Source organism: Nocardioides dilutus (assembly GCF_054779555.1).
The window spans coordinates 1,777,815-1,891,265 of record NZ_BAAGYA010000001.1 but is presented as its reverse complement, the minus strand read 5'-3'; the positions used below and the strand labels follow the sequence as shown (position 1 = coordinate 1,891,265).

Genomic DNA, 113,451 nt, shown 5'->3' with positions numbered 1-113,451 from the left:
GGCCGCGATCGCCCGCACCTACGACGAGCGCGGGCTGCCCACCGACCCCGGTCAGGTCATGGTGACCTCCGGCGCCCTCGCCGCGGCGGCGATCGTGGCCAAGGCGCTTGCCGGCCCCGGCGACCGGGTGCTCGTCGAGTCGCCCGTCTACCCCAACGCCACCGAGGCGCTGCGCAACAGCGGCGCCCGGCTCGCGGCCTCGCCCGTGGACCCGGACGGCTGGGACCTCGACGCGGTGCGCGCGGCGCTCCGGCAGACGTCGCCGCGGCTGACCTACCTGATCCCGGACTTCCAGAACCCCACGGGGCTGCTGATGAGCGACGAGGAGCGGGAGTCGTACGCCGCCCTTGTGAGGAGAGCCAGGACGGTCGCGGTCGTCGACGAGGCCCACCAGGCCCTCGCCCTCGAGGGCCAGGCGATGCCCCGGCCGTTCGCGGCCTACTCCCCCGGGACCGTCACCGTCGGCAGCGCCAGCAAGAGCTTCTGGGGTGGCCTGCGGCTCGGCTGGGTGCGGGCACCGCACGACCTCGTCGACCGGCTGACCCGGGCGCGGGTCAGCATGGACCTCGGCGCACCGGTGCTCGAACAGCTCGTCCTGCTGCGGCTGCTCGAGCATCCGGCCGACACGCTGAGCGCCCATCGCTCGCGGCTGCGCGAGCAACGGGACGCGCTGGTCGCCGCGCTGCGCACCCACGTCCCGGCCTGGGACTTCCGGGTGCCGACGGGCGGGCTGGCGCTGTGGTGCCGGCTCCCGGAGGCGCTCGGCACTGCCGTGGCCGCCGCCGCCGAGCGGCACGGCGTCATCGTCGCCCCGGGACCGGTGTTCGCCGCCGAAGGCGGGCTCGACCGCTTCGTGCGGATCCCGTGGACCAAGCGGCCCGAGGATCTGGCCCTCGCCGCCGAGCGGATCGGCGTCGCGTGGGACGAGGTCGAGGGGCGGCGTACGGCGGCGGGGCCGACCCGCCGGGTGATGGTCGCTTAGCTCGACCTCGCGCCGACTTCGGGCGAGCGTTGCGAGCGGAGCGAGCGTTGCGAGCGGAGCGAGCGCGCCCCGCGATCGGTCCGGTGCCCACGAGGGACGGCGAAGCTCGCGAGCGGAGCGAGCGTCCGTCGTGGGTCCGGGCCGAAGCTCGCGGGGGTTTAGGAGATGTCGACTGCGCGGACCGAGGCTGCGTCGATGGCGTGCTCGATCTCCTCGAGCGTCTCGGCGGAGATCGAGGTGTCGACCGAGAGTGCGACCAGGGCGTGCCCGCCCTTCTCGTCGCGGGCTACCTGCATTCCGGCGATGTTGACGCCGGCGGCGCCCAGGAGCTGGCCGACAGTGCCGACCATCCCGGGGCGGTCCTCGTACATGAAGAACGCCAGGTGGTCGGTGGGTTCGAGGTCGACGTTGAAGCCGTTGACCTCGACGAGCCGCTCGCGCTGGTGGATGCCGACCAGAGTGCCGCTCACCGAGACCTGCGACCCGTCGGCCAGGGTGCCCCGGATGGTGATCAGGTTGCGGTGGTCGGGGCTCTCGGAGTCGGTGACCAGCCTGACGGCGGTGCCGCGCTCGGCCGCGAGCAGCGGCGCGTTGACGTAGGAGACCTGGTCCTCGACCACATCGGTGAAGACACCCTTGAGCGCGGCCAGCTCGAGCACCTTGACGTCGTAGGCGGTGATCTCGCCGCGCACCTCGACGTCGATCTGCTGGGCGACCTCGCCGGCGAGCGCGGTGAAGACCCGGCCGAGCTTCTCGGTGAGGGGGATGCCCGGGCGGACGTCCTCGGCGATCACACCGCCCTGGACGTTGACCGCGTCGGGCACCAGCTCACCGGAGAGCGCGAGACGCACCGATCGGGCCACGGAGATGCCGGCCTTCTCCTGAGCCTCGTCGGTCGAGGCGCCGAGGTGCGGGGTGGCCACCACGTTGTCGAGCTCGAACAGCGGACTGTCGGTGCACGGCTCGGTCGCGAAGACGTCGAGACCCGCGGCGGCGACCCGGCCCTCCTTGAGGGCCGCGTAGAGCGCGGCCTCGTCGACGATGCCGCCTCGGGCGGCGTTGACGAGGACCAGCGACGGCTTCACCCGGTGCAGCTGCTCGTCGCCGATCAGACCGAGGGTCTCAGGGGTCTTGGGCAGGTGCACCGACATGAAGTCGGACTCGGCAAGCAGGGTGTCGAGGTCGACGAGCCGGACCCCCATCTGGGCCGCGCGGCCCGCCTGGACGTAGGGGTCGTAGGCGATGACCGACATCCCGAACGAGCTGAGCCGCTGCGCCACCAGCACCCCGATCCGGCCCAGGCCGACGATGCCGACGGTCTTCTCGTAGAGCTCGATGCCGGTGTACTTCGAGCGCTTCCACTCGCCGTTGCGCAGTGCCGCGTGGGCGGGCGAGATGTGCCGGGCGGCCGCGAGCATCAGGGCGACGGCGAGCTCGGCGGCCGAGACGATGTTGGACGTCGGTGCGTTGACGACCATGACGCCGGACTGGGTGGCGGTGCGGACGTCGACGTTGTCGAGCCCCACCCCGGCCCGGGCGATGACCTTGAGTCGCTTGGCCGCCGCCAGCGCCTCGGCGTCCACCTTGGTCGCGGAGCGGACGAGGAGCGCATCGGCGTCGACGATCGCGGACAGGAGCTCCGCGCGGTCGGCGCCGTCGCAGTGGCGCACGTCGAAGTCCGGTCCCAGAGCCTCGATGGTGGCCGGGCTCAGCGACTCCGCGATCAGGACGATCGGCTTGCTCACAGCGGTGTCTCCCACATGGGTGGCAGGTGGTGGAACAGGGTGGCTGCACGACGCTGTGCCAGTCGGCCACAGTACCCGACCGGGGCCATACTCACGGGGGTGACCGATCCGTGCGTCATGGTGGTGCGCACCGCGCCCAGGGCCTCGCCACTCCTCGAGGCGCTGGTGGTCACGCTGCACGACGGACGGCCCGGCTTCTCGGCGCGGTTCGCCGAGGTGCGCCAAGTCGAGGGCGCCCCCCTGCTGCTCTACGCCGAGGGCGCCGTCGAGCCGACACACACCGGCTTGGCGAACGTGCTGCGCTCCGGCGCGGCGTACGACGAGGTGCGCGGCCGGACCCGGGCGGCCGAGCCCTGGTGGGCGCGCGGCGCACGTCGCGCGGACAACGCCGTCGTGGTGCTGGAGATCGACGGGCCTCAGGCGGGCAACGACTGACCGTGCACGGCATGCGCGTCGGCCCAGGCACGCTCGAGCACCTGCGCGAACACCTCCGTGGGCTGGGCTCCGGCGAGGCCGTACTTCCGGTCGACGACGTAGAACGGCACTCCCCCGGCCCCATAGGCGCGGGCCTGGGCGATGTCGGCCGCGACCGCCTCGGCGTACTCGTCGGATGACAGGACCTGGTCGACTCGGACCGGGTCGAGGCCCGTCTCGACGGCGACCCGGCGGAGCACGGCGTGGTCGCCCATCGACTCACCGCCGCCGAAGTACGCCGAGAGCAGCCCTTCCTTGAGCTCCGCCTGGAGCCCGGCGGCCTTGGCGAGGTGCAGCAGCCGGTGCGCGTCGACGGTCCGGGCGTGGGGTGTGTCGGCGTGCCGGAACGTCAGGCCGGCCGCCGCGGCCGCGCCGTCCGCGCGGGCCATCAGCGCGCGGGCGCCCTCGACGTCGGTGCCGAACTTCTTGGCCAGCGACTCGACGGTGGTCTCGACGGGCACCTGCGGAGCAGTCGGGTCCAGCTCGAAGGAGCGGTAGACGATCTCGACCTCGTCGCGGTGCGCGAAGCCCGCGAGCGCCTCCTCCAGGTGTCGCTTGCCGATGTAGCACCACGGGCAGACCACGTCGGACCAGATGTCGATGCGCACGACCGCCCAACAGGCGACCCACGGCCGATGTTCCCGGGGTCGACCCCGAGGTCTCCTCAGGGTCCGGCCGGGGGTCGCTCGGGAGCCGTCCCCGATGTGGCCGGGCCGCGATGGCCCGAGGCTGGAGCCATGATCGAAGTCAGCCACCTGTCCAGGACGTACGGCAGCCTGCACGCCGTCGACGACGTCACCTTCACCGCCGAGCCGGGCCGGGTCACCGGCTTCCTGGGGCCTAACGGCGCCGGTAAGTCCACCACCATGCGGGTGATGGTCGGCCTCACGCCCGCCAGCTCGGGGTCGGCCACCGTGCTCGGTCGCCACTACGCCGAGCTGCCCAACCCCGGTCGTGAGGTCGGCGTCCTCCTCGACGCCTCCGCCCAGCACGCCGGCCGCACCGGCCGCGAGACCCTGCGGGTCGCGGCCCGCACCATGGGCCTGCCCGGCTCGCGCGCCGAGGAGATGATCGACCTGGTCGGCCTCACCCCGACCGAGGCCGGCCGCCGGGTCAAGAACTACTCGCTCGGCATGCGCCAGCGGCTCGGCATCGCCACCGCGTTGATCGGCGACCCCGAGGTCCTGATCCTCGACGAGCCCGCCAACGGCCTGGACCCGGCAGGCATCCGGTGGATGCGCGACCTCCTCCGGGGTTTCGCCGACCAGGGCGGCACGGTGCTGCTCTCCTCGCACCTCCTCCACGAGATCGAGGTCATCGCCGACGACCTGGTCGTGATCGGCCAGGGCCGGATCGTGGCCCACGGCACCAAGGCCGAGCTGCTGGCCGCCGCCGGCACGCTGGTCCGCTCGAGCGCGACCACCGAGCTCAGCCAGGCGCTCACCGCCTCCGGCATCACCACCACCCGCTCCGGACCGGACGTCCTGCGCGCCGACGCCGAGCCCGAGCTCGTCGGCCAGGTCGCCCTGGCCGCCGGCATCGCCCTCCTCGAGCTGCGCGCCGCCGACGGCGCCGGCCTCGAGGAGATGTTCCTCGACCTCACTGCAGACACAGCCCGCGAAGGAGTCGCAGCATGACCACCCTCACCGTCAGCCCGGACGCCACCCAGGAGGTGGCGCCGGCCGCCCGGCCGGCCCGGGAGACCCCGGCCCGGATCCCGTTCACGCGGGTCCTCCAGGTCGAGCTCATCAAGATGTTCGACACCCGCTCGGGGTTCTGGCTCATGGTCGGCATCGCCGCGTCGGCGCTGATCGCCACCGGAGCCGTCATCGCGTTCGCGCCCGACAACGAGATCGTCTACGACAACTTCGGGGCGGCCATCGGCATCCCGATGGTGTTCCTCCTGCCGGTCATGGCGATCCTCTCGGTCACCTCCGAGTGGAGCCAGCGCAGCGGCCTGACCACGTTCACCCTGGTCCCGCACCGCAACCGGGTGCTCGCGGCCAAGGCGATCGTCGCGATCGCGGTGGGCGCCGTGGCCATCGGCGTGGCCCTGGCGATCGGCGCCGTCGGCAACGTCGTCGGCGCTGCCATCGTGGGCGTGGACCCGGTGTGGGACATCTCCTTCAACCAAGCCGTGACCCTGGTCTTCGCCAACGTGCTGAACCTGATGATCGGCTTCATGCTCGGCGTGCTGATCCGCAACTCCCCGGGCGCCGTCGTCGGCTACTTCATCTACGGCTTCGTGCTTCCCCCGCTGACGATGCTGCTGGCCCAGCTCAACGACTGGTGGAAGGACGCCCAGCCCTGGCTGGACTTCAACTTCGCCCAGGGACCGCTGTACGACGACGGCGGCCTGACCAGCACGGACTGGGCCCACCTCGCGGTCGCCGGCTCGATCTGGCTGCTGGTGCCCCTGGCGGTCGGCCTGTTCCTGGTCCGCCGGTCCGAGGTGAAGTAGCGCTCCACGCGAGCCGACTGTGGCGCACGTCGCCCCTGCGGGGGTGGCGTGCGCCACGGTGCCGTGCGGCCCACGACGTTACGGTCGGGCAATGCTCCCTCGGAGGTTCCTCGCGCGCGCCCTGGTCGTTCCCGTCGTTGCCGTCGGGAGCGTCGTGCTGGGCACACCACCTGCGCAGGCCGCGCTGACGGGCACGGTCTCGGCCGAGGACTTCGTGCTGCGCAACAAGTGCCGCAACCAGCCGGTCGACTATGCCCTCGCCGTCAGCCCGGACACGCTGCTGTGGCAGGTCAAGCTCACCATGGTCGGCCCTCGGGGCACGACCTCCGAGGGCGTCGACCTCTCGTCGGTCGACGGCGACGCCACCAGCGGGACGGTCGAGTTCCTCATCTGCGGCTCCGCCACTCCCGGCACCTACACGGTGCGGACCACGGGCACCTATCAGGTCGTCCCCCTGGTCAACCTCCCGGTCGAGGTGGCGGAGGACACCTTCGAGGTGCGGCGCACCGCGACCCGGACCACGATCTCCCGCACGCACCTGGACGGCGACCGTTATCGCCTGTTCGCCAAGGTCACCGACGAGCGGCGCCGGGGCTTCAAACCGACCAACAGCGCCGAGGTGGTGTTCCAGCGGCGGGTCGACGGCGTGTGGAAGGTCATCCCCGGGTCCAGGACGCTCACCGACCACGGCCTGGCCACGGCGGTCGTGACCGCTGCTGCCGGCACCCGGGTCCGAGCCGTCACCAAACCCGATGGCTACCTGGGCGGCTCCACGTCGCGCTCGGCCAAGCTCCGCACATAGAAGATGCGGAACTGCCGCGAATCCCGCCTGGCGTGACATATCGTTCCACCGTCCATAGTCCTAGGCGTCTCTCCGGGTAGGCGCGAGACCTGACGGGGATCCCGAACGGATGTCGATAGACCAACACCTTGTCGCGTCACGCCGTGCGGGCCTCGCGGTCCTGATCGCGCTGTGCCTCACCGTGCCGGCGTTCCAGGGGCTGACGTCGACTGCGTCGGCGGCCAGCGGCTCCGCGGCCTACGACCGCTCGATCAACGCCGCGACCTGCGACCTGCTCGGCCGGGTCTACTCCAAGGGCGCCGGTTGCTCGCGCACGAGGTGCGTGGCCGGCGCCACGCTCTTCCGCAAGGTCTACGGCGCCGAGGCCTGCCAGCTCCGGGGGCAGGGCGACTACGGGTTCGTCTCGACCATCGACTTCCGCCGCTGCGCCGACCTCGGTCGCCGCTGGATCAGCCAGGTCAACTTCTGCGCGTCCTACCCGGACCGCTCGGTCACCGCGGTCTACGACGCGCCACAGTGCGTGGGCGCCCGCAGCGTCTACGTCCCCAACACCGAGGCCGACGGCTACTACGACGAGTGCCTGACACCGGCTCGGGTCGACGAGCTCGTGGGCTTCGCCCGGAGCTCGGGCGCCAACCTCACCGCGGAGGCGTCGCTGCGCTCCAGCGTGCAGTGCCAGGACCGACCCGGGCAGGTCTACGTCGACGGCAAGTGCGTGACCGACACCGGCCCACGGCCCACCAAGGGCGGGGTGGTCATGATCGGCGACTCGCTCACCTGGCGCGGCACTGACGAGCTCGGCCGGATGCGGCGGACGTTCACCCTCGACGGCGAGCCGGCGCGCCGGATCAGCGAGCTGCAGGGCCGGCTGGACTACTACGTGTCGGGCCACGGTCAGCCCACCGGCCTGATCATCGCGCTTGGCGCCGTACCCCCGCCCGCCGGCTATGGGAAGTCCGACCTGGCCCGCACGGTCAAGCGGGTGCCGCGCTCCACCAAGGTCATGTTCGTGCTGCCGTACGCCGCACTGCCCTCCGGCAACACCTCGCCGAGGACCACCAAGATCGGCGGCTGGATGCGCGCGATCGCGAAGTCCCGCGGCCGAACCTGCGTGGCCGACTGGCCGGCGTTCGTGCGTTCGCGTCCCGGTCTGCTCCAGGACGGCGTGCACGTGAAGACCAACCAGGAGAAGTCCTGGGCGAAGTTCGTGTCCCAGCAGTGGGGACGCTGCTAGGACTTCTCGTAGCCTGCACGGATGGCGACCCTCATCCTGACCGTCCTCGGCGACGACCGTCCCGGTCTGGTCTCCGCCATCTCGGCGCCGATCAGCGCCCACGACGCGAGCTGGGAGCGCAGCCAGATGTCGCGGCTGGCAGGCAAGTTCGCCGGCATCGTGGTGGTCTCGGTGGCCGAGGCTCACCTCGACGCGCTCACCGCCGATCTCCGCGCGCTGTCGGAGCTCGGGCTCCAAGTGCTCGTCGAGCGTGCCGACGAGCCCGCGGCCGGGGAGACGCTGCGCCTGTCGCTCGACCTGCTCGGCGCCGACCACCCCGGGATCGTCACCGAGATCTCCGCCTGCCTGGCCGCCCACCACATCAACATCGAGGAGCTCAGCACCGACGTGCGCGACGCCCCGATGTCCGGCGGCACCATCTTCCAGGCCCACGCCGTCCTGACCGCCCCGCTCACCGCGAGCACCGACGATCTGCGCTCGCTGCTCGAGGGGCTGGCCGACGAGCTGATGGTCGAGATTCGGCTGTCGGACGAGTGAGGGCTGGGTCGGGGTCCAACCAGGGCTGATCCCGATGGTGTGCGACTGCTGGGCGAGGCACGATGGAGCCATCAGCCAAGCAACCGGAGGAACACCATGAACGACGTCCGCGCCACCTTCGCCAACCAGGGCCTCATCCGCCCCCGGGACGGCAGGATCCTCGGCGGTGTCTGCGCCGGGATCGGACGCCGGTTCGGCCTCACGCCGTGGATCTCGCGGCTGCTGTTCGTGCTGATCCTGATGGTCATCCCGGGCAGCCAGCTGCTGATCTACCCGGTGCTGTGGATCCTGATGCCGGCCGAGGAGAACCTCACCTACTCGGTTCCGGGCGCTCCGCACCCGGCTCCGTGACCGAGGTCTGCCAAGCGGCCTGCGTGAACTCGCGCAGGTAGGTGACGGCGGCCTGGCCCGAGCCCTTCAACACCGCCGACAGCACCAGGACCCCGTCCTTCAGCTGGGCGTGCTCGACCCACGGCAGTTCCGTGCGTGTCTCACCGATCACCACGGTGAACACGGCCCCCTGGCTGCGGTCGTGCACGGGCTCGAGGATCTCCATGGCAGTCGACCCCGCTCAGTTCCGCGCGGCGGAGCCCTCGACGTAGTCGGTGTCGTGGCTCTTCACCCACGCCATCAGCTTGCGCAGCTCGCGACCGGTCTGCTCGATCGGGTGGGCTGCGCTCTTCTCCCGGAACGCGTTGAACTCCGGCGAGCCTGCGTCCATGTCGGCGATGAAGTGCTTGGCGAACGAGCCGTCCTTGATCTCGGCGAGGACCTGCTTCATGTTCTCCTTGACCTGGGGTGTGATCACCCGCGGCCCGGAGACGTAGTCGCCGAACTCGGCGGTGTCGGAGACCGACCAGCGCTGCTTGGCGATGCCGCCCTCGTACATGAGGTCGACGATCAGCTTGAGCTCGTGCAGGCACTCGAAGTAGGCGACCTCGGGCTGGTAGCCCGCCTCGGTGAGCACCTCGAAGCCGTACATGATCAGCTGCGAGGCGCCACCGCACAGCACGGCCTGCTCACCGAACAGGTCGGTCTCGGTCTCCTCGGTGAACGTCGTCTTGATGCCGCCGGCGCGCAGGCCGCCGATCGCCTTGGCGTAGGACAGGGCGAGCGGCCACGCGTTGCCGGACGGGTCCTTCTCGACGGCGACGAGCACCGGGACGCCGCGGCCGTCGACGTACTCGCGGCGGACCAGGTGACCGGGCCCCTTGGGGGCGACCATGAAGACGTCGACGCCCTCGGGCGGGGTGATGTATCCGAAGCGGATGTTGAAGCCGTGGCCGAAGACCAGGGTGTCACCGGGGGCGAGCGCGGGCTCGATCTCCTCGGCGTAGAGCTTCCGCTGGTGCTGGTCGGGCGCCAGGATCACGATGACGTCGGCCTCCTCGGCGGCCTCCGCCGGCGTGACGACCCGCAGCCCCTCCGCCTCGGCCTTGGCGCGGCTCTTGGAGCCAGGCTGCAGGCCGACCCGGACGTCGACGCCCGAGTCACGCAGGCTCAGCGCGTGGGCATGGCCCTGGCTGCCGTAGCCGATCACCGCCACGTTCTTGCCCTGGATCAGGGCGAGGTCGGCGTCGTCGTCGTAGAACATCTCAGCCACTGAGGGGCTCCTTGCTGATTGTCGGGCGTTGTGAGGGCGTGGTGGGAATCGGGGTGGTCGGGATCGGCACGGGGCGCAGCGAGCGCTCCGAGATCGAGCGGGGGCCGCGACCGATGGCGACCATGCCGGACTGCACGAGCTCACGGATCCCGAAGGGCTCCATGATCCGCAGGAAGTCGGCGATCTTGCCGGCGTTGCCCGTCACCTGGACGGTGACGGCGTCCGCGGCCACGTCGATGACCTTGGCGCGGAAGAGCTGGACGGTGTCGAGCACCTGGCCCCGGTTGTCCGCGGTCGCGGACACCTTGACGAGCACGATCTGGCGGGTCACCGAGGTCTCCGGGTCGAGCTCGACGATCTTGATGACCTCGACCAGCTTGTTGAGCTGCTTGGTCACCTGCTCGAGCGGCGACTCCTCGACGTTGACCACGATCGTCATCCGGGACACGTCGGCGGACTCGGTGGGGCCGACCGCCAGGGACTCGATGTTGAAGCCGCGGCGGCTGAACAGACCGGCGATCCGGGCCAGGACGCCTGGCTTGTCCTCGACGAGGACCGAGAGCGTGTGCCTACTCATGACTAGAGATCGTCCTCGTCGAAGTCGGGCGCGAGGTCACGCGCGTACTTGATGTCGTCGTTGCTGGTGCCGGCGGCGACCATCGGCCAGACCATGGCGTCGCGGTGGACCCGGAAGTCCACCACGACCGGGACGTCGTTGATCTCCATCGCCTTGTTGATGGTCGCGTCGACGTCCTCGGCGGTATCGCAGGCCAGACCCACGCAGCCGTAGGCCTCGGCGAGCTTGACGAAGTCGGGGATCCGCTTCGACTCGAGGTCGGTGTTGGAGTAGCGCGAGTTGTAGAACAGCGTCTGCCACTGGCGCACCATCCCCAGCGACTCGTTGTTGATCACCGCGACCTTGATCGGGATGCCGTTGATCGCGCAGGTGGCGAGCTCCTGGTTGGTCATCTGGAAGCAGCCGTCGCCGTCGATCGCCCACACCGTGGAGTCCGGCATCCCGACCTGCGCGCCCATCGCGGCCGGGACCGCGAAGCCCATCGTCCCGAGCCCGCCGGAGTTGATCCAGGTCTTGGGCTTCTCGTAGCCGACATAGTGGGCGGCCCACATCTGGTGCTGGCCCACGCCGGCGGTGTAGATCGTGTCCGGGCCGGCGATCGCGCCGAGCCGCTCGATGACGTACTGCGGTGCGAGACCCTCCTCGCTCGTGTCGTAGCCGAGGGGGTACTTGCCCTTGACCCCCGCCAGGAACTGGACCCAGGCCTCGTAGTCACCCGTGTTGCCGTTGTCGGCCTCGGCGCGCAGCGCGGCGACCAGGTCACCGATCACCTCGCGGGCGTCGCCGACGATCGGCACGTCGGCGTGCCGGTTCTTGCCGATCTCGGCCGGGTCGATGTCGGCGTGGATGACCTGGGCGCCCGGAGCGAAGGAGTCGAGGTTGCCGGTGACCCGGTCGTCGAACCGGGCGCCGAGGCTGATGATCAGGTCGCTCTTCTGGAGCGCCGCCACCGCCGCCACCGTGCCGTGCATGCCGGGCATGCCGAGGTGCTGGGGGTGGCTGTCCGGGAACGCACCGCGGGCCATCAGGGTGGTGACGACCGGCATTCCGGTGAGCTCGGCCAGGGTGCGCAGCTCGGCAGAGGCGCCGGCGCGGATCGTGCCGCCGCCGACGTAGAGCACCGGGCGGCGCGACTCCAGCATCAGCCGGGTCGCCTCCCGGATCTGTTTGGCGTGCGGCCGGGTGACGGGGCGGTAGCCGGGCAGGTGCAGCTCGCTGGGCCACTGGAACGTCGTGGTCGCCTGCAGGGCGGACTTGGCGACGTCGACCAGCACCGGGCCGGGCCGGCCGGTCGAGGCGATGTAGAACGCCTCCGCGATCCGCCGCGGGATCTCGTCCGCGTCGGTCACCAGGAAGTTGTGCTTGGTTATCGGCATCGTGATGCCGCGGATGTCGGCCTCCTGGAAGGCATCGGTGCCGATCGCGGCGGCGCCGACCTGTCCGGTGACGGCGACCATCGGCACGGAGTCCATGTGGGCGTCGGCGATCGGCGTCACCAGGTTGGTGGCGCCCGGCCCGGAGGTCGCCATGCAGACGCCGACCCGGCCGGTGGCCGCGGCGTAGCCCTGGGCCGCGTGCCCGGCACCCTGCTCGTGCCGCACTAGGATGTGCCGGATGGTGGAGTCCATCAGGGGGTCGTAGGCCGGGAGGATCGCCCCGCCGGGGATGCCGAAGATGTGCTCGACCCCGGCCGCCTCCAAGGAGGTGATCAGGCTCTGCGCCCCGGTGATCTGCTCAGTCATGGTTCTGGGTCTCCTGCGTGGGGATGTCGGCGGTACTCATGAAAAAGCCCCTCTGTTGTCAGAGCAACGAGGGGCGACGCGTCCGGGAAGGACGCGTCATACGAGTACGAGGAGCGGGTGCCGCATGGGAGGAACGGTAACGCACCGTCCCAGGATCCGGAACGGGAGTCTCACCCTTCGTCGTAGCGGCCCTCGGGGGTGCACACGCAGGCCTTGTTGCCGTGCCGGTCGGCCAGGACCCAGAAGGCGGGGGCGTGCTCGTCGGTGACCAGCGTGCCGCCGGCCGCGAGCGCGGCGTCGATGCGCTCCTGGGCGACCTCGATCGGCACGACGACGTCGTAGTGGAAGCGCTGCTGGACCTCACCGGAGGCGGACTCCGAGTCCTGGAACCACAGCGCCGTACGGCGGCCGCCCGGATCCTCGACCTGTCGGCCGTCGCCGCGCACTTCGTAGCCCAGCACTGCCGCCCAGAAGTCCCGCACGTCCTCGGGTGCCGGGACGTCGAGCGCGATCTCGAGTGCGGTCGTCTCGGTGGGCGCCGCAGAGATGTCGAGCTCGGCGGCGATCTCGCTGATCCGCCGGGCCAGGTCGAGGTCGCGGCTCGTCACGCCACCGACGTCGTGGCTGACCAGCCGGACGTCGAGGGTCGGGTAGGAGAGGTCGAGATCGGGGTGGTGGTCGGCCTCCTCGGCCACCTCGCCGATCCGGTTGGCGAGCTCGAGACCCTTGACGAAGCTGCCGGTCCTGAACCGGGCGTGCAGGATGCCGAGCAGCCAGCGCCAGTCGTCGAGGCCGCTGTCGCGGACCTCCGGGTAGCCGATGATCCGCTTCGGGTCACTCATGGCAGCACCACCTGTCCTATCGGTCCGGGGTTGTAGGCGATCTCCCAGCGGTATCCGTCCGGGTCGCCGAAATAGCCGGTGTAGCCGCCCCAGTCGCGCTCCACCGCCTTGTGCACGGGAGCGGCGCCGGCCTGCAGCGCGGTCGCGAGGACGTCGTCGACCTCGGACTTGGTGGGCACGTTGTGGGCGATGGTGAACGGCGCGACGCCGGCCTGGGGACGCCACCCGATCGGGCCGACCTCGGCCTCGAAGTGGTCACGGTCCCAGAGCGAGAGCACGAGGTGCTCGCCGACCTGGACCATCACCACGTCACCCTCGGCCTCGAACGCGGCGTTCCAGCCGAGGCCGTCGAGGTAGAACCGCCGGCTGGCCTCGAGGTCGGCCACCGCGAACGAGACGAACGAGATCCGCTGGTCCATCACCCCAACCTGTCACGCACGTCCGACAATGCAAGCCGCTGCCGGCCGTCCTCGTCGAAGTTGCCCGGCTGCAGCCACGTCTGCAGCGCCTGCTTCACCTTCGGCCACTCCGCGTCAGTGACCGAGAACCAGTCGGTGTCGCGGTTGCGTCCCTTGGTGACCATGTGGTTCCGGAAGCGGCCCTCGTAGGTGAAGCCGAGCCGGAGCGCCGCCTGGCGCGACGGCTCGTTGAGCGCGTCGCACTTCCACTCGAAGCGCCGGTAGCGCAGCCCGTCGAAGAGGTAGCGCATGAGCAGGTAGGTCGCCTCGGTGGTCGCCGGCGTCTTCTGCAGCGTCCGCGCATAGACGACCGCGGCCACCTCGGCCTGGCCGTGCGCCGGGTCGATCCGGTAGAGCGAGGTCAGGCCGGACGCCTCGTAGCCGTGCGGCACGACGACCCAGGTGAGGTTCTCCGTGGAGCCCATCCACTCGTCGACCAGGTCGGCCATCGCCGACTCGGAGGCGGGTGGCGGAGTGGGCCGGTAGGTCCAGAGCGGTCCGTCGCCGGGCCCGGCGAGCGTGGCCTGCAACGCCGGGACGTGTCTGGTCGACACCGGCTGGAGGGCGACGTACTTCCCCACCAGGCCGATCCGCGCCGGGCGCTCGCGCGGGGTCCAGGCCGGCTGGACCAGGTCTCCGACGGGCTGGCCGAACTCGTTGACGTCAGGCACCCGAGCACCGTACGGCCCTAGGCTCCGAGCGTGAACGTCGGCGGCGCCCGGGCCTGGCACGCCGTCATCGCCGCCGTGGCGGTCACCGCCCTGGTGCTCCAGCTGGTCCTGGTCGTCCAGGGTGGGCGGGTGCTCGACGAGGCCGACCAGCCCGGTCTCGGCATCCGCCTCGGACGGCTGATCTCGTACTTCACCATCCAGAGCAACGTCCTGGTCGCCGTCACCAGCGTCCAGCTCGCGCGCGATCCCGACCGCGACGGTTCGACTTGGCGGGCCGTCCGGCTCGCCGCAGTCGTCGGCATCACGGTGACGGGGGTCGTGCACTTCCTGCTGCTCCGGCCGCTGCTGGACCTCGACGGCGCCGACTACGTCGCCGACAAGCTGCTCCACATGGTGGTGCCGGTGCTCGCGGTCGTCGGTTGGGCGGTGTTCGGCCCGCGCCCACGCATCGACCGCCGCGCCGTCCGCCTCGCGCTGTGCTGGCCACTTGCCTGGCTCGCGTGGACGCTCCTGGTCGGCGGGCTGTCCGGGTGGTACCCGTATCCGTTCCTTGACCCTCGCGAACCCGAGGGAGCGACCGGCGTCGTGGTCACCAGCGTGGGGGTCACGATCTTCTTCCTGCTGCTGTTCTGGGCGGCCGGGCTCGTGGACCGCCGCGCCAGGGAGGCGCCGACGCTCTAGCCCCAGGACTGGGTGACCCGGCCGACACCACCGGTCGCCGTCACCCGGGCAGACGCCCCGTTGACCAGCGGCAGGAACGGCTGGGTGTGGCCGATGTCGGCGTCGAGGACGACGGGCACATCGAGCATCCCGAGCGCGTCGGCGACGGCCTCGTGCTGGGTCATCTTCTCCGAGTCCGGAGCCGGCGTGCGCCCGATGACGACACCGTTGGCGTGCTCGAACCAACCGGCGAGCCGCAGGCCGTGCAGCATCCGCGCGACGTCGTAGGCGGGGTGCTCGCAGGCCTCGAGGTAGACGACCAGCCCCTCGTCTGCGTGGCGCCGGCCGAAGGCCGGCACGTCGGCGTAGGGCGTGCCCGCCATCGGGGAGACGACCTCGAGGCAGCCGCCGATGAGCACGCCTGACATCTCGGTGTCTCCGCCTCCCAGGACCGACCACGACGTCCGGCGGTCCAGCGTCATCTCGGCGACGACCGGGTCGGCCTCGTAGTCGTCCCACCCGTCCCGGGTCATTCCGGGGCTCGTCTGGGTCACCTCGCCGGTGGCTGCGGCCAGGTCGAGCCAGTGCAGGAGGCCGTCCGGGGCGGCGTACGCCGTGTCGGCGAGGTTCCAGCCGTGCAGCGTCGCCCAGCCGGAGCGGAGCGCGAGTGGCAGCAGGACCGAGCACATGTCGCTCCAGCCGACCACCCAGGTCGGCTCGACGTCGCGCAGCGCGTCCCAGTCGACCTGGTCGAGCAGGTCGATCGCGGTCTCGCCACCCCAGGGCGGCACCACGGCCGCGACCGCCGGGTCGGTGAGCATCGCCACCAGCTCGGCGGCGCGCTGTTCCTTGGGCGCGGAGACGACCTTCTCGTCTCCCATGCACTCCCCCACAACCACGTCGAACCCGCGATCGCGCAGCGAGGCGATCGAGGCCTCGACCCGCGGCCGGAGCCGGTCGCCGACGCCGCTGGACGGGGAGGTGACGCCGATCCGGGCGCCGGGCCGCAGGGGTCGGGGAAACCGGGTCATCGCCTCAGGCTGTCAGGCCCGTCAGCACCTCGCGAACGCTTTCCAGCCCGGCGCTCACCTCCGCGAACGACGTGGACAGTGGCGAGAGGCCGATCCGCAGGCCTCCGGGGTCGCGGTAGTCGGGAATGACGTCCCGCTCCCACAGGGCCGCGGTGACCTCGCGCATCAGCGGGTGGTTGAGGGTCACGTGGCTCCCGCGGCGGTCCGGGTCGCGCGGCGAGGCGAGCTCGACCCCGAGCGGGGCGAGCAGCTCGTCGGCCAGCTCCACGGCGTACGACGTGAGGGCGACCGACTTCGCGCGGATCGCGGCCAGGCCCGCCTCGCCCACGAGCGCGAGCATGTCCTCGAGGGCGAGCATCCCGACGATCGCCGGAGTCCCCGACAGGAAGCGGCGGATGCCCTGGGCCGGGACGTACGCCGGACCCATGAGGAACGGCTCGGCCGCCCCCATCCAGCCCTGGATCGGCTGGGTGAGCTCGCCCTGGAGCCGCTCGGCGACGTAGAGGAAGGCGGGCGAGCCGGGCCCGCCGTTGAGGTACTTGTAGGTGCAGCCGACGGCCAGGTCGGCGTCCCACGCGTCGAGGTCGACGGGCACCGCTCCGGCCGAGTGGCAGAGGTCCCAGAGCACCAGGGCGCCGGCCTCGTGGGCGATCGCGGTCAGTGCGGGAGCGTCGGCGAGCCACGCCGAGCGGTAGGCGACGTGGTTGAGGACCACCAGCGCGGTCTGCGGCCCCACGGCCTCGGACAGCAGCTCGACGGTGACGCCGGCCGTCGTGTCCACGTCGATCCAGCGCAGCGCGAGGCCGCACTCCTCGGCAACCCCGGCCGCGACGTAGCGGTCGGTCGGGAACTGGTCGCGGTCGATGACGATCTCGGTGCGCCCAGGCCGGGCGGCGACCGCGGCACGCATGAGCTTGTAGAGCAGGACCGTCGTGGAGTCGCCGACCGCCACCTGGCCCGGAGCTGCGCCGAGGACGATCCGTCCGAGCTCGTCACCGAGCCGGACCGGCTGGTCCATCCAGCGCTCGTCCCAGCCGCGGATGAGCCGTGTGCCCCACTGCTCCTCGACGAACGCCGCGAGTCGCGGACCGGTCACCCGGAGGGGGCGCCCGAGCGAGTTGCCGTCGAAGTAGACCAAGGGCGACTCCGCACCGACGAAGCGGCTCCGGTGGGCCGCGAGCGGGTCGGCCTCGTCGAGGTCATCGGCAAGCACCCGGCCTGTCTACCAGTCGCCGGAGCCCAGACCGGTCTCGAGCAGCGCGACCAGCTCCTCGGTCGTCCGGAAGGGGATGCGGGTGCCGGTCGCCACCTCGTCCACGACCCCGCGCAGGGTCGCCGGGGGCTCCGGTGGCGCTCGGTCGGGCGCCGGCGCGAGCTCCGCCAGACGGACGACGTACGTCTTCATGCCCTCAGCCAAGCCGTGAGGGTTCGCGTGGGATTCAGGCCGAAATCTCACGGTGCCTCCGTGAGGCGGCGAGGCTGCCCGCCCCACCACCGTGGACGGGTGACCTCCACGTTGCTCCTCGGGGAGCGCGCCCGCCCGGTGGCGGCCGCGTCGGTCCCTGCCACGCCCGCACTCGTGGTGCGCACACTCGGCTCCTTCGCCGTGCTGCGCGACGGCGTGCCCCTCTCGGTCAGCGACTGGCACTCCCGCAAGGTCCGAGACCTCTTCAAGATCCTGGTCGCCCGCAGGGGCCGGGCGCTGACCCGGGACGCCGTGCTCGAGCTGCTGTGGCCCGACAGCAGCGACCGCGACGAGCAGGTGCGCAGCCGCCTCTCCGTCACGCTCAGCACCCTGCGCCGGGTCCTCGACCCGGATCGCCGGTACGCCGTCGACCACTACGTCGTCGCAGACGGGCGGGCCCTCGCCCTGCGCACCGAGCACGCCCGTATCGACCTGGTCGGCTTCCTCGACACCGTCGCCCGGGCCGAGGACGCGGCGGACCGCGATGACTGGGGCGTGGTCGACCAGCTGCTCGCCGGCGCGCAGGCGGCCTACCCGGGTGACTTCCTTGAGGAGGACCTCTTCGAGGACTGGGCCGTGGACACCCGGGAGCACGCGCGTTCGGCCGCGCTGCGGGCCGGGCGGCTCAGGGTGGACGGAGCCCGGAGCCGCGCCGACCACGAAGGCGCCGCGCGTCATCTCGAGTGGCTGCTCGGGCTCGACCCCTTCGACGAACCGGCCTGGCTGTGGCTGCTCGACGAGCTTCGCGCGCTGCGCCGCCATGGGGAGGTCCGGCGACAGCACGCCCGCTACTCCCGCCGGATGCGGGAGATCGGAGTGGTCCCCCGCCCGCTCTGACTCCCTGATCCCGGCTCGCACGACCCGCCACGGCACCGGCGGGTTGTGGGACAGTACGCCGCGTGGACCTGCTCGGGAGGGAGGGGGACCTCCGCCACCTCGCTGACGCCCTGCGGCGGCTCGATGACGGAGAATCGTCGATCGTCCTCGTGCGCGGCGCCGCCGGGATCGGCAAGACCGCACTCCTGGCCGCCGCCCGCACCCTCGCGAACGAGTCCGGGGCCCAGGTGCTCCATGCCAGCGGCGGAGAGCTCGAGCGCGAGTTCCCCTACGGCGTCGTCCGACAGCTCTTCGAGCGGGTGCTGTGGTCGCTGACCGAAGCCGAGCGCAAGACCTTCCTCGCGGGCGCAGCCCGGCACTCGACGCCGATCGTGGCGCCGTACGTCGAGCACCCGGACGAGCCGAGCGACCCCTACGCCGTCCTCCACGGCCTCTACTGGCTGACGGTCAACCTGGCCGGCCGCGGCCCGCTGGTCCTGACCGTCGACGACGCGCACTGGGCCGACCCGTCGTCACTGCGCTTCCTGGGCCACCTCGGCCGCCGCCTCGAGGGGCTGCCGGTGCTCCTGGTCGTGGCACTGCGGCCCGGCGACTCCGACGCGGCCGACGACGCGCTGCGGGCTCTCGAGGTGGACGCCTCGGTGCTCGAGCCGGCGGCGCTGCCACCCGAGGTCGTGGCGTCCCTGCTGCACCGGACCTTCGGCGAGGACGCGGACCCGGCCTTCGTCGACGCCTGCCACCTCGCCTCGGGCGGCAACCCCTTCCTCGTCCTCGAGCTCGCCCGGGCCCTCGCGGGGGCCGGCCAGCGACCCACCGCCGAGGCCGCGCCCACGACCGCGGACGTCGCCCCGGCCTCGGTCGCCGACGCCGTGACCGCCCGCCTGACACGGCTGCCCGCGGGGTCCGCGGAGCTGGCGCAGGCGGTCGCCGTGCTCGGCGGCGGAGCGCGGCTGGACCTCGCGGCCGAGCTGGCTGGGCTCGAGCTGGACGCCGCCGCCCGGTTGTCCGACGGCCTGTACGCCGCGCACGTGCTGAGCCCCGGCCCGCCGCTGGCGTTCGCCCACCCCGTCGTGCGCAGCGCGGTGCAGGCGGCGATGAGCCCCGCCGCCCGGTCTGCCGCCCACGCGCGAGCGGCCCGGCTGCTCACCGCGGAGCGAGCCGACCCCGACACCGTCGCGACCCACCTGCTGGCCTGCGACCCGGCCGGTGACCCCGACCTCGTGGCCGCGCTGCGCCGGGCCGCCCGGCACGCCGCTGACCGCGGCGCCCCCGAGGCCGCGGCCACCTACCTGAGGCGGGCCCGGGAGGAGGGCGGCCCGGCCGCCGGAGATCCTGACCTGCTGTTCGAGCTCGCCCTCGCGGAGAAGCTGGCCCGCCACCCCGACGCGATGGACGACCTGCGCGCCGCCCTGCGCGCAGCGGTGCTGCCCGACGTCCAGGTGACCCTCGCCTGTGAGCTGTCCGAGACCCTCGCCACGACCGGCCAGTGGGCGGCCTCGCTGGCCGTGCTCGACGAGGTGCGCACCGCGAGCGCCCGCGACCCGGCGGCGTCGATCCGGCTGGAGACGCAGTTCGCGACCGTGGCCGCTTGGGACCCGACCCGGGTCACCGAGTTCGAACAGCGGATCCCCCACCTCCTCGACCTGCTCGCCCACGAGCCGAACACCTCCGGGCGGCTCGCCCTCACCGTGGCCGCCAACCTCAGCATGCGCGGCGGCGACGAGACCCAGGCCCGGCGGCTGCTCGACCAGGGCCTGGGCGACGGCCGCTTCCTGGCCGAGGAGGGGTGCGAGGCCCTGGAGCTGCAGCTGGCCGGGTCGGTCCTCGTCAACTCCGAGGACCTGGAGGGCGCCGACCGGTTCGCCGACCAGATCGTTGCCGAGGCCCACCGCCGGGGCTCGGCGTACGGGTTCTTCAACGGCACCATGCTGCGCGCACGTAGCGCGAGCCGCGCGGGCGACCTGATCCGGGCCACCGGCGACCTCCGGGCGGCGTTCGAGGTCGCCGACGAGCACGGGCTGGTCCTCGGGCTGGGCAGCCTGCTCATCTACGGCGGCGACACCATCGCCGAGCGGCCCGACCTCGACGACCTCGCCGGGCTCGCGCGGGGGCTGGGGGTGCCCGAGGCGCTGGAGGGCACTCCCATCGGGATGGTCCTCCACGCGGCCCGCGGACGGGCACGGCTGGTGGCCGGTGACCTCGCCGGTGCCGCCGAGGACTTCACCGCGATGGGCGCAGTCGCCGAGGCCGTCTCCTACCGGAACCCGAACGCGCTGGTCTGGCGCTCGCCGCTGGCGCTGGCGATCCGCGACACCGAGCCCGGGCGTGCCCGACAGCTGGTCGAGGAGGAGCTGGCCGACGCGCACCGGGTCGACCGCCCGCGGGCGGTCGGGATCGCCCTGCGCGCCCTGGGCGTGCTCGAGGGTGGTGACCTCGGGCTGGCGCGGCTCGGCGAGGCCGTCGAGGTGCTGGCCGGCAGCCCGGCCCGCCTGGAGCAGCATCGGGCGCTGTTCGAGCTCGGCAGCGCGCAGCGGCGCGCGAACCGCCGCAGCGAGGCGCGCGACACGCTGCGCGCGGCCCTGGACGGCGCCCGCCGGCTCGGCGCCCTGCGCCTGGCCGAGCGGGCGGAGCAGGAGCTGCTCGCCGCCGGCGCCCGCCCTCGGCGGGCCGGGTTGAGCGGGGTCGACGCGCTGACCCCGAGCGAACGGCGAGTCGCCCAGATGGCGGCGTCCGGGCTGAGCAACCCCGCCATCGCGCAGGCGCTGTTCGTCAGCCTCAACACGGTCGAGACGCACCTGCGCCACGCCTTCCGAAAGCTCGAGATCACCCGACGCACCCAGCTCCGCAGCCACCTCGACGCCTGACCGGACCGAGTACCGCTCGCGGACCGTAAGAATTCGTGAAGGTGCCGGGGTGAACATCCCCGCATGCCACTTCACCGTCCCAGGATCAGCGCGAGCTGGGCGATCACGACCGTCGCCCTCGTGCTCGCTGCGTCCTCCGGTGCCTACGCCGCCGGACTCGCCGCCAACAGCGTCTCGACCAAGCACCTGCAGAACAGCTCGGTGACGACCCAGAAGGTCAAGAACGGCACGTTGAAGGCGAAGGACTTCAAGCCCGGCACGCTGCTGCAAGGACCCGCGGGTCCGGCCGGCCCCGCGGGCCCCACAGGAGCAACCGGCCCTGCTGGTCCTGAAGGTCCCCAGGGCCCGCAGGGTCTCGGTGGGCCACAAGGTTCCCAGGGCGCGCAAGGTCCGCAGGGCCCACAGGGTCCCGCCGGCCCGGCGGGGACCGCGGTGGGCTGGATCCGGGTCAGCAGCTCGGGGACGATCTTGGACAGCTTCGGCCCGGCCGCCACGGTGACGAAACCCGGCACCGGCGTCTATTGCGTCAGCGGAGCCTTCGCGTCGGCGAGCGACGCCTACCTGTTCACCTTCGACAGCGTGTTCAACGGCCGCGGCTACATCAACACCCAGAACGGCAACAACAGCTGCCCCACCAACCAGATCCAGGTGCGGACCTACGACTCGGTCAACGACCTGCAGGACAACTACTGGACACTGGCGGCGCTGTGACCGACCGGCGTCCCCGGCCCAGCCCCACCTGGTCGTCGCCCTGCTCGCACTGGTCGTGGCCATGTCCGGCACCGCCGTCGCAGCGGTCTCGCTGGCGCGCAACAGCGTGGCGACCAAGCACCTCAAGAACAGCGCCGTGACCTCCAAGAAGGTCAGGGACGCCACCCTCAAGGCCAAGGACTTCGCCCCCGGCACGCTGCTCCGAGGGCCCGCCGGGCCCGCAGGCAGCCCCGGCGCCAAAGGAGAGACCGGTGCCCCGGGACCGCAAGGACCTCCCGGGTCTCCGGGTAGTGCGCGGGGAAGGGTCATGATCCTGTCCAGCGGCACCACGACCGGTGGAACCGGTGAGCTCGCGAACGCAACCGTGACGCATCCGAGCACCGGGGTCTACTGCCTCCTCGGCTTCGACCAGACCTACAACGGCTGGGCGGTGTCGATGCCCACCAACCCTGGCGACGCACTCGTGAACGACACACCCGGCGCCAAGTCGGGCTGCGGGCCCGACTTCGCCATCTCCATCCGCACCTACAACATCTCGGGCTCGCTGGCGGACCTCACCATCGTCCTGTCCCTGCTCTGATCCATCTCCAGTCGAAAGGAGACGCCATGCCCTCGCTCCCGCGCTTGCCGCTCGGCTGGGTGGTTGCTGTCGCCGCGCTGGTCCTGTCGGCCTCCGGGGGCGCCTACGCCGCGGGCCTGGCCGCCAACAGCGTCGGCACCCAGCAGCTGAAGAACCACGCAGTCACCGCCAAGAAGGTCAAGAACGGCACCCTCAAGGCGAAGGACTTCGCTCCCGGCACCCTGTTGCAGGGCCCGGCAGGGCCGGTCGGGCCGGCTGGGCCGCAGGGCCAGCCGGGTGCCGATGGTCCGCCAGGACCCGCGGGACCGGCCGGGTCCGCCGAGGCCTGGGTGACCGTGGCGAGCATGGGCGGGATCCTGTCCTCGGAGAACGCCACCGGCGTGACCGCAACCCGGATGTCCGAGGGCCGCTACTGCATCAGCCCCGAGTTCGTGGACGACCCGTTCGGGTCCTACGTGGCGGCCATCTACTCCCCCAACAACTCCGTCCATCTGAGCGTGTTCCCGTTCGGGAACGTCATGGGGTGCACCGACGGTGTCGTGGTCTACATCTTCGACGGGACCAACGACCCCTACGACGCCCCGTTCACGCTCGCGCGACTCTGACACTGATTCCACTCTGAACCGAGGAACGACCGTGCCCCTGTCCCGCCCCAGGACCAGCGCGAGCTGGGCCATCATCGTCGTCGCCCTCGTGCTGGCGGCGTCCTCCGGCGCGTACGCCGCCGGACTCGCCACCGGTAGCGTGCGCACCAAGCACCTGGCCGTCGGTGCGGTCACGGCCAAGAAGGTGAAGCCCGGCACCCTCAAGGCGGTCGACCTGCGCGCCGGCACCGTGCCGCGGGGGGCGACGGGCGCCGCCGGACCGCCCGGACCACCGGGACCGACAGGCCCCGCGGGCTCCGCGCGGGGCACGGCCAACGTCAACTACGACGGGACCGTCTACCAGTCGACCGGCGCGCTCGCAGGGATCACCGTCCAGCACGTCGGCACCGGGATCTACTGCATCCACGGAGCCGACCGCGGTCCGGACGACGTGTGGTGGGGCACCGGCTCCGACGGGTCCAAGGGGTTCGTCATCGTCGACGACTACTACGGCTGGGCCGACTGCGCCGCTTCCGCGGTCCGGGTCACCACCTATCTGCCCAACGGCAACCCCGCCGACTGGGACCTGGCGCTGGCGATGCTGTGAGGAGCAGGCCGATGAACTTCCCGTCGCTGCGCTTCCCCTCGCTGCGTCTCAGCACTGCGGTGACGCTCGCCGCGCTGCTGCTGGCCACCACCTCCGCGGCGTACGCCGCCGGCCTGGCCCGCGGGAGCGTGCACACCCGTCACCTCAAGAACGACGCGGTGACCAGCGCCAAGGTCAGGAACCAGAGCCTGACCGACGACGACCTGGCCGCGGGAGCGCTCCAGCCCGGCCCGACGGGCGCGCCGGGTCCGGGCGGAACGCCGGGACCGGTCGGTCCCCGGGGCACGGCTCGAGGCACGGCCCTGGTCAAGTCGACCGCCCTGGTCGAGCGCGCCACCGGGATCCTGGAGGACGCGACCGTCACCAAGCTGGCGGTGGGGTACTTCTGCGTCGACGTCCCCGCGCTGCCGTCGTACCCGGTGCCCGGCTACAACCCGCTCGCCGAGCCGTGGGTGGCGAGCGCGTTCCCCTACCCCGGGTTCGTCCAGATCGTCACCGACGTGTGGCTCTTCCCCTACACCTGCGACGACAACTCCTGGGCCGTGCTCGTCACCGGCCCCACCGGAGACCCGCTCGACTCCCCGTTCACACTCGCGCTGCTGTGAGGAGACCCAGGTGGACTCGATGACCGACACGCGTCGGGGCGGCGCGGCCGCCCGGTGGGCGGTCGCGGCCGTGGCCGTGGCCGTGGCGGCCTCCTCGGCCGCGCACGCCGCGGACCTGACCGCCAGGAGCGTGGGGACCAAGCAGCTCGCCAAGGGCGCGGTCACCTCGGGGAAGGTCAAGGACCACACGCTCCGTCAGGACGACTTCCGGCCCGGAGTCCTGGTGGGTGCGGCGGGTCCGGCCGGGCCCGCGGGGCCCGCCGGCCCGGCCGGTCCCTCGGGGCCGGCGCGCGGCACGGCCTACGTCCAGGGCGACGGCCAGCTGATCGCGGCTGCCGGAGAGCTCGAGCTCATCACCGTCTTCCAGCCCGAGGTCGGGGTCTACTGCATCGACAACACCCAGCCCGGGCTGGACACCTGGATGGTCGACACGAGCTTCCACGACCGCTTCATCACCGCGAACCCAAACCCCGGCACCCCCGCGGTGTGCGTCGGCTATCCCACCGATCTCCTGGTGAGGGTCTGGGATCTCGCCAACGCCCCCGCGAACGCCGGGTTCATCCTCGCGATCCTCTGACCCCTCGGTGGCGAGCCTGAAGGTTTCGCGAAGGTGGCTGCCGAGGATCGCGTCATGCGACTCCCATTCGCCAAGATCAGCCCGAGCTGGGCGATCACCACCGCCGCGCTCGTCATGGCCGCCTCCACCGGCGCCTACGCCGCCGGCCTCGCGGCCAACAGCGTCGGCACCCAGCAGCTGCAGCGGAACGCCGTCACGACCGCGAAGGTCAAGAACGGCACCCTCAAGGCCAAGGACTTCAAGCCCGGCACCCTCACCCAGGGACCCGCCGGCGCCACCGGAGTCGCGGGACCTGCCGGACCCACCGGACCTACCGGGCCCACCGGACCGACCGGGCCCACCGGACCGACCGGGGCCACCGGACCCTCGGGACCGCCCGGGGCCAGTGGACCGACCGGGCCCGCGGGTCCGGCCGGGCCGGCCGGCGTCATCCGCGGCAAGGCCTACATCCAGTCCAACGGCGTCGCGGTGGCCAAGACAGGGGTGTTCACGACCGCTGTCATCACCCATCCCGGGACCGGGATGTACTGCGTGCTGTTCGAGGACCCGTCGTCGTACGACGCCTGGTCGATCACCTTCGCCTACAACCAGTACACGGGCACCGTCGACGGCAACACCAACAACGTCGCGGAGTGCGGCAACAGCAACGCCGTGCTGGTCCTGGTCCGCGCCGTCAGCAACGGCAGCTACCAGGACGCCGGCTTCGCGCTGGCCCTCCTGTGACCGTCCCTACTGGTAGCTCACGAACTGCACCCTGGGCCGGATCCGGCGCACCTCGCCGGGCCGCATGAGCCGCCGGTCCTCGTCGTAGAAGAGCTTGAACCCGAGGAAGAACTGGCGCGGCCGGACGACCGTGTGGAAGGTGTCGAGCTTCTGGGCGGGGGTCCCGAAGCCGTCGACGTGCTGCACCATGACCAGGCCGGTGCGCGGGGCGATGTCGCCGATGTCCTCGATCATGTCGGTGCGGAACTGGTGCAGGACGAACAGCTTCTGCGGCAGCGCCTCGATCCTGACCAGCGTGCTGAGCCACTTCGAGACCCGGTTGACCTCGGTGGCGCTCACCGAGCCGATCCGCCGGCCCGGCACGCCGTGGCGGCCCATCCGCCACTCCGGGTCGAGCGCCAGGCCGACGTAGGGGTCCTCGAGCGCCCACTTCCAGCGGCGTACGGCGGAGAGGAACCCGGACCGGCCCGGCTGGATGTCGAGGAGGAGCAGCGCTCCGTGCTCGTGGGCCGCGTCGATGTAGCGCTGCACGTCCGCGCGGGCGATGTCGTGGCTGTAGTCGCCGTCCTTGCCGGGAGTGGCGTCGGCGATCGTGACGATGAGCTCGAAGACGAGCTGGACCTTGCTGTTCCGCCGCTCGAACGGTGCCGCCGCCGCGCGCAGCCGCCTCACCATCTTGTCCGGTGACCGCTCCCCCAGCACTCCGAGCGCGCCGCTGTTGGCGCTGCCGTAGTAGGCGACCAGGAAGCGCTTGTCGCCGAAGATCCGGGTCCGGCCTCCGGGCAGCGTCGCCGGCTCGGCGGGGGTCTCGACCGGCTCGGCCACCGGGGGTGAAGGAGGTGCCGACGTTGCGGGAGTCTCGACGGGCTCGACCACCGAGGGTTGCGTGGGGGACGGGGTTGCGGGGGTCTCGGCAGGCTCGACCACCGGTGCTTGCGTCTCGCTCGACCGGCCGGGTTCGACGCTGTCTCCCGAGTCCGCGGCCACGCTGGACAGCGCGAGCATGCCGACGAAGACCAGCGCGAGCAGGACCAGGACGGCCCACGTGCGTTCCTTCGACACCACCGGCTAGCCGGTGACGGCGCCGTGCGCCGCGGACTGAACCATCGCGGCGTACTTGCCGAGGACCCCGCGCGTGTACTTCGGGGGGTTGGGCGTCCACCCGTCCGCGCGCGCCTCGAGCTCCTCGGCGTCGACCTCGAGCTCGAGGGCGCGGTTGAGGACGTCCAGGGTGATCCGGTCACCGTCGCGCACGAACGCGATCGGTCCGGCGTCGACGGCCTCGGGGGCGACGTGGCCGACGCACAGGCCGGTCGTGCCGCCGGAGAACCGGCCGTCGGTGAGCAGCAGGACGTCCTTGCCGAGACCGGCGCCCTTGATCGCGCCGGTGATGGCGAGCATCTCGCGCATGCCCGGACCGCCCTTGGGACCCTCGTAGCGGATGACGACCACGTCGCCCGCGACGATCCGGCCGGCCGCGAGCGCGTCCATCGCGGCCCGCTCGCCGTCGAAGACCCGAGCCGTGCCGGTGAACACCGAGTCGTCGAAGCCCGCGGACTTGACGACGGCGCCCTCCGGGGCGAGCGAGCCCTTGAGGATGGTCAGCCCGCCGGTGGCGTGGATCGGCCGGTCGAGCTTGCGCAGCACGTCGTCGTCGAGCTGGGGCGGTGCGATGTCGGCGAGGTTCTCGGCCATGGTCTTCCCGGTGACGGTGAGGCAGTCGCCGTGCATCAGCCCGGCGTCCAGCAGCGCCTTCATCACGACCGGGATGCCGCCGACCTTGTCGACGTCGTTCATGACGTACTTGCCGAACGGCTTGAGGTCACCGATGTGGGGGACCTTGTCGCCGACCCGGTTGAAGTCGTCGATGGTCAGGTCGACCTCGGCCTCCCGGGCCATGGCCAGCAGGTGCAGCACCGCGTTGGTGGATCCACCCAGGGCCATGACGACGGTGATCGCGTTCTCGAACGCCTCGCGGGTCATGATCTGGCGCGCGGTGATGCCCTCACGCAGCAGGTTGACCACGGCCTCGCCCGAGCGGTGCGCGAACCCGTCGCGGCGCCGGTCGACGGCCGGCGGCGCCGCGGACCCCGGGAGCGACATGCCGATCGCCTCGGCGACCGCGGCCATCGTGTTGGCGGTGTACATGCCGCCGCAGGCACCCTCGCCCGGGCAGATGGCGCGCTCGATCTTGTCGACCTGCTCGCGGCTCATCTTGCCGGCGAGGCACGCGCCGACCGCCTCGAAGGCGTCGATGATCGTCACGTCCTGGCCGTCGACCTGGCCGGGCATGATCGAGCCGGCGTAGAGGAAGACGCTGGCCAGGTCGAGCCGGGCCGCGGCCATCAGCATGCCGGGCAGCGACTTGTCGCAGCCGGCCAGCAGCACCGAGCCGTCGAGCCGCTCGGCCATCATCACCGTCTCGACCGAGTCGGCGATCACCTCGCGGGACACGAGCGAGAAGTGCATGCCCTCGTGGCCCATGGAGATGCCGTCGGAGACCGAGATCGTGCCGAACTCCAGCGGGTAGCCGCCCGCGGCGTGCACGCCGTTCTTGACCGCCTGCGCGAGCCGCTGCAGCGACAGGTTGCAGGGGGTGATCTCGTTCCAGCTCGACGCGACGCCGATCTGGGGCTTGGCGAAGTCGTCGTCGCCCATGCCGACCGCCCGCAGCATGCCGCGCGCCGCAGCGCGCTCGAGGCCGTCGGTGACGTCGCGCGAGCGCGGCTTGATGTCGGGTCTGGTCTCCCCCTCGGTCATGTACCGGAGGGTAGCCCGACAACACCTCTACGCTTTCACGGGTGACCGTGGACTGGGCCGGCTACGCCGCCGTGCTGTTCGACCTCGACGGTGTGGTGACCCCCACGGCCGAGGTACACATGCGAGCCTGGTCGGAGATGTTCAACGCCTACCTCCAGGCCCAGCCCGGCCAAGCGGCCTACACCGACGCCGACTACTTCGCCCACGTCGACGGCAAGCCGCGCTACGACGGGGTGCGCGACTTCCTGGTCTCGCGGGGCATCCCCGCGCCGGAGAGCCTCGTGGTCGAGCTCGGCGACCGCAAGAACGCCGCCTTCAACGTGGTGCTGGCGCGTGACGGGGTGACCGCCTACCCCGGCTCGGTGACGTTGCTCGACCACCTGCGCGGCCTCGGCATCCCGCTGGCCGTGGTGTCGTCGTCGGCCAACGCGCCGGCCGTGCTGGCCGCATCCGGGCTGGCCGACCGGTTCGCGGCCGTCGTCAGCGGGAGCGTCGCCAAGCAGCGCGGCCTGCCGGGCAAACCGGCGCCGGACACGTTCGTCTACGCCGCCGAGGTCCTGGGGGCGACGCCCGCGACCTCAGTGGTGCTGGAGGATGCGGTCTCGGGGGTCCGCGCGGGACGGGCGGGCGGCTTCGCCCTGGTCATCGGGGTGGACCGCGGCGCCGGCGCCGATGTGCTCACCGAGGCCGGTGCCGACCTGGTGGTCGCGGACCTGCTGGAGCTGGTGCCCCGGGAGGTCGGGCGTTGAGCGCGCGGGCGATCCCGGACGACCCGATGCCGCGCTCGCGGTTCCCGGTCGACCCGTGGCGGCTGGTCGAGACCCAGCACGACCCGGACGACCTCGGGGTCACCGAGACCCTGTTCACGGTCGCCAACGGCTATCTGGGCATGCGCGGCAACCCGGACGAGGGACGCGACGCCTTCGCCCACGGCACGTTCGTCAACGGCTTCCACGAGACCTGGGACATCCGGCATGCGGAGTCGGCGTTCGGCTTCGCCCGCACCGGCCAGACCATCGTCAACGTCCCGGACGCCAAGCTGGTCAAGCTCTACGTCGACGACGAGCCCCTCAACCTGACCATGGCGGACCTCGAGCACTACGAGCGCTCGCTGGACTTCCGCGACGGGGTGCTGCGGCGTTCGCTGCTGTGGCGGACCCCCTCGGGCAAACGGGTGCTGGTCGACTCGACCCGGATGGTGTCGATGACGCAGCGTCACCTGGCGGTCATCACCTTCGAGGTGACCGTGCTGGACGGCGACGCACCGATCGTCATCTCCTCCCAGCTGCTCAACAGACAGGACGGCAAGGACGAATACCACGACGCCGACCGGTCCATGGGCGAGGGAGCCGACCCACGGAAGGCCGCGGCCTTCGCGGACCGGGTGCTGCTGCCTCGGCTCCACTACGCGCGCGAGGACCGGATGCTGCTGGGCTACCAGTGCGCCAACTCGCTGATGACGATCGCGGTCGCGGCCGACCACTGGGTCGACTCCGCAGACGAGGTGGAGACCGTGCTGCGCGAGGACGAGGACCTCACCAAGATGGTGTTCCGGGTCGAGGCCACGCGCGGCAACACCATCCGGCTGGTCAAGGCCGTGGCCTACCACACCTCCCGCGGCGTGCCCGTCCGCGAGCTGTCAGACCGGTGCGACCGCACCCTGGACCGGGCCGCCCACCACGACGTCGCTCACTACCACGCCGAGCAGCGCGCCTGGTTCGACGGCTTCTGGGCCGGCTGCGACGTGCAGGTCACCGCGGCCGAGGGCCGTCCGCAGAGCGACGAGCTGGCCATCCAGCAGGCGATCCGGTTCAACCTCTTCAGCCTCGCCCAGGCCAGTGCCCGGGCCGACCAGCAGGGCGTCTCGGCCAAGGGCGTCACCGGCTCGGGCTACGAGGGCCACTACTTCTGGGACGCCGAGGTCTACGTCGCGCCGTTCCTCACCTACACGATGCCGCCCGTCGCCAAGAACCTGTTGCACTTCCGCAGCCTGATGCTGCCGGCGGCCCGGCGCCGGGCCCGCGAGATGGCGCAGAGCGGGGCGCTCTTCCCCTGGCGCACCATCAACGGCGAGGAGGCGTCGGCCTACTACGCCGCCGGCACCGCCCAGGTGCACATCGACGCCGACATCGCCTACGCGATCGTGCAGTACGTCGCCGCCACCGGCGACCACAGCTTCCTGGTCCGCGACGGGATCGACATCCTGGTCGAGACGTCGCGGATGTGGGCCGACCTCGGCTTCTGGCGCAGCAACGGTGGCGAGCCCACGTTCCACATCCACGGGGTGACTGGGCCGGACGAATACACGACGGTGGTCAACAACAACCTGTTCACCAACGTGATGGCGCGCTACAACCTGGAGCAGACCGTCGCCGCGCTCGACTGGATCAAGCGCGAGAAGCCGACGGCGTACGGCCAGGCCGTCGCGAGGCTCGGGATCGAGGACGACGAGGTCGAGGAGTGGAGCCGCTGCGCCGCCGGCATGCACATCCCCTTCGACGAAGGGCTGGGCATCCACCCGCAGGACGACTTCTTCCTCGACCGCGAGGTCTGGGACCTCTCGCAGACCCCCGACGACCTGCGACCCCTGCTGCTGCACTACCACCCGCTGGTGATCTACCGCTTCCAGGTGCTCAAGCAGGCCGACGTGGTACTCGCGCTGTTCCTCCAGGGTGACCGCTTCACCGCGGAGGAGAAGCGTGCCGACTTCGAGTACTACGACCCGATCACCACTGGCGACTCGACCCTGTCGGCGGTCGTGCAGTCGATCATCGCGGCCGAGGTCGGCTACCACGAGGAGGCGTGGGGCTACTTCCTGCAGGCGCTCTACGTGGACCTGATGAACCTGCACGACAACACCGTCGACGGGCTGCACGTGGCCTCGGCCGGCGGGGTCTGGGGAGCGCTGGTCTTCGGGTTCTCCGGCCTGCGCGACACCGGCGGACGGCTGTCCTTCGACCCGCGGCTACCGGACGTCTGGAGCGAGATCACCTTCCCGCTCTGCTGGCGCGGCCACCGGCTCCGGGTAGCCGTGTCCGAGGACGCACTGGAGATCACCTCGGAGGGCGAGGGCGAGGGCGCGGAGGTCGAGATCACCGTCCGCGGCGCGAAGCACGTGCTGCGGGCCGGCGGGACGCTCCGGGTCGAGCTCGACGGGCACGGCGAACGGATCGACGGCACCCTCGGGGACGCTCCGCTGATCGGGGGCACCCGGGCCGACGGCACGATGATCACCGCCGGGGTTCCGGAGCCGATCCCGTTCGCGGACCACCAGCAGCTGTCGCCGGCCGACGTGCCGCTCGTCGACCCACCGATCGTCGACCCGTCGCTACCGGCCTGACTCGGCGAGTGCCTTGAGCTGAGCCAGGCCCTTCTCGAAGTCGGGACCGACCATCTTGTCCATCGACATGAACCGGAAGACCAGCTTGGCCAGGCCCGCGTGCGCACCGGTCATCCGCCAGGCCACGTCGGTGCCACCGTCCGCGCCCGTTCCGGTGGGCGTGAACGTGATGTCGACGTGGTTGGTGGCCTTGAAGGGTTTGAGGAACGCGAGCTCGATGTCGATCCGCTCGGGCGTGGAGCCCTTGATCTCCATCGACCCCTCGCCGGCCTTGCGGTTGCCGGCCCAGGCGTAGCGCGCCCCGACCCCGGCATCGGCGCCGGAGAAGGTGCGCGTCATATCGGGGTCCACGTCCTCCCAGGGGGACCACGTCGGCCACTGGTGGAAGTCGTTGACCAGCGCGTGCACGCGGGCGGGGTCGGCAGCGATGGACGTCCTGCGGATGACCTCGAACTGGGCGCTCACCCGCCCATCATCACCCGACCAGCATCACCCGGCGACAGGGGCGGCCCGCACCACCAGCACGTCGGGGAGGTTGGCGACGATCTGACGCCACGACCCACCGTCGTCGTGCGATGCCCACACCGACCCGTTGCGCGCGCCGAGGTAGAGACCGAGCGGGTCCTGGCCGTCGTGGCACATCGCGTCTCGCATGACCCCGACGTAGAAGTCGTCGGGGAGCCCGTTGGCAAGCTCCTCCCACGTGTCGCCGGCGTCTCGGGACCGCCACACCCGCGCCTTGCCTCCGGGCGGGTAGCGACCGTCGCCGGCGCCGTTGGGGAACACGAAGACCGTGTCCGGCTCGCGCGGGTGCACCACCATGGCGAATCCGAAGTCGCTGGACAGGCCGTCGCCGATGTAGTCCCAGGACGCTGCGTGGTCGTCGGAGCGGTAGACGCCGCCGTGGTTCTGCAGGAACAGCCGCTCGGGGCGGGACGGGTGGCGGGCCACCTTGTGCACGCACTGCCCGAACTCGGGGTACTGCTGACCCTCCGGCAGGAACTCCGCGCGGATGCCCTTGTTGCGCGGCTCCCACGAGGCTCCTCCGTCGCCGGTCTGGTAGACGCCGCCCGTCGAGATGGCGACGGTCACCGACTCCGGGTCGTCGGGGTGCGGGAGCAGGGTGTGGAAGGCCTGGCCGCCGAAGCCGGCGCCCCAGTCGGCCCGGTGCGGGTGGTCCCACAGCCCACGGACCAGCTCGAAGGACTCGCCCCGGTCTCCCGAGCGCCACACGGCGCCGGGCTCGGTGCCCGCCCAGAGGCTGTCCGGCTCGTGGCCGGGGACGATCTGCCAGACGCGCTCCACGGAGGCGTCGATGTCGTCGGGGAACCGGATCGCGCCCCCGGGGGTCTCCTCCCAGGTCGCGCCCAGGTCGTCCGAGCGCCGCACCTGCGGGCCCAGCCAGCTCGACGAGGCCCCCGCGAACAGCCGCGGAGGGTCCGTCCGGGTGTCGACCAGGCAGGAGTAGACCTCCTCCATGTCGTGGTGAGGTCCGGTGAACGCCCAGTCCTCACGTGCGTCGTCGCTCGTGCCCACCCACAGCCCCTTGCGGGTGCCGACCATCAGTACTGTCGCCATGACCTAAGTTGACCGCGTGGAGGCCCGAAAGTCATCGGTTCGGGTCTCGCCGGTGTGGCTGGTGCTGATCGGCATCTTGTCGGTCCAGTTCGGCGCGGGCGTGGCCAAGACGCTGTTCGACGAGGCCTCGCCGACGACGATCGTGTGGCTGCGGCTGGCCGCCAGCGCCGTCGTGCTGGCCGCCGTCGCCCGGCCCGCGCTCCGCGGCCGGACCCGCTCGGACTGGGTCGTCGTGCTCGGCTTCGGGCTCAGCCTGGGGGTCATGAACTGGGCGATCTACCAGTCGTTCCAGCGGATCCCCATCGGTCTGGCCGTCACCATCGAGTTCGTCGGCCCGCTGACCCTGGCGATCGTCGGCTCGCGCCGGGCCCGTGACCTGGTCTGGGTGGCGCTGGCGGCAGCCGGGGTCCTGCTGCTGGGGCTGGAGCCGGGTGACCTCACCTGGGCGGGAGTGGGTTTCGCGCTCCTGGCGGGCGCCGCCTGGGCGGCGTACATCCTGCTCAGCGCGCAGACCGGGAGCCGCTGGCCCGGCCTGGACGGCCTGGCGGTGGCGAGCGTCGTCGCGATGCTGCTACTGACGCCGCTGACGCTGGGGCGGTACGCCGACCAGCTGGCCGACACCCGGGTGCTCGTGCTCGGCGCCGTCGTCGGTCTGCTGAGCTCGGTGATCCCCTACACCTGCGAGCTGGTGGCGCTGCGCTCGCTGCGCCCGGCGGTGTTCAGCGTGCTGATGAGCCTCGAGCCGGCCGCCGCGGCGCTGGCCGGGCTGGTCGTCGTCGGCGAGCTGCTCAGCCCGCTGCAGCTGGTGGCGATGGCCTGCGTGGTGGCGGCGAGCGTCGGCGCGACCCGGTCAGGCGCCACCATCCGGGAGCCGGTGCCCGACTGATCTGTTCATCGAGACGTCACGTCGTGGTGACCGTCGTGACTCGACAGCCCACTAACGTTCCGGCCATGGCACTCCCTGCCAGCCCTCCCCCGCTGTTCCCTCCGAAGCTCGTCATGGCCGCCGTCCAGCGCCTTCGCGCCTGGCCGGTCGAGTCCCAGCAGACCTCCCGACGCAACGCGATGCTCGCCTGCACGTCGCTCACGCAGCGACGGATGGAGCACCAGGAGGTCGCAGACTTCCTGGCCTCCTTCTACGGCCCGTCGCACGCCTCGTCGGTCTCGCACCTCCCCCACCACCCCCTTCCACAGGCCGCTGCGCGCGGCTGACGCGGTCGGCATGCGGGGCTCAGGCAGAATCTCCGCATGCCGACCTCAGCGGCGCGCGCCGCGACCGAGTCACGCCTGTCCTTCCACGAGGTGCTCTCCGACGACGGGACCCGGCTGGCCGCCTGGACCAACGACCCGGACGGAGTGATCGACGGCCCGACCGTCGTGCTCTGCAACGGGCTCGGCACCAACGCCTGGGCCTGGCCGGCGCTGCTGCGCCCCGACTGCGGGGTGCGGGTCGTGTCGTGGAACCACCGGGGCACCGGCGGCTCCGAGCGCCCCCGAGACCCGAGTCATTGCGGCATCGAGGCGTTCGTCGAGGACGGCCTGTCGGTGATGGACCACTTCGGTGTCGACCGGGCGGTCCTGATGGGTTGGTCGATGGGCGTCAACACCATGTTCGAGCTCGCCTACCGCAACCCGGAGCGGGTGCGCGGCCTGTTCGCGGTGGCCGGCGTCCCCGGTGACACGTTCGCCACGATGCTCGGCCCGCTGCGGCTGCCCCGCGTCGTCAACCACACGGTCACCGTCTCGGTCGCCCGCACCCTGGCGCTGGCCGGCCGCGCGCTCACACCGGTGACCACCCGGCTCCCGGTCGGCCCGCGGATGGTCCACCTGCTCAGCCACTCGGGCTTCATGTTCCGGATGCCCGACCCCGAGCTCGCAGCCGTGGCGATCCGGGAGTTCCTCACCACCCCGATCGAGTGGTACATGCGCCTCGCGCTGGCGACCTCATCACACGGCCGGGTCTCGCTCAGCGGCCTCGGCGTGCCGGTCGCCTTCGTCGCCGGGAGCTGGGACATCCTCTCCGGCACGCGCGACATGCGCTCGGCGGCCGCCCGGATCCCCGATGCGACCTACGACGAGCTCCGCGGCAGCCACTTCATCCAGATGGAACAGCCCGAGCGGGTCCACCAGCTGCTCCTCGAGTTCCTGGGGCGGGTGGGGTGATGCGCCGCAGTGCCGGAGTCCTGACTCTCCTGGCCCTCGCGTTCGCCGGGTGCTCCCAGGGTGGTGACGAGGTAAAGGTCGACGTCGACCCGACCGCGTCGTCCTCCCCCTCGGCCACGACGCCGTCGCCCTCGACCTCACCCACCGAGACGAGCCCCACCGAGACCGCTCCCACCGAGCCGGCCGGCGCGCCCGAGGTGGTCGAGACGATCACGACCGGTCTGGTGGCCCCTTGGGGTCTGGCGTTCCTGCCCGACGGCAGCGCGGTCGTGACCGAGCGCGACACCGCCAAGGTCCTGCAGATCAGCGGGCAGGCGCCCTACGACGTGACCGAGATCGGCACCATCGGCGAGGCCGCCCCGCAGGGCGAGGGTGGCCTGCTGGGCGTCGCGGTCTCACCGAAGTTCGACCGGGACCGGACCCTCTACTTCTACGTCAGCAGCGCGAACGACAACCGGATCGTCACCGCGACCCTCGACAAGGGCGGCCTCAGCGACACCACCGCGATCTTCACCGGGATCCCGCTGGGCTCGATCCACGACGGCGGCCGGATCGAGTTCGGCCCCGACGGGTTCCTCTACGTCGCGACCGGTGAGACCGGCAACCCGCCACTCGCCCAGGAGCGGGACAACCTGGCCGGCAAGATCCTGCGCCTCACCGCCAAGGGGAAGCCCGCGCCCGGCAACCCGTTCGGCACCGCCATCTGGTCGTGGGGCCACCGCAACGTCCAGGGACTGGCGTTCACCGACGACGGACAGCTGTGGGCCTCGGAGTTCGGGCAGAACACCTTCGACGAGCTCAACCGCATCGACGCGGGCGCCAACTACGGCTGGCCCGACTACGAGGGCGAGGGCGGCACCGAAGCCGGCTTCGTCGACCCGCAGGCGGTCTGGGGCACCGACGTCGCCTCGCCGTCCGGCCTCGCGTTCGCCGACGGCGCGCTCTACATGGCGGCGCTGCGCGGCAACCGGCTCTGGAAGATCCCAGTCGAGTCCGACGGCGACGCCGGCCAGCCGGAGGCCTTCTTCGTCGGCGAGTACGGCCGGATGCGCACCGTGGTCCTCGCCCCGGACGGCACGCTGTGGCTGACCACGTCCAACCTCGACGGCCGAGGCTCACCCGCTGACGGCGACGACCGGATCCTGCGAGTTGCTCCCTAGCGGCCGCGGGGCTCGGTCGTCCCTTCGACCGTGGCCCGCCGGGCCGCGCGGCGCAGGGTCGCGAGCACCGCTGGTCCGAGGACCACGATCGCGATCGCGTTGGTGATCGCCCGGCCGGTGTCGAAGCTCGTCGTCGAGGTGATCAGCGTGTAGGCGAGGAACGCCTGGAGGTTGTCCACCAGTGGTGCGGCCGGGTCGAACGAGATCGACGTCTGCTCGTGCCCGGGGACGGCGATGCCGAGCAGGAACGGCCAGCCGGAGAGGTTCATCAGCAGCCCGTAGGCGTAGGCCGCGAGCACGCCGTACGCCGCGAGCATGGCGATCTCCGCCCGGCCGCTCACCCGGCGCGGGAGCAGGCCCGCCCCCAGGCCCACCCATGCCGAGACCAGCATCTGGAAGGGCAGCCACGGCCCCACCCCGGCCGTCATCAGCGCCGAGGCGAACAGCGAGGTCACGCCCAGCACGAAGCCGAACCCGGGACCGAAGGCGCGGCCGGCCAGGACGAGCATGAAGAAGACCAGCTCGATGCCTCCGGTGCCGGCCGAGACACCACGCAGGATCGCGATGACCGCACTGAGCACGCCCAGCATCGCCAGCACCCGGGTGTCGAGCCCGCCCTCGCTGACCTCGGCGAGCACCACGGCGATGACGACCGGCAGGAGGGCGAGGAACAGGAAGGGCGGGTCGACCCGGGTCTCCGGGGTGACCCGCACGAGCAGCGGCCACACCAGCATCATCAGCCCGCCGAACGACGCGACGCCCAGGATGACCGCCGACCGCCGGGACAGCGGAACGGCACGGACGGCCTCGACCCCGCTCACCGGCCGGCCCCGACGACCCCGCCTCGGGATGTCTGCCCCTCGTCGACCACCTCGTCGACGCGGAGCCACGGCGGCCCGAGGACCTTCATGATCTGCGGCGCGAACGCCGGCGACTCGGCGAGCACCCGGCGGACCGGGCCGTGGGAGACGATCTCTCCGTCGGCGAGCACGACCACCTGGTCGGCGACGAGGGCGACGAACTCCACGTCGTGGGTGGACACCAGGACCGTCCGGCCGTCGTCGGCGAGCCCGCGCAGGACTCCGACCAGGCCCCGCTTGGCGGCGTAGTCGAGGCCCCGGGTGGGCTCGTCGAGCAGCACCACCGGGGGCCGGGGTGCGAGCACCAGCGCCAGCGCGACGGCCAGCCGCTGCCCCTCCGACAGGTCGCGCGGGTGTCGGTCGCCGGGGATGTCCGGCACCAGGGTGTCGAGCAGCGCGCGGCAGCCCTCGCCGCCGGCGGCGCACTCCTCGTCGACGGTCTCCAGGTAGAGCAGGTCTGCGGCGCTCTGGGGCAGCAGGCCGACGAGCGCCCGACGGGCGGCGGGCTTCTGGTCGGCCGGGTCGGTCCCGCCCACGTCCACGCTCCCCGAGCGGCGCGGCCCCGACCCCTGGAGCGCCCACAGCAAGGAGGACTTGCCCGCTCCGTTGCGCCCCATCAGGGCCGTCACCCCCGGCGACAGGTCGAGGGACACCTCGCGAACGGCCACGCTCCGGCCGTGGGTGACCGTGACGTGGCTCGCGATGAGGCCCGCGGGCGGCCTGGCGGCGTCGAGACTCACGGATTGGTCGTCTTGGGGCGGCTCCGGCAGCCAATCGGTGGGTCTCGACGCCAGCCGGCGCCGAGCCTCCCGCACCGTCAGCGGCAGCGGCGTCCAGCCGGCGTGCCGGCCCAGGTCGACGAGAGGGGGTGCGACGGGCGAGTGGGCCAGCAGGTCGGCGGGCTCACCCACCTCGAGCGTCCCGCCTCCGGGTGACGGGGTGAGCAGGGCCATCCGGTCGACGAACGGGACGACCCGCTCCAGCCGGTGCTCGGCCAGGAGCACGGAGACCCCCAGGTCGTGCACCAGCCGGGTGAGCGTGGCGAGGACGTCCTCGGCCGCGGTCGGGTCGAGGGCCGAGGTGGGCTCGTCGAGCACCAGCAGCCGCGGGTGCATGGTCAGCACGGCACCGATGGCCACCCGCTGCTGCTCACCGCCGGACAGCGTGCGCAGCTCGCGCGACCGCAGCGCCGCGATGCCCAGCAGGTCGAGGGTCTCCTCGACGCGGCGGCGCATGGTGTCCGCGGGCAACCCCAGCTGCTCCATGCCGTAGGCGAGCTCCTCCTCCACGGTGTCGGTCACGAACCCGGCCAGCGGGTCCTGCCCGACGTAGCCGATGACGTGCGCTCGCTCGCGGGGCGGGGCCTGGAGGATGCTCGTACCGTCGAGCAGGACGTCGCCGGTCAGGTGACCGCCGGAGAAGCGGGGCACGAGCCCGGTCACGACGCCGAGGAGCGTCGACTTGCCCGACCCGGTCGGCCCCGACACGAGCACCAGCTCACCGTCAGGGATGCCGAGGTCGACGTCCCGCAGGACCGGGGCGCCGTCGTAGGAGACGGTGATGCCGCGCAGCTCGATCATGCGAGGGCCAGCTTGGGTTCGGGGGCCACGGGCGCCGCGACCAGGCCGACGGTCGCGGCGACCAGCGCCGCCACGGTCAGGCTCGGCCACGACGTGAGGTCCGGGTAGGCGACCACCATCTGGTGGCGTGCCACCCACCACATGGTGACCGCGGCACCGAGGCCGGCAGCCATCACGACCAGCTCGGGTGCGCGCCACGGGTCGGGTCGGTAGCGGGTGCGCGACACCCGGCGGCCCGCACCGACCAGCCCGACGACCGCCACTGCGACGCCCAGCACCAGCATCGGCGTCGCCAGGACCCGCGGCGCGGTCGTGTCCAGCCCGGCGTAGATGCCGACGCAGATACCGCACAGACCGGCGAGCAGCAGCGCGCCGGTCACCCGACGCTCCTGGGAGCTGGCTCCGCCGGACCTGCCGTAGCCACGGGTGTCCATGCCCGCGGCCAGGCGCAACGAGCGCTCGAGCGCGTCCTCGAGCACGGGCACCAGGTAGCGCCGGAGCCGGCCCACCCGGCGGGTGTCGCCGGCCCGGAGGCTCTGGGCGAGCCGCACCCGGCGGGCACTGTCAGCGAACTGCGGTAGCACGGTCACCGCGACCACGAGCGCGGTGCCGACCTCGTGCAGCGCCGCAGGCACCGAGCGGAGCAGCCGCTTGGGGTTGGCCAGCGCGTTGGCCGCCCCGACGCAGATGACGATGGTCGCGAGACGGAGCCCGTCGTAGAGCCCGGCCAGCAACGCCTCCTGGGTCACCGGCCCGAGCAGGCGCAGGCCCAGCACCCAGTCGGGCAGCGGGACCTCGGGCAGGTCGAGGACCACCCGTCCGGTCTCCACACCGCCACCGAGGAAGACCCGGAAGAGGACCCGCATGACCACGATGACCGCGCCGACGGCCACGTAGAGCCGGAACGAGCCGGCCCAGGGCTGGTCCGACCGCCGGGCCATGACGACCAGCGTCGCCACCCCCAGCAGCGTGAGCAGCACCAGTGGGTTGGTGGTCTGGGAGGCAGCCCCGGCAAGCCCCAGCGCCCACACCCACCAGGCCACGGGGTGCAGGTCGCGGGGCAGCCGGGAGGTCACGCCAAGGACCGCCGGCGTACGACGACCAGTGCTGCGGCACCGAACAACGCGAGGATCACCAGCACCGGCAGCCAGACCGGCACGCCGCCGCTGTCCCCCGGGTCGGCGGGCGCGCTCGTCGGCTGCACCGCGTCGTCGCTCGCGCTCGCAGTCGCAGTCGCGCTGGGGCTCGGCGTCTCCGCGGCAGTCGGTGTCTGTGCAGGCGTCAGCGTCACCGTCGGCGTCGGCGTCGGCGTCGATTCCGTCGGAGTCGCCGTCGGCGTCGGCGTCGGCGTGGGCGTCGGTGTCGGCGTCGGCTTCACCGTGGGGGTCGGCTTGGCCGTCGGCGTCGGTTTGACCGTCGGCGTCGGGCTGGGCGACGGGCTGGCGGCCGCCTTCGCGGGCGGCGTGACCCCAGGCTTGACCTGGCCGTCGACGTCGTCCCAGGCGAAGGCCACCGACCCACCCGCCGGGATCGTCAGCGACTGCACGCCCAACGAGGAGTAGGTCCAGGTGCCGCTCTTGCCGTCCGACCACCACAGGCCCCAGTAGGCGCTTGCCGGGGAGGTGTTGACGCAGGGGTCACTGGCGGGCATCGACTCGACCCGGCACACATAGCCGGGCTGGCGCTGGGCATAGGTCAGCTCGAAGCCGTTGCGGGTGAAGAGGGTCGAGGCGATCTCCCCGCCGCCCGCGGCGTCGCAGACGGACTGCGCGCCGCCCCCGAGGCCCTTGAAGTCGACGACGACGCTCACGCCGCTGCCCGGGTCGCAGGTGGCGGCCTGCGCCGGGTTCGCGGCGAGGCTGAGCGGCCCCGCCGCCGCGACCACGAGGGCCGCGGCGGCGAGGCGAGGCGCCCCGAGATGCAGCAAGGGCACGCTCAGTCGCAGCCGTCGATGATCGTGTAGACCAGCGCGGGGGCGGCCTGCGCGGTCGCCCGGCGGAACTGGTCCTCCTCGGTGACGCCGATGCCGTCCTGGGCCCCGGCCAGCGCGGCCTTGTCGTAGGCGATCGCGCCGTTCTCACCGGAGACACCCGAGACGACCAGCTTGGTCAGCCACTTCGCGGCCTTGTTGGCCTGGGCGCACGAGCCGGCGGCGCCCAGGGCGGAGGCCGCGAGCCCGGTGCTGTTGGCGTTGGGTGCCTCGGTGGACGTGCCACCGCCGAAGCTGCCGTTCTTGGCCTGCCGCTTCGCCAGCCATCCGACCGCCTTGGTGACCGACGCCTTGACCGCCTTCGAGAGCTTCGGGTTCTCGAGCAGCGCCAGCACGGCGAGCGCGGTCGCGTCCGTGTCAGGGGCGCTGGTGCTCTTGCGCTTGCCGCCGTCGCAGGTCTGGTCCGCGGCGGTCTTGTCCGCGGTGAAGTTGAGCCGGAAGTAGCCGCCCTTGCACTGCTGGGCGAGCAGGAACCTGGTGGCCTTGCCGGCCTTCTTGTGACCGGCGGTGGTCAGCGCCTGGACGGCGAACGACTGGCCGATGACGTTGGCGAAGTCGTCGGTGCTCTTGTCCTGGATCCGGCCCGCGATCGGGGCCTTGTTGGCGACCCGCCTGGCGAGCCGCTTGATCAGGTTGACACCGCCGAAGGCACTCGGGTCGGCGCCGGTGACCTGCGCGAACGCCGCCGCCTTGGCCGTGGCGCTCGCGTAGATGTCGCTGCTGCCGAAGTCGGCACCGGTGGTGTAGCTGTCGACGTTCTTGGCGATGGCCTTGCGGACGGTCCTGGCGGTCCGGGGCTGGCCGAGCTCCTGGAGGGCGAGGCCGACGTCGATGCTGAGGCCGTAGTCGTCGAAGTCGAACTGGTCGTTGTGGACCAGTCCCCCGGTGAGCTGCTTGCCGAGCCAGCGCTCGGTCTGGTCGATGGGGTCCCCGGCCTGGGCCGGTGTGGCGGTGCCCAAGGACATGCCGAACGACAGGGCGAGCGCCAGGGTGCCGGCGACGAGCTTCTTGCGGTTGTTCACGGGTTCCTTCCCGCTGCGCCAGCGGGAGGCCGGGAGCCAGTGCTCCGAGGGGGCCACCCGCTGTTTTTCCTCGACAGCGTGTGATCAGGACGCGACGTGGCAGGTGCTCCGGCTCACGCGCCGCTCTCCCCGAAACCCCGAGGGGAGAGGCGCGCCTACGGTTGCGGGTCAGCGCCGGACTCAGACCGGCTTCCCCCGCCACGGGCGTGGATGTGGATGGACTTGTTGTGCGGCTCGCACCCTACTCTGACCCGGTGAGTGACGCGGACTTCGACCCCATCCCGGCCGACGGGCTGCTGGTGGCCCTGGCCGAGGTCGCCAGGCACAAGGAGGGGTTCGAGCTGGGCATCACGGTCAACGTCCCCGGCGCCACGGTGACCGGGGTCATGATCGGACCACGGGCCTGGCTGCGGATCCTCGGAGCCAGTGGCGAGGGCAGCGCGCACGAGTTCCTGAGCTCGCTCGCGGGCGGCATGAACCAGATCCTCGAGAACGCGGGCCGCGAGGTCACCACCCAGTTCCTGCACCTGCGGGACGCGCAGTACGTCTCGGGTGGGCGCTTCACCCCCACCAACGCCGGCCTCCTGTGGCGAGGCCGGCTGGGCGAGATCACCGGGTTCTCGATCGGCACCCTGACCCCGGCGCCCTGACCCCGGCGCCTTAGCCGCCGCGTGTGTCCTAGGAAGCTCCGAGCTTCTCCAGGATCAGCTCGCGCACCCGGCCGGCGTCGGCCTGGCCGCCCAGCGCCTTCATCACCGCGCCGATGAGCGCCCCGGCGGCGGCGACCTTGCCCTCGCGGATCTTGTCGGCCACGTCCGGGTTGGCGGCGATCGCCTCGTCCACCGCGGCGGACAGGGCTCCGTCGTCGGAGACGACGGCCAGCCCCCGGGCGGCGACGATCTCCTCCGGCGTGCCCTCACCGGCGAACAGTCCGTCGAAGACCTGCCGGGCGAGCTTGTCGTTGAGGGTCCCGGCGTCCACCAGCGCCTGCACCGCGGCCACCTGGGCCGGGCCCACGGCGAGGTCGGCGAGGTCGCGTCCCTGGTCGTTGGCCCGGCGGGCCAGCTCGCCGAGCCACCACTTCCGCGCGGTCTGCGGGGTCGTGCCCGCGGCGACGGTCTCCTCGATCAGCGTGAGCGCGCCGGCCCCGACGGTGTCGCGCATCTCGAGGTCGCTGAAGCCCCACTCCGCCTGGAGCCGGGCGCGCTTCTCGGTCGGGTTCTCCGGCAGCGTGCCACGCAGCTCCTCGACCCACTCGCGTGACGGCGCCACGGGGACGAGATCCGGCTCCGGGAAGTAGCGGTAGTCGTCCGCGTCCGACTTCACGCGACCGCTGGTGGTGACGCCGGTGTCCTCGTGCCAGTGCCGGGTCTCCTGGAGGATCGAGCCTCCCGACGCGAGCACGGCGCCGTGGCGCTGCATCTCGTAGCGCACCGCGCGCTCCACGGACCGGAACGAGTTGACGTTCTTGGTCTCCGTCCGGGTGCCGAGCACACCCCCACGAGCGGTAGAGCCCTTCGGGGCGAGCGAGAGGTTGACGTCGGCACGCAGGTTGCCCTGGTCCATCCGCGCCTCGGACACACCGAGGGCGACGATCAGGTCTCGCAGCTGGCTGACATAGGCGCGCGCGACCTCAGGGGCCTTCGCCCCGGTGCCGAGGATCGGCTTGGTGACGATCTCGATGAGGGGGATCCCTGCACGGTTGTAGTCGACCAGCGAGTAGTCGGCGCCGTGGATCCGGCCGGTGGCGCCGCCCATGTGGGTCGACTTGCCGGTGTCCTCCTCCATGTGGGCGCGCTCGATCTCGACCCGGTAGGTCTCGCCGTCCACGTCGACGTCCATGAAGCCGTCGAAGCAGATCGGCTCGTCGTACTGGGACGTCTGGAAGTTCTTCGGCATGTCCGGGTAGAAGTAGTTCTTCCTCGCGAACCGGCACCACTCGGCGATCTGGCAGTTGAGCGCCAGCCCGATCCGGATCGCCGACTCGACCGCCTTGCCGTTGACGACCGGCATCGCACCGGGCAGCCCCAGGCAGGTCGGGCAGACGTGGCTGTTGGGTGCGCCGCCGAAGAGTGCCGGGCACCCGCAGAACATCTTCGTCGCGGTGTTGAGCTCGACGTGGACCTCGAGCCCGAGGGCGGGGTCGTACGCCGCCAGGACGTCATCCCAGGGCATCAGCTCATCGGCAGCGCGGTGCGTGACGGTCATCAGACAGACGTCTTTCCGGTTGTCGAGGAGGCGAGGGACGAGCCGTCTCGAGACACTCCCAGAGCGGGTGCCCGGTCGAGCAGCGGACCGCCCCACCGGTCGAGCAGCATCGCCTCGAGCGCGGCGCCGACCCGGTAGCAGCGGTCGTCGGCCAGCGCCGGCGCGAGGACCTGGAAGCCCGCAGGGAGCCCGTCCTCGTCGGCGAGGCCGCTGGGCACAGAGATGCCGGGCACCCCCGCCAGGTTGGCCGGGATGGTCGCCAGGTCGTTGAGGTACATCGCGATGGGGTCGTCGACCTTCTCCCCCAGCTTGAACGCCGTGGTCGGGGCCGTCGGTGACACCAGCACGTCGGCCTGCTCGAAGGCAGCCGCGAAGTCGCGCGAGATCAGCGTGCGCACCTTCTGGGCCTGGCCGTAGTAGGCGTCGTAGTAGCCACTGGACAACGCATAGGTGCCGAGGATGATGCGACGCTTGACCTCGTCACCGAACCCGGCCTCGCGGGTGGCCCGCATGACGTCCTCGGCCGAGGGTGCCTCGATGTCCTCGGGCACCACCCGCAGGCCGTAGCGCATCGCGTCGAACTTCGCGAGGTTGCTGGACGCCTCCGCCGGGAGGATCAGGTAGTAGGTCGCGAGCGCGTGCACGAAGTGGGGGCAGCTGACCTCGACGACCTCGGCGCCTGCCTTGACGAGCAGCTCGACCGACTCCTGGAAGCGGGCGAGCACGCCGGCCTGGTAGCCCTCGCCCCCAAGCTCCTTGACGACACCGATCCGGACCCCGGCGAGGTCGGCGTCGGCGCCCTGGCGGGCCGCTTCGACGAGCGCACTGACGGGCTCGTCGATCGAGGTGGAGTCGCGCGGGTCGTGCCCGCCGATCAGCTCGTGGAGGAGTGCGGCGTCCAGGACGGTGCGCGTGACCGGCCCGACCTGGTCGAGCGAGTTGGCCAGCGCCACGAGCCCATAACGCGACACCCCGCCGTACGTCGGCTTCATGCCGACCGTCCCGGTGACCGCGCCCGGCTGGCGGATGGACCCGCCGGTGTCCGTGCCCAGCGCGAGGGGTGCCTGGAACGACGCGACCGCCGCCGCGGAGCCACCGCCGGACCCGCCCGGGATCCGGCCGAGGTCCCAGGGGTTGCGCGTGGGGCCGTAGGCCGAGTGCTCGGTGGACGAGCCCATCGCGAACTCGTCCATGTTGGTCTTGCCCAGGATCGGCAGACCCGCCTCGCGGAGCCGGGTGACCACCGTGGCGTCGTAGGGCGGCACCCAGCCCTCGAGGATCCGCGAGCCGCAGGTGGTCGGCAGACCCTTGGTGGCCAGGACGTCCTTGACCGCGATGGGCACGCCGTCCAGCGGCGAGGCCGGCGTGCCGGCCGCACGGCGGGCGTCCGACTCGGCGGCCTGGGCCAGCGCGCCCTCGGCGTCGACGTGCAGGAACGCGTGGACCGCGCTGTCGACCTTGTCGATCATCGCGAGATGGGCTCGGGTGAGCTCGACCGACGTCGTGTCACCGCGGGCGAGGTCGTCGGCGAGCTCGGCGGCGGACCTCCGGGTGTTGCGGGCGATGGCCGTCACTGCTCGTCGCCCAGGATCCGGGGGACGGCGAACCGCTGCTGCTCGTGCTCGGGTGCGCCGGAGAGCGCCTCCTCCGGAGTGAGCCCCGGCACGACGACGTCCTCGCGGAAGACGTTGGTGAGCGGCAGCGCGTGCGAGGTGGGCGGTACGTCGTCACTGGCCACCCCGCTGATCGAGGCGACCGAGTCGAGGATCACCGACAGCTGCGGCGCGAGGTGGTCGAGCTCGGCGTCGGACAACTCGATCCGGGCCAGCATCGCGAGATGCGCGAGCTCGTCCCGGGTGATCTCAGCCATGCGCGCAATCCTAGGAGGGTGCCCGGGCTTGGGCGCCGGTGCCCTGATGCACGTCCACGCGGAGCAGCCGGCTCGCGAGGTCGACGGCCGGGCCCAGCGCCACGATCACCGCGATCGTGCCGACGCCGATGGTCGCTCCGAGCAGCCACCCGACCAGCGCTCCGCCGCCCTGGACCAGGCTGTAGCTCCACCTGAACGGGACCGGCGGGTCCCAGGCGAGCGCGGCCGCCTCGGCCGGCCCGGCGCCGGTGTGGGCGCCGAGGTAGACCGCGATGCCGATCGCCAGCACCGGGAACGCGGCGGCGAGCAGCGCGAGCCGCCACGGAAGCCCGTCAGGGGTGTCGAGCACGTCGATCAGGAACGAGACGGTCCAGCCGACGACCACGACCTGGATCACCGTGCCCACGCCCGGGAGCACCTTGCGCAGCGCCGCGACCACCAGGAAGAGCAGGCTGATCAGCACATTGGCCAGCAGGAACGCCATCCCGGTCGCGATCGACACTCCGTTGACGAGGGTGGAGTAGCCGTCGGAGCCCAGGTCCGCGGTGAGCAGCATGCCGACGCCGACGCCGAGCACCACGCAGCCGAGCACGACCAGCACCACCCGGCGCGGTGCGTAGGAGAAGCTCATCGACTGCATAGTCGCCTGACGGCGGCTTCAGTAGGTGCCCAGGTACTTCCTCGGCGTGCCCGGCGCCGGCTGTCGCTGGACGACGACCGAGCCCATCAGGGCCACCCCTCGCAGCCGGACGACGGGCGAGTCGGGCCCCAGCTCGGCCGTGGTCTTGTCCTTGCCCAGGCTGTAGTCGCCCATGATCGGGGTGCCGGCCACGACGACGTGCATGTGCGCCGGCACGATCACCTTGACCTCGCCCATGACGGCGTTGGCGTTGATGGTGGTCTCGTGGCCCGATAGCTGCGCCTGGCGGAGGTCGATCAGCACGCTGCCCATGAGGGCGAAGGCGTTGTGCCTCTCGCGGATCGACCACACGCCTTGTCGCCTGCAGTCGCCCATGATCGCGATGGACGAGTTGTGCCCGACCGCGGGGACCTGCGACGGCGGACGGTGCGTCGGTGCGCCGGCGGGCGGCGCACCGATGCCGGGTGCCTGCAGGTCGAGCGTGATCGGCACCAGCTCGGCGTAGGTCTTGGCCGCCCAGGTCAGCTCCAGCCGCTCCTCGAGCTCGTCGAGGTCGAGCCTGCCCTCACCCGCAGCATCGCGCAGGATGTCCGCGACGCGGTGCCGGTCGGCGTCGGAGATGCGCAGCTGCGAGGGGTCGTGCTGCGGGCGGTTCTCGATCTCCCCCATGGGCGCCACACTAGGCCCTGATCCCTATGCCGTGATCACTGTCGATTTCCGGTCACCAGCGGCGACGAGGTGGTGACCGAGCCCCGAGCCGCGGGGCCGTGCGCGAGAGAGGCAGCACCCATGAAGTACGTCCTGATGTTCACCTCCCGTCCCGACCTCGACGCGACGATCGACAAGGAGACGATGGAGGCCGACTACAAGAAGATCTACGAGTGGTTCACCGTCAACGCCGACAAGATCGCCGACGGTGGCGCCGAGCTGATGGGTCTCGAGACGGCGACCACCGTCAAGCACGGTGACGAGGGCCCGGTCGTCGTCGACGGTCCCTTCAACGAGGCCAAGGAGGTCGTGGGCGGCTTCTCGATCATCGACGTCCCCGACATGGACGCCGCGATCGCCCTGACCAAGACCTGGCCGAGCCTTCAGTTCCCGGGCAGCGCCGTCGAGATCCGGCCGATGGTCGAGGACTACTCGCAGTTCGAGCAGTGACCTTCCTCCGACGATGAGCACGGACAGCCTCCTCGCGCAGACCTTGCGCGAGGAGGCCGGTCCGCTGGTCGCGTCGCTGTCGAGGCGGTTCGGCGACTTCGACCTCGCCGAGGAGGCCGTCCAGAGCGCGGTCACCGAGGCGCTCACGTCCTGGCGTCGCGACGGGCCGCCTGACCGCCCGGCGGCGTGGCTCCACACCGCCGCGAGCCGCAACGCGATGGACGCCGTACGCCGCCGTGACCGCCAGCGCGCCTTGGCCGCACGAGCCGACCCGCCCTCCGAGCCCAGGCCGGGGACCGACGACCGGCTCGCGCTGCTGTTCGCGTGCTGCCACCCGGCGCTCGCCCCGGAGGCGCGGCTCGCCCTGACCCTCCGTGCCGTCGTCGGCCTCACGACGCCCCAGATCGCGCGGGCGTTCCTGGTCAACGAGACGACGCTGGCACAACGGATCGTCCGGGCCAAGCGCAAGATCGTGTCGGCCAACATCGCGCTGACGGTCCCGCCCGACGGCGAGCTGACCGAGCGGCTGTCCGACGTGCTGGCCGTCGTCTACGTGATGTTCAACGAGGGCTTCGTGTCCTCGACCGGGCCAACCCAGGACCGTGACCTGGCCGCCGATGCCGTGTGGCTGGCCGGGGTCGTCGCCACCTCGCTCCCCCGGGAGGCCGAGGCGTGGGGGCTCGCGGCGCTGCTGAGGTTGCAGCACGCCCGGAGCCGGGCCCGCTTCGACGAGGACGGTGGGCTGGTCCTGCTGCGCGACCAGGACCGCTCGTTGTGGGACGCCGGCGCCATCGAGGAGGGCGACCGCCTGCTGGCGCGGGCGGCGGCGTTGAAGCGGCCCGGCCGCTACCAGCTCCAGGCCGCGATCGCCGCCGTGCACGCCACCTCGCCGTCCTGGGCCGAGACCGACTGGCTTCAGATCGTCACGCTCTACGAGCTGCTCCTGGACTTCGACCGGTCGCCCGTCACCCGGCTCAACCGGGCCGTCGCCGTCGCCCAGCTCGGACGACGCCAGGCCGAGGCCGCGCTGGCCGACGTCGAGGCCCTGGCCGAGCCGCTGGCGGCCTACCACCTCTTCCACGCCACCCGGGCCGAGCTGCTCACCGCGGTCGGGCGCCACGGCGAGGCCGCCGAGGCCAACCGGGTGGCCCTCACACTGACCGCCAACGACGCCGAACGACGGCTGCTGACCACGCGACTGCACGCCAGGGTCCTCGAGGACGGGTCCTGAGCACTTCGGCACCGACCGACACGCCGACACAAGATGTGGTCCCACAAATGCGATAGCGACCTACATATGGTGCTCGACGCAGCTGGTTCATGACGTCAGCCAGGCGTGGTGAGGCAACAGGGAACCCCGTGGGAATCGGGGACTGCCCCGCAGCGGTGAGTGGGAACGACCGCCGTCAGACGCACTGGGCCGAGCTCGAGCAATCGGGCCGACCTGGGAAGCGACGGCCAGTAGGCGCTGGGCCTGGAGACAGAGCCCGGCTGGCCCGCGAGTCCGAAGACCTGCCAGCGCACCGCACCCGCCGGGTGCGGTGGTCCGAGGCCTCGTGGGAAGGCCGACGCCGCTCCCTCGCGTGCGCCTCGGGCTGTCATCACGTTCTCGCGAGGAGAGAGACGATGCAGGTACGCAAGCGCAACGGCGACACCGAACCGGTCGACGTCAACAAGATCGTGCGCGCCGTCGACCGGGTCTGCGACGACCTGGCCGACGTCGACCCGATGCGGGTCGCGACCCGCACGATCAGCGGCCTCTACGACGGCGCCACCACCGCCGAGCTGGACCGGCTGTCGATCCAGACGGCCGCCGAGATGATCGGCGAGGAGCCGCAGTACTCCCGGCTGGCCGCCCGGCTGCTGTCGGGCTACATCGACAAGGAGGTCCGCAACCAGGGCGTCATGTCGTTCAGCCAGTCGATCTCGCTCGGCCACGCCGAGGGCCTGATCGGCGAGGACACCGCCCGGTTCGTCAAGGACAACGCCCGCAAGCTCGACTTCGCGGTGGACCCGGCCGCCGACCGCCGGTTCGAGTACTTCGGCCTGCGCACGGTCTACGACCGCTACCTCCTGCGGCACCCCAGCAGCCGACTGGTCGTCGAGACCCCGCAGTACTTCCTGCTCCGGGTCGCCTGCGGGCTCGCGCAGGGCCCGGGTGAGGCGATCGACTTCTACCGGCTCATGTCGTCGCTGGCCTACCTGCCCAGCAGCCCCACCCTGTTCAACTCCGGGACCCGGCACACCCAGATGTCGTCGTGCTATCTCGTCGACAGCCCGCGCGACGACCTGGACTCGATCTACTCGCGCTACGCGCAGGTCGCCAAGCTGTCCAAGTTCGCCGGCGGCATCGGGATCGCGTTCTCGCGGGTCCGGTCGCGAGGGGCGCTGATCCGCGGCACCAACGGCCAGTCCAACGGCATCGTGCCGTTCCTGCGGACCCTCGACTCGTCGGTGGCCGCGGTCAACCAGGGAGGGCGCCGCAAGGGCGCCGCCTGCGTCTACCTGGAGCCGTGGCACCCAGACGTCGAGGAGTTCCTCGAGCTCCGTGACAACACCGGTGAGGACGCCCGGCGCACGCACAACCTCAACCTGGCCAACTGGGTCCCCGACGAGTTCATGCGCCGGGTCGAGGCAGACGCCGACTGGTCGCTGATCGACCCGGACCAGGCGCCCGAGCTGCCCGACCTGTGGGGCGACGCGTTCGACGCGGCGTACCGCCGGGCCGAGGAGGAGGGCCGCTACGTCCGCCAGGTCAAGGCGCGCGACCTCTACGGGAAGATGATGCGCACCCTCGCGCAGACCGGCAACGGCTGGATGACGTTCAAGGACGCCGCCAACCGGACCTGCAACCAGACCAGCGACCCCGTCGAAGGCTCGCCCGGCGGGCCGGTGGTCCACCTGTCCAACCTGTGCACCGAGATCATCGAGGTCTCCTCGGACCACGAGACCGCGGTGTGCAACCTGGGGTCGGTCAACCTCGCCCAGCACCTGGCGAGCGACGGCTCCGACGTCGACTGGGCCAAGCTCCGCGAGACGGTGCGGACCGCCGTGCCGCTGCTGGACCGGGTGATCGACGTCAACTACTACCCGAGCGAGCAGTCGGCGGCCTCCAACCCGCGCTGGCGTCCGGTCGGTCTGGGCCTGATGGGTCTGCAGGACGTGTTCTTCGCGCTCCGGCTGCCCTTCGACTCCGCCGAGGCACGGGAGCTGTCGACCAGGATCCAGGAGGAGATCTACCTGACCGCGCTCGAGGTCTCGGCCGAGCTCGCGCGCGTGCACGGCCCGCACCCGGCGTACGCCGAGACGCGGGCCGCGCAGGGCGTGCTCCAGCCCGACCACTGGCCGGCCGAGCCCACCCAGCCCGAGCGCTGGGCGGCGGTCCGGGCCGGCATCGCCGAGCACGGGCTGCGCAACTCGCTGCTCATCGCGATCGCACCCACGGCGACCATCGCGTCGATCGCGGGCTGCTATGAGTGCATCGAGCCGCAGGTGTCCAACCTGTTCAAGCGCGAGACGCTGTCCGGCGAGTTCCTCCAGGTCAACGGCGCCCTCACCCGCGAGCTGAAGGCCCGCGGGTTGTGGACGCCGGAGATCCGCGAGGCGATCAAGAGGGCCGAGGGCTCGGTCCAGGGCATCGCCGCCCTGCCGGAGGACGTCCGGACGCTGTTCCGGACGGCCTGGGAGCTGCCGCAGCGCGCGCTGATCGACATGGCCGCCGCTCGCTCGGCGTACGTCGACCAGAGCCAGTCGCTCAACCTGTTCATCGCCGGCCCTTCGATCGGCAAGCTCTCGTCGATGTACCTCTACGCGTGGAAGGCGGGTCTCAAGACGACCTACTACCTGCGCTCGAGGCCGGCCACCCGGATCACCCAGACGACCACGTCCGTCAACGAGCCGGTGGCCTCCCTTGACGCCGTCGCCTGCTCGCTCGAGAACCCCGAGAACTGCGAGGCCTGCCAGTGACCACCGTGTCCGACCACACCGAGACGAAGATGCTCCTCGACCCGGGGATGAACCTCACCCTGCGGCCGATGCGCTACCCGCACTTCTACGACCGCTACCGCGACGCCATCAAGAACACCTGGACGGTCGAGGAGGTCGACCTGCACTCCGACCTCAAGGACCTCCAGCGGCTGACCGAGGCCGAGCGGCACCTGGTCTCGCGGCTGGTGGCGTTCTTCGCGACCGGCGACACCATCGTCGCGAACAACCTGGTGCTCAACCTCTACCAGCACATCAACAGCCCCGAGGGCCGGCTCTACCTCTCCCGCCAGCTGTTCGAGGAGGCGGTGCACGTGCAGTTCTACCTGACCCTGCTGGACACGTACGTGCCCGACGAGACCGAGCGGCACGAGGCGTTCGCGGCGGTCGACAACATCCCCTCGATCAAGGCCAAGGCCGACTTCTGCTTCCGGTGGATCGACTCGGTCTTCGACCTCGACGCGCTGGAGACCAAGGAGCACCGGCGGAGGTTCCTGCTCAACCTGATCTGCTTCGCCGCGGTGATCGAGGGCCTGTTCTTCTACGGCGCCTTCGCCTACGTCTACTTCCTCCGCTCCCGGGGCCTGCTCAACGGCCTGGCCTCGGGCACCAACTGGGTGTTCCGCGACGAGTCGATGCACATGGCGTTCGCCTTCGACGTCGTCGACACCGTCCGCGAGGAGGAGCCGGACCTGTTCGACGAGGAGATGGTCGCCCAGGTCCGCCAGATGCTGGTCGACGGCGTGGACGCCGAGGCGCAGTTCGCCGAGGACCTGCTCGGCGGCGGCGTCGCCGGGCTCTCGACGGCCGACATGCGCGCCTATCTCGAGTACGTCGCCGACCGGCGGATGGAGCGGCTGGGCCTGCCCTTGATCTACGGCTCGAAGAACCCACTCGCGTTCATGGAGCTCCAGGACGTCCAGGAGCTGTCGAACTTCTTCGAGCGCAAGGTCTCGGCCTACCAGGTCGGAGTGACCGGGGTGGTGGGGTTCGACGAGGACTTCTGACCACCCGCTGAGTCCCGCGTCGCCGTAGCGTCCACTCCCTCATGACCGAGGAGAGCGTCAGCGCAACGGCCGCGAACACGGCCTCGGCCGAGGCCGTGTTCGCGGTGCTCGCTGACCCGGCCCGGCACACCGTCATCGACGGACCATCGAGCCAACTCGCTGCAGCACGTCTCGGAAATGGTCATCGGCTGACGGGACCCGCACCTACGATGTCCGCCACATGGTCACGCTCCACGAGACAGAGGTAGACGGGGTCCGGTGCTTCTGGGTGGACACCGGGCGCCCGACGCTGGCTGCGTGGCTGGTCTTCCGCTCGGGCCTCGCTGACGAGTCCATCACCGACACGGGTTTCCTCCACTTGTTGGAGCACCTCTCGCTCAACGGCCGCGGTGGCGGCCCTCTGCACGTCAACGGGCAGGTCTCGCTCGTCGACACAATGTTCCAGGCGCACGGTCCGCACGACTTGGTCTCCGCACACCTCGACGCCCTCACAGCTTGGCTGGCCCGGCCGGGGTTCGACGAGCTCGAGCGCGAGCGCCGCGTGCTCCAGGCCGAGGCCGGCACGCGGGGCAGCTCACCCACGGCCCGGGCCCTGGGGTGGCGCTACGGCGCCACCGGTCCAGGGTTGTCCGTCTACGACGAGGTAGGACTCGGTCGAGCCACTCCGGAGCGGCTCGCGGCACGCGCGGCCGAGGTCTTCACCCAGGGCAATGCGGTGCTGGTCCTGGACGGCGCTCCGCCTCCGAGCCTCCGGCTCCGCCTCCCGGACGGCGTCCTACAGCCGCTCCGCCCCGCAGTGCCGTGCGAGGAGCGCTACCCGGCGATGTACGTCGACGAGGCCGGCGTGATCGTTTCCGGCGTCGTGCCCCGCAGCGTCGCGTCCTCGTTCGCGGCCGAGATCCTCAACAAGGAGCTCGCAGATCGCCTGCGCTTCCAGGATGGCAACGCGTACGCACCGTGGGCAGTCTACGAACGCGTCGACGAGTCTTCCGCGGTCGTGGTGGCCGGCTCGGACGTCCAGCCCCCCGCTCTGCCCACGTTGCTCAACGACGTGCTCGGGATCATGCGCCATCTCCGCGTCCACCGCACCGACGAGCAGCGGCTCGAGGAGTTCAAGTCCTCGCGCATCCAGGGAATCCAGGACCCCTACGCGGAGATCGGAGTGGCCGTGCGCGCGGCGTACGAGCACTTCGCCGGACGCCCGCCGCTGACTCTCGACGAGATGGTGGCTGAAGTGCGGGCCGTCACGACGTCGGACGTCGTCTCTGCGTTCAAGGCCATGCACGCCACCCTCCTGGTCGGCGTCCCGGGTGCCAGTACATACACCGAGCAGATCCGTCGTCTCGAGGCCCCGACGGGCAGACCCAAGGTCCGGGGACGCAGCTGGCGGAGCGTCAACTGGCCCGGGGACGCGAGTCGGCTGCGGATCAGCGACGAGGCTGTCGAGCTCGTGGACGGCAAGCGCGCGCGCACCATCCCAGCTCATGAGGTGCACGCCATGCTGGCGCACGAGAACGGTCTGCGGCACCTCGTCACTGTCGACGGCTACGGCCTGACGATCAACCCGCACGCCTGGCGTCGTGGCCAGTCCGCGGTCGAGTGTCTCGACCGCTTGGTGCCGGCGGAGCGCGTGCTACCGCAGTCCGCCGCCGACGGCATCGACCAGGGCGTCCGGGCAGGCGCCTGGCGCCGCTGGAGAGTTTTCGCACGCGCCGCGCTGGCCAACCGCTGGGTGCTCGCAGCGATCCTCGTCCCGCCGATCCTCGCGATCTGGGTGGCCGGCTTCGTCGTGCTGATCAACCGGGAGATCACGGGCGTCGGCTTCTTCTGGGCGCTGCTCGGCGGCTCCGCTCTCATCGGCGTGCTGCGCGGACTGTTCGAGCAAGACGACTGACGAGCCGCCGCGGCAGCCACGCGGGTCAGATCGCCGAGGGACCGCGCTCCAGAAGCACCTTGAACCTGTCCTCGTCCAGGATCGGCACGCCGAGCTGTTCGGCCTTGTCGGCCTTGGAGCCGGCGTTGTCGCCCACGACGACGTAGTCGGTCTTCTTGGAGACCGACCCGGCGGCCTTGCCTCCCCGGGCCAGGATCGCCTCCTTGGCGGAGTCGCGGCTGAAGTCGACCAGCGAGCCGGTGACCACGACGGTCAGGCCCTCGAGGGTGCGCGCGACGGACTCGTCGCGCTCGTCCTCCATCGAGACGCCGTCGCGCTCCCACTTGTCGACGATCTCGACGTGCCACGGCTCCTGGAACCACTCGATCACCGCGTCAGCGATGGTCGGGCCGACGCCCTCAGCGGCGGCGAGCGCCTCGTGGGAGGCACCCCGGATGGCGGCCATCGACCCGAACTCCTGGGCCAGCGCCCGAGCGGCGGTCGGGCCCACGTGGCGGATCGACAGCGCGACCAGGACCCGCCAGAGCGGTCGCTGCTTGGCCGAACCGAGGTTGGCCAGCAGCCGTTCGCCGTTGGCGGAGAGCTGAGGTCCCTCCTCGTCCTTCCTGGGTGCGCGGGTGAAGAGGGGTGCCTGCTTGAGCTGGTCCTCGGTGAGCGCGAACAGGTCGCCCTCGTCGGCGATGACCTTGGCCTCCAGCAGCGCGGCCGCCGCCTCGTAGCCGAGACCCTCGATGTCGAAGGCACCACGCCCGGCGACGTGGAACACCCGCTCGCGCACCTGGGCCGGGCAGAACTGGTGGTTGGGGCAGCGGAGGTCCTTGTCGCCCTCCTTCTGCTCGGCGAGCGGAGTGCCACAGGAGGGGCACTCGGTCGGCATCACCCACTCGGCGAGGCCCTCGGGCCGCAGCGGCAGCACCGGGCCGAGGATCTCGGGGATCACGTCACCGGCCTTGCGCAGGATCACCGTGTCGCCGGGGCGGACGTCCTTGCGCTTGACCTCGTGGGCGTTGTGGAGCGTCGCGTTCTCGACCGTCGAGCCGGCCACCAGGGTCGGCTCCATCACGCCGTAGGGCGTCACCCGGCCGGTGCGCCCCACGTTGACGCGGATCTCGAGGAGCTTGGCGTTGACCTCCTCGGGCGGGTACTTGAACGCGATCGCCCAGCGCGGCGCCCGGCTGGTCGAGCCGAGCCGGCGCTGGAGGGAGACGTCGTCGACCTTGATCACCACGCCGTCGATCTCGTAGGGCGCGATGGAGTGCCGTCGTTCGCCCGCGTCCTCGATGTAGGCCTGCACCGCCTCCAGGGAGGGCAGCACCTTGACGTGCTCGGACGTCGGGAGACCCCAGGCCTTCAGCGCGGCGTAGGCCTGGGACTGCGCGGTCGGCTCGAAGCCCTCGCGCTTGCCGATCCCGTGGCAGACCATGCCGAGCGCGCGCGTGGCGGTCACCCGCGGGTCCTTCTGGCGCAGCGAACCGGCCGCGGAGTTGCGCGGGTTGGCGAACATCGGCTTGCCGGCGTCGGCGAGCGACTCGTTGAGCTTGTTGAACGCCTCGACCGGGAGGAAGACCTCGCCGCGGACCTCGAGCAGCCCCGGGACGGGGTAGTCGTCGGTGCCGGTCAGCCGGTGCGGGATGGATGAGATCGTCTTGACGTTGGGGGTGACGTCCTCACCCGTGGTGCCGTCGCCGCGGGTCAGGGCGCGGACCAGCCGGCCTTGCTCGTAGAGGAGGTTGATCGCGAGCCCGTCGACCTTGAGCTCGCACAGCAGATCGGCCTTGTCGATCCCCTCGCGGGCCAGCCGGGCGTGCCAGGCCGCGAGCTCCTCGTAGGAGAACGCGTTGTCCAGGCTCTCCATCCGCTGCAGGTGCTGGACCGCGGTGAACTCCGTCGACACGGCGCCGCCGACCTTCTGGGTCGGCGAGTCCGGCGTACGCAGCTCGGGGAACTCGTCCTCGAGCGCCTCGAGCCGGCGCAGCCGCTGGTCGAAGTCCGCGTCGGACAGCGTCGGGTCGTCGAGGACGTAGTAGCGCCAGCGCGCCTCCTCGATCTCCTCGCTGAGCCGCTGGTGCTCCTCGCGGGCCTCCGGAGTCGCCTGGCTGAGGTCGCTGGCAGGGTCGCTCACGGGCTCATTCTGCCCGTGCGCACCGACACCCGGCCGACCGCCAGGCATGACCCGGCCGGCACCCATCCCTGGGGTCGCCCTGGTACGAATCGACATCGTGGCCGGTCCTCTGCTCACCCGATCCGACGCGCCCGCACCGCGGGCCGTGATCCTCCTGCTGCACGGCGGCAAGGAGCGTTCCACCGAGCCCGTCGACCGCCGCAGCACCTCCTGGCTCCGGATGGCCGCGCTCCAGCGCGCCGTGGCACCCGCCGCCCGGCAGGCCGGCGCCAGCACGTGGCTGCTGCGCTACCGGGTGCGGGGGTGGAACGGCGGTGCGCCGGTGGACGACGCCCGCTGGGCGCTGGGCGAGGTACGCCGCGAGCTCGGCGACGTCCCGGTCGCGCTGCTCGGCCACTCGATGGGCGGCCGGACGGCCGTCAACGTCGCCGGCGACCCGGCGGTGCGGGGCGTCGTCGCGCTCGCCCCGTGGTTCCCGGCCGGCGAGCCCGTCGACGGCCTGGTCGGGCGGTCGCTGCGGGCCGCGCACGGCCGCCGCGACCGGATCACGTCCTACCGGGCGACCGCGGCGTACGTCGAACGGGCGGGCGCCGCAGGTGCGGACGCCACCTTGGAGGACATGGGCCGGGCGGGCCACTACCTGCTCACCCGGGTGGGCCGGTGGAACGAGTTCGCGACCCGGGAGTCGCTCCGGCTGGTCACTGGTCCAGACCGCCACCGGTAATTCGGTTTGGGCGGAATGCCCCGGCGTCGTACTGTGTTCGCGATGAAACGAAACCGTTTCGTTTCATTCAGGTAACAGCCGTCCACCGCCGGGGAGAACCGCATGACACCGCCCACCGAGACCACGGCCAGCCGGCCGCGCGTCGAGGGCGTGCGCGAGGCCGAGATCCTCGAGGCCACGCTCCAGGTGCTCCAGGACGTCGGCTACGACCGGCTCACGATGGATGCCGTCGCGCTTCGTGCCCGGGCGTCCAAGGCCACGCTCTACCGCCGGTGGAACTCCAAGCTGCGGCTTGTCATCGATGCGCTCCTCACCACCAAGCCGGCCCCGGTCGTCCCCGACACCGGGTCTCTGCGCGAGGACCTGCTGCAGATGTTCTGTGGCCTGGGGGGCGTGACCGACAGCCAGGCGGTCGGCATGATGGCCAGCGTCATCACCGCCGTCGGCCGTGATCCGGAGTTCGCCCACGCGTTCCGGACCGAGATCATCGGCCCCAAGATCGCCGCCTCCCGACAGATCTGGGAGCGCGCCAAGGCGAGAGGCGAGCTGCGCCCCGACGCCGACCTCAGTCTGCTCGAGCCGGCGCTCGCCGGGATCGTGCTCCACCGCGTGTTCCTCATGGGCGAGCAGCCCACCGAGGACCTCGTCGCCCGGGTGGTCGACCAGATCATCCTGCCCGCCGCCACCCACCAGTCTCAGGAGAAGAAGGCATGACAGAAACGACCCACAGCGGCCCACCGACCGACCTCGAGGTCGAGGAGACCTCGCCTGACGCGTCGGACAAGTCGCTCCACCTCGGGTGGGCCCTGGTGCTCATCTCGGTCGCGCAGCTCATGGTGGTGCTCGACGGCACCATCGTGAACATCGCGCTCCCCTACATCCAGTCCGACCTGTCCATCGCGCCCGAGAACCTCACCTGGGTCGTCACCGGCTACGCCCTGGCGTTCGGCAGCCTGCTGCTCCTGGGCGGGCGGCTCGGCGACCTCTTCGGGCGGCGCCGGATCTTCATGATCGGCCTGGCGGTCTTCGCCGTCGCCTCCGGTCTGGGTGGTCTGGCCACCAACGAGGCCACACTGCTCGCGGCCCGGGGCCTCCAGGGCGTGGGCGCCGCGCTGGCCTCGCCGGCGGCGCTCGCGCTGATCACGACGACGTTCCCCGCCGGCCCCGCCCGCAACCGGGCCTTCGCGGTCTACGCCGCGATGTCCGGCGCCGGTGCGGCCGTCGGCCTGCTGCTCGGCGGCTGGCTGACCGGGCTCAACGGCGTCGCCGGGTTCGACATCGAGGGCTGGCGCCTCACGCTGCTGATCAACATGCCGATCGGTCTCGCGGCCGCCGCGCTGGCGCCCCGGTTCCTGCGCGAGTCTGAGGCCCACGACCACATCCTCGACCTCCCGGGCGCCGTCCTCGGCACCCTCGGACTGCTGGGTCTGGTCTACGGCTTCAGCCGCGCCGGCGCCGACGGCTGGACCGACCAGTGGACCCTGGCCAGCCTGATCGCCGGGGCCGTCGTCCTCGTGGTCTTCGTGCTCGTGGAGCGGCGTACGGCCGACCCGCTGCTGCCGTTCCGGGTGTTCACCAACCGCACCCGGGCCGCCAGCTACGCTGCGATGTTCCTGGCCCCGGCCGCCATGTTCGCGATGTTCTACTTCCTCAGCCAGTACATCCAGAACGTCATGGGCTACAGCCCGATCGAGGCCGGCGTCGCGTTCCTGCCCTTCTGCGTCGGCATCGTGGTCGCCGCCGGGCTGAGCTCCAGCCTGGTCAACCGGGTCGACCCGCGCATCGTCGGCGGCGTCGGCACGCTGATGGCGTCGGCCGGGCTGTTCGGGTTCTCGCGGCTGCCCTACGACACGACGCTTCCGGTCCAGGCCGTCGAGGGCAGCTACGTCACCGACCTGCTGCCGTTCATCCTGCTGATGTCGCTGGGCATGGGTGCGACGTTCGTGCCGCTGACCCTGACCGCCGTCCACCACCTGCGGGCCGACGACTCCGGCATCGGGTCCGGTGTCCTCAACACGATGCAGCAGGTCGGCGGGGCCATGGGCCTGGCCATCCTGGGCAGCGCGGCCACGCAGATCACCACCGACCGCGGCCAGGAGCTCGGGGCTGCGATGGGCGACCGCGCAGTTCAGCTGCAGGTCTTCACCGAGGGGGCGTCCAACGCGTTCCTGGTCGGCTCGATGATGATGCTGCTGGCCTCGGTGGTCATCTGGACGCTGCTCAACGTCAAGCACGAGGAGCTGGCGACCGACGGCCCCGAGGGGGCGCACGTCGGGGTCTGATCCTCCCGGCCCGCCCGGGCTCCCCCTCCCCGGGCGTCGAGACACACGGAATGGCTGTCCTGACCAGTTCGGGACAGCCATTCTGTGCATCTCGACGTTCTCCACAGACCGGCCGCCACCGCCCGCCGACACCTGCGGATCTCGGGCATACCTGGCTGCATGAGCCATCGTTGGGATCTCGACGCAGCACCTCCCACGCACCTGGTCTTTCCGGTGCGCATCGACTCGGAGGGCAGGACCGGACCGACGCGCGGCCAGGCGCGCGGTCCCGGGTGGCGGTTCACGGCACCGGGTTGGGTCGTGCCGGCCGACACCAGCAACGCGGTCGAGCAGCGGATCCTCGAGGCGCTCACCTGGGCCGGCCCCCACGCCGTGGCGACCGGGTGGGCGGCGCTGCGGCTGCACGGAGCGGGCTTCTTCGACGGGCTCGCGCGCGACGGCCGCACCGAGCTGCCCGTCCCCATCGCCGCCAACGGCGAACGCCGTCGCCCCCGGCCGGGCATCCTGCTCACCGAGGACCGAATCCCTGACGATGAGGTCATCGTCCTCCACGGCATGAGGTGTGCGATCGTCGACCGCGCGCTGTTCGACGAGATCAGGCGACAGCCTGACGACTGGGACGGGGTCGTCGCGGTCGACATGACGTGCGGGGCGCAGCTCACCTCCATCCGGCGCATGCAGAAGTACCGGTGGGCGCGTTACTGGTACCGCGACGTACGCCGCCTCGACCGGATCCTGCCGCTCGCCCATGAGGGTGCTCGCTCACGGCCGGAGGTCGACCTCCGCAGGATCTGGACCGAGCGTGCCAGCTGGCCCGAACCGCTGTGCAACCGCACGATCCTCGACCTGGAGACCGGCGCACTGGTCGGCATGCCCGACCTGTTCGACCCACGGCGGAGCGTTGCGGGTGAGTACGCGGGCGGGGGTCACCGAGAGGCCGACCAGCATGACGGCGACCTCGATCGTGCGATGGCCTTCCGTCGAGTCGGGATCGAGGCCGTGGAGGTGACGGCGCGGCATCTACGCGACCCACAGCGGGTCGTGAGGCTGATGGAGGAGGCCGAAGAGCGCGCCGCGCTGCTGCGTCAGCGCTGGAAGCTCGGCCCCGCGCCTCCCAGCCTGGATGCGATCCTCGACCTACGGGACGGCCGCCGCCTTGGGCGTCGAGACACACCAAATGGCTGACTCCGGCGCCACCGGAGAACCATTCCGTGAGTCTCGACGCGCCGCCCGGGGGCAAGCCAGGCCACCGCCCCTCAACCCGCGAGGTTGCCAGCCGCAGTGCTCAGCAACGTCAGCGACTGCTTCGCCCAGGCCGGTGACGCACCGGCGAGGCCGCACGACGGCGTGAGCACCAGCCGGTCGCCCACCTCGTCCGGGTCCAGGCCGAGCATGTCGAGCCAGCGCACGACCGACTCGGTCACCTGACCGTCGGTCGGTACCACCGCCGGGTCTGTGGACGCGACCACACCCAGCGCCACGGACTCGCCCGCGTCGAGGGCGCTCCCCAGGTCGTCGTGGTCGCGGGCCGACAGCTGGGCGAGGTCGAGCGACAGTCCGCGCGCACCTGCTCCGCGCACCAGGTCGAGGGGTGTGCCGGCCGCACAGCTGTGCAGCCACGGTTCGGCGCCGCTCTCGGCGACCGCCGCGAACACCCATTCGAGCGCCTGCGACGCCTCGGGCGGATGGACGGCGCGGTGCCGGCCGAACCCCGAGGCGGTCGGTACGGCGGCCGCCAGGACCGCGGCGAGCGCGGGCTCGTCGACCTGGACGACCAGGCGGGTCGCGCGCGGCGTACGCCGGCGCACGTCGGCGACGTGGTCGCGCAGCCCCTCGGCGAGGGCCTGGGCCAGGTCGCGGCGCGCCCCGTGGTCCGCCAGGACCTTGTCGCCGCGGGGCCGTTCCACGGTCGCCGCCAGCGTCCACGGTCCGGCCACCTGCACCTTGACGGTGCCGGTGAACCCCTGCGCCTGCTCCTCGAACCCGTCCAGGTCCTGCGCCAGCAGGCTGCGGGCCCGACGGTGGTCCACACCCGGTGCGTCGGTGAGCCGCCACCCGGCAGGTTGCAGGTCGGCACCGAGTCCGGACAGCGCGGCGACCCCGCGCCCGGTCATCGATGCGCCGGCGCCGCGGCCGGGCACCTCGGGCACGTACGCCAGGTCGGTCAGCTCGCCGACGACCAGCCGCACCGCCTCGTCGTAGTCGTGCTGGTCGTCTCCGGGGTGGGAGCCGACGCCCGTGGCGAGGGCCATCAGGTCGCGCGTCGCGTCGCGGAGATGGTGGCGGAGCCGACCACCCGGCTGCCGTCGTAGACGACCACGGCCTGCCCGGGGGCGATGCCGTACGCCGGGTCGATCAGCTCGACCTCGACCGTGTCACCATCGACGCCCCCGGCCACGCAGACCTCGGCCCGGTGCTCCTCCCCGTGCGCGCGGAGCTGCACGGTCACGTGCGGGCCGGCGAGCAGCGAGGGGGCTTCGCCGCACCAGCGCGGCCGGATCGCACTGAGCCCGTCGACCGCGAGTCGGTCGCGGGAGCCGACCAGCACCGTCCCCGAGACCGGCTCGATGTCCAGGACGAACCGCGGCTTCCCGTCCGGGGCCGGGCGGCCGATCCGCAGCCCCTTGCGCTGGCCGATGGTGAAGGCGTAGGTGCCGTCGTGCCGGCCGAGCTCTTCGCCGGTCGACTCGTCGAGGATCGGCCCGCCGTGGTTGGGCGCCCGGTCGCCGAGCTTCTCGCGCAGCCAGCCGGCGTTGTCGCCGTCGGCGACGAAGCAGATGTCGTGGCTGTCCGGCTTGTCCGCCACCAGCAGCCCCCGGTCGGCCGCCTCGGCGCGGACCTCGGCCTTGGTCGAGTCGCCGAGCGGGAACAGGGAGTGGCGAAGCTGGGCCTGGTCCAGCACCCCGAGGACGTAGGACTGGTCCTTGCCCTGGTCGACGGCCCGGTGCATCTCGACGAGCCCGCCCCGTGACTCAGGACCGGTCCGCAGCCGCGCGTAGTGACCGGTCGCCACGGCGTCGTAGCCCAGCGCGACGGCCCGGTCGAGGACGGCGGCGAACTTGATCCGCTCGTTGCAGCGCAGGCAGGGGTTGGGCGTGCGCCCGGCGGCGTACTCGTCCATGAAGTCCTCGACGACGTCATGGTGGAAGCGCTCGGAGAGGTCCCAGACGTAGAACGGGATGCCGATCACGTCGGCGGCCCGGCGGGCGTCGTTGGCGTCCTCGATCGTGCAGCAGCCGCGCGCGCCGGAGCGGTAGGACGCCGGGTTGCGCGAGAGCGCGAGGTGCACGCCGGTGACGTCGTGGCCGGCCTCGTGGGCCCGCGCCGCGGCGACGGCCGAGTCGACGCCGCCGGACATGGCGGCGATGACCTTCACGAGGTCTTGCGCGCTGTCCGCGCCCGCTCCACGACCGGGCCGATCGCCTCGACGACCGCGTCGACGTCGGCCTGGGTCGAGGAGTGGCCGAGCGTGAAGCGCAGCGAGTGCCGGGCCTGGTCGTCGTCGCAGCCCATCGCGAGCAGCACGTGGGAGGGCTGGGGGACGCCCGCGGAGCAGGCGGACCCCGTGGAGCACTCGATGCCGCGCGCGTCGAGCAGCATGAGGAGCGAGTCGCCCTCGCAGCCGGGGAACCCGATGTGGGCGTTGCCGGGGAGCCGGTGCACGCCGACCGGGGCCATCCGGCCGCCGTGCAGGTGCGCGTCGGGCACGACCTCGACGACGCGCCGGACCAGGTCGTCGCGCAGGGCGGCGACGCGGGCGGCGTGCTCGGCCTGGTGCTTGACGGCCAGCTCGACCGCGGCGGCGAAGCCGGCGATCGCCGGCGCGTCGATGGTGCCGCTTCGGATGTCCCGCTCCTGGCCGCCCCCGTGCACGAGCGCGGTCACCTCGACCTCGCGGCCGACGAGCAGCGCCCCGACACCGTAGGGACCGCCGACCTTGTGGCCGGTGAGGGTCAGGGCGTCGACGCCGCACGCCGCGAAGTCGACCGGGACCGCACCCACGGCCTGCACCGCGTCGGTGTGCACCGGGATGCCGTGTGCGCGGGCCAGGGCGACCGCGTCCTCGACGGGCTGCAGCGTCCCGACCTCGTTGTTGGCCCACATGACCGAGACCAGCGAGACCGACTCCGGGTCGCGCTCGATCGCGGCGGCGAGCGCCTCGGTCTCTAGCCGTCCGGTGCTGTCCACGGGCAGCAGCTCGACGGCGGCCGCACCGGTCTCGCCCAGCCAGAGCAGCGGGTCCAGCACCGCGTGGTGCTCGACGGCAGTGGTCAGGATCCGGGTGCGGCGCGGGTCCGCTGCCTGGCGTGCCCAGTGGATGCCCTTGAGGGCGAGGTTGTCGGCCTCGGTGCCCCCGGAGGTGAACACGACCTCCCCCGGGCGGCAGTTGAGCGCCTGCGCGATGGTCTCGCGGGACTCCTCGACGACCCGGCGGGCGTTGCGCCCGGAGGCGTGCAGCGAGCTGGGGTTGCCCACCGAGTGCAGGTGCTGTGCCATGGCCTCGACCGCCGCCGGGACCATCGGGGTGGTGGCGGCGTGGTCGAGGTAGTGAGTGGAACCCGGCATCGCGTCCTCAAGCGTACGGCGCGAGGTGCTGCAGCCACACATGCCCGGGCTCGGTGGCGTTCAGCGCTCCCGCGAGCCAGTCCCGCTGGCCGGCCGAGAGCAGCGGCAAGGTGACCTCGAGGTCACGCTCGTCCTTCGGGCGGGCCAGCCTCGCCTTGAAATGCAGGGTGATCTCCGGGTTGAGATAGCGGAGCCCGTCATCCGCGACCCAGGTGGCGCCCTCCAGCGGCACCACGTGCTCGGGCCACCGCTTGCTCGCCCACAACCCCTCCCGGTCTGGCGTGATCGGCACGTCCACCACCCAGGGGGACGCGGCATCCCGACGCAGCCAGATCTGGCACTCGTCGTGGAAGACGTCAGGGAACCTGTCACTCAGCGGCCGGAAGGTCCCGCCGTCGTTGCTCCAGGGGGTCCATTCGTGGCCCAGGTGCGCGCGGAACGCGGCCACGTCGCAGGCGAGGATCGAGACGTCCACGTCCTCGTGCTCGCGCGGGACGCCGGTGAACGCCTCGATCGACCAGCCCCCGACCAGCCACCACGGCCGGTCGAACCCGGACATCAACTCGGCCACGCCGGCTGGGTCGAGCGGCTGCCAGGCGCCGTACCAGCGGTAGAAGTCAGCATCGTCCGGGTCCTCGGGGAGTCTCCAGACCTCGCTCACTGGCCGATCATGGCATCAGCATCATGGGATCAGCGCAGGGCGACGGTGGCAACCACCGCTCGGTGGTCGGTCCCGGGCAGATCCACGGTCGACGACTCCGTCACGGCAACGGCCGGGCCGACGAGCACGTGGTCGATCCGGATGAGCGCGGGTGGGTGGATCCCCGGCGCCGGCGTGATGCCGTTGCTCGGCCAGGTCGGGCTCCAACCGGCGTTGACGAGCTCGAGGGTGTCCCGGTAGCCGGCGTCGCGCCAGGCGCGCATCGTGACGTGGTCCGAGGTGGCGTTGAAGTCGCCCAGGACCAGGTCGGCGCCCGACTCCTCCGCCGCGGCGAGCAGGGTGGCGTGCTCGGCGAGCCAGGTCGGGGCGCCCGTGGGCGGGACCGGCGCCCTGGGGTGCACGGCGAGCAGCGTCAGCGCGTCGTCGCCCTCCCCCACCGTGACCTGCCAGGACTGGAAGATGGTCGACAGCCGGGTGGGCTCGCCGAGCGGCTCGCGGGAGAACACCATGGTCCCGTCGACAGCGCCGTTGGGTTCCCCGATCCGGTGGGGCAGCAGCTCGTCGATGCCCGCTTCCTCCAGCTGGGCCAGGGTCGCGAAGGTGATCTCGTTGACCACGAGGAGCCCGACGTCGCGGGCCTCGGCCGCCCGGAGGGCCCCGGCGGCGTCCGCCTCGCCTTCGTAGAAGTTCGTGGTCATCACCACCAGGGGGGCGGCTCCGTCGGCCGGGGCCGGGTTGTCGCCCACGAACTGGGGCGCCAGCCACCACAGGTGCAGCCCGAGGCCGGCCACGAGCACCGCCAGCACCGGCGCCACGACCCGCCGGGGCCCGGCCCGGCCGGCGACCAGCGCGATGCCGACGAGCAGCACGTCGGCGGCGTACCACGGTGTGGCGAGCGGCGTGAAGGACATCATCCGCACGGCCGGGCCCGCCTCCGCGTCCACCAGCCGGTTGAGGGTGAGCGGGACCGCCGGAAGCGCGAGACCCGCCACGACAAGCCAGAAGAACAGGCGCTTCACAGAAGCACCAGCGCGTCGCGGTGGACGACCTCCCGCTCGCCTCTGCGACCCAGCAGCCTGGGCAGCTCGGCGGAGTCGAAGTTGACCAGCCCCCGGGCCACCGCCACCCCGTCCGGGCCGGCGATGTCGACCGGGTCGCCGGCGCCGAAGGTGCCGTGCAGCCCGGTGACCCCGGCGGCGAGGAGCGAGGCGCGCCGTTGGGTGACGGCGCGGACCGCCCCGTCGTCGAGGAGCAGCGTGCCCTGCGGCTCGGTCGCGTGAGCGAGCCACAGCAACCGGGTCGGGCGGCGCTTGCCGGTCGGGTGGAACAGCGTGCCCACCGGCTCGCCCGCCAGCGCCGCACCCGCGTGCTCGGCGGCGGTCAGGACAGCCGGGATGCCCGCGCCGGTGGCGATCCGGGCGGCCTCCAGCTTGGTCGCCATGCCACCGGTGCCGACCCCTGCTGCGCCGGCCCTGCCGACGCGCACGTGGGCGAGGTCCTCGGGGCTGCGGACGTCGGTGACGAGCGCGCTGCCCTCGGCGTCCGGCGCCCCGTCGTAGAGGCCGTCGACGTCGGAGAGCAGGACCAGCAGGTCGGCGTGCACGAGGTGCGCGACCAGCGCCGCCAGCCGGTCGTTGTCGCCGAACCGGATCTCGGTCGTCGCCACCGTGTCGTTCTCGTTGACGATCGGCAGCACGCCGAGCTCGAGCAGCTTGTGGAAGGTCTGGTAGGCGTTGCGGTAGTGGGACCGGCGGGTGACGTCGTCCAGGGTGAGCAGCACCTGCCCGGTGATGACGCCGTAGGGAGCGAGCTCCTCGGTGTAGCGGTGCACCAGCAGGCCCTGGCCGACCGATGCGGCCGCCTGCTGGGCCGGCAGCGCCTTGGGCCGCCGCTTCATCCGCAGCGGCGCGAGGCCCGCGGCGATCGCACCCGAGGACACCAGCACGACCTCGACGCCCCGGGCCCGCGCGCCGGCCAGCACCTCGGCCAGGACGCGCACCCGCGCCGGGTCGATTCCGCCCTCGGCCGTGGTCAACGACGACGAGCCGACCTTGACCACCACCCGCTTCGCCCGGGTGACCTCACTCCTCATCCGAGACCTCGTTGATGTCCCACTGGTCGACGCGAAGGGCGTCCGGGTCGTCCGAACCGCCGATCTCGTACGACGTCGGGCCGGCCGGCTGCGATGTCGAGGCTCGCTCCGCTCGGGCGGCCCGCTCCTCCTCGCGCACCCGGCGGGCCACGTCGGCGCGGGTCTCACCCTCCTCGCGCTCGTCCATCGCCTCGTCGATCTCGCGACGACGCCGGCGGGCCGGACGGGACTCCTCGAAGCGCTGGTCCTCCCCGCGGCGGCCGAGCATCTCCGCGCCGGCGGCGACGCTGGGCTTGAAGTCGAAGACCACGGAGTTGTCGTCGCGGCCGATCAGGACCGCGTCGCCCTCCTGGGCGCCGAGCCGCAGCAGCTCCTCCTCGACACCGAGCCGGTCGAGCCGGTCGGCGAGGAAGCCGACCGCCTCGTCGTTGCTGAAGTCGGTCTGGCGGACCCAGCGCTCCGGTTTGTCACCGCGCACCCGCCAGCCGCCGTCGTCGGTGTGCACGACGGTGAAGTCGCCGCCCCCGTCGGCGCTCGGTGGCCGCAGCACGATCCGGGTGGCCTCGACCTTGGGGGCGGCGGCCCGGGCGCCCGCGACCAGCTCGGCCATCGCGAAGGTCAGCTCGCGCAGCCCCTCACCCGAGGCGGCCGAGACGGGGAAGACCCGCAGGCCGCGCTCGCGCAGGTCGTCGATGACGATGTCGGAGAGGTCGCGCCCGTCCGGTACGTCGATCTTGTTGAGCGCGACCAGCCTGGGCCGGTCCTCGAGGCCACCGTGGTTGGCCAGCTCGCGCTCGATGACGTCGAGGTCGTCGACGGGGTTGCGACCGGGCTCCATCGTGGCGGTGTCCACGACGTGCACCAGCGCCGCGCAGCGCTCGACGTGCCGCAGGAACTCGTGGCCGAGACCGCGCCCTTCGCTGGCGCCCTCGATCAGCCCCGGCACGTCCGCGACCGTGAACGTGACGTCTCCGGCGCTCACCACGCCGAGGTTGGGCACCAGCGTGGTGAACGGGTAGTCCGCGATCTTGGGCCGGGCCCGCGAGATGGCGGCGATCAGGCTGGACTTGCCGGCGCTGGGGAAGCCCACCAGGCCGACATCGGCGACGACCTTGAGCTCGAGCAGGATCTCCCGCTCGTCTCCGGGCTCGCCCAGCAGCGCGAAGCCGGGCGCCTTGCGCTTGGACGACGCCAACGCGGCGTTGCCGAGACCGCCACGGCCGCCCTGGGCCACGACCAGCTCGGTGCCGGGTCCGACCAGGTCGGCGAGGACCTCGCCGGAGACGCGGTCGCGGACCACGGTGCCGTCCGGGACGGGCAGCACCAGGTCGTCGGCGTGCGCACCGTTGCGGTGGCCGCCGGCGCCGTGCCCGCCGTTCTCGGCCCGGCGCTTGGGGCTGTGGTGGTAGTCGATGAGCGTGGTCACGTCCGGGTCGACCCGCAGGATCACCGACCCACCGGGGCCGCCGTTGCCGCCGTCGGGGCCGCCGAGGGGCTTGAACTTCTCGCGGTGCACCGAGGCCACACCGTGCCCGCCGCGACCTGCGGCGACGTGCAGCGTCACCTGGTCGATGAAGGTCGGGATGGCCATGGGTGTTCCTGTCGGTGGTTGAGGTGCGAGGAGCGCTAGCGACGAGCCTCGAAACCAAGAAAGGCGCCCCGAGACCGGGACGCCCTTGCTTGAGTCAGAGGTACGACGTCAGGCGTCGTCACCCGGGACGATGTTGACGACCCGGCGGCCACGACGCGTGCCGAACTCGACGGCACCGCCGACGAGCGCGAACAGGGTGTCGTCACCGCCGCGGCCGACGCCGCTGCCGGGGTGGAAGTGGGTGCCGCGCTGGCGGACGATGATCTCGCCGGCGTTGACGACCTGGCCGCCGTAGCGCTTGACGCCCAGGCGCTGGGAGTTGGAGTCGCGGCCGTTCTTGGTGGACGCGGCGCCCTTCTTGTGTGCCATGACGAAATCCTTCTGCGCGGTGTCGACGGGGAGTCTGAGCGGGGCTCAGGCGGAGATCTTGGTGACCTTGACCTGGGTGTACTTCTGGCGGTGACCCTGGCGCTTCTTGTAGCCGGTCTTGTTCTTGAACTTCTGGATCACGATCTTGGGGCCCTTGGTGGCGCCGAGGACCTCGACCGTGACGGAGGCCTTGCCGAGCAACTTGACGTCGCTGGTCACGTCCTCGCCGTCGACCAGCAGCACGACCGGGAGGTCGACCGTCTTGCCGACCTCGGTCGAGATCGTGTCGATCTCGATGACGTCGCCCACGGCAACCTTCTGCTGCTTGGCGCCTGCGCGCACGATCGCGTACACCGCGGTCTCCTTGGTCGATGCGGAAAGATGATGAAACGAAGTCGGGGGCGCTGAGCGCACCAAGGGTCAATCCTACGGATCGGCCCTCTCAGGTGCAAAAGCGCAAGGCTGTCCTCAGCGCTTGCGGCCCTTGCGCTTGACCGGCACGTGTGCGGCGGACGGCTCGGCCTCAGCGGTGCCGGGCTCGACGAGCCCGTCCTCCGGGGGCACGCCGAGCGCCGCGTCGATCACCGCGGCCTCGGCACTGGCCGGGACGTCAGCCGGCACGGTCGCGTTGCCCGCCAGCCGGGTGCCGCCACGTCGGCGGGTCCGGGTGACCACCTTCGGCGGTGCCGGTGGGGCCGGTGGGGTGTCGGGCTCGGGCTCCGGCTCCGGCTCCGGCTCCGGCTCCGGCTCGGGCTCCGGCTCCGGCTCTGGCTCGGCGGGTGCCTCGGCTGCGGGGGTGTCGACAGGCTCGGGCTCCGGCTCGGCGGGTGCCTCGGCCGCGGGGGTCTCGACAGGCTCGACCACCAGGGGTTCGGTCCCAGCGTCGGCCGCGGGGGTCTCGACGGGCTCCACGGGCTCCACGGGCTCCACGGGCTCCACAACCGGAGTCTCGGTGTCGGTGTCCTGAGCATGCTCGCGGGCCATCGCGGCCACGTCCTTGGGGGACGGCACGGCGGGTGTGGTGCCGTTGCCGCTGGTGGCGCCGTTGTCGCCGCCCTCGACCTGACCCCGACCGCGACCTCGGCCGCGGCGGCCGCCGGCACCTCCGCCGCCACCTCCGCCACCTCCGCCGCCACGGCGGGAGTCGTCGTCGGACTTCCTGGACTCGACCGGCATGTCGTGCAGCACCAGACCGCGGCCCTGGCAGTGCTCACAGGTCTCGCTGAAGGCCTCGAGCAGGCCGGTGCCGATCCGCTTGCGGGTCATCTGGACCAGGCCGAGCGAGGTGACCTCGGCGACCTGGTGACGGGTCCGGTCCCGGCCCAGGCACTCCACCATCCGGCGGAGCACCAGGTCGCGGTTGGACTCGAGCACCATGTCGATGAAGTCGACGACGATGATGCCGCCGATGTCGCGCAGCCGGAGCTGGCGGACGACCTCCTCGGCGGCCTCGAGGTTGTTCTTGGTGACGGTCTCCTCGAGGTTGCCGCCCGACCCGGTGAACTTCCCGGTGTTGACGTCGACGACGGTCATCGCCTCGGTCCGGTCGATGACCAGCGAGCCGCCCGAGGGCAGCCAGACCTTGCGGTCCAGGCCCTTGGCGATCTGCTCGTCGACGCGGTAGGCCGAGAACAGGTCGACGCCGTCGTGCTCCTGGACGTCGTAGCGCTCCAGGCGCGCCTCGAGGTCGGGTGCGACGTGGGCGACGTAGTTCTGCACGGTCTCCCAGGCGTCGGGCCCTTGGATCACGAGCTTGGTGAAGTCCTCGGTGAAGAGGTCCCGCACGACCTTGAGGGTCAGGTCGGGCTCGCCGTAGAGCAGCTGCGGGGCGTTGCCCTTGGTCTTGGCCTCGATGTCCTCCCAGCGGGCCTTGAGCCGCTCGACGTCGCGGGTCAGCTCCTCCTCGCTGGCGCCCTCGGCGGCGGTGCGCACGATCACGCCCGCGGTGTCGGGGACGATCTCCTTGAGCAGGGTCTTGAGCCGGTTGCGCTCGGTGTCGGGCAGCTTGCGGGAGATGCCGCTGGTGGTGCCGTCCGGCACGTAGACCAGGAAGCGGCCCGCGAGGGAGATCTGGCTGGTGAGCCGGGCGCCCTTGTGGCCCATCGGGTCCTTGGTGACCTGGACGAGCACGGACTGGCCCGAGGACAGCACGGACTCGACCTTGCGGGGCTGGCCCTCCTTGTGGCCGAGCGCCGACCAGTTGACCTCGCCGGCGTAGAGCACCGCGTTGCGGCCCCGACCGATGTCGATGAACGCCGCCTCCATGGAGGGCAGGACGTTCTGGACCCGGCCGAGGTAGACGTTGCCGATCAGCGAGGTCTGCGACTCTCGGGCGACGTAGTGCTCGACGAGCACCTTGTCCTCGAGCACCCCGATCTGGGTCAGGTCGTCGCGCTGGCGGATGACCATGACCCGGTCGACGGACTCGCGGCGAGCCAGGAACTCGGCCTCGCTGACGATCGGCGCCCGGCGGCGGCCGGCCTCACGGCCCTCGCGGCGGCGCTGCTTCTTGGCCTCGAGCCGGGTCGACCCGGCCAGCGAGGTGATCTGGTCCTCGGCGGCCCGGGGCTTGCGCTCCCGCGTACGCCGGCGCCGCGAGCCGGGCTCGCTGGCCTCGCTGTCGCCGGAGTCGGAGTCCGCGCTGTCGCTGCTCTCCTCGGCGTCGTCGCCGCCCTGGTCGGCACCGCCCCCGCCGTCGCCGGGCTTGCGACGGCGCCGGCCACCGCGACGTCGCCGGCGGCGCGCCCCGCCCTCTCCGGGCTCGCCACCGTCGGCCTGCTCGTCGTCGGCCTCCACTGCCGGCGCCTCGGCTGCTGGGTCGGTCGCCGCAGCCTTCTTCCTGGCGGGCGCCCTCTTCGCGGCCTTCTTGGCCGGCTTCGACTCCGCGTCAACGGGCTCGACGGGCTCGCCGGGCTCGCTGGGCTCGCTGGGCTCGGTCGCGGCGGCCTTCTTGGCCGCGCTCTTCCTCGCCGGTCTCGTCGTGACCGTCGTGGGCGCCTTGAACAGCGGAAGGGTGCCCGTCGCGTCGCCCGCATCGCTGGCCGCCTCGGCGGCGGCCTTCTTCGCGGCCTTCTTCGCCGGCGCCTTCTTCGCGGCCTTCTTGGCGGGCGCCTCCTCGACACCGAGGTCGGGGACGGCTTCGTCGGCCGCGGCCGTGTTCGCTGCGGCCTTCTTCCCCGGCGCCTTCTTGGCGGCGGCCTTCTTCGCCGCGGCCTTCTTCGCCGGCGCCTTCTTGGCGGCAGCCTTCTTGGCGGGCTTCTCTGCGGGGGCCTCGGAGGCCGCAGTGGCCTCGACCGGGTTGTCGTCGGTCATGTGTGGGTGCTCCTCGGCCAGGACGCTCAGGGCGACCTGGCAGGTAGTACGCCGCGGGCCTGGGCCGCACCTCGCGGTGCGACGCCCGGAACCGGGCGACAAAGCTTGTCGTGGCGGCGACACCCTGCGCGGTGTGCGTAGCCAGAGCCTTCGTCGTGACCTACCGCGGTCGCCGGCCCATGTGGCTGGTCGCTGTCACCGACCTGCCGGGCCGCGTCGCGGGCTGGCAACGACTCGGGTTCCCACTGCGAGAACGTCGTCGGGTCGTCGATCTGGGGATCGTCGACCGTGGCGAGTATCGCACACCACACCCCGGCGCACCGGTTCCTCGTCACGTCCGCGCAGGTCAGAGGGCGTGTAGCGGGTCGCCGATCGCACCGGTCTCGGCGTCGAGCCGGCCCTGGGCGAGCCGGGTCAGGAGCGGTACGCCGCCGCGCTCGCGGCCCGAGACCGCGGCCATGCCGGCGAGCACGTCGTCGGGGCGCACCGCCGGGACCGTGTGCCGCAGCACGAGCTCCAGCGAAACCGTCGGGGGCTCGGCCCCCACGACGACCAGCGAGTGCACGGCGGCCCGGGCGTCGAGGTCGCGCAGCCCCTTCTTGGTCATCCGCTGCACCCGGACCTCCGGGGCGGCCAGGAACGTCACCACGTCCGCCTCGACGTCCTCGCGGGCCCCCGGTACCTCCAGGCGCCACCTGCTGGCCTCGAGCAGGTCGGCGAGGCTGCCACCGGGTGACTCGACGACCTCGACGATGTCGAGCCCGTCGGGCAGCGCCTCGGCGAGGGCGGCGTGGACCGTCGCCGGATCCACGACCTCGGCCAGCGCGAGCTCGAGATACTCCGCCTCGCTCGCCGACCCGGTCGGCGCGGCCCCGGCGTAGGAGATCCGCGGGTGCGGGTTGAAGCCGGACGAGTACGCCATCGGCACCCGGGCCCGGAACACCGCCCGCTCGAAGGCGCGGCTGAAGTCCCGGTGGCTGGTGAACCGCAGCCGCCCGCGCTTGGCGTAGCGGACCCGCAGCCGCTGGACCGGCGGCAGCTGCTGCTCCGGCTGCTGCCTAGCCATGGACCCACTCAACGGCTTTCATCGCGACCGAAGGGTAGACGGTGCCCACCCGGGTGCCGTCGAGCCAGGCGGTCAGCCGCTCCGCCTCGACGGCCAGCGCCGCCCGCGCGGCCCGCGGCAGCTTCTCCATCAGCCGCACCTCGACCACCCCGGCCTCGTCCTGCACCCAGCAGCCCACGATGCGGCCGTCCCACCAGGCCGTCGTGCCGGCGTTGCCGTTGCTGTCGAACAGGTGCGGGGTGTGGTCACCGAGGTAGAAGGCGCGCTCCTTCCAGCCCATCACCGTCGGGTCGAGCACCGGGAGCAGCGCCGCCCACGGCTCGACGTCGGGGACCGTGCCGTCCAGCGCCTCGTCGTCGGGCAGCACCCAGCCGGTGCCACCCCCGTCCAGACTCACCTCGACAGCCTCGAGATCGGCCAGCGCCCGGCGTACGGCGGTCTTGGTCGCGCCCAGCCACCAGACGAGGTCGGTCTCGGTCCCCGGTCCGAACGTCGCCAGCCACCGGCGGACCAGCTCGGCATAGCCCTCGTGCGCCTCGAGAGGACGGGGCACGTCGCCGAGCCAGCGGCCCATCGCCGTCCAGCGCGGCCGGGAGAGGCGCCAGTCCAGTGTGTTGACGCCCCTCACGAGGTCCGCGGTCAGGCCGAGGTGGGTCAGCACGCGACTGTGGTTCCAGACCGCCCCGGCGGTGACGTCGAACTTCACCGCCACCTCAGGCAGCCGCTCCTTGATCTCGAGGGCCGTCAGCCCGTCCTCGCTGGCCGTGACCGCGGCGAGGATCGCCCCGCGACTCGCGTCCAGCCACGCCTCGCCGTCCTTCGCCACTCCGGCCTTCTCGACGTCCTTGGCCATCCGGGCCCGCTCGGAGGCTGCGACCCGGGCCGAGGCGCTCCCCCACGCCGCCGGAAGCAGGTCGCGCGGGAAGACGAACAGCGTGCGCCGCATCGCCAGCTGCTTGACCAGCGACCGGTCGTCGTAGAGCGCCCGGTCGACGTCGGCGACGCTCAGCCCGTCCACGCGGGCGGCGAGCGAGAGGTAGACCGTCGCCGGCTCGGTGGAGTGCAACACCGTCATCGCCTCGGTCGCCGCGACCGGGTCCGCAGCCCGCGACCAGGGCGCCACCGCGTGCCGCTCGGCCAGCCGGGCCCGACGCTCGTCGTCGTCGATGTGCCGCACGGTCGTCATGGTGGCAGCATCGAGACAGTGGATCGACGACCAGGGGTGCTCGCCCCCGTCCTCGTCGGACTGGTCCTCCTCTCCCTCAACCTGCGGCCCGCCGCCGTCAGCGTCGGGCCGGTGCTCACCGAGGTCCGCGAGGCGCTGGGGATGTCGGCGGCCGCCGCCGGTCTCCTCACCTCCCTGCCGGTGATCGCCTTCGCCGGGTTCGGCGCGCTGGCGCCGGCCGCCGCCCGGCGGATCGGCCCGCATCGGGTCGCCCTGGTGGCCCTGGTCGCGGTCGCGACCGGGCTGCTCGGCCGGGCCGTCGTCGACCACCAGGCGGCGTTCCTCGCGCTCTCGCTTGTGGCCCTCGGCGGGATGGCGATGGCCAACGTGCTGATCCCCTCGCTGGTCAGGCGCCACTACCCCCACCACGTCGGCGCGGTCACCGCGGCCTACACGACCGCACTCGCCATCGGCCTGACCTCCGCGCTGGTGCTCACGGTGCCGATCGCGCAGGCCTTCGGGTCCTGGCGCGCCGGGCTCGCGGCCTGGGCCGTGCTCGCCGTCGTCGCAGTGCTGCCCTGGGTCAGGCTGGCCAGCCATGACACGCCCGACCCGGAGGCGGTCCCCAGCCCCAACCGCGCCGTCCGGTTCCGCGACGTCGCCCGCACCCGGCTCGGGCTGGCGATGGCGGCGTTCTTCGGCCTGCAGTCGCTGCAGGCGTACGCCGTGTTCGGCTGGTTCGCGACCCTGTGGCGCGACGCGGGCTTCAGCGCGGCGCAGGCCGGTGGACTGGTCGGGATCGTGGCCGCGACCTCCATCCCGCTCTCGGCCTGGGCTCCGCGGGTGGTGGCCCGGCCGGGCAACCAGCGGGCGGTGCTCTTCGGCGTGATGCTGCTCTACCCCATCGCCTACGCCGGCCTGATCGTCGCGCCGCACTCCCTCGCGATCCTCTGGGCGGTCACCATCGGTGCGGCCATGACCACGTTCCCGATGGTGCTCACCCTGATCGGGTTGCGCTCGGCCACCCCCGAGGGCACCGCGGCGCTGTCGAGCTTCACCCAGTCGACCGGCTACCTGCTCGCCGCGATCGGCCCGTTCGGCGTCGGCATCCTGCACGAGGCGACCGGCGGCTGGACGGCCCCTGTGGTCGCCCTGGCCGTCCTGGTCGTGCCCATGCTGGCGCTCGGCGCCTACGTGTCGCGACCCGCCGCGGTCGAGGACCAGCTCAGCCATCGCTAGCAGCCACTAGGCTCACGCGCGTGACCGACGAGCAGACCCCCGGCGACCAGCCCCAGGACCCGGCCCAGCCCACGTCCTCCGGACAGCCGCCCACCGACCCGCCCCCGCCGCCGGTCAACCCCTACGAGCAGCAGCCCACGCCGCCGCCGTACGGCGAGCCGCAGTCGCCGCAGCAGCCCGCGTACGGGCAGTCCGCGCCGCAGCCCCAGTACGGCCAGCCGCAGCCCGCGTACGGCCAGCCGGCGATGGCCGCCGGGAGCTACCCGGGTGCGCCGGTCGAGGCCGAGCCGTCCAAGGCGATGGCGATCACCGCCCTGGTCCTGTCACTCCTGTGCTGCTTCCCGATCGGGCTCATCCTCGCGATCGTGGTCCTGGTGCGCAGCCGTGACGGCCGCAACCACGGCAAGGGCCTGGCCATCGGAGCGGTCGTCGCCTCGCTCGTCTCGGTCGTGGCCCTCTCCGCCGGCGTCTACGGCCTCACCCAGGTCGACTGGGACGACCTGCTCCCTGTCGAGCAGCTCAAGGCCGGCGAGTGCCTCAACGCGAGCAACCTCACCGACGACTCCGAGGACTTCGTCGAGGACATCGAGGAGGTGTCGTGCGACAGCCCGCACGACGCGGAGGTGCTGGTCACCAAGAAGCTGACCCAGGACGACGCGAAGAACTACGACCCGGCGTCCAGCACCCTGTGCACCGACCTGATCACCGAGGGCGGGTTGGCCGACAAGGTCTCCGGCGCGGACATGGGCTACTTCGGCCTGACGACCGACGCGAAGCCCAACGCCGGCGACAAGCTCGTGTGCATCGCCTACAAGCTCGACGGCTCCAAGCTGGACGCGCCGCTGTAGTCGGCCGCACCTGCAGCCGCACCGCCGCCGGCCAGCGAGCGGTGAGTCAGACACAGAACCGCGGCATCGAACCGTGCCTGACACACCGCCCAGCCAGGCCGCCGCGCGGCAGCGGTGAGCCAGACACACAACCGCCGGACCAAACCGTGCCCAGCTCACCGCCCAGCCGTGCTGCGGAGCCGATGTAGTCGATCAGCCAGCGTTCGACGGCACGATGCCGGTTCGCCCCTGCCAGGCGCCGTGCTCCGACAGCGGCCGGAAACGGTATGTCGCGAACTCGTGGTGGAAGTCGCGGCGCTCCCGTTCGGCCATCGCGGCAGTGTGCCGCTGTGGCTCAGGGACCGCTGAGTGCCCGTGCACCATCTGTTCCATCTCGCGCACCGTCCGCCAGATGGAGAACGTCGAGATCGTCCGCGGCGGCCGGAGGGCCGCGATCGCGAGGGTGGTGCCCGGATGGTCACGGACGAGCCGTTCGACCGGCCTCCCCCACTGCAGGAACCGACGCAGCTCGCTCAGGCGCATCCGCGCGACCGTGACGGCGACGACCGGTTCGTCCTGATCCCACGTGCCTGCGCGCGCGGGCAGACCGGGCAGGGCGGCCAGGGTCGACCACCGGCGCAGGAACTCCAGGCGCACGTGCCAACCTCCGGCCAGGTGGCGGCCGAGCGGGTCGTCAGCCAGGAACTGCTCGACGGCGCCCTCGTCGCGCCACTGCGCGAAGACGGCCAGCCGGCGCAGCTGCAACCGGTCCCGGGAGACGACGGGAGCACCGAGCCGCATCATCGCCAGGCACTCGGCGTGATCGAGCCCCGGCGCGGTGGCGGACGACGGCGGGCGGACCAGCGCCCGGGCGCCGACCGACGGTGGAAGCTCGGCGAGATGGAAGGTGTGGACGGTCATGCCGCACGCTCCAGCCGGTAGTGGAGGCGCACGGCCCAGGCGTTCCAGATCCGCAGCTCGTGGTCGGTGCGCAGGACACCGTGCCGGTCCACGTAGACGCGGAAGGTCTCGTGCACCGGTGCGCGGGCGGCGTAGTCGCGACCGTCGCGCACCACGACGTACGCGCCGTCCTGACCGAAACTGCCCGCCGGGGACTCGAGGACGAGGCCTCCGTCGGCAGTGACGGACGGACGCAGGAACACCTGGACGTTGCCCGACTCGAGCGGGAAGGCGACATGGACGCTCGGGCGGTCCGCTCCCGGCAGCCTGCGCGCCGAGTAGCTGCCGCTGAACACGTGCCGACCGCTACCGCGCAGGGTGCGCAGCCACGCTGCCGCGACCTGGGCGCCCTGACCGTCGCGGATCAGCGTGATCCGGCTGTCCATGCCGTGGGCCACGTCCAAGGGCCGCATCGGGAGGGCGAGCTGCTCGACCCGCCGGCTCCAGAGCCGCGCCACCAGCTCGCCGGCGGGCCAGAAGACCGGCGACCAGCCGGTCCACACCTCCATCCGCCACGCCGACGTGTGCTCGTAGAAGTCGCGGATCTCCGGGCGCAGCCGCCCCGCGTCGAAACCGGGACCGTCCAGCAGCGACATGGACGGCAGCAGACCGGCGCCCGGATCGTCCGAGTCCAAGGTGCCGCTGTGCCGCGTCGCCTCCGCCTCCAGCCACTCGTCGGTGACCTTCGGCGAGCGGCTCATCGGTGCCTGGAGCCAACGCTCAGAGCCGTCGAGGTCGACTCTCCGACCGGTGACCCTCCAGAACTTCCGGGACCCGAGGTCCAGCACGTGAGGCACGGCCGTGCAGTCTGGCATGGACTCGCAACGTCATCCGGTTCGCGGGTCTGGGCCGCAGACCGGCTGGCGCTAGGAGCGCTCGCGCCTCAGACGACGGCCAGCGGGAGCCGTTGCCGGGCCGGTCGGTGCGATCTGGCCCAGCGACGGCTCAGGCATGATCCCTCCCATGCTGGTGGGCTTGATCGGCGATCTCGAAGGCGAGGAGAGCGCAGCCGTCGAGTGTCTACGCGCCCTTGGCGAGCGTGGTGACGTACGAGTCGCGTACCAGCTCGGAGACCTCCGATTCGGCATGGGGCCGGAGCCCGACACCTACTTGGCCGCGATCGAGGAGACCTGCGCCGCGTACGACATCGACCTGTACTGCATCACCGGCAACCACGAGAACTGGGCTCTCCTGGACTCCCTCTGGGCCGACCCGCGCTGGCAGGCCGCCGACGGCACTCTCCTCCCGCTGTCGTTGAGCCAGCGCGTCACCATGCTTCCCCGCGGGCACCGGTGGGAGCTGGACGGCCGGACCTTCCTTGCCCTCGGAAGCGCGCCGTCGATCAACAGACACCTGCTCACCGAGGGGGTCGACTGGTGGCCGTCCGAGGTGCTGCTGGACGAGCACGTGGACGCGGCGGTCGCGGGTGGCCATGCCGAGGTGATGTTGACGCACGACAGCCCCAGCTCGCCGTACTGCGTTCCGCAGGTCGACGAGATCCTCCGCAACAACGTGCGTGACAACCCGATGGGTTGGCCGGCCCCGTCTCTCGCCTACGCCGATGACGGGCTCGCGAGGATCACGCGTGCCGTGCTGGGCGTCCGCCCTCTGCTGCTCGCCCATGGCCACTTCCACGTCGCGGGCGAGGACCGGCTCCGGCTCCCCGGCGCGGCCGCAGACACCATCATCTGGTCGCTGGCGGCTCGGCACGATCCCGGCAACGTGCGGGTGCTGGATCTGGCCACACTCAGCGATCCCCGGGCGTGACGGGCGGCGCGGCCCGGAGAACCCCGGACGCCTCCGGTCAGACCACGGCCAGCGGCAGCAGCTGCCGGCCGGTCGGCCCGATCTGCGTCTCAGTGCCGAGCTCGGGGCAGACGCCGCAGTCGTAGCAGGGCGTCCAGCGGCAGTCCTCGACCTCGACGTCGGCGCCGTCGGCGACCGCGAGGGCGTCCTCCCAGTCGGCCCACAGCCAGTCCTTGTCGAGGCCCGAGTCGAGGTGGTCCCACGGCAGGACCTCGTCGTACTCCCGCTCGCGGGTGGTGAACCACTCGAGGTCCACGCCCGTGCCGGCGAGCGCGCTCGCCGCGGAGTCGGCCCAGCGGTCGTAGGAGAAGTGCTCGCTCCAGCCGTCGAACCGGCCGCCGTCGCGCCAGACCTGCTCGATCACGGCGCCGACCCGGCGGTCGCCTCGGCTCAGCAGTCCCTCGATCGTGCCGGGCTTGCCGTCGTGGTAGCGGAAGCCGATGGCCCGCCCGTAGCGCTTGTCGTCGCGCACCAGGTCGCGCAGCTTGCGCAGCCGCTCGTCGGTGGTGTCGTGGTCGAGCTGGGCGGCCCACTGGAACGGCGTGTGCGGCTTGGGCACGAACCCGCCGATCGAGACCGTGCACCGGATGTCGTTGCGGCCGGAGACCTCGCGCCCGGTGGCGATGACCCGCTTGGCGAGGTCGGCGATGGCGAGCACGTCCTCGTCGGTCTCGGTGGGGAGGCCGCACATGAAGTAGAGCTTCACCTGGCGCCAGCCCGAGGAGTACGCCGCCGCGACGGTGCGGATCAGGTCGTCCTCGCTGACCATCTTGTTGATGACCTTGCGCATCCGCTCCGACCCGCCCTCGGGGGCGAACGTCAGCCCGGACCGGCGGCCGTTACGGGAGAACTCGTTGGCCAGGTCGATGTTGAAGGCGTCGACCCGGGTGCTGGGCAGCGACAGGCTCACGTTGGAGCCCTCGTAGCGGTCGGCCAGCCCCTTGGCGACCTCGGCGATCTCGGAGTGGTCGGCGCTGCTCAGCGACAGGAGACCGACCTCCTCGAACCCGGATTTGCGGATCCCGTTCTCGACCATCGCGCCGATGGTCTCGATCGACCGCTCCCGCACCGGCCGGGTGATCATGCCGGCCTGGCAGAACCGGCAGCCGCGGGTGCAGCCTCGAAAGATCTCGACGGAGAACCGCTCGTGGACGGTCTCGGCGAGCGGCACCAGAGGTTTGGCCGGGTAGGGCCACTGGTCGAGGTCCATGAGGGTGTGCTTGCGGACCCGGGCTGGGATGCCGGGCCGGTTGGGCACGACCGCCGCGATCTCACCGGAGTCGGCGTACGACACGTCGTAGAACTTCGGGACGTAGACCCCGCCGCTGACCGCGAGCCGGCGGAGCAGCTCGTCGCGACCACTCCCCATCGAACCGCTGGGTCGGCCCTGCGCCTTCCACTCCCGGACCACCTCGGAGATCGCGAGCACGACCTCCTCGCCGTCGCCGAGGACGGCGGCGTCGAGGAAGTCGGCGATCGGCTCGGGGTTGAACGCCGCGTGGCCACCGGCCAGCACGACCGGGTCGGCGTCGGTGCGGTCCGCCGCGTGCAGCGGGATGCCGGCCAGGTCGAGCGCGGTGAGCATGTTGGTGTAGCCGAGCTCGGTGGAGAAGCTCAGGCCGAACAGGTCGAACGCGCCGACCGGGCGGTGGCCGTCGACGGTGAACTGCGGGATCCCGTTCTCCCGCATCACCGCCTCCATGTCCGGCCACACCGAGTAGGTGCGCTCGGCGACGATCCAGTCGCGCTCGTTGAGGACCTCATAGAGGATCTGGACGCCCTGGTTGGGCAGCCCGACCTCGTAGGCGTCGGGGTACATCAGCGCCCAGCGCACGGTCTCCCCGTCGACCGCGCAGTCCCACTCCTTGAGCGTGGAGTTGAGTTCGCCGCCGACGTACTGGATGGGCTTGCCGACCGTGGGTAGCAAGGGTTCCAGGCGCGGGAACAGCGACGCAGGCGCGGGCATGGAGGAGACTCCGGGACTCGAGGGCAGGTCAGCCGACAAGCCTACGCGGATGAGAGAGCATCGCCCGCATGGACGAGCCCACTAGTCGGCCGACATCCCGGCAAGCTCGGTCAGCTTGGCCATTCCTGGGACGACGACGGACTTGTAGCGCTCCATGACTGCGACCAGCCGAGGGTCACCCTCCATCTCCGGGGGGACCCGCGACGGGTTCAGCGCGACCCCGGCCACCCACCTGCGGATGTCCGGGTCGGTCGAGAAGGCCATCGACGCCCGGCCGCCCAGCACCTGCATCCGGCACCAGTCCGTCGGCGTGTCGGAGAGCGGCGACGGCGGGCAGAGCCGGTTCTTCTCGGCGTCGTCGTCGAACGTGGCCTCCACGAAGCCGGCCAGTGCCGCCCCGAAGCAGGGGAACCCGCTGCGGATCGGCTGCAGGGTGATCGCCTCGGCCCCCCAGATCGGCACCAGTGGTGGGTACTGCAGCCCGGCGGCGGCGCAGTGCACGACCACGGCGTCGTCGGCGACGGTGACCTCGCCGGCGTCGAGCACCAGGCGACCGCGGTCCACGCTCTGGATGTGTCCGAGCCGCACGACGTTCTCGATGGTGCGCAGCAGGTCGAGCTCCCACGTCGCGAGCGTCGGGGTCTTCGCCATCGTTCCCATGACCGACCGGTCGATGCGCAGCAGCACACCGCGCTCCTCCAGCCGGAGGAACAGGTCCTCCGACGACGTCGCCTCGGTCGCCGCCTCCATCGTGTCCGCGGCCAGGCCCAGGAACACGACCGGGTCGGGCTGTACGACGGCGCGGTTGAGCATCCACGGGTCGCGCGGACGGACCCAGCAGATCGCGTCCGGGTCGACGCCGTTGCCCAGCAGCCAGATGCACGCGTCCGTCGCGGTCTTCCCCGAGCCCACGACCACGAACTGCGAGGGCGCCCCGCCGAGGTCGACGAGCTCGTGGACGGGCACCACCCGGGCGCCCTCCGAGACCCCGAACGGCGGCGGCGTCGTCGCCGGGATCTGCGGTGACAAGTAGCTGGCGTTGACGACGCGGGCCCCCGGCCGCAGCTGGTGCGCCCGCCCGGATACCCGCGACACGATCCGGCCGTCGCCGACGTACTCGCTGCTCGGATGGAAGGTCACCCGCCCGGAGGCGATGAACCGCTCCCGCAGCACCCGGTCGAAGTAGGCGCACACCTCCGGTGCCGTGGCCCGCTCGTGCAGCCCCTGCTCCGGTCCGTCCTGCTGGATCCGGCCGCCACCGAGCAGCGTCGAGGGCACACCGTAGAACGCGGAGGCCTGGTGGAGCCGGACGAACGGGTAGGCATCGAGCCAGTGCCCGCCGGCACCGTGCCGCCGGTCGACCAGGGCGACCGTGACGTCGGAGTGGTCGATGAGCGCGTCGGTGAACGCCATCCCGGCCGCGCCTGCGCCGACCACGACGTAGTCGGCATCGATCGTGTCGCCCACGGGCTCACTGTGGCGCCGCCTCGGCTGCGGGTCAACGGCAAGGACTACCGACCCACCAGCACCCGCCGCTCGGCGGCGACGGACGCGTAAGTCGACGAGGCCGTCCGCAGGTGGATGTTCTGCAGCAGCCCGACCGCCAGCAGGCCGGCGAACAGCGACGAGCCGCCGTAGGAGACGAACGGGAGCGGCACGCCGGTGACGGGCATGATGCCCAGGCACATGCCGATGTTCTGGAAGGCCTGGAATCCGAACCAGCAGGCGATGCCGGCGGCGCACACCCGGCCGAAGACGTCCTCGGCGTGCCGGGCGATGACCAGGGCACGCCAGATGACGAGGCCGAGCAGGGCGATGAGCACGCCCGCGCCGACCAGGCCTAGCTCCTCCCCCGCCACGGTGAAGACGAAGTCGGTCTGCTGCTCGGGCACGAAGCCGGCCCGGGTCTGGGAGCCGTCGAAGAGGCCCTGGCCGAGGAGGCCGCCGTTGCCGATCGCGATCCGCGCCTGCTCGACGTTGTAGCCGGCGCCGCGCGGGTCGAGCGACGGGTCGATGAACGCGAGGAAGCGGTCGACCTGGTAGGCCTTCAGCACGCCCGCCTGCACGGCGGTGACCGACCCCGCGACCGCGCCACCCACGAGGAGCAGCAGCCAGCGCCGCCGGGCGCCGGACGCGGCGAGCACGCCGAAGACGGTGGCGGAGAGCACGAGCATCGTGCCGAGGTCGGGCTGCAGGAGGATCAGCACGGCCGGCACCGCGGCGACGGCCAGCATGAGCGAGACGTCGACCGCCCCGACGTACGGACGGCGACGCCCCTCGGACCGCTCCGCGAGGACCAACGCCATGCCCACGACCACGGCGAGCTTGGCGAGCTCGGACGGCTGGACCGACAGCCCGCCCAACCGGAGCCACGACTGCGAGCCGTTGACCGTCGAGCCCATGGTCAGCACCAGGACCAGGCCGCCGACCGAGGCGAGGTAGACCAGCGGCGCGACGATCCGCACCCAGCGGTGGTCGGTGACCGTGACCAGGGCCAGCAGGACCAGGCCGGCCACGATGTTGATCAACTGCTTGCGCAGGAACGCCGTCGAGTCGCCACCGGTGAGGTCGACGCGGTGCACGGTGGCCGACCAGACGAGCACCGACGACAGCGCCAGCAGCGCCAGGACGGCACCCAGCAGGATCCAGTCGAGGCGGGGCAGCCTGTTCACGAGCGCCCCCTCGACGACCGCGACGGCGGCAGGATCGCGCCGTCCTCGGCGAAGGTCGGGAGCCCGTCGGGCGGGACCGTCCCGGGGATCGCCGCGTCCGCGGGGCGCACGACGCCGTCCGAGACGCCGTACAACGCCTCCCAGATGGAGCGCACCGCGTCGCCCGACGTGCCGGAGCCGGTGCCGCCCTGGCTGATCATCATCACCACCACGTAGTTCTCGTCGTAGGTCGCGACCCAGGACGTCGACTGCTTGCCGTAGACCTCGGCCGAGCCGGTCTTGCCGCGGATCTGCACCCGGTCGAGCGGGAAGTCCGGGAACTTCCAGGCCAGGGTGCCGACCTTGGGTACGCCGAGCAGGGCCCGGTCCACGTAGTCCAGCGAGCGGCGGGTGACGTCGACCCGGCCCACCGGCTTGGGGGCGAACCGCTTGAGCACCGTCCCGTCCTCCGCCACCACCGCCTTGGCCACCCGCGGTGCGTAGAGCGTGCCGCCGTTGGCGATCGCGGCGTAGCCGCGGGCGAGCTGCAGCGGCGTGAGGATCGTGTCGCCCTGGCCGATCGCGAAGTTGACCGCGTCGCCGGCGCGGTAGGCGTATCCCTCGACGCAGAACTCGCGCGCGAAGCGGTGCACGAAGTCGTCGCCGGGCTCCTCGCCCAGCTCGCAGTAGTAGTCCTTCATCGACTCGTAGTAGTCACGCTTCCACCGCCGGTCCGCGATCCGGCCCGCGGCCTCCCCCGGCAGGTCCACGCCCGTCTCCTTGCCGAAGCCGAACGCCTTGGCGGCGGCGACGAGCGGGTCCTTGGCCTTCACGTCGTCGACGTCGGACCCGTAGCGCTGCCAGTAGTCGAGCCCGACCCGGTAGAAGAACGTGTTGCAGGAGACCTCGAGGGCCCGGGCGAAGGTGATGTAGCCGTGCGCCCCGGACTCGTAGTTCTTGAAGTCGCGGTTGCCGACCCGGAGGTAGGACGAGCAGTTGAGCTCCGTGTCCTCGGCGTAGCCGTTGCTCAGGGCGCCGGCGGTCATGAACGGCTTCCAGGTCGAGCCCGGTGCGAACTGACCCTGGGTGGCTCGCCCGAGCAGCGGCGTCCCGGCCTTCTTGGAGTAGAGCTCCCTGAGCTGTTTCGGGGAGATCCCGCCCACCCAGACCTCGGGGTCGTAGGTCGGCTGGCTGGCCATCGACACGATCCGGCCGGTCCCGGCCTCCATGACCACGACCGCGCCGGAGTCGGCGACGTAGTTGCGGTCGGTCACCGTGTCCTTGGTCGCGCGGGCCCGGGCGATCGCGCCGGCCAGCTGCTGTTCCACGACGCTCTGCACCTTGGCGTCGATCGAGGTGACCAAGGTGTCGCCCCCCTGCGCCTCGACACTCTGTTGCCTTCTCTGGGCGGCGTCGCCGATGACCCGGCCCATCGAGTCGACCGCGACCGAGGTGTAGCCGGGCATGCCGCGCAGCCAGGCGTCGTACTGCTTCTCGACGCCGGCGCGGCCCACCACTGAGGCGCCGTTGACCGAGCGGTCGCCGTCGGCCTCGGAGGCGTCGAGCTCGTCGCCGGTGATCGGGCTGAGGTAGCCGAGGACGTGGGCGAGGTTGATGCCGAACGGCCGCGGGTAGGCGCGCACGCTCTGCTGGTCGGCCAGCACGGCCGGGAAGTCCTCGGGCTGCTCGAGGACGCGCAGGGCCGACGGCTGGGGCACGTCGACGGCCACCGGCACCGGCTGGATCGGCGACCCGTTCCAGCAGACCTTCGGCTTGCTGCCCTCGTCGCCGCAGGTCTGGAGCTTGAGCTGGATCCGGGCGACCTTGACGCCGGTCACCTTCGCCACCCGGCGGAGCACGGCGGACTGCTCGTCCTCGGTCATCTTGGCCAGCGTGCCCCGGTCGATCGACACCACCCATGACGTGCGGTTGGCGACCAGTGGACGGCCCTGGTCGTCGACGATCAGCCCGCGCTGGGGCTGCACGACGATCTCGCGGACCGACTGCGAGGCGGCCTGGGCCGTGTATTCCTCGCCGGTGACGACCTGGAGGTACCAGAGCCGGACGAGCAGGGTCGCGAACAGCGAGAAGACCAGGGCCTGGATCACCACGAGCCGCAGCCGGCTGCGGGAGTCGGTGTTCATGATCCCCCTAGGCCAGGAGGTGGTCTGGCTCGAGCCGCTCGTCGAGCGCCAGCACGAGCGGCACGAGCAGGGTGCCGAGCAGGACGTCGGAGACGACCGCGACGAGCACGGTCTCGAGCAGAGCAGGTACGCCGACCAGCGGGTCGCGCAGCACCAGGCCGGTCAGCGCGAAGACCGAGGAAGCCACGAACGCGCAGGCGGCGACGGTGGAGAGCAGCACCGGCCAGCGCAGGGACCGGGCGGACACCTGGCCGGGCATCCGGCCCGACATCCGGCCGGCCAGGTAGCCGGCGGCCAGCAGGGCGAGGGCCCAGCGGCCGGCCACGTGGTCGGCGGGCGGGGCCAGGTCGAGCAGCAGGCCGCCGGCGAAGCCGAGGATCATCGCGGGTTCCGAGCCGTGTCGCAGCCCCACCGCGACCACAACGAGCAGGAGCACGTCGGGGACCACGCCGCGCACGGCGATGTGGGGCAGCACCGAGACCTGCAGCACCAGGGCCGTCAGCAGCAGCCAGACCGCCGCGGCCGCGCGAGGCGTCGTGATCCCGGGCGTCATCCCTGCCTCACCTCAGCGTCCCGTCCGGCTCGACCACGGCCCGGTCGCTGTCGGTCCCCGACGGGACCACGACCCCGACCAGGTCGAGGGCGCCGAAGTCGACGTAGGGGTCGATGACCGCCCGCTGGGTGGTGTCGCGGACGCTGGAGTAGACCGACTTGACGGTCCCGACCGGCACCCCGGAGACGTACGGCGCGCCGTCCTCGCTCCCCCACGTCACGACCGCGTCGCCGTGCGCCGGCACCGTGGTCTGGTCGACGAGCTCGAGGTCGAGGCGGGCGGTGCGGCCGAAGTCGCCGAGCTCGCCGCGGCCGTGCAGGAAGCCGATCTTCATGCTGCTGCCCACCCGGCCGCCCACCGTGGAGTCCGCGTCGACGACCAGGAGCACCGTGGCGGTGGAGCTGGTGACCCGGATGACCCGGCCGACCAGGCCGGCGGCGCTGACCACGGTCAGGTCGGGCCGCAAGCCGGCGCGGGTGCCGGCGTCGATCGTGACGGTCCGGGAGAAGGTCTGCGCGGCGCCGACACCGATGACCCGGGCCGGGACCAGCGCGTAGCCGATCTGCTCGGCGGCGCTGGTGAGCCCGTCGTACTCCGCGAGGCGGTTGCGGTCGTAGTCGACTCCGGCGAGGTCGCCACGCAGCCGGGCGTTCTCGGTCTCGAGCCGGGCGACGTCCTCGGCGAGCGAGTCCTGGGTGTGCAGCCACCCCGAGACGGCGAGGAACGGTCTCAGCACCGCGTCGACCCCGGCGTCGACCGGCGCATAGGCCTCGGCGACGAGCCGGCGGGCGCCGTCGACGGGCGAGTCGTCTCCGCCCACCAGGTCCAGCGTCATCAGGATCAGGCACGCCAGGACGAGCGACACCGCGCGCGACCGACGCGGCCGCCCGGGCTCGCCCGGCTCCAGGCTCCCCCGGCGGTTGAGCCGCTCGCGCGGCATCAGGTCGGTCACGCGATCCGCCTGCGCTCGGCGACGAACACCTGCTGGAGCGCCTCGAAGTCCTCGACGCAGCGCCCGGCGCCGAGCGCGACCGAGGTGAGCGGGTCCTCGGCGACGTGCACGGGCATGCCGGTCTCGTGGCGCAGCCGCTCGTCGAGGCCGCGGAGCAGGGCACCGCCGCCGGTGAGCACGATGCCGCGATCCATGATGTCGCCGGCCAGCTCGGGCGGCGTCTGGTCCAGGGTCACCCGGACCGCGTCGATGATCGCGTGCAGGGGCTCCTCGATCGCCGACCGCACCTCACCGGAGCTGACCGAGACGGTGCGCGGCAGGCCCGAGACCAGGTCGCGGCCGCGCACGTCGGCCACGGTGTCGAGGGGACCGGGGAACGCCGAGCCGAGGGTCATCTTGACCTCCTCGGCGGTGGCCTCGCCGAGCAGCAGGGCGTGCTGCTTCTTCATCCAACCGGTGATCGCCCGGTCGAGCTCGTCGCCGGCGGTGCGCACGCTCATCGAGGTGACGATGCCGCCGAGCGAGATGACGGCGACCTCCGTCGTACCCCCGCCGACGTCGACGACCATGTTGCCGGTGGCCCGGTGCACGGGCAGCCCGGCGCCGATCGCGGCGGCCATCGGCTCCTCGATGATGTAGACCCGGCGGGCGCCGGCCTGGTAGCCGGCCTCCTTGACGGCGCGCTGCTCCACCGCGGTGATCCCGCTGGGCACGCAGATGACCATCCGGGGCTTGGCGAAGTAGCGGCGGCGGTGCACCAGGGCGATGAAGTGCCGCAACATCTGCTCGGTCGCCTCGAAGTCGGCGATCACCCCGTCCTGGAGCGGCCGGATCACCGCGATCTCTTCGGGCGTCCGCCCGACCATGCGCTTGGCGTCGTGCCCCACGGCCACCAGTTCGCCCGTGGTCTCGTTGATGGCGACGACGCTCGGCTCGTCGACCAGCACGCCACGACTGCGCACGTAGACGAGCGTGTTGGCAGTGCCGAGGTCCACGGCCATGTCCCGGCCGACCATGGTGCCGGTCTTGAGGGTCGCCATCGGTCCTGCCTTGCGCGGGGAAGGGTGCGGGGAAGTCAGGAGGAGCAGGACGATGCCCCACCCGGCACCACGAGGCTAGGAACTCCGGCGGGATCTACGGCGCAGGCACGCCGTGACGCGTGTGACTGATGTGACTGCGCGCGGCGCGCTCCCGCAGCGCCAGCTCCCGGACCCGGGCGATGTCCTCGTCGGTGAAGACCCCGCCGACGCCGGAGATCGCCGCGAGCTTCATGCCGTGCTTGAGCCCCAGGCGGTAGATCTCCTTGACCTTCTCCCACTCGATGTTGCGGCCGACGGTGAACGTCTCGTAGCGCCCCTCGAGGGCCAGCACGACCGTCTCGGCCAGGCACGCGTAGGCGACGCCGGGCGGCAGGCCGATGTTCTTCATCCGTACGTCGCCGGGCAGCTCGATCTCACCGGACTCGATGACCAGCACGTCGGGGCGCTTGGCGACGTCCTCGGGCGAGAGGTCCAGGGGCCGGGCCACGTCGGTGATGACGCACCCGGGCTTGACCGCCTCGATGTCGAGGACGCGCTTCCCGGCCCCCGAGGTGGCCGTCACGATGAGGTCCATGTGCGGCAGGTGCCGGTCGGGGGTCGCGGCGACGTGCACCGTGGCGCGAGGGTTGGCCCGCTCGATGTCGTGCTTGAGCGCCAACAGCTTGGCGGTCTCCGGCGAGATCAGCCACAGCTCGTCGCTGGCCAGGGCCAGCAGCCGGGCGCACACCGAGCCGATCGCGCCGGTCGCGCCCACCACCATCGCGTCGCCGCGCATCCGGCCGTCCTCGTCCACCTCGACCAGCCCCAGCCGCTCGGAGGCCTCGTGGGCGGCCCAGAGCGCGCCCGAGGCGCTGTAGCTGTTGCCGGTGGTGATCGGCAGCGGGGCCTTCTTGGCCACGGTCACCCCGGCGTCGCCGACCACCTTGGTGAACGCGCCGAGCCCCATCACCTGCGCACCCAGCTTGCGGGCGGTGTCGGCCGCCATCAGGAGCCGGGCGTAGGTGAACTCGGGCGAGTGCGCCATCAGCTCCTTGGGCGTGCCGCCCACGGTGATGAGCCAGCCCTCGGCCTCGGCGCCGGTGGGCGACCTGATGCCGGTCACGTGGCTGTAGACGAACGGCGGCGCGTAGGCGACCGCCTTCTCGACCAGGCCCATCACCGGCCCGGGGGTGAGCCCGGCGATCGTGCCGAGCGGCTCGACCTTGGTGAAGAACTCCTGGGACAGCGGGTGGATCACGAAGGCGAACCGGCTCTTGCGCCGCGGACCGTTGGGCTGCAGCACCCGGGGCTCCAGCTCGGCCGAGACGACGATGTCGAGCAGGTCGTCGTCGGTGAGGGTGCCGCCACCGACTGCGGCGAGCATCATCGCCTCGAGCATCGCCGGGGACAGCGTGACGTCGAAGGGCCGCGGGGTCGAGTCGATCACCAGGTCCACCCCGCGGGAGCCCAGCTCGGCCAGCTGCTCGTCGGTGATGGTGGAGCTGATGAGGGTCTTGCCCGCGAGGTCCTCGAGGCCGAAGCCGGTGAGCTCGTCGTACGTCGCCACGACGACGTCGCTGTTCCGCGCGGCGCGCCGGGTCAGCGCGGTGCTGAGCGCCCCGGCCGGAGCGGAGAGCAGGGACCGGATGCCGGCCGGGACCAGGCTGACGGGCCCGGCGATGGCGTGCGCCGCCAGCCCGGTCAGCGGCACCGACGCCGTGCGCGCGGGCAGGTCCAGGCGCAGCAGCGGGTCGGTGAAGTCGAGGTTGTCGGTGAACTCCTTGAGGATCCTCGTGGTGCCGTGGTGGTGGGCGCCGAGCACCACGGTGCGGGCGTTGTTGAACAGCCCGGGCATCTCGGTCTGGACGTGCCGGACCGCCCACTCCTGGAGCACCTTGTCCAGGGCTCGCCCGTCGGTCATCGGGACGTTCGCGGCCGGCTCCGAGAACCGGTCGAGGCCCACCCCCGCGGGCAGACCCGTGATCGCGAGCGCATCGGCCCGCGACGCCCAGTGCCACACCTGATGCTCGAGCGCGTCGAGGTCACCGGCCGTGCCGACCCTGCGCAGCCGCACGTCACGACCCAGGAAGTGGACCCGCTCGTCGTAGTCCGTCGCGGGGTCGCCCGGCGAGACCTCGACCACGACCAGCGGGGCGGCGGTCTTTCGGTGTGCGCTCACGTCATCGCCGCCGACCCGACCTCGGGGTGCTCGAGCATGTAGTCGAGCAGCTGGTCGGCGTACGACGCGAAGCGCGGGCACTCCACCCCGGTGCCGTCGAGGTCGGCATCGGTGTGGGCCGTGTCGTACGTCGTCGGGGAGGCGAAGTACTCCAGCGCCTCCGCCGGGAGCCCGAGGAGCCGCTCCATCCCGGGCAGGCCGCCGACCAGGGTCCGGGTGAGCCCGACCGGGAGCGGCAGCCACAGCACCCGCTTGCCCAGCCGTGAGGCGAAGGCGTCGACGAGCTCGCGGACCGTGGGCGGCTGCGGGTCGGTGAGCGCGTAGGTCCGGCCCAGCGAGGCGTCCATACCGGAGAGCCGGTCCATCGCCTCGACCACGAAGTCCCGGGGCACCAGGCACACCCGCACCCGGTCGACGTCACCGAGCGCCGGGACGACGGCGAGCCGCGCCTGGCGCCGGAGGAACTGGGCGAGGAAGTAGGGACCGTCGTACTTCTGCGTGACCCCGGTCGAGGAGTCCCCGACCACGATGCCGGGACGATAGATCGTGGCGGGCAGGCCGTCGGCCATCGCCTTGCGCACGGCCAGCTCGGCCTCGAACTTGGTCTCCTCGTAGTGGTTGCGGAACTCCTGGCCCTCGTCGAGGACGTCCTCGCCGAACCGCCCGGCGTACCGCCCGCTCACGTAGCAGGTGCTCACGTAGTGCAGCCGCCGCAGCTTCGGGAGGGTGCGGCACAGGTCCAGGACGCGCCCGGTGCCCTCGACGTTGACCCGCCGGGCCATCTCCTCCCCGACGGCGAGGTCGTAGACGGCCGCCAGGTGCCAGACCTCGGTGACCGTGCGGACGGTGGTCAGGGCCTCGGCGTCCAGGCCGAGGTCCGCCTTCGTGAGGTCACCGGTCACCACGTGCACGCGGTCACGGACGTGGGGATGCTCCCGGGCGAGCGCCTCGATCCGCTGCTCGGCGAGCGCGACGTGCTGGGGCTGCACCAGGCACCAGGCCTGCACGTCGGGGCCGCGGGCCAGCAGGCGGGGCAGCAGGGCGGAGCCGAGGAAGCCGGGGAACCCGGTCATGAGGATGGCCACAGCCCGATCCTCCGCTCGGGGCATCTCGGGCGTTAGGGACCAAGGTCTGTCCCCGGTGTGACGGGTGTCCCGTCACGGCGCCGGACCGGCCAGTCAGAGCTCCGGGAACCAGAGCGCGATCTCTCGCTTGGCCGACTCGGACGAGTCCGAGCCGTGCACGAGGTTCTCGCGGTTGGACAGCGACAGGTCGCCCCGGATCGTGCCCGGCGCCGCCTTGCGGCCGTCGGTGGCCCCGTTGATCGCCCGGACGACGTCGACCGCCGAGTCGCCCTCGAGGACGACCGACACGAGCGGACCGGAGGTCACGAAGTCGCGCAGCGGCGGGTAGAAGTCCTTGTCGACGTGCTCGGCGTAGTGGTGGTCGGCCACGGAGGCGCTGATGGTGCGGTGCTCCATCGCCACGATGGTCAGGCCCTTGGCCTCGAAGCGGCCGAGGATCTCCCCGACCAGGCCGCGGCGGACGGCATCGGGCTTGAGCAGGACAAGAGTGCGCTCCATGGGCGGGACCCTACTGAGGGTGACCCTCAGGCGAAGTCGGCGGCCCGGCGGCGGACGTGCCCCGGCACGGCTCCGGGCGCGGCCGGGTCGGGCACGACGGGGGACGCCACCGTCCGCAGCGGCAGGTGGCCGGCCCAGTAGCCCGCGTCGATGTCGGGCTGGTCGTCCACGGGTCCCCCGGCGCGGGTCTTGAGCGAGGCCTCGTGCAGAGGCACCGCCAGCACCGCGGTGGCGGCCAGCTCCTTGCGCGTGTTGGGCCGCAGCGCCGCGGCCCGTCCGGGCACCACGTGGTCGACGATGAGGTCGAGGGCGCGGGCCTTCTCCGCGGGGTCCTCGACGAGCCGGGCGGGACCGATGACGACGGCGGAGCGGTAGTTCATCGAGTGGTTGAACGCCGAGCGGGCGAGCACCAGCCCGTCGAGCGCGGTCACCGTGACGCAGACCGTCGCCCCTGGCGTACGCCGCAGCCACCCCGCGGCGACCGAGCCGTGGACGTAGAGCGTGCCGTCCTGGTCCGGACCGTCGGGGTCGACGGCGTAGACGACCGGGAGGACGACGGGATGGGTGTCCACGCCTTCGCCGACCGTGACGCCGATGTGGGCGACGAGACTCTCGCCGAGCAGTGCCATCAGCTGGGCGCGGTCGAAGACGCCACGCTCCTTCTCCCGGGTGAGCTGCGTCCGCGGGGTCGGGGACAGCTCGCTCATCCCTGGTCCAGCCTGGCCGCGTAGGCCGCGGCCCGCTCGCGGTCGATCTTGCGGCCGAGGAAGTAGGCCGTGCCCCACAGCAGCGCGAACAGCGACCCGAGGAAGAACATCAGCGGCACCAGCACGCCGAGCCCGATCGCCCCGACCTGCAGCAGCCAGCCGAGTGCGTAGGCCCACTCGCCGCGCAGCATCCCGGCCACCAGCAGGCAGGCCACCGCGAGCCCGAGGCCGATCCCGAGCGCGGTCCCGGTGTCGACGTCGCCGACGGTGATCATCACCGGAGTCGTCAGGCCGAGGGTGATCGCCTCCAGGCTGAGCACCGCCGCACACATGCCGCGCCGGGGCGAGCGCTCCTGCACCGGTGGCGGCGCCGCGTTCGCGGCCGGGTCGCTCATGCCGGCCGGCCGGACGCACCCAGCATCGTCCGCGCCTCGCCGGCGGTGACGACCGAGCCGGTGACGAGCACGGCACCCGACCCGATCGACTCCCCGACCGCCTCGCCCGCCTCAGCGAGCGCCGCGGCCTGGTCGATGGCGTCGGCGAGCCGCGGCTCGACGGTCACCCGGTGCTCTCCGAAGACCTCGCGCGCGGTGACGGCCAGGGTCTCCGCCGGCATCGCCCGGGAGGTGCTGTTCTGGGTGCACACGACATGGGCGAGGTGCGGCTCGAACGCCGCGAGCAGCCCTTCCGCGTCCTTGTCGGCCATCACCCCGATGACCCCGATCAGCGGCGAGAAGACGAACGAGTCGTCGAGCGCCGCGGCGGCCGCCTCGGCGCCGTGCGGGTTGTGCGCGGCGTCCAGCACCACGGTCGGGCTGCGCCGGACGATCTCGAGCCGGGCGGGCGAGGTCACCTCAGCGAACGCCGCCCGCACCACGTCGTCGTCCAGCACCTCGCCGCCGCTCAGGAAGGACTCGACGGCCGCCAGCGCCACGGCGGCGTTCTGGGCCTGGTGGGCGCCGTACAACGGCAGGAACAGGTCCTCGTAGCGCGCCCGGAGGCCCTGCAGCGTGATGACCTGACCGCCGACGGCAGGCGAGCGGGCCGCGACGCCGAACTCCATGCCCTCCCGGACCACCGTCGCGCCGAGTTCCGCGGCGCGGGCCAGCAGGACCTCGGCGACCTCCGGTCGCTGCTCGGCCAGAACCGCGACCGAGCCGGGCTTGATGATCCCGGCCTTCTCGACCGCGATCTCCCCGGGAGTGCCGCCGAGGTACTTCGCATGGTCGACCGCGATGGGCAGCACCACGGCGACGGCGGCGTCGGCGACGTTGGTCGCGTCCCACGAGCCGCCCATCCCGACCTCGACGACGGCGACGTCGACGGGCGCCTCGGCGAACTTGGCGTACGCCATCCCCACGATCGTCTCGAAGAACGACAGCGGGTGATCCTCGCTGGTGTCGACGAGGTGGGTGTAGGGCGCGACGTCGTTGAACGCCGCGACGAACTCCTCGTCGGTCAGCGGCTCGCCGTCGACCGAGATGCGCTCGGTCATCCGCTCGACGTGCGGGCTGGTGAAGCGCCCGGTGCGCAGGTCGAGGGCGCGCAGGAGAGTGTCGATCATCCGTGAGGTCGACGTCTTGCCGTTGGTGCCGGTGAGGTGGATGACCGGGTAGCCCGCCTGCGGGTCGCCGAGCAGCTCGGTGAACGCGCGGATCCGGTCGAGCGACGGCTCGAGCTTGGTCTCCGGCCAGCGCGAGAGCAGCGCGTCCTCGGCCTCCGCGAAGGTCTGGGCGGGACGGGCCTCGGCGGGCGGTGCTGGCAGGTCGGTCATCTCGCCGACGAGTCTAGGGAGCGCGCGCTACTAGAACACGTTCTAGGTCTGTGGCTAGGTTGAGCGCCATGAAGACAACCGTCGCTCTCGTCGAGTCCCCAGGCCAGGACTTCACCCTCGCCGAGGTCGAGCTGGACGGGCCGCGCGACGACGAGGTGCTGGTCCGCGTCGTCGCCACCGGCCTGTGCCACTCCGACGTCACCATGAGCAGCTTCCTGCCCGCGGAGATGTTCCCCAACGTGTTCGGCCACGAGGGCGCGGGCGTCGTCGAGCAGGTCGGTGCCGCGGTCACCGGCATCGAGGTCGGCGACCACGTGGTGATGTCGATCCGCTCCTGCCGCGCCTGCGCGCAGTGCCGGGCCGGCTTCCACGGCCACTGCGAGCAGGGGCTCTTCATCAACTACATGGGCATGCGGATGGACGGCTCCACCACCTACACCCGCGACGGCCAACCGGTGTTCGGCTCGTTCTTCGGCCAGTCGAGCTTCTCCCAGCACGCGATCGCCTACGCCGACAACTGCGTCGTGGTCGACAAGAGCCTGGACCTGGCCCGGCTGGGCCCCTACGGCTGCGGCTTCCAGACCGGCGTGGGCACCATGCTCAACGTCGCCAACCCTGCGGCCGACGAGAGCGTGGTCGTCTACGGCGCGGGCTCGGTGGGGCTGTCGGCCATCGCCGCCGGCCGGACGACCGGAGCGATGATCGTCACCGTCGACCCGCTGGCGAGCCGGCGCGAGCTCGCGGCGTCGTACGGCGCCCTGGTCGTCGACCCCAACGACCTGGGCGACCTCACCGTCGTCGACAAGGTCAAGGAGCTGACCGGCGGCGGGGCGACCTACGGCATCGACACCACGGCGGTCCCCGAGGTGGTGAAGGCCGCCCAGCAGTCCCTGGCGGTCCGCGGCATGCTCATCGCCATCGGCCTGGGGGCGGAGGAATACCCCATCGACGCGGTCGACCTGCTGCACAACGGCAAGGTCGTGCGGAGCTCGGTCGAGGGCGACGCCGACCCGCTGGAGTTCATCCCGCGGATGCTCGGCATGGCCGACGAGCTCGACCTCGACCGGCTGGTCACGCCCTACCCGTTCGACCGGATCAACCAGGCGATCGAGGACTCCGCGTCCGGCAAGGTGGTCAAGCCCGTTCTCGTGTGGTGATCTCGTGGTTGGCCATGTCGACCACGGGCTCGTAGCCGATCGCCTGGTAGATGCGGTTGGAGGTCGGGTTGGCCTGGTCGGTGAACAGGCAGGGCCGGTGGCCTGACTCGAGGATCTGCCGCGAGACCGCCGCCACGGCCGCGCTCGCGTAGCCGAACCCGCGGTGCTCCTTCGGCGTGTAGACCGGCCCGACCCGTACCACGCCGTACGCCGGCACGTTGGCGGCGGTCAGGTGGACCACGTCACCACCGGGGGTCTCCCAGAGGTGGATCCGCTCCTCGGCGATCCGGCCGTCGACGAAGGCGGCGTCGAAGTGCTCTCCGGCGCCCACCCGGTGCGGCCGGCCGGCCTGCTCGGAGGCCGCCGCCTCGAACGCCTGGTACCACTCGAGACACAGCTCCGCGTCGTCCGAGATCGCGACCCGCAGCCGTCCTGGCGGGGCCGGGGGGTCCACGACCTCTTCGAGCTCGAAGAGCCGCATGTGCTCGGCGACCTCGGCCGTGCCGCCGGTGCGCCGGGCGACCTCGTCGGCGACCACCCGGGCCGCGGGCAGCGCCCCGTTGGCGGCCGGGACGTCCTCGCCCCGGTCGAGCAGCGCCGCGGCCAGCAGCACTGCGGCCTCGTCCGGCATCGGCAGGACGTAGAGCGGGTAGGGCGTGAAGGGAGCGGTCCGCATCGCGACCCCCACGACCCGGTCCTCGGAGTCGTGCACGGTCACCCACCAGCGCGGGTGCGCCGGCCGTGGGTTCCCGGCGGCGTCCTCGGCCACGGAGCGGGTCGCGACCGTGGCGAGCACCGTGTTGAGCACCGGGTCCTTGGCGAGGTGCTCCCCCGCGACGTCCAGGAACTCGGCGGGGTCCTCGGTGAACGCGAGCCGATAGGTCATGCCGTATTCCACCGCGTCCCGCCCGTGCCCCGCATCCGGATTCCCTGCTCGCGAGTCGGCGCTACTGCTCGTCAGTAACGACGACTCGACGCCCTTATCGCCCCGTGGCGCCCCGCGAGTCGGCGCTACTGCTCGTCAGTAACGCCGACTCGCGCCGCCGGGACCCGCCAGAACGCCTCGCGCTCGATGCCGCGGCCGGAGAGGGTCGCGCGGACGGCGGCGTGCGGCGGCGGGCCGAAGCGATAGGCGTACGACGAGTCGGCGAATCGGCCCAGCAGCGCGTCGACGGTCCAGCACCGGTGGCCTCGCGGCTCCATCCGCCAGGTCTGCTCGGCGGACTCGATGACCGAGCCGTCCTCGCGAAGCAGCTCCACGGTGAGCGCCAGGTCGACCGGCTCCCCCGGGTCGTGCGCGACGTGCACGTCGAGGCCGTTGAGTCCTTCGTCGACCAGCCACACCGCGGTCGGCTGGAGGACGGGTGCCAGGGCGAGCGCGGCGGGCTTGGGCGAGCCGGTGTGGTCGAGCAGCCCCCAGCCCGCACCCGGCTCCAGGTCGCGCAGCCAGAGCACGATCCCGCCGCCGCAGACCGACTCCGGACGCCGCCACTCGCCGAACACGTCGGCCATGACCTCGCCGGTCACCCGCTGCCGGTCGGCCTCCGTCGGGTCCGCGCCGTAGCGGGCCCGCGCGTAGTGCTCGCGGACGTCGGCGAAGTCCCAGTCGGCACCGTTGTCCCGGGGCACGCCCTGCTTGTCGTCGGGGCCCTCGACCACCGGGTCGGGCAGGTTGGCGAAGGCCAGGCACTCGGCGGCGAACCGCACACCGGAGTGGCGGGCGTCGGGCAGGTCACGCAGGTAGGCGCCGACACCGAAGTACTGCGCGATCCCCGTGTCCACCCGCACCACGGGGTCCCCGCCGCTCGGCGAGCTGTCCACCCACACGGCGTCGACCCCGGAGTCGTCGACCAGCGGCCGCAGGAACGCCGCCAGCTCGCCGGCGTACCCCGTCGAGGGGCTCACCCCGAACATGGCCGCCTGCTGCTCGTGCTCGGCGCTGCCGCAGACGACCACGACGCAGGGATGCTCCTTCAGCCGGGCGAGCTGGTCGCGCACCTCGGCCTCGACCGCGCTCCGGAAGGACTCGTCGGCCAGCGGGTAGTCCAGCGTGGCGAACATCAGGTCCTGCCACACCATCAGGCCCAGCTCGTCGCAGCGCCGGTAGAACTCGTCGCTCTCGTAGGCCGAGATGCCACTGACCCTGACCAGGTTGAACCCCAGGTCCACCGCGGTGTCGAGCGCGGCGAGGTCGCCCGGCGTCCAGACCACGCCGCGCGTGAAGACCCGCTCGCCGTTGATCCAGAGGTCCAGCGACTCCTCCGACCGGTTCTCCACGGTGCGGTGGCCCGTCGCCTCCGGCCGGCCGTGCGTGTGCGGCCACCAGGTGCCCGCTCGCTCGACCGGCAGGGCAGGCTCGGTGGCCAGCACCATCGGCCGGTAGGGCCCGACCACGGGCGGGCCGGGCGCGAAGCCGGGCGCCCGGCCGAGCACCTGGGTGCGCACCCAGCGCAGCCGGGGCTCGTCGACGACCATGGTCCGCCAGCGGGCGCGGGGCTTGCGGGACAGCTGGTCGAGCAGGTCGGTGAGCGGGTGCACGACCACGCGCACCTCGTTGTCGCCGGCCCGGACCGAGCCGGACACGTCGACCGTGCGGCGCTCGAACATCGATCGTCCCGAGGCGACCACCTCGCCGTTGACCAGCACGTCCCAGACGGTCGCGATGCCGCCGACCTCGAGCACCGCGCCGACCGGGTCGTCGACCTCGAGGTGGGCCACGAACTCGTGCCGCACGGCGTCCGCGTCCGGACCCGGCTCGGGGGTGACCCGCTCGAACTCCAGGACCTCGCGCACGGCGACAGTCTTTCCTACCTGCGCGGGTCCCGGAGGCCGCGCCGCCGGTTCATCAAGGGATGTCGCTGAGTCCGCACTCCCCTGGCTGAACTCGGGATGGGAACTGCAGGGCGAGCAACATCCCTTGATGGACCTGCACGGACCCGGCGATCACACCAGACGGTCGAGCTCGGACATCGCGGCCTCGTAGCCCTGGGCCATCGGCTCGATCACCCCGGCGATGTCGAAGGCGCGGCGCCGGGCGAGCCGGAAGAGCAGCATCTTGGTGCCGCCGACCACGTCGTCGAGCGCCGCCGCCGCCGTCTCGCCCTCGTCACCCAGCAGCCACCTGACGTGGCTGGCCAGGAGCTCGAACGAGGCGCCCGCCATCCGCGGGTTGTGGAACGCGTAGGCGTGGTAGTCGGCCTCGTCGCCCGCCAGCAGCCGGGGCAGGTCCGCCTCGAGCGCGGCCAGGAAGCGCTGGAACGGGTTGTCCGCGGGCCGGCGGGCCAGGTAGCCGCCGAGCAGCTCGCGGGCCGCGCCGCGCAGCGCCGGCCCGGACAGCGCCGGCCCGGCGTCGAAGCGGACCAGGTCGACGTACGGCGGCATCGCCGGTGTCGCGAACAGCCCGTCGAAGTCGTCGCCGCCGAGCTCGAAGTAGCCGGCGTTGTGGAAGTAGCGCAGCACCTTGGCGTCCAGGTCGATCGCCTCGACGACCACCGAGCTCTTCACGTGGTTCTGCCGGTAGTCGGTGGCGGCGACGTCGGGGAGGTAGAAGGAGTCGACCTCGGGCATCAGCGTCTGCCCCGCAGCCAGCCGGGCGGCCGCCTGCTCGGGCAGGGAGCGGTAGGGCTGCATCTCGTGCAGGTCCAGCCCGTAGAGCCCCAGCAGGTCCTCGGGGGCGGGCTTGAAGAACGTCCACTGGTCGACCTCGAAGTCCACGGCGACGGCGCCGGCCAGCATCGCCTCCGGCTCGTGCCCGGCCGCGGCGACCAGCTCGATCACGCAGTCCGCGTAGCAGTTGGTCTCCTGGTAGGTGCGGTCGCTGCCGTGCAGGGGGTGCGGCCGGTAGGCGCTCGGGTCGAGCCCGAACAGGCTGAGCAGGTGAGGGCTCGGGTGAGGAGTCATGCGGGTGGTCATGTGAGCGGCACCTGCCTGGCCAGGAAGTCCGTGGCGCGTTCGTAGGACGCGAGCTGACCGGCGCGCGACAGCAGCGAGTGGTCGAAGACCTCGTCCTGCTCGAGGGTGAACCTCGGGTTGCGTCTGAGCCGGGCCAGGAACGGCCGCCAGAACAGCACCTCGGTGAAGTGCTGGGCGTCGTCGCGGCACGCGCTGACGTGTACGGCGGTGCCGCGCTTGACCACGCGGCGCAGGACGCGGAAGGGGCCGTGCCAGACCGCGAGCTGGCGGTAGACCCGCCAGATGCCGCCGGCCAGGATCCGGTGCCGCTCGGCCAGCGCGGCGATCGGCCGAGCGGGCAGGATGCCGGCCCGGCGGTGGGGCGTGTAGACGTGGGTGCCCTTGGCGGCCGGGTAGAGCGTGAGCCGCGGGTTGACCGCGAAGACCGCGTCGACCTTCTCCCAGAGCGCCACCTCGAACGCGGAGTAGGCCCCGGAGCAGAGACCCATCACCGCCACGGGTGCGCCGTCGGCGGCCAGGGTGCGGACGATCTGCCGCGTGTCGTCGATCCACTCGGGGGCGAACGGCTCGTTCTCGAGCTGGCCCGGATGGGTGGGGCTGTCGCCGACGCCGCTCAGGTCGACCCGCACCACCCGGTATCCGAGGGCGGCCCACTGCCGGGCCCACTCGACCCACCGCCGGCCCGGTCCGATGTGGTGCTCGGCGGCCACGTTGACCAGCACCAGCCAGGGTGACCGGCGAGGGCTGACCGGCTCGTCCACTACGCCGTAGACGCCCAGCGGCCCGAACCGCGTCGACCGCTCGCTCACGGGGGGCGAGCCGGGGCCGGCGGAGGCCAGCTCGACGGGGCGCTCCTCGGGGGACTTGACCGGGACCCGCTCCCCCTCGAGGCCGGCGGCGACCCAGGTGACGACGCCCGCGAGCGCCTCCTCCGGCACGTAGCAGTCGCTGGGAGTCCGGTCGAGCAGCTGGTCCTGCGCCGTGGCCGGGCGCAGCTCGACCTCGCCGGACTCGAGACGGACCCGCTTCTCGATGCCCTCCGGTGCCGGCCGGTCGGTGCGCGACAGCAGCAGCACCCGGTCGGCCAGCGGCCGGTCGGCCGGCAGCTTGGCGAGGTCGATGGTCCGCAGCGCCGCGGCCGTCGCCTCGTCGTACTGGAAGCCCGGCGTGTGCCGCAGGCCGTCGTCGTGGCTGCGCCCGTCGTCCTCGCCCAGGAGGAACAGCGCCTCGCCCTCGCGCAGGAACGTGCGGCCACTCAGGCAAGGGTCCCACAGGGCGAGCGACCGGAACGGCGTGGAGGCCGCGGCCTGACAGGCCGCGAGCGTGGCGCCGAGGCGCATGCCGACGGCCGACACGTTCGGGGCGCCCAGGTCGAGCAGGAGCTGCCGGGCGGCCTCGACGCTGGCCAGCCAGGCCGCCACCCGGTCGGGGTCGTCCTGCAGGCCCGCGGAGTCACCCGTGCCGTCGTAGTCGAACCGCAGCGCGACGAGACCCTCCTCGGCGAGCGTCTCGGCGAGCCGCCGGAAGGTGCGGTGGGCGGCGCGGCCCTCCTCGCCCATCGGCGGGCAGAGGATGACCCCGCCGCTCACCAGCCCCGTGGCCGGCATCGACACCCAGCCGTAGAGCGGGCGCTGCGACGGGCCGAACCACACCTGCGTGTGCACGGTCCCCTCCTGACCGCCCATCAGGACCCCAGCGCCGACCGGACCTCTGCGGGCCAGCCCGCCACGTCCAGCCCGTGCGTGGCGAACAGCGCCAGCGTGGTCCGCTCCAGGCCGTAGCCGAAGCAGGCGCTGTGGGCAACCTCCCCGTCGGGGGTCCGGATGCCGAACGGCAGCCCGAAGTGGTCCTCGTGGTAGTTGGCGGAGGCGATCGCGGTCGGCTTCGCGTCGGTGAGGTCGACGACCACCTCGTACTTCAGCTCGGCGCTCAGCTGGTTGACGGCCAGCATCCGGCCGACCCGCCCGAAGAACGGGTCGTTGGCGACCTCGGAGCGCACCGGCAGGCCGAGGGCGGCGAGCGAGTCGAGCCCCCGCTGGAGCCACAGGTCGCGGTGCGCCACCGCCTCGGCCGGGGTGCCGACGAGCACGAACTCGTACATCCGGAACGACTGCATCCGGGCCGGGTCGAGGCTCGGCTCGTGGCGGAACGCGAACCCGCAGCACTCGTGCAACAGGCCGCCGGCCGGGACGTCGGTCGGCAGGGTGCCGTAGAGGCTGTGGCAGATCGACGAGCTCAGCACCACCTCGGCCGGGTCGAGGGCGAGCGTCCAGTCCCGGCCCTCCTCGAGCTCGGCGAGCAGCTGCTTGTGCTCCTTGTCGCCGCCGGTGAACACGTCGACGGAGCCGACCAGGTCGGGGAAGGAGCGCAGGTAGTCGGTGAGCAGGAAGTCCCCGCGGGCCATGACCGGCGGGAACCAGCGGCGCGGCGCGGTGTCGTCGGTGCGCTGCTGGGCGGCGTACCGCTCCACCGCCTGCAGCACGCCCTCGAAGTCGCCCGAGCGGTGATAGAGGCCCTCCGTGCGGGTCGCGACGAGCAGCCCGGCGTCCAGCAGGGCGCCGCGCAGGTCGTCGGGGGTGGCGTAGGGAGCGGCCATGCTCTTTCGGGCCTTCTCTCTCAGGCTTCTCGCTGCATCAGCGCGAGCTGGGCGGTGTTGCCGGCGATCCGGTCGTTGTTGACCATGACCGCGGCACCGTGCGCGTCGCGCAGCAGCCTGCCGAGGGAGTATTCCGTGTCCTCGCGGTAGCCCTGGATCCCCACGATCAGCATCGCCTGGTTGATGATGTCGACCACCAACGTCGAGGCGGACACCTTGAGGGTGTTGATCGCGACCATGAAGTCGATCGAGCTCGTCTCCTCCGGATCGTCCATGATCTCGAGGTAACGGCTCATGATCGCGTCGATCGACGACGCCAGCTGCTGCCGGGTCACCATCAGGGCCGCCAGCCGGGGAGCCCCCGGCGGGGCCTGGTTGAGGTCCTTGCGGGCCGCCTTCTGGATGAAGCGCTGGGCCCGCCACGACGCCTCTTCGGCCAGGCCGAGCCACAGTGACGACCAGAGCAGATGGGACGACGGGAGCATCGTCGCGGTGGAGATGTCGCCGAAGGGGTGGTCCATCACCAGGTCGGCCGGGCCGGTCGCCTCGAGGGTGAACCCCAGCGAGCACGTCCCCCGGAAGCCGAGGGTGTCCCAGCCCGAGATCGGCGTGAGGGTCACGTCCTTGGCCTCGCAGATCACCAGCACCTGGTCGCTGGGGGCGCTGTCCGCGTCGCGTCGCGCGGTGACGATGATCGCGTCGGCGTACTGCCCGTAGGAGATGACGGGCGCCTGCTTGGTCAGGCGGAACCTCCGGTCGTCCCCCTCGCCCTCGAGCTCGACGTAGCAGGAGGAGTTGCGCAGGTTGCCGCCGATCCCGATCTCGGTGGTCGCCGACGCCAACAGCAGCTGTTCGGCGGCGACCCGGCGCACGAAGTCCTCCACCGTGCCGGACGTCATGTGCCGGACCACCGAGGCCACCTTGATGTGGTGCATCGCCAGCACCATCGCGGAGCTCGCGCAGTAGCGGCCCACCTCGCGGACCACGGCCGCGGCCTGCCTCAGGTTATGGCCCAGGCCGCCCATCTCGACGGGGATCAGCGCGCCGAGCAGGCCCTCGGCCCGGAACGCGTCAACCGTCTCCTTGGGGAACCGGGCGTTGACGTCGACGTCGGCCGCGTGGATCGCGGCGACCTCGCGGCCGATCCGGCGCGCCAGGGCGACGACCTCCTGCACGTCCTGGTGCTCGTCGGCGAGCTTCATGAGGCCACCTCCGCGTCGACCCCTGCGTCGGTGATCTCGAGCTCGGCGAGAGCGGCCGCGATCGCGTCGACCGACGCGAAGGTGCTCTTCTTCAGCATGTGCTGCGGGAACTCGATGTCCCACTCGTCCTCACAGGCCAGCATCACCGTGACCGACGCGTGCGAGGTCATGCCGGCGGCGTAGAGGTCGTCCCCGTCGGCGATCGCGTCGGGGTTCCTGGCGTCTGTGGTCAGCTTGGCGTGCTCCGCCAGGAGCTCGCGGATCTGTTCTTTCACGGTCATGCGGTGCCTGTCTTGTCCGGGGTGTTGCTGGTGGGTGGGTGCAGAAGCCCGACGGCAACCGCCAGGGCGAGGTCGCCAGTGTGGCTGAGGCTGACGTCGATGTCCTCGGTGTCGAGGCCGGCGGCGGCCGCCAGCTCGGCGGCGCGGCCGGTGAGGTGCACCTCGGGTCGCCCGCTCCCCTGGGCCGGGGTCCGGATCTCGACGCTGCGCAGGTCGACGCCGTCGGCGGTGCCGATCAGCTTGAGGACCGCCTCCTTCGCGGCGAAGCGGGCCGCGAGCGAGGCCGGGCCCCCGGTGGCGTACGCCGCCTGTTCGGCCGGGGTGTAGACGCGGTCGAGGTAGCGCGCGCCGAAGTCGCGGATCGCGTCGCTCACGGCGTCGACCCGCTGGAGATCACAACCAGTCCGAGGTGTGCACCCCACGGCTCCCCCATTCTCTGCACGCCCGTTGCTGGTACTAGTGCAGGCTAACGGTGCGCGTGGTGCTCCGGACCATTTTCAGCCATGGCGCACGCCAGCCCTAGGCTTGCCCGCATGACCGAAGTTCTTGCAGATCAGGCCCCGGACACGCCGGACGCACCGCGCCCGGTCGTCGTACCGGAGAAGCCTGCCCTGGAGGGACTCGAGGCGAAGTGGGCCGAGCGCTGGACGGCCGACGCGACCTACGCGTTCGACCGGAGCCGCTCGCGCGAGGAGATCTACTCCATCGACACCCCGCCGCCGACGGTGAGCGGTTCGCTGCACGTCGGGCACGTCTTCTCCTACACCCACCCCGACCTGATCGCCCGCTACCAGCGGATGCGCGGCAAGTCGGTGTTCTACCCGATGGGCTGGGACGACAACGGGCTGCCGACCGAGCGCCGGGTCCAGAACTACTTCGGGGTCCGCTGCGACCCGTCGCTGCCCTACGACCCCGACTTCACGCCGCCCGACAAACCGGACCCGAAGCGACAGCTCCCGGTCAGCCGGCCCAACTTCGTCGAGCTCTGTGAGCAGCTGGTCGTCGAGGACGAGCAGGTCTTCGAGACCGTGTGGCGCCAGCTCGGCCTGTCGGTCGACTGGAGCCAGACCTACACCACGGCCGGAAGCACGGCACGCGAGGTCAGCCAGCGCGCGTTCCTGCGCAACTTCGCCCGCGGCGAGGCCTACCTGCACGACGCGCCGACGGTCTGGGACGTCACCGACCGCACCGCGGTCGCGCAGGCCGAGATCGAGGCCCGCGAATACCCCGGCCACTACCACCGGGTCGCCTACCACCGTCCCGACGGCGGGCGGGTGCACGTGGAGACCACCCGCCCCGAGCTGATCGCCAGCGCGGTGGCCCTGATCGCCCACCCCGACGACGAGCGCTACCAGCCGCTGTTCGACACAACTGTCACCTCCCCCGTCTTCGGGGTGGAGATCCCGGTCCTCGCGCACCCGGCCGCGGAGATGGACAAGGGCGCCGGCATCGCCATGTGCTGCACATTCGGCGACCTCACCGACGTCCAGTGGTGGCGCGACCTCGACCTGCCCGTCCGCACTGTCGTCGGCCGGGACGGCCGGCTCGCCCGCGAGACGCCCGAGTGGCTGGCCGGTGCCGACGAGGCCTACCAGCGGCTGGCCGGCAAGACCGTCCACTCCTCTCGCGAGGAGATGGTCGCGATGCTGCGCGAGACCGGCGACCTCGAGGGCGAGCCAACGCCGACCACGCGGATGGCCAACTTCTACGAGCGGGGTGACAAGCCGCTCGAGATCGTCTCGACCCGGCAGTGGTACATCCGCAACGGCGGCCGAGACGCCGACCTGCGCGAGGAGATGCTGGAGCACGGGCGCGAGATCACCTGGCTGCCCGAGCACATGCACCACCGCTATGACAACTGGGTGGGCGGTCTCACCGGCGACTGGCTGATCTCGCGGCAGCGGTTCTTCGGCATCCCGTTCCCGGTCTGGTACCCGCTCGACGAGGAGGGCGAGCCCGACTACGACCACCCGCTGCTGCCCAGCGAGGCCGAGCTGCCGGTCGACCCGTCGACCGACGCGCCGCGTGGCTACGCCGAGGACCAGCGCGGCAAGCCCGGCGGCTTCCTCGGCGACCCCGACGTGATGGACACCTGGGCGACGTCATCGCTCACCCCCCACATCGCCGGCGGCTGGAGCATCGACGACGACCTGTTCTCCCGGGTCTTCCCGATGGACCTGTGCACCCAGGCCCACGAGATCATCCGCACCTGGCTCTTCTCGCGGGTGGTCCGGGCCCACTACGAGCAGGGCGTCACGCCGTGGAGCCACGCGATGCTCTCCGGCTGGATCCTCGACCCCGATCGCAAGAAGATGTCCAAGTCGAAGGGCAACGTCGTCGTCCCGACCGACATCCTCGACAAGTACGGCGCCGACGCGGTCCGCTGGCGCGCCGCGTGCGTGCGCCCCGGCATGGACTCGCCGTTCGACGAGAGCCAGATGAAGGTCGGGCGGCGACTGGCGATGAAGGTGCTCAACGCCTCCAAGTTCGTCCTGGGCGGGGTCGAGGCCACCTCGCTGAGCCCCTTCGAGGTCTCCGAGCCGATCGACTGCGCACTGCTCGCCCGGCTGGCCCTGGTCATCACCAAGGCGACCGAGGCCTTCGACGCCTACGACTACACGACGGCGCTCGAAGTCACCGAGAAGTTCTTCTGGGAGTTCTGCGACGACTACCTCGAGCTGGTCAAGGAACGCGCCTACGACGCCGAGGCCGGCCCCGCCGGCGACTCGGCGCGGGCGACCCTCGCCATCGCCCTGGAGGTCCAGCTGCGGCTGCTGGCGCCGTTCCTGCCCTACGTGACCGAGGAGGTCTGGTCGTGGTGGCGGGAGGGATCGATCCACCACGCGTCGTGGCCCACGGTGGTCGACCTCGGCTCCGCGGCCGCCGCCGACCCGGCGATGGTCGACGCCGTCGCCGCGGCCCTCGTCGGGATCCGCGGCGCCAAGTCGTCGGCCAAGGTCTCCATGCGCGCCGAGCTGTCCCGGGTCGAGATCACCGGCCCCGAAGCCATCGTCCGCGCCGCCGAGCTCGCCGCCAGCGACCTGCGCGCCACCGGCAAGGTCACCGGCGACCTGGTGTTCACCGTCGACGAGTCCGCGTCCGAGATCTCGGTGGCGGCCGAGCTGGCGGAGGTCGCGGCCGGGGAATGAGCGGCCGGTTCATGCCGGTTCATCTAGGTGTGCAGACGAACCCGCACTTCCCAGGCTGAGCTCGTCACGGGAAGTGCCGGCTCGGCGACATCCCTTGGTGGACCAGCCGACCGCTCCTGGAGCCAGTCCTGTGGGCTGAGCGGCTAGGCCGACTTCTTCTTCGGCTTGTCCTCGCGGAGCACGATCTCCGGGGGTACGTCGTCGAGGACGGTCTCCTTGGTCACGACCACCTTGGCGACGTCGCCACGGGACGGGACGTCGTACATCACGTGGAGGAGAACCTCCTCGATGATGGCGCGCAGGCCACGGGCACCGGTGCCGCGCTCCATGGCGTGGTCGGCGATCGCGGCGATGGCGTCGATGGTGAACTCGAGCTCGACACCGTCGATCTCGAAGAGCTTCTGGTACTGCTTCACCAGCGCGTTGCGGGGCTCGGTGAGGATCTGGATGAGCGCGGCCTGGTCGAGCTTGGACACCGACGCGATCAGCGGCAGCCGGCCGATGAACTCGGGGATCAGGCCGAACTTGGTGAGGTCCTCGGGGCGCACCTGCTGGAGGAGGTCCTCGGCGTCGCGCTCCTCCTTGCCACGGACCTCCGCGGTGAAGCCCAGCGTCTTCTTGCCGACCCGCTGCTCGATGATGTGCTCGAGCCCGGCGAAGGCGCCGCCCACCACGAACAGGATGTTGGTGGTGTCGATCTGGATGAACTCCTGGTGCGGGTGCTTGCGCCCGCCCTGCGGCGGCACCGAGGCGGTGGTGCCCTCGATGATCTTGAGCAGTGCCTGCTGGACGCCCTCGCCGGAGACGTCACGGGTGATCGAGGGGTTCTCCGCCTTGCGGGCCACCTTGTCGATCTCGTCGATGTAGATGATCCCGGTCTCGGCCTTCTTGACGTCGTAGTCGGCGGCCTGGATCAGCTTGAGCAGGATGTTCTCGACGTCCTCGCCGACGTAGCCGGCCTCGGTCAGCGCCGTCGCGTCGGCGATGGCGAACGGGACGTTGAGCATCCGGGCGAGGGTCTGAGCGAGGTAGGTCTTGCCGCAGCCGGTGGGGCCGATCACGAGGATGTTGGACTTGGCGACCTCGACGACCTCCTCCTTGCTGTGCCGCCCGGAGATGGGCTGGAGGCCGGCCTGGACCCGCTTGTAGTGGTTGTAGACCGCCACGGCCAGGGACTTCTTGGCCTGCTCCTGGCCGATCACGTAGGAGTTGAGGAACTCGAAGATCTCCTTGGGCTTGGGCAGCTCGTCGAGGCTGACCTCACTGCCCTCGCTGAGCTCCTCCTCGATGATCTCGTTGCAGAGGTCGATGCACTCGTCGCAGATGTAGACGCCGGGACCGGCGATGAGCTTCTTGACCTGCTTCTGGCTCTTCCCGCAGAAGGAACACTTCAGCAGGTCACCACCGTCACCGATGCGTGCCACAGGTGTTCATCCTCTCGTTCGCCGCCCCTCCGTCTGCCCAGCCCTCACGGGCCGACCGAACCTGACGACCGTACCCCGTCCCTCCCCCGAACGCGCGGGAAGACCCTAGGGATTCGGTGCGTGTCTGGTCAGGTGGTCGCGAGTGCTGGGGTGCCCTTCAGCGACTCCAGGATCGAGTCGATCAGGCCGTACTCGACCGCGCCCTGCGCGGTGAGGATCTTGTCGCGCTCGATGTCGCGGCTGACCTCCTCGATGGAGCGCCCACTGTGGTCGCTGATCATCTTCTCCAGCAGCTCGCGCATCCGGAGGATCTCGTTGGCCTGGATCTCGATGTCCGAGGTCTGGCCGAACGTGCCCTCGGTGTAGGGCTGGTGGATGAGGATCCGGCTGTTGGGCAGCGCCAGCCGCTTGCCGGGGGTGCCGGCCGCCAGCAGGATCGCCGCCGCGGAGGCCGCCTGTCCGATGCACACGGTCTGCACGTCCGGCTTGATGAACTTCATCGTGTCGTAGATCGCCGTCAGCGCCGTGAACGAGCCACCGGGACTGTTGATGTAGATGCTGATGTCCTGGTCGGGGTTCATCGACTGCAGGCACAGCAGCTGGGCGATGACCGCGTTGGCGACGTCGTCGGAGATCGGGGTGCCGAGGTAGATGATGCGGTCCTCGAACAGCTTGGCGTAGGGGTCGATGCGGCGGAAGCCGTAGGACGTCCGCTCCTCCCACTGGGGGATGTAGTAGTTCATGCTCGGGCTGTGCTCGGTCATCTGGGGGTCGTTCATCTCAGGGTCCTCAGCTCTTCTGCCGCGCCGGGCGGCCGTCGTCGGCGGCTTCACGCGCGCTCGTGATGACCTGGTCGACCAGGCCGTAGTCCTTGGCCTCCGGAGCGGTGAACCAGCGGTCCCGGTCGGCATCGGTCTCGATCTGCTCGACCGTCTGGCCGGTGTGCTGGGCGATCAGCTCGAGCAGCACCTTCTTGATGTGCAGGGACTGCTGGGCCTGGATCTTGATGTCCGAGGCCGAGCCGCCCATGCCGGACGACGGCTGGTGCATCATGATCCGCGAGTGCGGCAGGGCGTAGCGCTTGCCCTTGGTGCCGGCGCAGAGCAGGAACTGCCCCATCGAGGCTGCCAGCCCCATGCCGACGGTGGCCACGTCGTTGGGGATGTAGTTCATCGTGTCGTAGATCGCCATGCCGGCGTCGACCGAGCCGCCTGGGCTGTTGATGTGCAGGAAGATGTCGGCCTCGGGGTCCTCGGCCGAGAGCAGCAGCAGCTGGGCGCAGATGGCGTTGGCGTTCTGGTCGCGCACCTCCGAACCGAGGAAGACGATCCGCTCGCGGAGCAGGCGCTGGTAGATGTGGTCGTCGAGCACCTGGATGCCGGCGCCCCCGGCCACGGGGTAGGCGGGGTGAGGAGTCTGGGTCACGGGCCGACCCTAGCCCGCCTCACCCCCACTTCCACGGGTGCGTCCGCGGTGTTCGCGGACAGCGGATTTCCCCTGGGGGTACGCCGCCCGGCGGCGGCCCGGCGGCGAGCCGACAAGCGGCTCAGCCCTCGGCGACCGCCTTCAGTCGCGAGACCGTCGCGGCCATCCCGGTCTCGAGCTCATCGGCGTGCTCGACGCTGCCGCCCAGGAACACGGGGGCGAACAGCCTGCTGACCAAGGTGAGCCGCCCCGGCACCGGGCGCCGGTGCACGACGTGCGTGCCCTCGCCGGACGGCTCGATCTCCCAGATCCAGCGGGCACCGCTCGAGGTCGTGTCCCACGCGACCGTCCGCCCGGGCTCCAGGACCGCCACGACGTTGCGGGTCGGCCAGACGACGGCCTTGCGGCGGTTGATGCCGAGGTACCACTGCCCGCGGCGCAGGCCGCCGCGCTTGAGCGGGACCATCCGCAGCAGCTCCGGGCTCCAGTCCGGCATCCGGGAGACGTCCGTGACCAGCGACCACACCTTCCCCGGTGGGGCGGCGATGAAGGCCTCGGCCCGGAGCTCACGCTCTGCGGTCTTCGCGTCGATGTTCTCGGCCGTCATGCGAGCCAGTGTCGCATCGCGCGGTGGACCACCGGGTGGTTGAGGAGCCCGAAGTGGTCGGTGCGGCCGACGTGCAGCACGTCGGCACCCGGGAACAGCTCGCGGCCGTGGCGGTCCCGCCCGTGCGCGGAGTGAGGCCGGACCAGCAGGTCACCGATCACGTGCCCGACCGGGTGGCGGTGCGAGGCGGTCAGGGTCGCGGCCACCAGCCGGTAGCGCGCCTGGGGCAGCGGTGGGACGTCCTCCGCGAGCCCCGCGACGAGGTCGTGCACACCCTGGGACCGCCAGTCGAGGATCCGCCCGAACGCCGCCGTCTCCGGCACCCGCCCCAGGCCACGCGACCCGTGGCCGACCCCCCGCGCGATCGGCGCACCCAGGTGCGGGGTGCCGAGGGTGATCACGTCGCTGACCCGGTCGCGCCACGGGTGCTCGACCCGCTCGACACCTCCGTCGGCCACGGCCCCCGCGGCCCTGATCACCAGTCCGCCGAGCGAGTGGCCGACCATCGCGACCCGGGTCACCGGGACCGGCCAGTGGTCGACGACGCGCTGGACCAGGGCGGCCAGGGCGGCGCCGTTCTCGCGCAGCGACAGGCCGGTGTTGGCGCGCAGCATCAGCGGCGTCCAGCCGAGCCCGGCGAGCATGTCGGGGTAGGTCGTCCCGGTGCGCTCGCGGTGGCGCTGGAAGTAGGACTCGTTCTCGCACAGCCCGTGCAGGAACAGGACCAGCCGTCCGGTGGCCGCCGGGTAGGCCACCGCCAGGGCGTCCGGCTCGAGATCGACGTCGGCGCCGCGCAGCCGGACCGCCATCGGGATCGCCAGCTGCGGCCGTTCGCGGACGAGCCGGTCGCCGATCAGCCCGTTGACCGCCGCGCTGACGAAACGGCCGCGGGGTCCCTCCTCGAGGCGCGGCCCCACCCCGGTCGAGGCGACCTTGTCGAGCCCGCTCGAGGCCGCGCGGAGCCCGAGGGTGAGCCCTCCGTAGACGGCTCCGGCGATCCCCCGGTGGAGGGGGTTGCGGCCGCGGGTCACGCTCCCGACCCGGTCGAGGAACGCCAGGTGGGTGTCGCGGGCCGTCTTGACGACCAGGTCGTCGGCGACCTCGGAGAGCAGCGACAGCGCGTCGAGGACGGTGGGACCGGAGGTCGCGGCCGGAGGCATGGCGACACATTAAGGGCCGGTGCACAGATGTGCACCGACCCTTGCTGGTCAGTCCTCCGGCGTGTCGCCCTCGGTGTCGGGGTCGGCGGCATCCGCGTCGGCCTCGACGTCGCGGATCGTGCCGTCGGGCTGCAGGCCCTTCAGCTCCACGACGTTGCCCGACGCGTCGGTGACGGTGGCGGACTCGACGACCAGCGCGAGGGCCTTGCCGCGGCGGATCTCCTGGACGAGCTCGGGCAGGTGCCCGTGCTCGAGCATGTGGTTGACGAACTCCTGGGGGTCCTGACCGGACTGCTGGGCCCGGCGCACCATGTGGCCGCTCAGCTCCTCCTGGTCGACGCCGAGCTCCTCCTTGGTGGCGATCGCGTCGAGCACGAACTGCGCGGTGATCGCGTCGCGGACGCGGCGCTCGAGGTCGGCCTCGAACTCCTCGACGGTCTGGCCCTCGTCCTCGAGGTACTTCTCCATCGTGATGCCTGCGAACGCCAGCTGCTGCTCGACGCTCTGGCGCCGGGCGGTCAGCTCGTCGGCGACCAGGGTGTCGGGGAGGGGGATGTCGACCTTCTCGAGCACGGCCTCGAGGACGGCGTCGCGGGCGGCCGCGGCCTGCTCGAGGCGCTTGCCCCGACCGAGACGCTCACGCAGGTCGGCGGTGAGCTCCTCGAGCGTGTCGAACTCCGAGGCGTCCTGGGCGAAGTCGTCGTCGAGCTCGGGGAGCTCCTGCTCCTGCACCTGGGTCACGGAGACCGAGACCTCGACCGCCTGGCCCACCAGGTCGCCGCCCACCAGCTCGGTGGTGAACGTCGTGGCGTCACCGGCGGCCATGCCGACCAGCGCCTCGTCGAGGCCGTCGATCATGCCGCCGCGGCCGACCCGGTAGCTCATGCCGGTCAGCTCGGCGCCCTCGACGACCTCGCCGTCCTGGGTGGCGGTCAGGTCGATGACCACGAAGTCGCCGTCGGCGGCGGGACGCTCGACGTCGCTGAGGGTGCCGAACCGCTCGCGCATCGCGCCGAGCTGCTCCTCGACGTCGGCGTCGGCGACGACGGCGTCCTCGACGGAGGCCGCGACGGCGTCGTACGCCGGCAGCTCGAACTCGGGCTTGACGTCGACCTCGGCGGTGAACTCGAAGCCCTCGTTCTCGTCGAGCTTGGTCACCTCGATCTCGGGCTGGGCCAGCGGCTCGAGCGAGTTCTGCTCCAGCGCCTCGCGGTATTTCTGGGGCAACGCGTCGTTGATCGCCTGCTCCAGGATCGCCCCCTTGCCGATCTGGCGGTCGATGACCGCCGGGGGGACCTTGCCGCGGCGGAAGCCGGGGACGTTGATCTGCTTGGCGATCTGCTGGTAGGCCGCGTCGAGGCTCGGCTTGAGCTCCTCGAAGGGCACCTCGACGGTCAGCTTGGCCCGGGTCGGGCTCAAGGTCTCGACGGCGCTCTTCACTTGTTCTCCTCGGATGGACAGCGTTCGGTCGTTAGTCGGGGCGACAGGACTCGAACCTGCGGTCTCCTGCTCCCAAAGCAGGCGCGCTAGCCACTACGCTACGCCCCGCCAAACAGGGCCTTGACACCATGTCTCGACCCGGCTTGGAGCGGATGACGGGAATCGAACCCGCGTAGCCAGTTTGGAAGACTGGGGCTCTACC

General features: G+C 71.9%; 107 protein-coding genes, 2 tRNA genes and 1 riboswitch (2 of these 110 running past the window's edge). Of the genes, 39 read left to right on the top strand and 70 right to left on the bottom strand.

Annotated features, from left to right (window positions below):
* Positions 1-982 carry the 3' portion of a MocR-like transcription factor YczR gene (gene yczR, locus ACYVC6_RS09230; RefSeq protein WP_460713189.1) on the top strand. The gene continues 470 nt to the left of window position 1, outside the view, so only the last 982 of its 1,452 coding nucleotides appear in the window; its start codon lies beyond the left edge, outside the window; it ends in the stop codon at positions 980-982.
* A 158-nt stretch (positions 983-1,140) separates the two neighbouring features.
* Here the strand turns inward: yczR and serA are convergent, their stop codons facing one another.
* The gene (serA, locus tag ACYVC6_RS09225; RefSeq protein ID WP_460713187.1) at positions 1,141-2,727 is read right to left on the bottom strand and encodes a phosphoglycerate dehydrogenase; all 1,587 of its coding nucleotides are present in this window, start codon (positions 2,725-2,727) and stop codon (positions 1,141-1,143) included.
* Positions 2,728-2,826: 99 nt separating this feature from the next.
* Between serA and ACYVC6_RS09220 the strand changes: the two genes are divergently transcribed.
* Positions 2,827-3,162: a hypothetical protein gene (locus tag ACYVC6_RS09220; protein ID WP_460713185.1), complete on the top strand. Its 336-nt coding sequence runs from the start codon at positions 2,827-2,829 to the stop codon at positions 3,160-3,162.
* On the opposite strand, the gene ACYVC6_RS09215 is transcribed toward ACYVC6_RS09220, so the two are convergent.
* The gene (locus ACYVC6_RS09215) at positions 3,144-3,809 is read right to left on the bottom strand and encodes a DsbA family oxidoreductase (RefSeq protein WP_460713184.1); all 666 of its coding nucleotides are present in this window, start codon (positions 3,807-3,809) and stop codon (positions 3,144-3,146) included. The two genes, ACYVC6_RS09220 and ACYVC6_RS09215, sit on opposite strands and share 19 nt — an antisense overlap.
* A 129-nt stretch (positions 3,810-3,938) precedes the next feature.
* Here ACYVC6_RS09215 and ACYVC6_RS09210 point away from each other — a divergent pair, with 129 nt between their 5' ends.
* The 6 genes from ACYVC6_RS09210 to ACYVC6_RS09185 all read left to right on the top strand — a co-directional run bounded on the left by ACYVC6_RS09210 (position 3,939) and on the right by ACYVC6_RS09185 (position 8,586).
* Positions 3,939-4,838 (top strand): ABC transporter ATP-binding protein, encoded by a 900-nt coding sequence (locus ACYVC6_RS09210; RefSeq protein WP_460713182.1) that lies wholly within the window; start codon positions 3,939-3,941, stop codon positions 4,836-4,838.
* A complete protein-coding gene (locus ACYVC6_RS09205; RefSeq protein ID WP_460713180.1) occupies positions 4,835-5,662 on the top strand; it encodes an ABC transporter permease in 828 nt (275 codons plus the stop codon). The genes ACYVC6_RS09210 and ACYVC6_RS09205 overlap by 4 nt, the downstream gene beginning before the upstream one ends.
* 91 nt (positions 5,663-5,753) lie before the next feature.
* Entirely contained in the window at positions 5,754-6,464 is a 711-nt protein-coding gene (locus tag ACYVC6_RS09200; RefSeq protein WP_460713178.1) for a hypothetical protein, read from the top strand.
* Positions 6,465-6,573: 109 nt separating this feature from the next.
* The gene (locus ACYVC6_RS09195) at positions 6,574-7,698 is read left to right on the top strand and encodes an SGNH/GDSL hydrolase family protein (RefSeq protein WP_460713176.1); all 1,125 of its coding nucleotides are present in this window, start codon (positions 6,574-6,576) and stop codon (positions 7,696-7,698) included.
* 21 nt (positions 7,699-7,719) lie between these two features.
* A complete protein-coding gene (locus ACYVC6_RS09190; RefSeq protein ID WP_460713174.1) occupies positions 7,720-8,235 on the top strand; it encodes a glycine cleavage system transcriptional repressor in 516 nt (171 codons plus the stop codon).
* 96 nt (positions 8,236-8,331) lie between these two features.
* A complete protein-coding gene (locus ACYVC6_RS09185) occupies positions 8,332-8,586 on the top strand; it encodes a PspC domain-containing protein (protein WP_460713172.1) in 255 nt (84 codons plus the stop codon).
* Here the strand turns inward: ACYVC6_RS09185 and ACYVC6_RS09180 are convergent.
* The 7 genes from ACYVC6_RS09180 to ACYVC6_RS09150 form a co-directional block, all read right to left on the bottom strand.
* Positions 8,546-8,791, bottom strand: coding sequence for a hypothetical protein (locus ACYVC6_RS09180; RefSeq protein ID WP_460713170.1), 246 nt, complete (start codon positions 8,789-8,791; stop codon positions 8,546-8,548). The genes ACYVC6_RS09185 and ACYVC6_RS09180 overlap by 41 nt on opposite strands.
* A gap of 15 nt (positions 8,792-8,806) precedes the next feature.
* Positions 8,807-9,838: a ketol-acid reductoisomerase gene (gene ilvC / locus ACYVC6_RS09175; RefSeq protein WP_460713168.1), complete on the bottom strand. Its 1,032-nt coding sequence runs from the start codon at positions 9,836-9,838 to the stop codon at positions 8,807-8,809.
* Entirely contained in the window at positions 9,831-10,415 is a 585-nt protein-coding gene (gene ilvN / locus ACYVC6_RS09170) for an acetolactate synthase small subunit (RefSeq protein WP_460713166.1), read from the bottom strand. The genes ilvC and ilvN overlap by 8 nt, the downstream gene beginning before the upstream one ends.
* 2 nt (positions 10,416-10,417) lie before the next feature.
* Complete coding sequence (locus ACYVC6_RS09165; protein ID WP_460713164.1) at positions 10,418-12,157, bottom strand: acetolactate synthase large subunit; 1,740 nt, start codon at positions 12,155-12,157, stop codon at positions 10,418-10,420.
* A gap of 170 nt (positions 12,158-12,327) precedes the next feature.
* On the bottom strand, positions 12,328-12,999 hold the full coding sequence (locus ACYVC6_RS09160) for a 4a-hydroxytetrahydrobiopterin dehydratase (protein ID WP_460713162.1): 672 nt from the start codon (positions 12,997-12,999) through the stop codon (positions 12,328-12,330).
* The gene (locus ACYVC6_RS09155; protein ID WP_460713160.1) at positions 12,996-13,418 is read right to left on the bottom strand and encodes a VOC family protein; all 423 of its coding nucleotides are present in this window, start codon (positions 13,416-13,418) and stop codon (positions 12,996-12,998) included. The genes ACYVC6_RS09160 and ACYVC6_RS09155 overlap by 4 nt, the downstream gene beginning before the upstream one ends.
* On the bottom strand, positions 13,418-14,128 hold the full coding sequence (locus tag ACYVC6_RS09150; RefSeq protein WP_460713158.1) for a GNAT family N-acetyltransferase: 711 nt from the start codon (positions 14,126-14,128) through the stop codon (positions 13,418-13,420). Before ACYVC6_RS09150 ends, ACYVC6_RS09155 begins: the two co-directional genes overlap by 1 nt.
* Before the next feature lie 30 nt (positions 14,129-14,158).
* On the opposite strand from ACYVC6_RS09150, the gene ACYVC6_RS09145 reads away from it, so the two are divergent.
* Positions 14,159-14,809: a Pr6Pr family membrane protein gene (locus tag ACYVC6_RS09145; protein ID WP_460713156.1), complete on the top strand. Its 651-nt coding sequence runs from the start codon at positions 14,159-14,161 to the stop codon at positions 14,807-14,809.
* On the opposite strand, the gene ACYVC6_RS09140 is transcribed toward ACYVC6_RS09145, so the two are convergent.
* Genes ACYVC6_RS09140 through ACYVC6_RS09130 form a run of 3 tightly spaced genes read right to left on the bottom strand, consistent with a single transcriptional unit; the run spans position 14,806 to position 17,224 of the window.
* Positions 14,806-15,819, bottom strand: a complete 1,014-nt coding sequence (locus tag ACYVC6_RS09140; protein WP_460713154.1) for a S66 family peptidase — start codon at positions 15,817-15,819, stop codon at positions 14,806-14,808. The genes ACYVC6_RS09145 and ACYVC6_RS09140 overlap by 4 nt on opposite strands.
* Positions 15,820-15,823: 4 nt before the next feature.
* Positions 15,824-17,032 carry a kynureninase gene (locus ACYVC6_RS09135; protein WP_460713152.1) on the bottom strand — a complete coding sequence of 403 codons (1,209 nt, stop codon included), beginning with the start codon at positions 17,030-17,032 and terminating at the stop codon, positions 15,824-15,826.
* A gap of 9 nt (positions 17,033-17,041) precedes the next feature.
* Positions 17,042-17,224 carry a hypothetical protein gene (locus ACYVC6_RS09130; RefSeq protein WP_460713150.1) on the bottom strand — a complete coding sequence of 61 codons (183 nt, stop codon included), beginning with the start codon at positions 17,222-17,224 and terminating at the stop codon, positions 17,042-17,044.
* A gap of 99 nt (positions 17,225-17,323) precedes the next feature.
* Here ACYVC6_RS09130 and ACYVC6_RS09125 point away from each other — a divergent pair, with 99 nt between their 5' ends.
* From ACYVC6_RS09125 to ACYVC6_RS09085, 9 genes are all read left to right on the top strand, one after another.
* Positions 17,324-18,121, top strand: a complete 798-nt coding sequence (locus ACYVC6_RS09125; RefSeq protein ID WP_460713148.1) for an AfsR/SARP family transcriptional regulator — start codon at positions 17,324-17,326, stop codon at positions 18,119-18,121.
* A 62-nt stretch (positions 18,122-18,183) separates the two neighbouring features.
* Positions 18,184-20,985 carry an ATP-binding protein gene (locus ACYVC6_RS09120; protein ID WP_460713146.1) on the top strand — a complete coding sequence of 934 codons (2,802 nt, stop codon included), beginning with the start codon at positions 18,184-18,186 and terminating at the stop codon, positions 20,983-20,985.
* 63 nt (positions 20,986-21,048) lie between these two features.
* A complete protein-coding gene (locus ACYVC6_RS09115; RefSeq protein ID WP_460713144.1) occupies positions 21,049-21,696 on the top strand; it encodes a hypothetical protein in 648 nt (215 codons plus the stop codon).
* Positions 21,697-21,757: 61 nt separating this feature from the next.
* Complete coding sequence (locus ACYVC6_RS09110; protein WP_460713142.1) at positions 21,758-22,276, top strand: hypothetical protein; 519 nt, start codon at positions 21,758-21,760, stop codon at positions 22,274-22,276.
* A 26-nt stretch (positions 22,277-22,302) separates the two neighbouring features.
* Positions 22,303-22,881 (top strand): hypothetical protein, encoded by a 579-nt coding sequence (locus ACYVC6_RS09105; protein ID WP_460713140.1) that lies wholly within the window; start codon positions 22,303-22,305, stop codon positions 22,879-22,881.
* A 31-nt stretch (positions 22,882-22,912) separates the two neighbouring features.
* On the top strand, positions 22,913-23,467 hold the full coding sequence (locus ACYVC6_RS09100) for a hypothetical protein (RefSeq protein ID WP_460713138.1): 555 nt from the start codon (positions 22,913-22,915) through the stop codon (positions 23,465-23,467).
* 11 nt (positions 23,468-23,478) lie between these two features.
* A complete protein-coding gene (locus ACYVC6_RS09095) occupies positions 23,479-24,072 on the top strand; it encodes a hypothetical protein (RefSeq protein WP_460713136.1) in 594 nt (197 codons plus the stop codon).
* A 19-nt stretch (positions 24,073-24,091) separates the two neighbouring features.
* The gene (locus ACYVC6_RS09090) at positions 24,092-24,649 is read left to right on the top strand and encodes a hypothetical protein (RefSeq protein WP_460713134.1); all 558 of its coding nucleotides are present in this window, start codon (positions 24,092-24,094) and stop codon (positions 24,647-24,649) included.
* Between the two features lie 54 nt (positions 24,650-24,703).
* A complete protein-coding gene (locus ACYVC6_RS09085) occupies positions 24,704-25,372 on the top strand; it encodes a hypothetical protein (protein WP_460713133.1) in 669 nt (222 codons plus the stop codon).
* A gap of 6 nt (positions 25,373-25,378) precedes the next feature.
* Here the strand turns inward: ACYVC6_RS09085 and ACYVC6_RS09080 are convergent, their stop codons facing one another.
* Both ACYVC6_RS09080 and ilvD read right to left on the bottom strand, forming a co-directional pair.
* Positions 25,379-26,434: a hypothetical protein gene (locus ACYVC6_RS09080; protein WP_460713131.1), complete on the bottom strand. Its 1,056-nt coding sequence runs from the start codon at positions 26,432-26,434 to the stop codon at positions 25,379-25,381.
* A 6-nt stretch (positions 26,435-26,440) separates the two neighbouring features.
* Positions 26,441-28,132, bottom strand: coding sequence for a dihydroxy-acid dehydratase (gene ilvD / locus ACYVC6_RS09075; protein ID WP_460713129.1), 1,692 nt, complete (start codon positions 28,130-28,132; stop codon positions 26,441-26,443).
* Positions 28,133-28,179: 47 nt separating this feature from the next.
* Between ilvD and ACYVC6_RS09070 the strand changes: the two genes are divergently transcribed.
* Positions 28,180-28,881 carry an HAD family hydrolase gene (locus tag ACYVC6_RS09070; RefSeq protein WP_460713341.1) on the top strand — a complete coding sequence of 234 codons (702 nt, stop codon included), beginning with the start codon at positions 28,180-28,182 and terminating at the stop codon, positions 28,879-28,881.
* 26 nt (positions 28,882-28,907) lie between these two features.
* Complete coding sequence (locus tag ACYVC6_RS09065) at positions 28,908-31,472, top strand: glycoside hydrolase family 65 protein (RefSeq protein ID WP_460713339.1); 2,565 nt, start codon at positions 28,908-28,910, stop codon at positions 31,470-31,472.
* Here ACYVC6_RS09065 and ACYVC6_RS09060 read toward each other — a convergent pair.
* Complete coding sequence (locus tag ACYVC6_RS09060) at positions 31,461-31,937, bottom strand: SRPBCC family protein (RefSeq protein WP_460713127.1); 477 nt, start codon at positions 31,935-31,937, stop codon at positions 31,461-31,463. The genes ACYVC6_RS09065 and ACYVC6_RS09060 overlap by 12 nt on opposite strands.
* A 24-nt stretch (positions 31,938-31,961) precedes the next feature.
* Positions 31,962-33,050: a WD40/YVTN/BNR-like repeat-containing protein gene (locus ACYVC6_RS09055; protein ID WP_460713125.1), complete on the bottom strand. Its 1,089-nt coding sequence runs from the start codon at positions 33,048-33,050 to the stop codon at positions 31,962-31,964.
* A gap of 16 nt (positions 33,051-33,066) precedes the next feature.
* On the opposite strand from ACYVC6_RS09055, the gene ACYVC6_RS09050 reads away from it, so the two are divergent.
* The 4 genes from ACYVC6_RS09050 (at position 33,067) to ACYVC6_RS09035 (ending at position 36,373) form a co-directional block, all read left to right on the top strand.
* The gene (locus tag ACYVC6_RS09050; RefSeq protein WP_460713123.1) at positions 33,067-33,936 is read left to right on the top strand and encodes an EamA family transporter; all 870 of its coding nucleotides are present in this window, start codon (positions 33,067-33,069) and stop codon (positions 33,934-33,936) included.
* A 65-nt stretch (positions 33,937-34,001) separates the two neighbouring features.
* On the top strand, positions 34,002-34,262 hold the full coding sequence (locus tag ACYVC6_RS09045; protein WP_460713121.1) for a hypothetical protein: 261 nt from the start codon (positions 34,002-34,004) through the stop codon (positions 34,260-34,262).
* 36 nt (positions 34,263-34,298) lie between these two features.
* Entirely contained in the window at positions 34,299-35,213 is a 915-nt protein-coding gene (locus ACYVC6_RS09040) for an alpha/beta fold hydrolase (RefSeq protein WP_460713119.1), read from the top strand.
* The gene (locus tag ACYVC6_RS09035) at positions 35,213-36,373 is read left to right on the top strand and encodes a PQQ-dependent sugar dehydrogenase (RefSeq protein ID WP_460713117.1); all 1,161 of its coding nucleotides are present in this window, start codon (positions 35,213-35,215) and stop codon (positions 36,371-36,373) included. Before ACYVC6_RS09040 ends, ACYVC6_RS09035 begins: the two co-directional genes overlap by 1 nt.
* Here the strand turns inward: ACYVC6_RS09035 and ACYVC6_RS09030 are convergent.
* The 5 genes from ACYVC6_RS09030 to ACYVC6_RS09010 are packed head-to-tail and all read right to left on the bottom strand — an operon-like array spanning position 36,370 to position 41,825.
* Positions 36,370-37,194, bottom strand: coding sequence for an ECF transporter S component (locus ACYVC6_RS09030; protein ID WP_460713115.1), 825 nt, complete (start codon positions 37,192-37,194; stop codon positions 36,370-36,372). The genes ACYVC6_RS09035 and ACYVC6_RS09030 overlap by 4 nt on opposite strands.
* The gene (locus ACYVC6_RS09025) at positions 37,191-38,813 is read right to left on the bottom strand and encodes an ABC transporter ATP-binding protein (RefSeq protein WP_460713113.1); all 1,623 of its coding nucleotides are present in this window, start codon (positions 38,811-38,813) and stop codon (positions 37,191-37,193) included. Before ACYVC6_RS09025 ends, ACYVC6_RS09030 begins: the two co-directional genes overlap by 4 nt.
* Entirely contained in the window at positions 38,810-39,889 is a 1,080-nt protein-coding gene (locus ACYVC6_RS09020) for an energy-coupling factor transporter transmembrane component T (RefSeq protein ID WP_460713111.1), read from the bottom strand. The genes ACYVC6_RS09025 and ACYVC6_RS09020 overlap by 4 nt, the downstream gene beginning before the upstream one ends.
* Positions 39,886-40,746 (bottom strand): hypothetical protein, encoded by an 861-nt coding sequence (locus ACYVC6_RS09015; protein WP_460713109.1) that lies wholly within the window; start codon positions 40,744-40,746, stop codon positions 39,886-39,888. Before ACYVC6_RS09015 ends, ACYVC6_RS09020 begins: the two co-directional genes overlap by 4 nt.
* Positions 40,747-40,748: 2 nt before the next feature.
* The gene (locus ACYVC6_RS09010) at positions 40,749-41,825 is read right to left on the bottom strand and encodes a hypothetical protein (RefSeq protein ID WP_460713107.1); all 1,077 of its coding nucleotides are present in this window, start codon (positions 41,823-41,825) and stop codon (positions 40,749-40,751) included.
* A gap of 254 nt (positions 41,826-42,079) precedes the next feature.
* Between ACYVC6_RS09010 and ACYVC6_RS09005 the strand changes: the two genes are divergently transcribed.
* Positions 42,080-42,475: a hypothetical protein gene (locus ACYVC6_RS09005; RefSeq protein WP_460713105.1), complete on the top strand. Its 396-nt coding sequence runs from the start codon at positions 42,080-42,082 to the stop codon at positions 42,473-42,475.
* A 28-nt stretch (positions 42,476-42,503) separates the two neighbouring features.
* On the opposite strand, the gene gatB is transcribed toward ACYVC6_RS09005, so the two are convergent.
* The 5 genes from gatB to ACYVC6_RS08980 are packed head-to-tail and all read right to left on the bottom strand — an operon-like array spanning position 42,504 to position 47,212.
* Complete coding sequence (gene gatB / locus ACYVC6_RS09000; RefSeq protein ID WP_460713103.1) at positions 42,504-44,033, bottom strand: Asp-tRNA(Asn)/Glu-tRNA(Gln) amidotransferase subunit GatB; 1,530 nt, start codon at positions 44,031-44,033, stop codon at positions 42,504-42,506.
* On the bottom strand, positions 44,033-45,598 hold the full coding sequence (gene gatA, locus ACYVC6_RS08995) for an Asp-tRNA(Asn)/Glu-tRNA(Gln) amidotransferase subunit GatA (RefSeq protein ID WP_460713337.1): 1,566 nt from the start codon (positions 45,596-45,598) through the stop codon (positions 44,033-44,035). Before gatA ends, gatB begins: the two co-directional genes overlap by 1 nt.
* A gap of 5 nt (positions 45,599-45,603) precedes the next feature.
* Positions 45,604-45,903, bottom strand: coding sequence for an Asp-tRNA(Asn)/Glu-tRNA(Gln) amidotransferase subunit GatC (gene gatC, locus ACYVC6_RS08990; protein ID WP_460713101.1), 300 nt, complete (start codon positions 45,901-45,903; stop codon positions 45,604-45,606).
* A gap of 10 nt (positions 45,904-45,913) precedes the next feature.
* Entirely contained in the window at positions 45,914-46,534 is a 621-nt protein-coding gene (locus ACYVC6_RS08985; RefSeq protein ID WP_460713099.1) for a hypothetical protein, read from the bottom strand.
* Between the two features lie 27 nt (positions 46,535-46,561).
* The gene (locus ACYVC6_RS08980; protein ID WP_460713097.1) at positions 46,562-47,212 is read right to left on the bottom strand and encodes a DUF1707 SHOCT-like domain-containing protein; all 651 of its coding nucleotides are present in this window, start codon (positions 47,210-47,212) and stop codon (positions 46,562-46,564) included.
* Positions 47,213-47,332: 120 nt separating this feature from the next.
* Between ACYVC6_RS08980 and ACYVC6_RS08975 the strand changes: the two genes are divergently transcribed.
* From ACYVC6_RS08975 to ACYVC6_RS08955, 5 genes are all read left to right on the top strand, one after another.
* A complete protein-coding gene (locus tag ACYVC6_RS08975; RefSeq protein WP_460713095.1) occupies positions 47,333-47,701 on the top strand; it encodes a YciI family protein in 369 nt (122 codons plus the stop codon).
* A gap of 13 nt (positions 47,702-47,714) precedes the next feature.
* Positions 47,715-48,932, top strand: coding sequence for an RNA polymerase sigma factor (locus ACYVC6_RS08970; RefSeq protein ID WP_460713093.1), 1,218 nt, complete (start codon positions 47,715-47,717; stop codon positions 48,930-48,932).
* A 65-nt stretch (positions 48,933-48,997) separates the two neighbouring features.
* A riboswitch (cobalamin riboswitch) is annotated at positions 48,998-49,235 on the top strand.
* Positions 49,236-49,327: 92 nt separating this feature from the next.
* Positions 49,328-51,667 carry a ribonucleoside-diphosphate reductase subunit alpha gene (locus ACYVC6_RS08965; RefSeq protein ID WP_460713091.1) on the top strand — a complete coding sequence of 780 codons (2,340 nt, stop codon included), beginning with the start codon at positions 49,328-49,330 and terminating at the stop codon, positions 51,665-51,667.
* Positions 51,664-52,692 carry a ribonucleotide-diphosphate reductase subunit beta gene (locus ACYVC6_RS08960; RefSeq protein ID WP_460713089.1) on the top strand — a complete coding sequence of 343 codons (1,029 nt, stop codon included), beginning with the start codon at positions 51,664-51,666 and terminating at the stop codon, positions 52,690-52,692. Before ACYVC6_RS08965 ends, ACYVC6_RS08960 begins: the two co-directional genes overlap by 4 nt.
* Before the next feature lie 220 nt (positions 52,693-52,912).
* A complete protein-coding gene (locus tag ACYVC6_RS08955) occupies positions 52,913-54,586 on the top strand; it encodes a peptidase M16 family protein (RefSeq protein WP_460713087.1) in 1,674 nt (557 codons plus the stop codon).
* Between the two features lie 25 nt (positions 54,587-54,611).
* Here the strand turns inward: ACYVC6_RS08955 and ligA are convergent, their stop codons facing one another.
* Positions 54,612-56,756, bottom strand: coding sequence for an NAD-dependent DNA ligase LigA (ligA, locus tag ACYVC6_RS08950; protein WP_460713336.1), 2,145 nt, complete (start codon positions 56,754-56,756; stop codon positions 54,612-54,614).
* Between the two features lie 49 nt (positions 56,757-56,805).
* On the opposite strand from ligA, the gene ACYVC6_RS08945 reads away from it, so the two are divergent.
* From ACYVC6_RS08945 to ACYVC6_RS08930, 4 genes are all read left to right on the top strand, one after another.
* Positions 56,806-57,432 carry an alpha/beta hydrolase gene (locus tag ACYVC6_RS08945; RefSeq protein ID WP_460713085.1) on the top strand — a complete coding sequence of 209 codons (627 nt, stop codon included), beginning with the start codon at positions 56,806-56,808 and terminating at the stop codon, positions 57,430-57,432.
* A 102-nt stretch (positions 57,433-57,534) separates the two neighbouring features.
* Entirely contained in the window at positions 57,535-58,146 is a 612-nt protein-coding gene (locus ACYVC6_RS08940) for a TetR/AcrR family transcriptional regulator (RefSeq protein ID WP_460713083.1), read from the top strand.
* The gene (locus ACYVC6_RS08935) at positions 58,143-59,714 is read left to right on the top strand and encodes an MFS transporter (protein WP_460713081.1); all 1,572 of its coding nucleotides are present in this window, start codon (positions 58,143-58,145) and stop codon (positions 59,712-59,714) included. Before ACYVC6_RS08940 ends, ACYVC6_RS08935 begins: the two co-directional genes overlap by 4 nt.
* A 159-nt stretch (positions 59,715-59,873) precedes the next feature.
* Positions 59,874-60,899, top strand: coding sequence for a hypothetical protein (locus tag ACYVC6_RS08930; RefSeq protein WP_460713079.1), 1,026 nt, complete (start codon positions 59,874-59,876; stop codon positions 60,897-60,899).
* Between the two features lie 71 nt (positions 60,900-60,970).
* On the opposite strand, the gene ACYVC6_RS08925 is transcribed toward ACYVC6_RS08930, so the two are convergent.
* The 12 genes from ACYVC6_RS08925 to ACYVC6_RS08870 all read right to left on the bottom strand — a co-directional run bounded on the left by ACYVC6_RS08925 (position 60,971) and on the right by ACYVC6_RS08870 (position 74,557).
* A complete protein-coding gene (locus ACYVC6_RS08925; RefSeq protein ID WP_460713077.1) occupies positions 60,971-61,966 on the bottom strand; it encodes a uroporphyrinogen decarboxylase/cobalamine-independent methonine synthase family protein in 996 nt (331 codons plus the stop codon).
* Positions 61,966-63,090 carry a tRNA 2-thiouridine(34) synthase MnmA gene (gene mnmA / locus ACYVC6_RS08920; protein WP_460713075.1) on the bottom strand — a complete coding sequence of 375 codons (1,125 nt, stop codon included), beginning with the start codon at positions 63,088-63,090 and terminating at the stop codon, positions 61,966-61,968. Before mnmA ends, ACYVC6_RS08925 begins: the two co-directional genes overlap by 1 nt.
* Entirely contained in the window at positions 63,087-64,280 is a 1,194-nt protein-coding gene (locus ACYVC6_RS08915; RefSeq protein WP_460713073.1) for a cysteine desulfurase family protein, read from the bottom strand. The genes mnmA and ACYVC6_RS08915 overlap by 4 nt, the downstream gene beginning before the upstream one ends.
* 7 nt (positions 64,281-64,287) lie before the next feature.
* Positions 64,288-64,941, bottom strand: coding sequence for a nucleotidyltransferase domain-containing protein (locus ACYVC6_RS08910; RefSeq protein ID WP_460713071.1), 654 nt, complete (start codon positions 64,939-64,941; stop codon positions 64,288-64,290).
* A gap of 29 nt (positions 64,942-64,970) precedes the next feature.
* Positions 64,971-65,960 carry an endonuclease/exonuclease/phosphatase family protein gene (locus tag ACYVC6_RS08905; RefSeq protein ID WP_460713069.1) on the bottom strand — a complete coding sequence of 330 codons (990 nt, stop codon included), beginning with the start codon at positions 65,958-65,960 and terminating at the stop codon, positions 64,971-64,973.
* Complete coding sequence (proB, locus tag ACYVC6_RS08900) at positions 65,957-67,033, bottom strand: glutamate 5-kinase (protein ID WP_460713067.1); 1,077 nt, start codon at positions 67,031-67,033, stop codon at positions 65,957-65,959. Before proB ends, ACYVC6_RS08905 begins: the two co-directional genes overlap by 4 nt.
* Complete coding sequence (gene obgE, locus ACYVC6_RS08895; protein WP_460713065.1) at positions 67,023-68,624, bottom strand: GTPase ObgE; 1,602 nt, start codon at positions 68,622-68,624, stop codon at positions 67,023-67,025. Before obgE ends, proB begins: the two co-directional genes overlap by 11 nt.
* Before the next feature lie 108 nt (positions 68,625-68,732).
* On the bottom strand, positions 68,733-68,993 hold the full coding sequence (gene rpmA / locus ACYVC6_RS08890) for a 50S ribosomal protein L27 (protein WP_292672628.1): 261 nt from the start codon (positions 68,991-68,993) through the stop codon (positions 68,733-68,735).
* Between the two features lie 45 nt (positions 68,994-69,038).
* Positions 69,039-69,347: a 50S ribosomal protein L21 gene (gene rplU, locus ACYVC6_RS08885; RefSeq protein WP_460713063.1), complete on the bottom strand. Its 309-nt coding sequence runs from the start codon at positions 69,345-69,347 to the stop codon at positions 69,039-69,041.
* Positions 69,348-69,461: 114 nt separating this feature from the next.
* A complete protein-coding gene (locus tag ACYVC6_RS08880) occupies positions 69,462-72,305 on the bottom strand; it encodes an Rne/Rng family ribonuclease (protein WP_460713061.1) in 2,844 nt (947 codons plus the stop codon).
* Between the two features lie 346 nt (positions 72,306-72,651).
* Positions 72,652-73,371: a TIGR03936 family radical SAM-associated protein gene (locus ACYVC6_RS08875; protein WP_460713059.1), complete on the bottom strand. Its 720-nt coding sequence runs from the start codon at positions 73,369-73,371 to the stop codon at positions 72,652-72,654.
* Positions 73,364-74,557, bottom strand: a complete 1,194-nt coding sequence (locus ACYVC6_RS08870; RefSeq protein WP_460713057.1) for a winged helix DNA-binding domain-containing protein — start codon at positions 74,555-74,557, stop codon at positions 73,364-73,366. The genes ACYVC6_RS08875 and ACYVC6_RS08870 overlap by 8 nt, the downstream gene beginning before the upstream one ends.
* Before the next feature lie 18 nt (positions 74,558-74,575).
* Here ACYVC6_RS08870 and ACYVC6_RS08865 point away from each other — a divergent pair, with 18 nt between their 5' ends.
* Both ACYVC6_RS08865 and ACYVC6_RS08860 read left to right on the top strand, forming a co-directional pair.
* Positions 74,576-75,775 (top strand): MFS transporter, encoded by a 1,200-nt coding sequence (locus ACYVC6_RS08865; RefSeq protein WP_460713055.1) that lies wholly within the window; start codon positions 74,576-74,578, stop codon positions 75,773-75,775.
* Positions 75,776-75,795: 20 nt separating this feature from the next.
* Positions 75,796-76,623 (top strand): DUF4190 domain-containing protein, encoded by an 828-nt coding sequence (locus tag ACYVC6_RS08860; protein ID WP_460713053.1) that lies wholly within the window; start codon positions 75,796-75,798, stop codon positions 76,621-76,623.
* A gap of 192 nt (positions 76,624-76,815) precedes the next feature.
* Here the strand turns inward: ACYVC6_RS08860 and ACYVC6_RS08855 are convergent, their stop codons facing one another.
* Together ACYVC6_RS08855 and ACYVC6_RS08850 are read right to left on the bottom strand one after the other, a co-directional pair.
* Entirely contained in the window at positions 76,816-77,523 is a 708-nt protein-coding gene (locus ACYVC6_RS08855; RefSeq protein ID WP_460713051.1) for a hypothetical protein, read from the bottom strand.
* Positions 77,520-78,359 carry a hypothetical protein gene (locus ACYVC6_RS08850; protein ID WP_460713049.1) on the bottom strand — a complete coding sequence of 280 codons (840 nt, stop codon included), beginning with the start codon at positions 78,357-78,359 and terminating at the stop codon, positions 77,520-77,522. Before ACYVC6_RS08850 ends, ACYVC6_RS08855 begins: the two co-directional genes overlap by 4 nt.
* Before the next feature lie 166 nt (positions 78,360-78,525).
* Here ACYVC6_RS08850 and ACYVC6_RS08845 point away from each other — a divergent pair, with 166 nt between their 5' ends.
* Entirely contained in the window at positions 78,526-79,329 is an 804-nt protein-coding gene (locus ACYVC6_RS08845; RefSeq protein ID WP_460713047.1) for a metallophosphoesterase, read from the top strand.
* A 37-nt stretch (positions 79,330-79,366) separates the two neighbouring features.
* Here the strand turns inward: ACYVC6_RS08845 and ACYVC6_RS08840 are convergent, their stop codons facing one another.
* The 13 genes from ACYVC6_RS08840 to folC all read right to left on the bottom strand — a co-directional run bounded on the left by ACYVC6_RS08840 (position 79,367) and on the right by folC (position 94,896).
* Positions 79,367-81,334 carry a TIGR03960 family B12-binding radical SAM protein gene (locus ACYVC6_RS08840; RefSeq protein WP_460713045.1) on the bottom strand — a complete coding sequence of 656 codons (1,968 nt, stop codon included), beginning with the start codon at positions 81,332-81,334 and terminating at the stop codon, positions 79,367-79,369.
* Positions 81,335-81,415: 81 nt separating this feature from the next.
* Positions 81,416-82,801, bottom strand: a complete 1,386-nt coding sequence (locus ACYVC6_RS08835; protein ID WP_460713043.1) for an NAD(P)-binding protein — start codon at positions 82,799-82,801, stop codon at positions 81,416-81,418.
* A gap of 44 nt (positions 82,802-82,845) precedes the next feature.
* The gene (rodA, locus tag ACYVC6_RS08830; protein WP_460713041.1) at positions 82,846-84,006 is read right to left on the bottom strand and encodes a rod shape-determining protein RodA; all 1,161 of its coding nucleotides are present in this window, start codon (positions 84,004-84,006) and stop codon (positions 82,846-82,848) included.
* Positions 84,003-86,129 (bottom strand): penicillin-binding protein 2, encoded by a 2,127-nt coding sequence (gene mrdA, locus ACYVC6_RS08825; protein WP_460713039.1) that lies wholly within the window; start codon positions 86,127-86,129, stop codon positions 84,003-84,005. The genes rodA and mrdA overlap by 4 nt, the downstream gene beginning before the upstream one ends.
* Positions 86,130-86,136: 7 nt before the next feature.
* The gene (gene mreD, locus ACYVC6_RS08820; protein ID WP_460713037.1) at positions 86,137-86,682 is read right to left on the bottom strand and encodes a rod shape-determining protein MreD; all 546 of its coding nucleotides are present in this window, start codon (positions 86,680-86,682) and stop codon (positions 86,137-86,139) included.
* A gap of 7 nt (positions 86,683-86,689) precedes the next feature.
* Positions 86,690-87,634 carry a rod shape-determining protein MreC gene (gene mreC / locus ACYVC6_RS08815; protein WP_460713035.1) on the bottom strand — a complete coding sequence of 315 codons (945 nt, stop codon included), beginning with the start codon at positions 87,632-87,634 and terminating at the stop codon, positions 86,690-86,692.
* On the bottom strand, positions 87,631-88,674 hold the full coding sequence (locus ACYVC6_RS08810; protein WP_460713033.1) for a rod shape-determining protein: 1,044 nt from the start codon (positions 88,672-88,674) through the stop codon (positions 87,631-87,633). Before ACYVC6_RS08810 ends, mreC begins: the two co-directional genes overlap by 4 nt.
* Positions 88,675-88,768: 94 nt before the next feature.
* Complete coding sequence (locus tag ACYVC6_RS08805) at positions 88,769-90,832, bottom strand: dehydrogenase (RefSeq protein ID WP_460713031.1); 2,064 nt, start codon at positions 90,830-90,832, stop codon at positions 88,769-88,771.
* Complete coding sequence (locus ACYVC6_RS08800) at positions 90,829-91,917, bottom strand: SDR family oxidoreductase (RefSeq protein WP_460713029.1); 1,089 nt, start codon at positions 91,915-91,917, stop codon at positions 90,829-90,831. The genes ACYVC6_RS08805 and ACYVC6_RS08800 overlap by 4 nt, the downstream gene beginning before the upstream one ends.
* A gap of 93 nt (positions 91,918-92,010) precedes the next feature.
* On the bottom strand, positions 92,011-92,415 hold the full coding sequence (gene ndk, locus ACYVC6_RS08795; protein WP_460713027.1) for a nucleoside-diphosphate kinase: 405 nt from the start codon (positions 92,413-92,415) through the stop codon (positions 92,011-92,013).
* Between the two features lie 26 nt (positions 92,416-92,441).
* Positions 92,442-93,122, bottom strand: coding sequence for a pyridoxamine 5'-phosphate oxidase family protein (locus tag ACYVC6_RS08790; RefSeq protein WP_460713025.1), 681 nt, complete (start codon positions 93,120-93,122; stop codon positions 92,442-92,444).
* A complete protein-coding gene (locus tag ACYVC6_RS08785; RefSeq protein WP_460713023.1) occupies positions 93,119-93,517 on the bottom strand; it encodes a DUF4233 domain-containing protein in 399 nt (132 codons plus the stop codon). Before ACYVC6_RS08785 ends, ACYVC6_RS08790 begins: the two co-directional genes overlap by 4 nt.
* Positions 93,514-94,896 carry a bifunctional tetrahydrofolate synthase/dihydrofolate synthase gene (gene folC, locus ACYVC6_RS08780; RefSeq protein ID WP_460713021.1) on the bottom strand — a complete coding sequence of 461 codons (1,383 nt, stop codon included), beginning with the start codon at positions 94,894-94,896 and terminating at the stop codon, positions 93,514-93,516. Before folC ends, ACYVC6_RS08785 begins: the two co-directional genes overlap by 4 nt.
* A gap of 68 nt (positions 94,897-94,964) precedes the next feature.
* Between folC and ACYVC6_RS08775 the strand changes: the two genes are divergently transcribed.
* Complete coding sequence (locus ACYVC6_RS08775) at positions 94,965-96,053, top strand: NAD(P)-dependent alcohol dehydrogenase (RefSeq protein WP_460713019.1); 1,089 nt, start codon at positions 94,965-94,967, stop codon at positions 96,051-96,053.
* Here the strand turns inward: ACYVC6_RS08775 and ACYVC6_RS08770 are convergent.
* The 8 genes from ACYVC6_RS08770 to ACYVC6_RS08735 form a co-directional block, all read right to left on the bottom strand.
* Complete coding sequence (locus ACYVC6_RS08770) at positions 96,031-96,939, bottom strand: GNAT family N-acetyltransferase (RefSeq protein WP_460713017.1); 909 nt, start codon at positions 96,937-96,939, stop codon at positions 96,031-96,033. The genes ACYVC6_RS08775 and ACYVC6_RS08770 overlap by 23 nt on opposite strands.
* A 125-nt stretch (positions 96,940-97,064) precedes the next feature.
* Positions 97,065-98,846 carry a glycosyl hydrolase 2 galactose-binding domain-containing protein gene (locus ACYVC6_RS08765; RefSeq protein ID WP_460713015.1) on the bottom strand — a complete coding sequence of 594 codons (1,782 nt, stop codon included), beginning with the start codon at positions 98,844-98,846 and terminating at the stop codon, positions 97,065-97,067.
* 150 nt (positions 98,847-98,996) lie between these two features.
* Positions 98,997-99,965, bottom strand: coding sequence for a DUF1839 family protein (locus tag ACYVC6_RS08760; protein WP_460713013.1), 969 nt, complete (start codon positions 99,963-99,965; stop codon positions 98,997-98,999).
* Positions 99,962-101,629 carry an alpha/beta fold hydrolase gene (locus ACYVC6_RS08755; RefSeq protein ID WP_460713011.1) on the bottom strand — a complete coding sequence of 556 codons (1,668 nt, stop codon included), beginning with the start codon at positions 101,627-101,629 and terminating at the stop codon, positions 99,962-99,964. The genes ACYVC6_RS08760 and ACYVC6_RS08755 overlap by 4 nt, the downstream gene beginning before the upstream one ends.
* Positions 101,630-101,649: 20 nt before the next feature.
* Positions 101,650-102,585 carry an amino acid--[acyl-carrier-protein] ligase gene (locus tag ACYVC6_RS08750; protein ID WP_460713334.1) on the bottom strand — a complete coding sequence of 312 codons (936 nt, stop codon included), beginning with the start codon at positions 102,583-102,585 and terminating at the stop codon, positions 101,650-101,652.
* Positions 102,582-103,763 (bottom strand): acyl-CoA dehydrogenase family protein, encoded by a 1,182-nt coding sequence (locus ACYVC6_RS08745; RefSeq protein WP_460713009.1) that lies wholly within the window; start codon positions 103,761-103,763, stop codon positions 102,582-102,584. Before ACYVC6_RS08745 ends, ACYVC6_RS08750 begins: the two co-directional genes overlap by 4 nt.
* Positions 103,760-104,044 carry an acyl carrier protein gene (locus ACYVC6_RS08740; protein ID WP_460713007.1) on the bottom strand — a complete coding sequence of 95 codons (285 nt, stop codon included), beginning with the start codon at positions 104,042-104,044 and terminating at the stop codon, positions 103,760-103,762. The genes ACYVC6_RS08745 and ACYVC6_RS08740 overlap by 4 nt, the downstream gene beginning before the upstream one ends.
* Positions 104,041-104,466, bottom strand: coding sequence for a holo-ACP synthase (locus tag ACYVC6_RS08735; protein WP_460713005.1), 426 nt, complete (start codon positions 104,464-104,466; stop codon positions 104,041-104,043). Before ACYVC6_RS08735 ends, ACYVC6_RS08740 begins: the two co-directional genes overlap by 4 nt.
* A gap of 111 nt (positions 104,467-104,577) precedes the next feature.
* Here ACYVC6_RS08735 and valS point away from each other — a divergent pair, with 111 nt between their 5' ends.
* The gene (valS, locus tag ACYVC6_RS08730) at positions 104,578-107,193 is read left to right on the top strand and encodes a valine--tRNA ligase (protein WP_460713002.1); all 2,616 of its coding nucleotides are present in this window, start codon (positions 104,578-104,580) and stop codon (positions 107,191-107,193) included.
* A gap of 143 nt (positions 107,194-107,336) precedes the next feature.
* Here the strand turns inward: valS and clpX are convergent, their stop codons facing one another.
* The 8 genes from clpX to ACYVC6_RS08690 all read right to left on the bottom strand — a co-directional run.
* Positions 107,337-108,617, bottom strand: coding sequence for an ATP-dependent Clp protease ATP-binding subunit ClpX (gene clpX / locus ACYVC6_RS08725; protein WP_460713000.1), 1,281 nt, complete (start codon positions 108,615-108,617; stop codon positions 107,337-107,339).
* Positions 108,618-108,745: 128 nt separating this feature from the next.
* A complete protein-coding gene (locus ACYVC6_RS08720; RefSeq protein ID WP_460712998.1) occupies positions 108,746-109,396 on the bottom strand; it encodes an ATP-dependent Clp protease proteolytic subunit in 651 nt (216 codons plus the stop codon).
* Positions 109,397-109,406: 10 nt separating this feature from the next.
* Positions 109,407-110,042, bottom strand: coding sequence for an ATP-dependent Clp protease proteolytic subunit (locus ACYVC6_RS08715; protein ID WP_460712996.1), 636 nt, complete (start codon positions 110,040-110,042; stop codon positions 109,407-109,409).
* A 121-nt stretch (positions 110,043-110,163) separates the two neighbouring features.
* Positions 110,164-110,649 (bottom strand): SRPBCC family protein, encoded by a 486-nt coding sequence (locus ACYVC6_RS08710; RefSeq protein WP_460712994.1) that lies wholly within the window; start codon positions 110,647-110,649, stop codon positions 110,164-110,166.
* Positions 110,646-111,809, bottom strand: coding sequence for an esterase/lipase family protein (locus ACYVC6_RS08705; protein WP_460712992.1), 1,164 nt, complete (start codon positions 111,807-111,809; stop codon positions 110,646-110,648). Before ACYVC6_RS08705 ends, ACYVC6_RS08710 begins: the two co-directional genes overlap by 4 nt.
* Positions 111,810-111,857: 48 nt before the next feature.
* Positions 111,858-113,249, bottom strand: a complete 1,392-nt coding sequence (gene tig, locus ACYVC6_RS08700; protein ID WP_460712990.1) for a trigger factor — start codon at positions 113,247-113,249, stop codon at positions 111,858-111,860.
* Positions 113,250-113,284: 35 nt separating this feature from the next.
* Positions 113,285-113,357, bottom strand: a tRNA-Pro gene (locus ACYVC6_RS08695).
* Positions 113,358-113,393: 36 nt separating this feature from the next.
* Positions 113,394-113,451 (bottom strand) — tRNA-Gly (locus tag ACYVC6_RS08690) (it continues 16 nt past the right edge of the window).

Coding starts and splice junctions, on each gene's coding strand:
- ACYVC6_RS09210 (WP_460713182.1), top strand. CDS start 3,939: ATGATCGAAGTCAGCCACCTGTCCAGGACGTACGGCAGCCTGCACGCC.
- ACYVC6_RS08975 (WP_460713095.1), top strand. CDS start 47,333: ATGAAGTACGTCCTGATGTTCACCTCCCGTCCCGACCTCGACGCGACG.
- ACYVC6_RS08740 (WP_460713007.1), bottom strand. CDS start 104,044: ATGACCGTGAAAGAACAGATCCGCGAGCTCCTGGCGGAGCACGCCAAG.
- ilvD (WP_460713129.1), bottom strand. CDS start 28,132: ATGACCGAGGGGGAGACCAGACCCGACATCAAGCCGCGCTCGCGCGAC.
- ACYVC6_RS08845 (WP_460713047.1), top strand. CDS start 78,526: ATGCTGGTGGGCTTGATCGGCGATCTCGAAGGCGAGGAGAGCGCAGCC.
- ACYVC6_RS08710 (WP_460712994.1), bottom strand. CDS start 110,649: ATGACGGCCGAGAACATCGACGCGAAGACCGCAGAGCGTGAGCTCCGG.
- valS (WP_460713002.1), top strand. CDS start 104,578: ATGACCGAAGTTCTTGCAGATCAGGCCCCGGACACGCCGGACGCACCG.
- ACYVC6_RS08915 (WP_460713073.1), bottom strand. CDS start 64,280: ATGCCGGGTTCCACTCACTACCTCGACCACGCCGCCACCACCCCGATG.
- ACYVC6_RS08930 (WP_460713079.1), top strand. CDS start 59,874: ATGAGCCATCGTTGGGATCTCGACGCAGCACCTCCCACGCACCTGGTC.
- ACYVC6_RS08880 (WP_460713061.1), bottom strand. CDS start 72,305: ATGACCGACGACAACCCGGTCGAGGCCACTGCGGCCTCCGAGGCCCCC.
- ACYVC6_RS09185 (WP_460713172.1), top strand. CDS start 8,332: ATGAACGACGTCCGCGCCACCTTCGCCAACCAGGGCCTCATCCGCCCC.
- ACYVC6_RS08785 (WP_460713023.1), bottom strand. CDS start 93,517: ATGAGCGACCCGGCCGCGAACGCGGCGCCGCCACCGGTGCAGGAGCGC.
- ACYVC6_RS09110 (WP_460713142.1), top strand. CDS start 21,758: ATGTCCGGCACCGCCGTCGCAGCGGTCTCGCTGGCGCGCAACAGCGTG.
- ACYVC6_RS08720 (WP_460712998.1), bottom strand. CDS start 109,396: ATGAACGACCCCCAGATGACCGAGCACAGCCCGAGCATGAACTACTAC.
- ACYVC6_RS09160 (WP_460713162.1), bottom strand. CDS start 12,999: ATGAGTGACCCGAAGCGGATCATCGGCTACCCGGAGGTCCGCGACAGC.
- ACYVC6_RS09205 (WP_460713180.1), top strand. CDS start 4,835: ATGACCACCCTCACCGTCAGCCCGGACGCCACCCAGGAGGTGGCGCCG.
- ACYVC6_RS08760 (WP_460713013.1), bottom strand. CDS start 99,965: ATGACCACCCGCATGACTCCTCACCCGAGCCCTCACCTGCTCAGCCTG.
- ACYVC6_RS09105 (WP_460713140.1), top strand. CDS start 22,303: ATGCCCTCGCTCCCGCGCTTGCCGCTCGGCTGGGTGGTTGCTGTCGCC.
- ACYVC6_RS09195 (WP_460713176.1), top strand. CDS start 6,574: ATGTCGATAGACCAACACCTTGTCGCGTCACGCCGTGCGGGCCTCGCG.
- ACYVC6_RS09115 (WP_460713144.1), top strand. CDS start 21,049: ATGCCACTTCACCGTCCCAGGATCAGCGCGAGCTGGGCGATCACGACC.
- ACYVC6_RS09035 (WP_460713117.1), top strand. CDS start 35,213: ATGCGCCGCAGTGCCGGAGTCCTGACTCTCCTGGCCCTCGCGTTCGCC.
- ACYVC6_RS08875 (WP_460713059.1), bottom strand. CDS start 73,371: ATGGCTAGGCAGCAGCCGGAGCAGCAGCTGCCGCCGGTCCAGCGGCTG.
- ACYVC6_RS09165 (WP_460713164.1), bottom strand. CDS start 12,157: ATGACTGAGCAGATCACCGGGGCGCAGAGCCTGATCACCTCCTTGGAG.
- ACYVC6_RS08840 (WP_460713045.1), bottom strand. CDS start 81,334: ATGCCCGCGCCTGCGTCGCTGTTCCCGCGCCTGGAACCCTTGCTACCC.
- ACYVC6_RS08940 (WP_460713083.1), top strand. CDS start 57,535: ATGACACCGCCCACCGAGACCACGGCCAGCCGGCCGCGCGTCGAGGGC.
- ACYVC6_RS09140 (WP_460713154.1), bottom strand. CDS start 15,819: ATGACCCGGTTTCCCCGACCCCTGCGGCCCGGCGCCCGGATCGGCGTC.
- proB (WP_460713067.1), bottom strand. CDS start 67,033: ATGAGGAGTGAGGTCACCCGGGCGAAGCGGGTGGTGGTCAAGGTCGGC.
- ilvN (WP_460713166.1), bottom strand. CDS start 10,415: ATGAGTAGGCACACGCTCTCGGTCCTCGTCGAGGACAAGCCAGGCGTC.
- ACYVC6_RS08770 (WP_460713017.1), bottom strand. CDS start 96,939: ATGACCTATCGGCTCGCGTTCACCGAGGACCCCGCCGAGTTCCTGGAC.
- ACYVC6_RS08855 (WP_460713051.1), bottom strand. CDS start 77,523: ATGACCGTCCACACCTTCCATCTCGCCGAGCTTCCACCGTCGGTCGGC.
- mreD (WP_460713037.1), bottom strand. CDS start 86,682: ATGACGCCCGGGATCACGACGCCTCGCGCGGCCGCGGCGGTCTGGCTG.
- ACYVC6_RS08745 (WP_460713009.1), bottom strand. CDS start 103,763: ATGAAGCTCGCCGACGAGCACCAGGACGTGCAGGAGGTCGTCGCCCTG.
- folC (WP_460713021.1), bottom strand. CDS start 94,896: ATGACCGACCTGCCAGCACCGCCCGCCGAGGCCCGTCCCGCCCAGACC.
- ACYVC6_RS08985 (WP_460713099.1), bottom strand. CDS start 46,534: ATGAGCTTCTCCTACGCACCGCGCCGGGTGGTGCTGGTCGTGCTCGGC.
- ACYVC6_RS09045 (WP_460713121.1), top strand. CDS start 34,002: ATGGCACTCCCTGCCAGCCCTCCCCCGCTGTTCCCTCCGAAGCTCGTC.
- ACYVC6_RS09200 (WP_460713178.1), top strand. CDS start 5,754: ATGCTCCCTCGGAGGTTCCTCGCGCGCGCCCTGGTCGTTCCCGTCGTT.
- ACYVC6_RS09190 (WP_460713174.1), top strand. CDS start 7,720: ATGGCGACCCTCATCCTGACCGTCCTCGGCGACGACCGTCCCGGTCTG.
- obgE (WP_460713065.1), bottom strand. CDS start 68,624: ATGGCCATCCCGACCTTCATCGACCAGGTGACGCTGCACGTCGCCGCA.
- ACYVC6_RS09130 (WP_460713150.1), bottom strand. CDS start 17,224: ATGAAGACGTACGTCGTCCGTCTGGCGGAGCTCGCGCCGGCGCCCGAC.
- ndk (WP_460713027.1), bottom strand. CDS start 92,415: ATGGAGCGCACTCTTGTCCTGCTCAAGCCCGATGCCGTCCGCCGCGGC.
- ligA (WP_460713336.1), bottom strand. CDS start 56,756: ATGCCTGGCGGTCGGCCGGGTGTCGGTGCGCACGGGCAGAATGAGCCC.
- ACYVC6_RS08775 (WP_460713019.1), top strand. CDS start 94,965: ATGAAGACAACCGTCGCTCTCGTCGAGTCCCCAGGCCAGGACTTCACC.
- ACYVC6_RS09025 (WP_460713113.1), bottom strand. CDS start 38,813: ATGATCGAGCTGCGCGGCATCACCGTCTCCTACGACGGCGCCCCGGTC.
- ACYVC6_RS08980 (WP_460713097.1), bottom strand. CDS start 47,212: ATGGGGGAGATCGAGAACCGCCCGCAGCACGACCCCTCGCAGCTGCGC.
- rpmA (WP_292672628.1), bottom strand. CDS start 68,993: ATGGCACACAAGAAGGGCGCCGCGTCCACCAAGAACGGCCGCGACTCC.
- ACYVC6_RS08925 (WP_460713077.1), bottom strand. CDS start 61,966: ATGGCCCTCGCCACGGGCGTCGGCTCCCACCCCGGAGACGACCAGCAC.
- ACYVC6_RS09065 (WP_460713339.1), top strand. CDS start 28,908: ATGCCGCGCTCGCGGTTCCCGGTCGACCCGTGGCGGCTGGTCGAGACC.
- ACYVC6_RS08965 (WP_460713091.1), top strand. CDS start 49,328: ATGCAGGTACGCAAGCGCAACGGCGACACCGAACCGGTCGACGTCAAC.
- ACYVC6_RS09055 (WP_460713125.1), bottom strand. CDS start 33,050: ATGGCGACAGTACTGATGGTCGGCACCCGCAAGGGGCTGTGGGTGGGC.
- ACYVC6_RS09085 (WP_460713133.1), top strand. CDS start 24,704: ATGCGACTCCCATTCGCCAAGATCAGCCCGAGCTGGGCGATCACCACC.
- ACYVC6_RS09155 (WP_460713160.1), bottom strand. CDS start 13,418: ATGGACCAGCGGATCTCGTTCGTCTCGTTCGCGGTGGCCGACCTCGAG.
- ACYVC6_RS09090 (WP_460713134.1), top strand. CDS start 24,092: ATGACCGACACGCGTCGGGGCGGCGCGGCCGCCCGGTGGGCGGTCGCG.
- ACYVC6_RS09040 (WP_460713119.1), top strand. CDS start 34,299: ATGCCGACCTCAGCGGCGCGCGCCGCGACCGAGTCACGCCTGTCCTTC.
- ACYVC6_RS08970 (WP_460713093.1), top strand. CDS start 47,715: ATGAGCACGGACAGCCTCCTCGCGCAGACCTTGCGCGAGGAGGCCGGT.
- ACYVC6_RS08790 (WP_460713025.1), bottom strand. CDS start 93,122: ATGAGCGAGCTGTCCCCGACCCCGCGGACGCAGCTCACCCGGGAGAAG.
- ACYVC6_RS08955 (WP_460713087.1), top strand. CDS start 52,913: ATGGTCACGCTCCACGAGACAGAGGTAGACGGGGTCCGGTGCTTCTGG.
- ACYVC6_RS08935 (WP_460713081.1), top strand. CDS start 58,143: ATGACAGAAACGACCCACAGCGGCCCACCGACCGACCTCGAGGTCGAG.
- ACYVC6_RS08810 (WP_460713033.1), bottom strand. CDS start 88,674: ATGGCGACCCTCAAGACCGGCACCATGGTCGGCCGGGACATGGCCGTG.
- ACYVC6_RS09180 (WP_460713170.1), bottom strand. CDS start 8,791: ATGGAGATCCTCGAGCCCGTGCACGACCGCAGCCAGGGGGCCGTGTTC.
- ACYVC6_RS09095 (WP_460713136.1), top strand. CDS start 23,479: ATGAACTTCCCGTCGCTGCGCTTCCCCTCGCTGCGTCTCAGCACTGCG.
- ACYVC6_RS08705 (WP_460712992.1), bottom strand. CDS start 111,809: ATGCCTCCGGCCGCGACCTCCGGTCCCACCGTCCTCGACGCGCTGTCG.
- gatB (WP_460713103.1), bottom strand. CDS start 44,033: ATGACCGTCACGCACCGCGCTGCCGATGAGCTGATGCCCTGGGATGAC.
- mrdA (WP_460713039.1), bottom strand. CDS start 86,129: ATGAACACCGACTCCCGCAGCCGGCTGCGGCTCGTGGTGATCCAGGCC.
- ACYVC6_RS08870 (WP_460713057.1), bottom strand. CDS start 74,557: ATGACGACCGTGCGGCACATCGACGACGACGAGCGTCGGGCCCGGCTG.
- gatC (WP_460713101.1), bottom strand. CDS start 45,903: ATGGCTGAGATCACCCGGGACGAGCTCGCGCATCTCGCGATGCTGGCC.